Annotated in this window: 115 protein-coding genes and 1 riboswitch (2 of these 116 cut by a window edge); of the genes, 65 read left to right on the forward strand and 50 right to left on the reverse strand. The window is 54.4% G+C overall.

What is annotated here, in order from left to right; translation table 11 throughout:
- The 4 genes from FVB43_RS11530 to uraH all read left to right on the forward strand — a co-directional run.
- A protein-coding gene (locus FVB43_RS11530; protein ID WP_133846327.1) for a pyridoxal-phosphate-dependent aminotransferase family protein crosses the window boundary here: on the forward strand, positions 1-689 show its 3' portion. 550 nt of this gene lie to the left of the window's left edge; only the last 689 of its 1,239 coding nucleotides appear in the window; its start codon lies beyond the left edge, outside the window; the stop codon is at positions 687-689.
- Complete coding sequence (hpxK, locus tag FVB43_RS11535; protein WP_159337608.1) at positions 686-1,957, forward strand: allantoate amidohydrolase; 1,272 nt, start codon at positions 686-688, stop codon at positions 1,955-1,957. Before FVB43_RS11530 ends, hpxK begins: the two co-directional genes overlap by 4 nt.
- A gap of 197 nt (positions 1,958-2,154) precedes the next feature.
- Positions 2,155-2,649 (forward strand): 2-oxo-4-hydroxy-4-carboxy-5-ureidoimidazoline decarboxylase, encoded by a 495-nt coding sequence (gene uraD, locus FVB43_RS11540; protein WP_133846208.1) that lies wholly within the window; start codon positions 2,155-2,157, stop codon positions 2,647-2,649.
- Positions 2,646-2,978 (forward strand): hydroxyisourate hydrolase, encoded by a 333-nt coding sequence (uraH, locus tag FVB43_RS11545; RefSeq protein WP_133846209.1) that lies wholly within the window; start codon positions 2,646-2,648, stop codon positions 2,976-2,978. Before uraD ends, uraH begins: the two co-directional genes overlap by 4 nt.
- A 55-nt stretch (positions 2,979-3,033) precedes the next feature.
- Here the strand turns inward: uraH and FVB43_RS11550 are convergent, their stop codons facing one another.
- Positions 3,034-3,801 (reverse strand): amidohydrolase, encoded by a 768-nt coding sequence (locus FVB43_RS11550; RefSeq protein WP_167864039.1) that lies wholly within the window; start codon positions 3,799-3,801, stop codon positions 3,034-3,036.
- Positions 3,789-4,949: a pyridoxal phosphate-dependent aminotransferase gene (locus FVB43_RS11555; RefSeq protein WP_167864040.1), complete on the reverse strand. Its 1,161-nt coding sequence runs from the start codon at positions 4,947-4,949 to the stop codon at positions 3,789-3,791. Before FVB43_RS11555 ends, FVB43_RS11550 begins: the two co-directional genes overlap by 13 nt.
- 140 nt (positions 4,950-5,089) lie before the next feature.
- Between FVB43_RS11555 and FVB43_RS11560 the strand changes: the two genes are divergently transcribed.
- Genes FVB43_RS11560 through FVB43_RS11570 form a run of 3 tightly spaced genes read left to right on the forward strand, consistent with a single transcriptional unit; the run spans position 5,090 to position 6,929 of the window.
- Positions 5,090-5,704, forward strand: a complete 615-nt coding sequence (locus FVB43_RS11560; RefSeq protein WP_167864041.1) for a methylthioribulose 1-phosphate dehydratase — start codon at positions 5,090-5,092, stop codon at positions 5,702-5,704.
- Complete coding sequence (gene mtnC, locus FVB43_RS11565) at positions 5,701-6,390, forward strand: acireductone synthase (RefSeq protein ID WP_133846213.1); 690 nt, start codon at positions 5,701-5,703, stop codon at positions 6,388-6,390. The genes FVB43_RS11560 and mtnC overlap by 4 nt, the downstream gene beginning before the upstream one ends.
- Positions 6,387-6,929: a 1,2-dihydroxy-3-keto-5-methylthiopentene dioxygenase gene (locus FVB43_RS11570; protein WP_133846214.1), complete on the forward strand. Its 543-nt coding sequence runs from the start codon at positions 6,387-6,389 to the stop codon at positions 6,927-6,929. Before mtnC ends, FVB43_RS11570 begins: the two co-directional genes overlap by 4 nt.
- 133 nt (positions 6,930-7,062) lie before the next feature.
- Here the strand turns inward: FVB43_RS11570 and mtnA are convergent, their stop codons facing one another.
- Positions 7,063-8,088, reverse strand: coding sequence for an S-methyl-5-thioribose-1-phosphate isomerase (gene mtnA / locus FVB43_RS11575; RefSeq protein WP_167864042.1), 1,026 nt, complete (start codon positions 8,086-8,088; stop codon positions 7,063-7,065).
- 115 nt (positions 8,089-8,203) lie between these two features.
- Between mtnA and mtnK the strand changes: the two genes are divergently transcribed.
- The gene (mtnK, locus tag FVB43_RS11580) at positions 8,204-9,403 is read left to right on the forward strand and encodes an S-methyl-5-thioribose kinase (RefSeq protein WP_133846216.1); all 1,200 of its coding nucleotides are present in this window, start codon (positions 8,204-8,206) and stop codon (positions 9,401-9,403) included.
- 59 nt (positions 9,404-9,462) lie between these two features.
- Here mtnK and fadE read toward each other — a convergent pair whose 3' ends face one another.
- On the reverse strand, positions 9,463-11,907 hold the full coding sequence (gene fadE / locus FVB43_RS11585; protein WP_167864043.1) for an acyl-CoA dehydrogenase FadE: 2,445 nt from the start codon (positions 11,905-11,907) through the stop codon (positions 9,463-9,465).
- A 216-nt stretch (positions 11,908-12,123) separates the two neighbouring features.
- On the opposite strand from fadE, the gene lpcA reads away from it, so the two are divergent.
- Together lpcA and FVB43_RS11595 are read left to right on the forward strand one after the other, a co-directional pair.
- Positions 12,124-12,702 (forward strand): D-sedoheptulose 7-phosphate isomerase, encoded by a 579-nt coding sequence (gene lpcA / locus FVB43_RS11590; RefSeq protein ID WP_133846218.1) that lies wholly within the window; start codon positions 12,124-12,126, stop codon positions 12,700-12,702.
- Positions 12,703-12,852: 150 nt separating this feature from the next.
- The gene (locus FVB43_RS11595) at positions 12,853-13,620 is read left to right on the forward strand and encodes a class II glutamine amidotransferase (protein WP_133846219.1); all 768 of its coding nucleotides are present in this window, start codon (positions 12,853-12,855) and stop codon (positions 13,618-13,620) included.
- Here the strand turns inward: FVB43_RS11595 and dpaA are convergent.
- Positions 13,591-14,325, reverse strand: a complete 735-nt coding sequence (gene dpaA / locus FVB43_RS11600) for a peptidoglycan meso-diaminopimelic acid protein amidase (RefSeq protein WP_133846220.1) — start codon at positions 14,323-14,325, stop codon at positions 13,591-13,593. The genes FVB43_RS11595 and dpaA overlap by 30 nt on opposite strands.
- 213 nt (positions 14,326-14,538) lie before the next feature.
- Between dpaA and dinB the strand changes: the two genes are divergently transcribed.
- Complete coding sequence (gene dinB, locus FVB43_RS11605; RefSeq protein ID WP_159337620.1) at positions 14,539-15,594, forward strand: DNA polymerase IV; 1,056 nt, start codon at positions 14,539-14,541, stop codon at positions 15,592-15,594.
- Between the two features lie 119 nt (positions 15,595-15,713).
- Here dinB and pepD read toward each other — a convergent pair whose 3' ends face one another.
- On the reverse strand, positions 15,714-17,171 hold the full coding sequence (gene pepD / locus FVB43_RS11610) for a beta-Ala-His dipeptidase (protein WP_167864044.1): 1,458 nt from the start codon (positions 17,169-17,171) through the stop codon (positions 15,714-15,716).
- Between the two features lie 264 nt (positions 17,172-17,435).
- Between pepD and gpt the strand changes: the two genes are divergently transcribed.
- From gpt to crl, 3 genes are all read left to right on the forward strand, one after another.
- Positions 17,436-17,894 carry a xanthine phosphoribosyltransferase gene (gene gpt, locus FVB43_RS11615; protein ID WP_133846223.1) on the forward strand — a complete coding sequence of 153 codons (459 nt, stop codon included), beginning with the start codon at positions 17,436-17,438 and terminating at the stop codon, positions 17,892-17,894.
- 146 nt (positions 17,895-18,040) lie between these two features.
- Entirely contained in the window at positions 18,041-19,291 is a 1,251-nt protein-coding gene (gene frsA, locus FVB43_RS11620; protein ID WP_133846224.1) for an esterase FrsA, read from the forward strand.
- Between the two features lie 57 nt (positions 19,292-19,348).
- Positions 19,349-19,750, forward strand: coding sequence for a sigma factor-binding protein Crl (gene crl, locus FVB43_RS11625; protein ID WP_133846225.1), 402 nt, complete (start codon positions 19,349-19,351; stop codon positions 19,748-19,750).
- A 125-nt stretch (positions 19,751-19,875) separates the two neighbouring features.
- Here crl and FVB43_RS11630 read toward each other — a convergent pair whose 3' ends face one another.
- Positions 19,876-21,030 carry a porin gene (locus tag FVB43_RS11630; RefSeq protein ID WP_272952614.1) on the reverse strand — a complete coding sequence of 385 codons (1,155 nt, stop codon included), beginning with the start codon at positions 21,028-21,030 and terminating at the stop codon, positions 19,876-19,878.
- Positions 21,031-21,276: 246 nt separating this feature from the next.
- On the opposite strand from FVB43_RS11630, the gene proB reads away from it, so the two are divergent.
- Genes proB through FVB43_RS11645 form a run of 3 tightly spaced genes read left to right on the forward strand, consistent with a single transcriptional unit; the run spans position 21,277 to position 24,292 of the window.
- On the forward strand, positions 21,277-22,380 hold the full coding sequence (gene proB, locus FVB43_RS11635; protein ID WP_133846226.1) for a glutamate 5-kinase: 1,104 nt from the start codon (positions 21,277-21,279) through the stop codon (positions 22,378-22,380).
- A gap of 9 nt (positions 22,381-22,389) precedes the next feature.
- Positions 22,390-23,643 carry a glutamate-5-semialdehyde dehydrogenase gene (proA, locus tag FVB43_RS11640; RefSeq protein ID WP_159337624.1) on the forward strand — a complete coding sequence of 418 codons (1,254 nt, stop codon included), beginning with the start codon at positions 22,390-22,392 and terminating at the stop codon, positions 23,641-23,643.
- 22 nt (positions 23,644-23,665) lie between these two features.
- Positions 23,666-24,292, forward strand: a complete 627-nt coding sequence (locus tag FVB43_RS11645; protein ID WP_167864045.1) for a LysE family translocator — start codon at positions 23,666-23,668, stop codon at positions 24,290-24,292.
- 33 nt (positions 24,293-24,325) lie between these two features.
- Here the strand turns inward: FVB43_RS11645 and FVB43_RS11650 are convergent, their stop codons facing one another.
- The gene (locus FVB43_RS11650; protein WP_159337626.1) at positions 24,326-25,147 is read right to left on the reverse strand and encodes a shikimate 5-dehydrogenase; all 822 of its coding nucleotides are present in this window, start codon (positions 25,145-25,147) and stop codon (positions 24,326-24,328) included.
- A gap of 238 nt (positions 25,148-25,385) precedes the next feature.
- On the opposite strand from FVB43_RS11650, the gene FVB43_RS11655 reads away from it, so the two are divergent.
- A complete protein-coding gene (locus FVB43_RS11655; protein ID WP_167864046.1) occupies positions 25,386-26,018 on the forward strand; it encodes an alanyl-tRNA editing protein in 633 nt (210 codons plus the stop codon).
- A 3-nt stretch (positions 26,019-26,021) separates the two neighbouring features.
- Here the strand turns inward: FVB43_RS11655 and FVB43_RS11660 are convergent, their stop codons facing one another.
- The gene (locus FVB43_RS11660; protein WP_133846231.1) at positions 26,022-26,945 is read right to left on the reverse strand and encodes a pyridoxal-phosphate dependent enzyme; all 924 of its coding nucleotides are present in this window, start codon (positions 26,943-26,945) and stop codon (positions 26,022-26,024) included.
- On the reverse strand, positions 26,942-27,649 hold the full coding sequence (locus FVB43_RS11665) for a helix-turn-helix transcriptional regulator (RefSeq protein WP_133846232.1): 708 nt from the start codon (positions 27,647-27,649) through the stop codon (positions 26,942-26,944). The genes FVB43_RS11660 and FVB43_RS11665 overlap by 4 nt, the downstream gene beginning before the upstream one ends.
- Positions 27,650-27,786: 137 nt before the next feature.
- A riboswitch (Fluoride riboswitch) is annotated at positions 27,787-27,858 on the forward strand.
- 83 nt (positions 27,859-27,941) lie between these two features.
- Here FVB43_RS11665 and crcB point away from each other — a divergent pair.
- Positions 27,942-28,319, forward strand: a complete 378-nt coding sequence (gene crcB / locus FVB43_RS11670; RefSeq protein ID WP_133846233.1) for a fluoride efflux transporter CrcB — start codon at positions 27,942-27,944, stop codon at positions 28,317-28,319.
- A gap of 1 nt (position 28,320) precedes the next feature.
- On the opposite strand, the gene FVB43_RS11675 is transcribed toward crcB, so the two are convergent.
- Both FVB43_RS11675 and FVB43_RS11680 read right to left on the reverse strand, forming a co-directional pair.
- On the reverse strand, positions 28,321-29,070 hold the full coding sequence (locus tag FVB43_RS11675) for a hypothetical protein (RefSeq protein WP_167864047.1): 750 nt from the start codon (positions 29,068-29,070) through the stop codon (positions 28,321-28,323).
- Position 29,071: 1 nt separating this feature from the next.
- Positions 29,072-29,269: a hypothetical protein gene (locus tag FVB43_RS11680; protein ID WP_133846235.1), complete on the reverse strand. Its 198-nt coding sequence runs from the start codon at positions 29,267-29,269 to the stop codon at positions 29,072-29,074.
- A gap of 191 nt (positions 29,270-29,460) precedes the next feature.
- On the opposite strand from FVB43_RS11680, the gene iraP (FVB43_RS11685) reads away from it, so the two are divergent.
- Both iraP (FVB43_RS11685) and FVB43_RS11690 read left to right on the forward strand, forming a co-directional pair.
- On the forward strand, positions 29,461-29,754 hold the full coding sequence (gene iraP / locus FVB43_RS11685; protein ID WP_133846236.1) for an anti-adapter protein IraP: 294 nt from the start codon (positions 29,461-29,463) through the stop codon (positions 29,752-29,754).
- Between the two features lie 299 nt (positions 29,755-30,053).
- Entirely contained in the window at positions 30,054-30,944 is an 891-nt protein-coding gene (locus FVB43_RS11690) for a dihydrodipicolinate synthase family protein (RefSeq protein WP_133846237.1), read from the forward strand.
- Positions 30,945-31,027: 83 nt separating this feature from the next.
- Here FVB43_RS11690 and yjbE read toward each other — a convergent pair whose 3' ends face one another.
- The gene (yjbE, locus tag FVB43_RS11695; protein ID WP_133846238.1) at positions 31,028-31,270 is read right to left on the reverse strand and encodes an exopolysaccharide production protein YjbE; all 243 of its coding nucleotides are present in this window, start codon (positions 31,268-31,270) and stop codon (positions 31,028-31,030) included.
- 429 nt (positions 31,271-31,699) lie between these two features.
- Here yjbE and FVB43_RS11700 point away from each other — a divergent pair, with 429 nt between their 5' ends.
- Positions 31,700-32,281, forward strand: coding sequence for a class I SAM-dependent methyltransferase (locus tag FVB43_RS11700; RefSeq protein WP_133846329.1), 582 nt, complete (start codon positions 31,700-31,702; stop codon positions 32,279-32,281).
- Between the two features lie 76 nt (positions 32,282-32,357).
- On the forward strand, positions 32,358-32,588 hold the full coding sequence (locus tag FVB43_RS11705; RefSeq protein WP_133846239.1) for a hypothetical protein: 231 nt from the start codon (positions 32,358-32,360) through the stop codon (positions 32,586-32,588).
- 74 nt (positions 32,589-32,662) lie between these two features.
- Here FVB43_RS11705 and FVB43_RS11710 read toward each other — a convergent pair whose 3' ends face one another.
- On the reverse strand, positions 32,663-33,676 hold the full coding sequence (locus FVB43_RS11710; RefSeq protein ID WP_167864048.1) for an acyltransferase: 1,014 nt from the start codon (positions 33,674-33,676) through the stop codon (positions 32,663-32,665).
- A 33-nt stretch (positions 33,677-33,709) separates the two neighbouring features.
- Between FVB43_RS11710 and FVB43_RS11715 the strand changes: the two genes are divergently transcribed.
- On the forward strand, positions 33,710-33,925 hold the full coding sequence (locus FVB43_RS11715) for a hypothetical protein (RefSeq protein ID WP_167864049.1): 216 nt from the start codon (positions 33,710-33,712) through the stop codon (positions 33,923-33,925).
- A gap of 319 nt (positions 33,926-34,244) precedes the next feature.
- On the opposite strand, the gene FVB43_RS11720 is transcribed toward FVB43_RS11715, so the two are convergent.
- Positions 34,245-34,448: a KTSC domain-containing protein gene (locus FVB43_RS11720; RefSeq protein ID WP_133846242.1), complete on the reverse strand. Its 204-nt coding sequence runs from the start codon at positions 34,446-34,448 to the stop codon at positions 34,245-34,247.
- Positions 34,449-34,796: 348 nt separating this feature from the next.
- Between FVB43_RS11720 and FVB43_RS11725 the strand changes: the two genes are divergently transcribed.
- Entirely contained in the window at positions 34,797-34,991 is a 195-nt protein-coding gene (locus tag FVB43_RS11725) for a hypothetical protein (protein ID WP_133846243.1), read from the forward strand.
- 57 nt (positions 34,992-35,048) lie between these two features.
- Here the strand turns inward: FVB43_RS11725 and FVB43_RS11730 are convergent, their stop codons facing one another.
- From FVB43_RS11730 to FVB43_RS11760, 7 genes are all read right to left on the reverse strand, one after another.
- Positions 35,049-36,626, reverse strand: coding sequence for an ABC transporter substrate-binding protein (locus tag FVB43_RS11730; protein ID WP_167864050.1), 1,578 nt, complete (start codon positions 36,624-36,626; stop codon positions 35,049-35,051).
- 103 nt (positions 36,627-36,729) lie between these two features.
- Positions 36,730-37,395 carry an ABC transporter ATP-binding protein gene (locus tag FVB43_RS11735; RefSeq protein ID WP_133846245.1) on the reverse strand — a complete coding sequence of 222 codons (666 nt, stop codon included), beginning with the start codon at positions 37,393-37,395 and terminating at the stop codon, positions 36,730-36,732.
- Positions 37,388-38,236 (reverse strand): ABC transporter ATP-binding protein, encoded by an 849-nt coding sequence (locus tag FVB43_RS11740; RefSeq protein WP_133846246.1) that lies wholly within the window; start codon positions 38,234-38,236, stop codon positions 37,388-37,390. Before FVB43_RS11740 ends, FVB43_RS11735 begins: the two co-directional genes overlap by 8 nt.
- On the reverse strand, positions 38,226-39,086 hold the full coding sequence (locus tag FVB43_RS11745) for an ABC transporter permease (protein ID WP_133846247.1): 861 nt from the start codon (positions 39,084-39,086) through the stop codon (positions 38,226-38,228). The genes FVB43_RS11740 and FVB43_RS11745 overlap by 11 nt, the downstream gene beginning before the upstream one ends.
- Complete coding sequence (locus FVB43_RS11750; protein ID WP_133846248.1) at positions 39,083-40,138, reverse strand: ABC transporter permease; 1,056 nt, start codon at positions 40,136-40,138, stop codon at positions 39,083-39,085. The genes FVB43_RS11745 and FVB43_RS11750 overlap by 4 nt, the downstream gene beginning before the upstream one ends.
- Positions 40,138-41,706 (reverse strand): ABC transporter substrate-binding protein, encoded by a 1,569-nt coding sequence (locus FVB43_RS11755; RefSeq protein ID WP_167864051.1) that lies wholly within the window; start codon positions 41,704-41,706, stop codon positions 40,138-40,140. The genes FVB43_RS11750 and FVB43_RS11755 overlap by 1 nt, the downstream gene beginning before the upstream one ends.
- Before the next feature lie 134 nt (positions 41,707-41,840).
- Complete coding sequence (locus FVB43_RS11760) at positions 41,841-42,500, reverse strand: CPBP family intramembrane glutamic endopeptidase (protein WP_133846250.1); 660 nt, start codon at positions 42,498-42,500, stop codon at positions 41,841-41,843.
- Positions 42,501-42,735: 235 nt separating this feature from the next.
- Between FVB43_RS11760 and FVB43_RS11765 the strand changes: the two genes are divergently transcribed.
- Positions 42,736-45,360: a bifunctional diguanylate cyclase/phosphodiesterase gene (locus FVB43_RS11765; protein ID WP_242462145.1), complete on the forward strand. Its 2,625-nt coding sequence runs from the start codon at positions 42,736-42,738 to the stop codon at positions 45,358-45,360.
- Positions 45,361-45,641: 281 nt separating this feature from the next.
- Positions 45,642-45,938, forward strand: a complete 297-nt coding sequence (locus FVB43_RS11770) for an I78 family peptidase inhibitor (protein ID WP_133846251.1) — start codon at positions 45,642-45,644, stop codon at positions 45,936-45,938.
- Between the two features lie 60 nt (positions 45,939-45,998).
- Here FVB43_RS11770 and FVB43_RS11775 read toward each other — a convergent pair whose 3' ends face one another.
- The 3 genes from FVB43_RS11775 to FVB43_RS11785 all read right to left on the reverse strand — a co-directional run bounded on the left by FVB43_RS11775 (position 45,999) and on the right by FVB43_RS11785 (position 47,910).
- Positions 45,999-46,532 carry a redoxin family protein gene (locus tag FVB43_RS11775; protein WP_227535768.1) on the reverse strand — a complete coding sequence of 178 codons (534 nt, stop codon included), beginning with the start codon at positions 46,530-46,532 and terminating at the stop codon, positions 45,999-46,001.
- Between the two features lie 255 nt (positions 46,533-46,787).
- The gene (locus FVB43_RS11780) at positions 46,788-47,033 is read right to left on the reverse strand and encodes a biofilm development regulator YmgB/AriR family protein (protein WP_133846252.1); all 246 of its coding nucleotides are present in this window, start codon (positions 47,031-47,033) and stop codon (positions 46,788-46,790) included.
- A 196-nt stretch (positions 47,034-47,229) separates the two neighbouring features.
- On the reverse strand, positions 47,230-47,910 hold the full coding sequence (locus FVB43_RS11785; protein WP_133846253.1) for a MarC family NAAT transporter: 681 nt from the start codon (positions 47,908-47,910) through the stop codon (positions 47,230-47,232).
- A 440-nt stretch (positions 47,911-48,350) separates the two neighbouring features.
- Between FVB43_RS11785 and cspE the strand changes: the two genes are divergently transcribed.
- On the forward strand, positions 48,351-48,557 hold the full coding sequence (gene cspE, locus FVB43_RS11790; RefSeq protein WP_133846254.1) for a transcription antiterminator/RNA stability regulator CspE: 207 nt from the start codon (positions 48,351-48,353) through the stop codon (positions 48,555-48,557).
- Positions 48,558-48,776: 219 nt separating this feature from the next.
- Entirely contained in the window at positions 48,777-49,997 is a 1,221-nt protein-coding gene (locus tag FVB43_RS11795; protein ID WP_159337637.1) for a multidrug efflux MFS transporter, read from the forward strand.
- Here the strand turns inward: FVB43_RS11795 and FVB43_RS11800 are convergent.
- Positions 49,994-53,077, reverse strand: coding sequence for a beta-galactosidase (locus tag FVB43_RS11800; RefSeq protein WP_167864052.1), 3,084 nt, complete (start codon positions 53,075-53,077; stop codon positions 49,994-49,996). The genes FVB43_RS11795 and FVB43_RS11800 overlap by 4 nt on opposite strands.
- Before the next feature lie 284 nt (positions 53,078-53,361).
- On the opposite strand from FVB43_RS11800, the gene FVB43_RS11805 reads away from it, so the two are divergent.
- The 4 genes from FVB43_RS11805 to lpxO all read left to right on the forward strand — a co-directional run bounded on the left by FVB43_RS11805 (position 53,362) and on the right by lpxO (position 55,553).
- A complete protein-coding gene (locus FVB43_RS11805; protein WP_166653759.1) occupies positions 53,362-53,523 on the forward strand; it encodes a hypothetical protein in 162 nt (53 codons plus the stop codon).
- 203 nt (positions 53,524-53,726) lie between these two features.
- Entirely contained in the window at positions 53,727-53,990 is a 264-nt protein-coding gene (gene iraP / locus FVB43_RS11810; protein ID WP_133846257.1) for an anti-adapter protein IraP, read from the forward strand.
- Positions 53,991-54,148: 158 nt separating this feature from the next.
- Entirely contained in the window at positions 54,149-54,454 is a 306-nt protein-coding gene (locus FVB43_RS11815) for a PsiF family protein (protein WP_133846258.1), read from the forward strand.
- 187 nt (positions 54,455-54,641) lie between these two features.
- Positions 54,642-55,553 carry a lipid A hydroxylase LpxO gene (lpxO, locus tag FVB43_RS11820; RefSeq protein ID WP_167864053.1) on the forward strand — a complete coding sequence of 304 codons (912 nt, stop codon included), beginning with the start codon at positions 54,642-54,644 and terminating at the stop codon, positions 55,551-55,553.
- A gap of 40 nt (positions 55,554-55,593) precedes the next feature.
- On the opposite strand, the gene proC is transcribed toward lpxO, so the two are convergent.
- Complete coding sequence (proC, locus tag FVB43_RS11825; protein WP_167864054.1) at positions 55,594-56,403, reverse strand: pyrroline-5-carboxylate reductase; 810 nt, start codon at positions 56,401-56,403, stop codon at positions 55,594-55,596.
- A 173-nt stretch (positions 56,404-56,576) separates the two neighbouring features.
- Here proC and FVB43_RS11830 point away from each other — a divergent pair, with 173 nt between their 5' ends.
- A complete protein-coding gene (locus tag FVB43_RS11830; protein WP_133846261.1) occupies positions 56,577-57,026 on the forward strand; it encodes a YaiI/YqxD family protein in 450 nt (149 codons plus the stop codon).
- 42 nt (positions 57,027-57,068) lie between these two features.
- On the opposite strand, the gene FVB43_RS11835 is transcribed toward FVB43_RS11830, so the two are convergent.
- On the reverse strand, positions 57,069-57,755 hold the full coding sequence (locus tag FVB43_RS11835) for a DUF2076 domain-containing protein (protein WP_133846262.1): 687 nt from the start codon (positions 57,753-57,755) through the stop codon (positions 57,069-57,071).
- Between the two features lie 306 nt (positions 57,756-58,061).
- Between FVB43_RS11835 and aroL the strand changes: the two genes are divergently transcribed.
- From aroL to ppnP, 5 genes are all read left to right on the forward strand, one after another.
- Complete coding sequence (gene aroL, locus FVB43_RS11840; RefSeq protein ID WP_133846263.1) at positions 58,062-58,586, forward strand: shikimate kinase AroL; 525 nt, start codon at positions 58,062-58,064, stop codon at positions 58,584-58,586.
- 141 nt (positions 58,587-58,727) lie between these two features.
- A complete protein-coding gene (locus FVB43_RS11845) occupies positions 58,728-58,919 on the forward strand; it encodes a YaiA family protein (RefSeq protein WP_133846264.1) in 192 nt (63 codons plus the stop codon).
- A gap of 316 nt (positions 58,920-59,235) precedes the next feature.
- On the forward strand, positions 59,236-60,027 hold the full coding sequence (locus FVB43_RS11850; protein WP_133846265.1) for an IclR family transcriptional regulator: 792 nt from the start codon (positions 59,236-59,238) through the stop codon (positions 60,025-60,027).
- Positions 60,028-60,400: 373 nt separating this feature from the next.
- Positions 60,401-61,078 carry an AroM family protein gene (locus tag FVB43_RS11855; RefSeq protein WP_167864055.1) on the forward strand — a complete coding sequence of 226 codons (678 nt, stop codon included), beginning with the start codon at positions 60,401-60,403 and terminating at the stop codon, positions 61,076-61,078.
- 100 nt (positions 61,079-61,178) lie between these two features.
- Complete coding sequence (gene ppnP, locus FVB43_RS11860) at positions 61,179-61,469, forward strand: pyrimidine/purine nucleoside phosphorylase (protein ID WP_133846267.1); 291 nt, start codon at positions 61,179-61,181, stop codon at positions 61,467-61,469.
- Positions 61,470-61,536: 67 nt separating this feature from the next.
- On the opposite strand, the gene rdgC is transcribed toward ppnP, so the two are convergent.
- Entirely contained in the window at positions 61,537-62,448 is a 912-nt protein-coding gene (gene rdgC, locus FVB43_RS11865; RefSeq protein WP_133846268.1) for a recombination-associated protein RdgC, read from the reverse strand.
- A 145-nt stretch (positions 62,449-62,593) separates the two neighbouring features.
- Here rdgC and mak point away from each other — a divergent pair, with 145 nt between their 5' ends.
- On the forward strand, positions 62,594-63,499 hold the full coding sequence (gene mak / locus FVB43_RS11870; RefSeq protein ID WP_133846269.1) for a fructokinase: 906 nt from the start codon (positions 62,594-62,596) through the stop codon (positions 63,497-63,499).
- A 63-nt stretch (positions 63,500-63,562) separates the two neighbouring features.
- Here the strand turns inward: mak and eat are convergent, their stop codons facing one another.
- Positions 63,563-64,927, reverse strand: a complete 1,365-nt coding sequence (eat, locus tag FVB43_RS11875) for an ethanolamine permease (RefSeq protein ID WP_133846270.1) — start codon at positions 64,925-64,927, stop codon at positions 63,563-63,565.
- Positions 64,928-65,211: 284 nt separating this feature from the next.
- On the opposite strand from eat, the gene FVB43_RS11880 reads away from it, so the two are divergent.
- The 5 genes from FVB43_RS11880 (at position 65,212) to FVB43_RS11900 (ending at position 69,440) form a co-directional block, all read left to right on the forward strand.
- Positions 65,212-66,216 carry a phosphotransferase enzyme family protein gene (locus tag FVB43_RS11880; RefSeq protein WP_167864056.1) on the forward strand — a complete coding sequence of 335 codons (1,005 nt, stop codon included), beginning with the start codon at positions 65,212-65,214 and terminating at the stop codon, positions 66,214-66,216.
- A gap of 164 nt (positions 66,217-66,380) precedes the next feature.
- Complete coding sequence (qhpR, locus tag FVB43_RS11885) at positions 66,381-67,448, forward strand: AraC-like transcriptional regulator QhpR (RefSeq protein WP_159337649.1); 1,068 nt, start codon at positions 66,381-66,383, stop codon at positions 67,446-67,448.
- Between the two features lie 301 nt (positions 67,449-67,749).
- The gene (locus FVB43_RS11890; RefSeq protein WP_133846273.1) at positions 67,750-68,424 is read left to right on the forward strand and encodes a CsgG/HfaB family protein; all 675 of its coding nucleotides are present in this window, start codon (positions 67,750-67,752) and stop codon (positions 68,422-68,424) included.
- A gap of 24 nt (positions 68,425-68,448) precedes the next feature.
- The gene (locus tag FVB43_RS11895) at positions 68,449-68,793 is read left to right on the forward strand and encodes a DUF4810 domain-containing protein (RefSeq protein ID WP_205945446.1); all 345 of its coding nucleotides are present in this window, start codon (positions 68,449-68,451) and stop codon (positions 68,791-68,793) included.
- Positions 68,793-69,440: a DUF799 domain-containing protein gene (locus FVB43_RS11900; RefSeq protein ID WP_167864057.1), complete on the forward strand. Its 648-nt coding sequence runs from the start codon at positions 68,793-68,795 to the stop codon at positions 69,438-69,440. The genes FVB43_RS11895 and FVB43_RS11900 overlap by 1 nt, the downstream gene beginning before the upstream one ends.
- A 47-nt stretch (positions 69,441-69,487) precedes the next feature.
- Here FVB43_RS11900 and FVB43_RS11905 read toward each other — a convergent pair whose 3' ends face one another.
- Together FVB43_RS11905 and sbcD are read right to left on the reverse strand one after the other, a co-directional pair.
- Positions 69,488-72,847 (reverse strand): AAA family ATPase, encoded by a 3,360-nt coding sequence (locus tag FVB43_RS11905; RefSeq protein WP_167864058.1) that lies wholly within the window; start codon positions 72,845-72,847, stop codon positions 69,488-69,490.
- Positions 72,844-74,067, reverse strand: a complete 1,224-nt coding sequence (gene sbcD, locus FVB43_RS11910; RefSeq protein ID WP_167864059.1) for an exonuclease subunit SbcD — start codon at positions 74,065-74,067, stop codon at positions 72,844-72,846. The genes FVB43_RS11905 and sbcD overlap by 4 nt, the downstream gene beginning before the upstream one ends.
- A 212-nt stretch (positions 74,068-74,279) precedes the next feature.
- On the opposite strand from sbcD, the gene phoB reads away from it, so the two are divergent.
- From phoB to proY, 6 genes are all read left to right on the forward strand, one after another.
- Entirely contained in the window at positions 74,280-74,969 is a 690-nt protein-coding gene (gene phoB / locus FVB43_RS11915; RefSeq protein ID WP_133846278.1) for a phosphate response regulator transcription factor PhoB, read from the forward strand.
- Positions 74,970-74,992: 23 nt separating this feature from the next.
- Entirely contained in the window at positions 74,993-76,306 is a 1,314-nt protein-coding gene (phoR, locus tag FVB43_RS11920) for a phosphate regulon sensor histidine kinase PhoR (RefSeq protein WP_133846279.1), read from the forward strand.
- 19 nt (positions 76,307-76,325) lie between these two features.
- On the forward strand, positions 76,326-77,249 hold the full coding sequence (locus FVB43_RS11925; RefSeq protein WP_133846280.1) for a PstS family phosphate ABC transporter substrate-binding protein: 924 nt from the start codon (positions 76,326-76,328) through the stop codon (positions 77,247-77,249).
- A 385-nt stretch (positions 77,250-77,634) separates the two neighbouring features.
- Complete coding sequence (locus FVB43_RS11930) at positions 77,635-78,735, forward strand: cobalamin-independent methionine synthase II family protein (RefSeq protein WP_167864060.1); 1,101 nt, start codon at positions 77,635-77,637, stop codon at positions 78,733-78,735.
- Positions 78,736-79,151: 416 nt separating this feature from the next.
- A complete protein-coding gene (gene brnQ, locus FVB43_RS11935; protein WP_133846282.1) occupies positions 79,152-80,474 on the forward strand; it encodes a branched-chain amino acid transporter carrier protein BrnQ in 1,323 nt (440 codons plus the stop codon).
- Between the two features lie 55 nt (positions 80,475-80,529).
- Positions 80,530-81,882 (forward strand): proline-specific permease ProY, encoded by a 1,353-nt coding sequence (proY, locus tag FVB43_RS11940; RefSeq protein WP_133846283.1) that lies wholly within the window; start codon positions 80,530-80,532, stop codon positions 81,880-81,882.
- 66 nt (positions 81,883-81,948) lie between these two features.
- Here proY and FVB43_RS11945 read toward each other — a convergent pair whose 3' ends face one another.
- Entirely contained in the window at positions 81,949-83,346 is a 1,398-nt protein-coding gene (locus tag FVB43_RS11945; RefSeq protein WP_133846284.1) for an MFS transporter, read from the reverse strand.
- A 180-nt stretch (positions 83,347-83,526) separates the two neighbouring features.
- On the opposite strand from FVB43_RS11945, the gene FVB43_RS11950 reads away from it, so the two are divergent.
- Positions 83,527-84,120 carry a helix-turn-helix transcriptional regulator gene (locus FVB43_RS11950; RefSeq protein ID WP_242462151.1) on the forward strand — a complete coding sequence of 198 codons (594 nt, stop codon included), beginning with the start codon at positions 83,527-83,529 and terminating at the stop codon, positions 84,118-84,120.
- A gap of 136 nt (positions 84,121-84,256) precedes the next feature.
- Here the strand turns inward: FVB43_RS11950 and FVB43_RS11955 are convergent, their stop codons facing one another.
- The 5 genes from FVB43_RS11955 to FVB43_RS11975 all read right to left on the reverse strand — a co-directional run bounded on the left by FVB43_RS11955 (position 84,257) and on the right by FVB43_RS11975 (position 89,526).
- Positions 84,257-85,537 carry a histidine-type phosphatase gene (locus FVB43_RS11955; protein WP_133846286.1) on the reverse strand — a complete coding sequence of 427 codons (1,281 nt, stop codon included), beginning with the start codon at positions 85,535-85,537 and terminating at the stop codon, positions 84,257-84,259.
- A gap of 128 nt (positions 85,538-85,665) precedes the next feature.
- Positions 85,666-86,649 (reverse strand): LacI family DNA-binding transcriptional regulator, encoded by a 984-nt coding sequence (locus tag FVB43_RS11960; RefSeq protein WP_133846287.1) that lies wholly within the window; start codon positions 86,647-86,649, stop codon positions 85,666-85,668.
- Between the two features lie 63 nt (positions 86,650-86,712).
- A complete protein-coding gene (locus tag FVB43_RS11965) occupies positions 86,713-88,011 on the reverse strand; it encodes a histidine-type phosphatase (RefSeq protein ID WP_374760138.1) in 1,299 nt (432 codons plus the stop codon).
- A 134-nt stretch (positions 88,012-88,145) separates the two neighbouring features.
- Positions 88,146-88,748: a peroxiredoxin C gene (locus FVB43_RS11970; protein ID WP_133846288.1), complete on the reverse strand. Its 603-nt coding sequence runs from the start codon at positions 88,746-88,748 to the stop codon at positions 88,146-88,148.
- A 196-nt stretch (positions 88,749-88,944) separates the two neighbouring features.
- A complete protein-coding gene (locus FVB43_RS11975) occupies positions 88,945-89,526 on the reverse strand; it encodes an ACP phosphodiesterase (protein WP_133846289.1) in 582 nt (193 codons plus the stop codon).
- Between the two features lie 103 nt (positions 89,527-89,629).
- Between FVB43_RS11975 and queA the strand changes: the two genes are divergently transcribed.
- The 5 genes from queA to secF all read left to right on the forward strand — a co-directional run bounded on the left by queA (position 89,630) and on the right by secF (position 95,105).
- A complete protein-coding gene (gene queA / locus FVB43_RS11980; protein ID WP_159337695.1) occupies positions 89,630-90,700 on the forward strand; it encodes a tRNA preQ1(34) S-adenosylmethionine ribosyltransferase-isomerase QueA in 1,071 nt (356 codons plus the stop codon).
- A gap of 74 nt (positions 90,701-90,774) precedes the next feature.
- The gene (gene tgt / locus FVB43_RS11985) at positions 90,775-91,905 is read left to right on the forward strand and encodes a tRNA guanosine(34) transglycosylase Tgt (protein WP_133846290.1); all 1,131 of its coding nucleotides are present in this window, start codon (positions 90,775-90,777) and stop codon (positions 91,903-91,905) included.
- A 17-nt stretch (positions 91,906-91,922) separates the two neighbouring features.
- The gene (gene yajC / locus FVB43_RS11990; protein WP_062747803.1) at positions 91,923-92,252 is read left to right on the forward strand and encodes a preprotein translocase subunit YajC; all 330 of its coding nucleotides are present in this window, start codon (positions 91,923-91,925) and stop codon (positions 92,250-92,252) included.
- A 26-nt stretch (positions 92,253-92,278) separates the two neighbouring features.
- A complete protein-coding gene (gene secD / locus FVB43_RS11995; RefSeq protein WP_133846291.1) occupies positions 92,279-94,126 on the forward strand; it encodes a protein translocase subunit SecD in 1,848 nt (615 codons plus the stop codon).
- A 67-nt stretch (positions 94,127-94,193) separates the two neighbouring features.
- The gene (gene secF, locus FVB43_RS12000; RefSeq protein WP_234472242.1) at positions 94,194-95,105 is read left to right on the forward strand and encodes a protein translocase subunit SecF; all 912 of its coding nucleotides are present in this window, start codon (positions 94,194-94,196) and stop codon (positions 95,103-95,105) included.
- A gap of 70 nt (positions 95,106-95,175) precedes the next feature.
- On the opposite strand, the gene FVB43_RS12005 is transcribed toward secF, so the two are convergent.
- A complete protein-coding gene (locus tag FVB43_RS12005) occupies positions 95,176-95,742 on the reverse strand; it encodes a SadB/YajI family lipoprotein (RefSeq protein ID WP_133846293.1) in 567 nt (188 codons plus the stop codon).
- A gap of 190 nt (positions 95,743-95,932) precedes the next feature.
- Between FVB43_RS12005 and nrdR the strand changes: the two genes are divergently transcribed.
- The 6 genes from nrdR to pgpA all read left to right on the forward strand — a co-directional run bounded on the left by nrdR (position 95,933) and on the right by pgpA (position 99,996).
- Positions 95,933-96,382: a transcriptional regulator NrdR gene (nrdR, locus tag FVB43_RS12010; protein WP_133846294.1), complete on the forward strand. Its 450-nt coding sequence runs from the start codon at positions 95,933-95,935 to the stop codon at positions 96,380-96,382.
- Between the two features lie 4 nt (positions 96,383-96,386).
- Positions 96,387-97,490, forward strand: coding sequence for a bifunctional diaminohydroxyphosphoribosylaminopyrimidine deaminase/5-amino-6-(5-phosphoribosylamino)uracil reductase RibD (gene ribD / locus FVB43_RS12015; RefSeq protein ID WP_133846295.1), 1,104 nt, complete (start codon positions 96,387-96,389; stop codon positions 97,488-97,490).
- 87 nt (positions 97,491-97,577) lie between these two features.
- A complete protein-coding gene (ribH, locus tag FVB43_RS12020; RefSeq protein WP_133846296.1) occupies positions 97,578-98,048 on the forward strand; it encodes a 6,7-dimethyl-8-ribityllumazine synthase in 471 nt (156 codons plus the stop codon).
- A gap of 16 nt (positions 98,049-98,064) precedes the next feature.
- A complete protein-coding gene (gene nusB / locus FVB43_RS12025; protein ID WP_133846297.1) occupies positions 98,065-98,484 on the forward strand; it encodes a transcription antitermination factor NusB in 420 nt (139 codons plus the stop codon).
- Positions 98,485-98,534: 50 nt separating this feature from the next.
- Positions 98,535-99,512, forward strand: a complete 978-nt coding sequence (thiL, locus tag FVB43_RS12030; protein ID WP_133846298.1) for a thiamine-phosphate kinase — start codon at positions 98,535-98,537, stop codon at positions 99,510-99,512.
- Positions 99,490-99,996 (forward strand): phosphatidylglycerophosphatase A, encoded by a 507-nt coding sequence (gene pgpA, locus FVB43_RS12035; protein ID WP_166653760.1) that lies wholly within the window; start codon positions 99,490-99,492, stop codon positions 99,994-99,996. The genes thiL and pgpA overlap by 23 nt, the downstream gene beginning before the upstream one ends.
- 43 nt (positions 99,997-100,039) lie before the next feature.
- On the opposite strand, the gene FVB43_RS12040 is transcribed toward pgpA, so the two are convergent.
- From FVB43_RS12040 to xseB, 4 genes are all read right to left on the reverse strand, one after another.
- Positions 100,040-101,014, reverse strand: a complete 975-nt coding sequence (locus FVB43_RS12040; RefSeq protein WP_167864062.1) for an aldo/keto reductase — start codon at positions 101,012-101,014, stop codon at positions 100,040-100,042.
- An 88-nt stretch (positions 101,015-101,102) separates the two neighbouring features.
- Positions 101,103-102,968, reverse strand: a complete 1,866-nt coding sequence (dxs, locus tag FVB43_RS12045) for a 1-deoxy-D-xylulose-5-phosphate synthase (protein WP_133846301.1) — start codon at positions 102,966-102,968, stop codon at positions 101,103-101,105.
- 17 nt (positions 102,969-102,985) lie between these two features.
- Complete coding sequence (gene ispA, locus FVB43_RS12050) at positions 102,986-103,885, reverse strand: (2E,6E)-farnesyl diphosphate synthase (protein WP_133846302.1); 900 nt, start codon at positions 103,883-103,885, stop codon at positions 102,986-102,988.
- Positions 103,885-104,127: an exodeoxyribonuclease VII small subunit gene (gene xseB / locus FVB43_RS12055; RefSeq protein WP_133846303.1), complete on the reverse strand. Its 243-nt coding sequence runs from the start codon at positions 104,125-104,127 to the stop codon at positions 103,885-103,887. Before xseB ends, ispA begins: the two co-directional genes overlap by 1 nt.
- Before the next feature lie 255 nt (positions 104,128-104,382).
- Here xseB and thiI point away from each other — a divergent pair, with 255 nt between their 5' ends.
- Positions 104,383-105,831, forward strand: coding sequence for a tRNA uracil 4-sulfurtransferase ThiI (thiI, locus tag FVB43_RS12060; protein ID WP_133846304.1), 1,449 nt, complete (start codon positions 104,383-104,385; stop codon positions 105,829-105,831).
- A 153-nt stretch (positions 105,832-105,984) separates the two neighbouring features.
- Here the strand turns inward: thiI and yajL are convergent, their stop codons facing one another.
- A complete protein-coding gene (gene yajL / locus FVB43_RS12065) occupies positions 105,985-106,581 on the reverse strand; it encodes a protein deglycase YajL (protein ID WP_133846306.1) in 597 nt (198 codons plus the stop codon).
- Positions 106,535-107,455: a 2-dehydropantoate 2-reductase gene (gene panE, locus FVB43_RS12070; protein ID WP_133846307.1), complete on the reverse strand. Its 921-nt coding sequence runs from the start codon at positions 107,453-107,455 to the stop codon at positions 106,535-106,537. The genes yajL and panE overlap by 47 nt, the downstream gene beginning before the upstream one ends.
- A 127-nt stretch (positions 107,456-107,582) precedes the next feature.
- On the opposite strand from panE, the gene FVB43_RS12075 reads away from it, so the two are divergent.
- On the forward strand, positions 107,583-108,074 hold the full coding sequence (locus tag FVB43_RS12075; protein ID WP_133846308.1) for a YajQ family cyclic di-GMP-binding protein: 492 nt from the start codon (positions 107,583-107,585) through the stop codon (positions 108,072-108,074).
- 134 nt (positions 108,075-108,208) lie between these two features.
- On the opposite strand, the gene FVB43_RS12080 is transcribed toward FVB43_RS12075, so the two are convergent.
- The 5 genes from FVB43_RS12080 to cyoB all read right to left on the reverse strand — a co-directional run.
- A complete protein-coding gene (locus FVB43_RS12080) occupies positions 108,209-109,576 on the reverse strand; it encodes an MFS transporter (protein ID WP_167864063.1) in 1,368 nt (455 codons plus the stop codon).
- Between the two features lie 129 nt (positions 109,577-109,705).
- A complete protein-coding gene (cyoE, locus tag FVB43_RS12085; protein ID WP_133846310.1) occupies positions 109,706-110,593 on the reverse strand; it encodes a heme o synthase in 888 nt (295 codons plus the stop codon).
- Positions 110,594-110,606: 13 nt separating this feature from the next.
- A complete protein-coding gene (locus FVB43_RS12090; RefSeq protein WP_133846311.1) occupies positions 110,607-110,936 on the reverse strand; it encodes a cytochrome o ubiquinol oxidase subunit IV in 330 nt (109 codons plus the stop codon).
- Entirely contained in the window at positions 110,936-111,556 is a 621-nt protein-coding gene (locus FVB43_RS12095) for a cytochrome o ubiquinol oxidase subunit III (protein WP_133846312.1), read from the reverse strand. Before FVB43_RS12095 ends, FVB43_RS12090 begins: the two co-directional genes overlap by 1 nt.
- On the reverse strand, positions 111,546-113,237 hold the 3' portion of the coding sequence (gene cyoB, locus FVB43_RS12100; RefSeq protein WP_133846313.1) for a cytochrome o ubiquinol oxidase subunit I. Its footprint extends 300 nt past the window's final position; only the last 1,692 of its 1,992 coding nucleotides appear in the window; the start codon falls outside the window, past its right edge; its stop codon occupies positions 111,546-111,548. Before cyoB ends, FVB43_RS12095 begins: the two co-directional genes overlap by 11 nt.

Raw genomic sequence — 113,237 nt, forward strand, 5'->3', positions numbered from 1 at the left:
TGGAAACCGATGCCTGGGGATTAGATGCTGTCTCCGCTGGGATGCAGAAATGCCTCGGTGGCCCGTCCGGCACCTCGCCGATCACGCTGAGTCCGGCAATGGAAGCGGTGATCCGCCAACGCAAATGCGTGGAAGCCGGGATCCGCACTGATGCGCATCAGGACGGCGATGACGAGATGATCTACTCCAACTATTTCGATCTCGGCATGATCATGGACTACTGGGGCCCTGAGCGATTGAATCACCATACGGAAGCCACCTCGGCGCTGTTTGGCGCCCGTGAATGTGCGCGTCTGATCCTTGAAGAGGGGCTGGATAACGGCATTGCCCGCCACAAGCTGCACGGCGATGCGCTGCTTAAGGGCATCCAGGGAATGGGGCTGGACACCTTCGGTAACCTCGAACACAAAATGAATAACGTGCTCGGCGTGATGATACCGCCGGGTGTCAACGGCGATCAGGTCCGTAAGCTGATGCTGGAAGATTTCGGCATCGAGATCGGCACCTCATTTGGCCCACTGATCGGCAAGGTGTGGCGCATCGGCACCATGGGGTACAACGCGCGTAAAGACTGCGTGATGCAGACCCTGAGCGCACTGGAATCGGTGCTGAACTACCTCGGTTTCCGCAGTACTCAGGGTGCAGCGATGCAGGCGGCCTGGGATCACTACAACGGGAGCCGCGGATGAGTGAGAGCCTGATGAATGCCACTGCCGCCGCCGCCGCCGCTGCGCGCGTGATGGCACGCTGTGATGCGCTGGCAGAAATCAGTGAAACCCCGGGATACCTGACCCGCGTTTACCTTTCGCCGGAGCATCTGCGTGCCAATGCCATGGTGGGCAAGTGGATGAAAGCCGCCGGAATGCAGGTGTGGCAAGACAGCGTGGGTAATATCTGCGGGCGTTATGAAGGCGAGCGGCAGGATGCGAAAGCGCTGTTGTTGGGTTCGCATCTGGATACCGTGCGTAATGCCGGGCGCTACGACGGTATGCTCGGCGTGCTGGCGGCGATTGAAACCGTGCAGTATCTGCACGATCGCGGCGAACGCCTGCCGCTGGCGATTGAGATCATCGGTTTTGCCGACGAAGAAGGGACACGCTTCGGCATCACGTTGCTCGGCAGCCGTGGTCTGACAGGCACCTGGCCCGACAGCTGGCTGACGCACCCGGACGGCAACAGCATTACCGTGGGGCAGGCGATGAGGGATATCGGCTTTAACCCGGATCTGCTGTGGCAGGCTGCGCGTGACGTCGAAGATTTCGTTGCCTACCTGGAACTGCATATCGAACAGGGGCCTTGCCTGGAGCAGGAGCAGCTGGCGCTGGGGGTGGTTACGGCCATTAACGGTGCCCGCCGCCTGAACTGTCGTTTTACCGGCGAAGCCGGACATGCCGGCACGGTGCCGATGAGCCACCGGAAAGATGCACTGGCCGCCGCCGCCGAATGGATGGTGTTTATTGAGCAACGCACCCCGGAGCATAACCCGCAGCTGGTGGCGACCGTCGGGACACTCCAGTGCCATCCGGGTGCGGTCAATGTGATCCCGGGAGAGGTGACCCTGACGCTGGACGTGCGTGGACCGGAAGATCGGCCGCTGGCCGAATTGCTCTCTGAACTGCTTGTTCAGGGCGAAGCCATTGCGCTGCGTCGCGGACTGAGCTTTAGCGCTGAAGAATATTATCAGATCCCGGCCACACGCTGTGATGACGGTTTGCAGGCGGCGCTGAGCCGTGCGGTGACCACCGTCCAGGGGCGCAGTCTGTCGCTGCCGAGCGGTGCCGGGCATGATGCGATTGCCATTGCCGAACGCTGGCCAGTAGGGATGCTGTTTGTGCGTTGCGATCGGGGTATCAGCCACCATCCGGCGGAATCCGTGATGACGGAAGACGTGGCGCTGGCGGTGCAGGCCTACGTAGAGGTTGTCGTAGGGGTCGGACATACGGCCTGGCCTTCGTAAGGGGTAGGCTTTCGTAGGGGTCGGACATACGGCCTGGCCTTCGTAAGGGGCAGGCTTTCGTAGGGGTCGGACATACGGCCTGGCCTTCGTAAGGGGGCAGGCTTTCGTAGGGGTCGGACATACGGCCTGGTCTTCGTAAGGGGGCAGGCTTTCGTAGGGGTCGGGCATGCCCGACCCGGCTTGGTGGAGTGATGACTATGAACCTGACGCAGTTCAACCAGGTCAGCGCTGCCGATGCGCAGCACAGTATTGAACATTGTGTCGCGCTACCTGAGTGGGCTGCGGCAGTGGTAGATGCCCGGCCTTATGCTTCGCTGGCGGCGCTACTGGCGCAGGCTGAATCACTGTCGCAGACCTGGGATAGCGTTGCGCTAGCCCAGGCACTCACTGCTCATCCGCGTATTGGCGAGCGTGCGGGCGGGTCAGGCAAAGAGGCTGCACTGTCCCGCGGTGAACAGGGGCAGGTCAATGCTGCGGACCTTCCACTGGCGCAGGCATTACAGGCAGGTAACGCCATCTATGAACAGCGCTTTAGCCAGGTCTTTCTGATCCGCGCCAAAGGCCGCAGCGGTGAGCAGATCCTTACGGAGCTGCAACGCCGCCTGCAAAACGATGCGCAGCAGGAACAGCACGAAGCGCTGCAACAGCTACGCGACATCACGTTATTACGCTTAGAGGAGACGTTCCGTTGAGCACAGTAACCACGCATATTCTTGATACTGCCCTGGGGAAACCGGCGGCAGGTGTGACGATTGCCCTTGAACAAAACAGCCCGACAGGCTGGCAGCTCCTGGCCTCTGGTGTCACCAATGCTGACGGCCGCATTGGCGATCTGACGCCGCAGCCGCTGGCACCGGGCCACTATCGTCTGACGGCCGAAATCGGCGACTATTTTGCTGCCGACGGGCGTGAAACCCTGTACGTCAACGCGCAGATTGATTTCGTGATTGCCACCACCGGCCACTACCACTTACCCTTTTTGATCACCCCGTGGTCGTGGTCCACCTATCGCGGTTCATAAATTGGGGCGACTGGAAAAAAGGGTCGCCCACTCTGTTTTCATCGGCCCGTGACAATCACAAACGAAAACTGTCCGCATCACGCCATGCCGGGAATTTCTCGCGGTACTCGCGCAGGTTCTCCAGCGACAGCGTAGCATCCAGACGGGCAGGTTGATGCGGTTCACCCTGGGCTAAGATTTCTCCCTGCGGGCTGATGATCCGGCTGTCACCGCTGTAGGCGTGGCCGTTGCCATCGGTGCCCACGCGGTTACATCCGGCGATATACGCCTGGTTTTCAATGGCGCGCGCCTGTAACAGCGTCTGCCAGTGCAGCGCACGCGGCGCTGGCCAGTTGGCGACATACAGCGCCAGGTCGTAATCGTTCTGATTGCGGGAAAACACCGGGAAGCGCAGGTCGTAACAGACCTGCGGCAGAATACGCCAGCCACGCCACTCGATCACCTCACGGCGATCGCCCGCCAGATAGTGTTCATGTTCCCCGGCCATACGGAACAGATGGCGCTTGTCATAGAAATGCACCTTGCCCTCAGGTTCCACGAGGAAGAAGCGGTTCACCGCGCCTTTCTCCACCTGAATCGCGGCGCTGCCAGCCACCATCGCATGGGCCGCGGCGGCTTTCGCCTGCAGCCAGGCAATCACCTCGTTTTCGGGCAGTGAGCTTGCCGCCGCCTCCATGGCAAATCCGGTGGTGAACATTTCCGGCAGGATAATCAGGTCACGATGCTGGATATCGGCGAGCAGACCGTCGAAAAAGGCCAGGTTAGCCGGGCCATCCATCCATACCAGCGGCTGCTGAAGGACGGTAATGTTTAAAGTTGACACAGGCGCTCCGCGGCAGCGTCCAGCGTGGCTTCCTGTTTGGCGAAGCACAGGCGGATCAGTTTATGGGGGAAGGCATCAGCGCAGAATACCGACAGCGGTATGGCGGCCACGCCCACTTCTTTGGTCAGCCACTGGCAGAATGCCACATCATCCAGATCGGAGATGGCGCTGTAATCGGCCAGCAGGAAATAGGTGCCTTCGCACGGCAGCAGTTCGAAACGGCTGCCCGACAGGGCTTTCACAAAGCGGTCACGGCGCGCACGGTAGAAGTCCGGCAGTTCGCGATAGTGTTGCGGTTCAACCTCCAGCATATCCGCGATAGCCAGCTGCGCAGGCGTATTGACGGAGAAGGTCAGGTATTGGTGTACCTTGCGCACTTCAGCACTGATTGCCGCCGGGGCCACGCAGTAACCCACTTTCCAGCCGGTCATATGGAAGGTTTTACCAAATGAAGACACCGCAATAGCACGGGCACGCAGCTCAGGATGTGCCAGCACGCTGGCGTGACCGTTCGCATCGAAACAGATGTGTTCATACACTTCGTCGCTGAGAACGTAGATTTCCTGCTGGCGAATGGCTTGCCACAGCTGGGCGAAGTCGCTCTTCTGCCACACGGTGGCTGACGGGTTATGTGGGGTATTGAGGATCACCAGCCGCGTTTTTGGCGACAGCAGTGCGGTAAACGTCTGCCAGTCAGGGCGGAAGCCAGGTGGCTGCAAGGCGATGCGTTTCATCACGCCGCCAGCCAGCGTAACGGCGGGCGCATAGCTGTCGTAGCTCGGGTCAAAGCAGATCACTTCATCGCCCGGACGGACCAGCGCGGTAATTGCAGCATAAAGGGCTTCGGTAGCGCCAGCGGTCACAGTAATTTCGGTGTTTACATCCGGCGCGTAGCCGTACAACCCGGCGGTTTTCTTCGCAATCGCTTCACGTAACGGGGCGACTCCTGTCATCGGGGCATACTGATTTGCGCCCTGGCTGACATGATGTGCCAGACGCTGTTGCAGATACTGCGGGCCGTCAAAGTCGGGAAAACCCTGGGACAGATTGATGGCGTTGTACTGCTGCGCGAGCGCGCTCATCTGAGTGAAAATGGTGGTGCCCAGCGCAGGCAGTTTGCTCTCTGGGGTGAACGGCGTCTGGCTCATCAGTAATAACCCTTTTGCAACGCAGAAATGTGATGTTGGAGTCCTGTATTGCTGCCAATATAACACGATGTTACTATTTGGCAATCAAGACGCTTAGACGTCTATATCTACCTTTATCATCTTTCACACTAAGGAAAGAGATGACGCAAAGCTCTCAGTTAGATCAATTAGTTGCTGCCTGTCACTGGATTGGTGCTCGCGGCTGGGCCCCGGCCACGGGCGGTAATATGTCCGTGCGCCAGGATGCGCAGTTCTGCCTGCTGAGTGAGTCCGGCAAAGACAAAGGCAGCCTGACGCGTGACGACTTTATCCAGGTCGATATTGCTACCAATCTTGTCCCCTCCGGGCGCAAGCCATCGGCGGAAACGGGTCTGCATACGCTGATCTACCGCCTGTTTCCTGATGCGGGAGCGGTGCTGCATACCCACACGGTGAATTCCACCGTGCTGTCGCGTGTGGAGAAAAGTGCGGCGCTGACATTGCAGGGCTATGAGATGCAGAAGACGCTGGCCGGACAACACTCACATCTTGATGCGGTGCCGATTGCCCTGTTCGATAACGACCAGGATATTGACGCGCTGGCACAGCGTATTGAACAGTTTGCGGCCCATACCCCGCTGCGTTATGGTTTTCTGCTGCGCGGTCACGGGCTGACCTGTTGGGGCAAAGACGTCAATGACGCGCGCCGTCATCTTGAAGGGCTGGAGTTTTTATTCCAGTGTGAATTACAACGTCGCGTTCTGGAGAAATCATGATCCGCGCCATCATCACTGATATTGAAGGCACCACCAGCGATATTCGCTTTGTGCATAACGTCCTGTTCCCTTATGCGCGTCAGCATCTTCCCGCTTTTATTACTGAACATCAGCAGCAACCGGCGGTGGCCCAGGCGCTTGACGATCTGCGTGTGGAGGCCGGCAATCCGCAGGCGACACCGGATGAACTGGTGCAGGTGCTGTTCGGTTATATGGATCAGGATCGTAAATCCACCGCGCTGAAAGCCTTACAGGGCATGATCTGGCGTGCGGGCTATGAGAATGGCAGTTTTACCGGCCATCTGTATGCCGACGTGCTGCCTGCATTAAAACAGTGGCAGCAGCAGGGCGTGGCGCTGTATGTTTATTCATCTGGCTCCGTAGCTGCGCAGAAATTGTTATTTGGCTACAGCGACGCCGGTGATATCACTGGCCTGTTTAGCGGATACTTTGATACCCATGTGGGTGCCAAACGTGAAGTCGATGCTTATCGCAACATTGCCAGCCAGATTGGGTTGCCCGCAGAGAATTTGCTGTTCTTATCCGATATTCATCAGGAGCTGGACGCCGCACAGGATGCAGGCTGGAACACCGTGCAGTTAATACGCGGCGACGCGGACACTGAGAGCCGTCATCGTCAGGTTGCAGGTTTTGATCAGATTAACCAGGAGCTGTTGAACTCATGAGTGCACTGACTATTTTTACCGATACCGAAGCGACCACACCGGTCTGGCACAGCACCGATGCGGCAGAGATTGCCGACAAGTTGCACAGTAAAGAGGTGCGCTTTGAGCGTTGGGAAGCGGACCGTGACCTGGGTGAAAATCCGGATGCCGCAACGGTGATCAACGCCTATCAGCATGCCATTGATCGTCTGGTGGCAGAAAAAGGCTATCAGAGCTGGGATGTCATCAGCATGCGTGCAGATAACCCGCAGAAAGAGGTGCTGCGCACCAAGTTTCTTTCTGAGCACACCCACGGTGAAGATGAAGTGCGTTTCTTTGTGGAAGGGGCGGGGCTTTTCTGTCTGCACCTTGACGGGCACATCTACCAGATCCTGTGTGAGAAGAATGATCTGATTTCGGTACCCGCCGGAACGCCGCACTGGTTTGATATGGGATCGTCACCCAACTTCACTGCTATCCGTATTTTCGATAACCAGGAAGGCTGGGTCGCGAAGTTTACCGGTGACACCATCGCCGATGCGTATCCGCGTTTACCGTAATCCCCGTCATTCTTCCAGCTGCAGCTGCGTTGACTGCAGCTGCTCATCCTGGTCACATAGCTACCTATGCTCCCAGGGACTCACAGCTTTGACGCCTTGCTGCAACTCGAATAATTTAGGGAATTCATCGTTCTTAAAGCCGTGGCTGAAACTCACCCGCTTCTACCTGCACAGGGGTGACGACCCCGGTATCCAGCACCCAGCCGCTAATCAGTGAGGCAGGCGTCACATCAAACGCCGGGTTATACACCTGCGCATCGTCTGGCGCCCACTGCACATCACCAAAGCTTCCGGCTACACCGGTCACTTCGCGGGCAGCGCGCTGTTCAATCGGGATGGCCTCTCCGTTCGGGCATTCACGGTCCAGGGTGGTATGCGGTGCCGCAACGTAGAACGGAATGTTGTGATACTTCGCCAGTACCGCCAGGCTGTAAGTGCCAATCTTGTTGGCCACGTCACCGTTGGCAGCAATGCGGTCAGCGCCTACCCAGATAGCATCAACCTGTCCCTGAGCCATCAGACTGGCGGCCATCGAGTCACAAATCAGGCGGTAAGGGATGCCCAGCTCACCCAGCTCCCAGGCGGTCAGTCGGCCACCCTGCAACAGGGGGCGGGTTTCATCCACCCAGACACTGGCGACCGTGCCTTCCTGCCAGCCACGTGCAATCACTCCTAACGCCGTGCCAACGCCTGCGGTGGCCAGCCCGCCGGTATTGCAGTGGGTCAGCAAACGGCTACCGGGCGTAATCAATGCGCTACCGGCAACAGCAATGCTGTCGCACAGCGCTTTATCTTCATCGATCAGGCGCAGTGCTTCTGTGCCCAGCGCGCTAACGAAATCATCCTTCGCCAGTGCCAGCTTCATGCGATCAAGGTTATTCATCAGATTTACCGCCGTCGGGCGCGAAGCACGCAACACCTCCAGCGCCTCAGCCAGCTGCGGTTTTGCCATGCCGTTTTCGGCCAGCAGGGCAAGCAACAGGCTGGCAGACAGCCCGATCAGCGGAGCGCCACGCACACGCAGGGCTTTAATATGACCCACCAGCCCGGCAACGTCCGGCGTCGGACACCAGATTTTCTGCTGCGGCAGGGCCTGCTGGTCGAGGATCCAGAGCTGATTATCACGAACCTGTAAGCTGGTGGTACTGAGTGTTTGCATGAGTTAAATCCTGGTTGCTTTAATGCATCATATTGTGCCAACATGGCTAACGGATGTATAGACGTCTGAACGGCTTATTACAACGAAACATGGGTTATTTTTGAGGGGCAGATCAATGTCGCAATACCGTACGTTCACCGCAGCGGATGCCGTGGAATATGCTCGCCAGTTTGGCGGCGTGGCGAACCCCGAAACGCTGGTTGATTCGCAGGAAGTCGGCGATGGTAATCTCAACCTGGTGTTCAAGATTTTTGATACGGCAGGCGTCAGCCGGGTGATCGTCAAGCAGGCACTGCCTTATGTGCGCTGCGTGGGCGAATCCTGGCCTCTCACCCTTGACCGTGCGCGTCTGGAAGCGGAAGTGCTGATTGAGCACGGAAAATTCTGCCCGCAGCATACGGTCAACATCCTGCACTACGATCCGGAACTGGCGGTGATGGTGATGGAAGATCTCTCTGACCATGCGATCTGGCGTACCGAGCTGGTGAACGGCGTTGAATATCCGCAGGCGGCAGGGCAACTGGGTGAGTACCTCGCGCAAACCCTGTTCCATACTTCTGATTTCTTCCAGCATCCGTATCAGAAAAAAGCGGACGTGATCCGTTTTACCAATCCTGAGCTGTGCGATATCACCGAAGAGTTATTCTTCAATGAACCCTACGAGGTTCATGAGCGAAATGCTTATCCGCGTGCGCTGGAGCCGCTGGCTGAATCCCTGCGTGATGATCAGGCCTTAAGGCTCGCCGTTGGCGGCCTGAAGCATCGCTTCTACTGCCACGCAGAAGCCTTACTGCATGGGGATGTTCACAGCGGTTCGATCTTTGTGAAAGAAGGCCGCTTGAAAGTGATTGATGCGGAGTTCGGTTTCTACGGCCCGATGGGCTTTGATATTGGCAGCGCACTGGGCAATTTGTTGATCAGCTACTGTGCAGCACCGGGCCTGCTGCCACCGCGTGAAGCGGCCGCCGCGCGTGAAAATCGTCTTAACGATGTGCGTGAAGTATGGCTGAGTTTCACCGAGGGTTTCCTGGCGCTGGCGGCAGAGAAGAGCCGCGATCGTGCGCTGGCCGTGCCGGGCTACTCCCGCGAATTCCTGCGTAAGGTGTGGAGCGATACCATCGGCTATTGCGGCACTGAACTTATCCGCCGTACCGTGGGGATGTCGCAGGTCGCAGATATCAAGAAGATTGAAGATGAAGCGATGCGCATCGAATGCGTGCGCCAGGCGATAATCCTGGGGCGCAGCCTGATCCTGCTGGCTGATCATGTGCCGGATGTGGAAGCACTGATTGCACGTATCCGCCAGAACGGTTAACGGTTTATTGCCTCTCAGTGAATAAAGGCCGATCGATAACGTCGATCGGCCTTGTTACTTTATGCCGCTTCGATTTTACGTGGTGGCTTTACCTCTTTTACCGGTTGAGTTGCCAGCGCATCGGCGTCAAATTCATCCACGTTAATTGAGCGCAGGCGGCTGACTTCAGCACGGATCAGAATATCGGCTTCTTCCTGGGTGACCCATCCCGCCTCCAGCCCTTGTGCTGCCAGTGCATCCAGACGGGTAAACGACAGATTTTTTTTCTGCTGTTTACACAGGCGGTCATGAATCGCTTCTGCGGCCATCACATCGTGCAGCGCTTCTTCCAGCTGGCCTGCCGGGTTGTGTTCACTCGGTGCGAGATACTGACCGCGCCCCAGGCGGTTGCGGGTGGCGGATGGCACCTGCAAAATAAGCGCCAGTTGATGATCCAGGCGGTCGGACGGCGCCCGGCTGTGACGGCCGGTCGGGAACACCACGGCGCGTACCAGGCCCGCCACCAGGCGGTTCGGGAAGTTGCGCAGCAGGTCGTCGATAGCCGTGTCTGCCTGATTCAGCGCATCCTGAACGCCCCAGTGCAGCAGCGGTAAATCGGCTTCGTTACGTCCTTCATCCTCATAACGCTTCAGCGCTGCCGAGGCCAGATAGAGCTGGCTCAGGATATCGCCAAGGCGCGCCGAAATGCGCTCGCGGCGTTTCAGGCTGCCGCCCAGCACGGACATTGAGACATCCGACAGCAGTGCAAGGTTGGCACTGACGCGGTTCAGATGCTGATAGTAACGACGGGTGGCATCGCGAGTCGGCGAGGCGCTGGTGCGGCCACCCGTGAGTCCCAGCCACAGGCTGCGCAGCGTATTGCTGCCCACGTGGCCGATATGGCTGAACAGCGCCTTATCAAAGGCTGTCACATCATTATTCTGCGCTGCCGCCATCTCTTCCAGCACGTAAGGGTGGCAACGAATAGCACCCTGGCCGAAGATAATCATACTGCGGGTCAGAATGTTGGCGCCTTCCACCGTAATGGCAATCGGCGCCCCCTGATAAGCGCGGGCAAGGAAGTTGCTGCTGCCGAGCATAATGCCTTTACCGCCCGCAATATCCATGGCGTCAACAATTGCCCGCTGACCGCGATGAGTACAGTGGTATTTCACGATGGCGGACAGCACCGCCGGTTTTTCACCAAGCATAATGCCACTGGTGATCAGCGTGGCGGCGGCATCCATCACATAGGTGTTCCCGGCGATGCGTGCCAGCGGTTCTTCAATCCCCTCCATCTTGCCAATCGGCAGGCGGAACTGACGACGAATATGCGCATACGCGCCAATCGCCAGTGCAATGCTTTTCAGGCTGCCGGTGGAGTTGGACGGCAGAGTAATGCCACGGCCCACTGACAGACACTCAACCAGCATTCGCCAGCCCTGTCCGGCCATTTCCGGGCCACCGATAATAAAATCAATCGGCACAAAGATATCCTGGCCGCGTGTCGGGCCGTTCTGGAACGGTACGTTGAGCGGGAAATGCCGTTGACCAATTTCCACGCCCGGTGTCTGCGTGGGGATCAGCGCACAGGTGATCCCTAACTCTTCCGTTTCGCCCAGCAAATGGTCGGGGTCAGAAAGCTTAAACGCCAGGCCGAGCACAGTGGCGATAGGGGCGAGGGTGATATAGCGTTTGTTCCAGGTGAGGCGCATACCCAACACCTGCTGACCTTCCCATTCACCCATGCATACCACGCCAACATCCGGGATGGCACCGGCATCGGAACCCGCTTCCGGGCTGGTCAGGGCAAAGCAGGGGATCTCCTGGCCGCTTGCCAGACGAGGCAGGTAGTGATCTTTCTGCGCTTCGGTCCCGTAATGCTGGAGCAGTTCGCCCGGGCCAAGGGAGTTAGGCACACCCACCGTGATCGCCAGAATCCCGGAAACCCCTGACAATTTTTGCAGCACGCGCGCCTGAGCGTAGGCCGAAAATTCAAGGCCGCCGTACTCTTTCTTGATAATCATGGCGAAGAAGCGGTGCTGTTTGAGATACGCCCACAGCTCAGGCGGCAAATCGGCCATTTCATGGGTGATCTGGAAGTCATTTGCCATACGGCAGGCTTCTTCTACCGGACCGTCAATAAACGCCTGCTCTTCCGGCGTCAGTCGCGGCTGCGGATAGGCATGAAGTTTTTTCCAGTCCGGTGTACCACGGAACAGATCGCCTTCCCACCAGGTGGTACCGGCATCGATGGCTTCTTTTTCGGTGCGTGACATCGGCGGCATCACTTTCTGGAAGGTGTTCAGCGTGGGTTTGCTGAACAGCGCCTGGCGCATGGGCAGGAGATTAAATGGCAGCAGAATAAGCACCAGCGGGACCAGCAGCCAAAGTGTCCACAGCCCTGCCAGTCCGAGCACAGCGGTCCAGAGCAGCAACGCAGCACTGGCAGCCAGCAGATTAATACGGTGATAAAACAGGGCGCCAATCAGCACGATCGTCGCCACAATACTGAGAACCATCATAACATGTGCTCCGTAAGTAGTAAGAGGTCCGACCTGTTGGGTATATGTTTAGATTACCACGGCGTCAGGTGCAATCTGTTTACATAATAATTACAACCTGGCTCACAAAGCGGTGGCACGAAGCGTTAATCCCTCTGGGGGGCGGGGAGATCGCTTCCCGGCTCTCTGGCAACTTGATAAACTCCTACAGTAACTCTTTCCTAAAAGGACATCCCTATGTATCAGGACATCATTCGCGCCGAGCTGAACGAAGCGGCAGAGACGCTGAATAAATTTCTTAGTGAAGATGCAAACATCGAGGCGATCCAGCGTGCGGCCGTGCTGCTGGCTGATTCATTTAAAGCAGGTGGTAAGGTTCTCTCCTGTGGTAATGGCGGTTCCCACTGCGATGCGATGCATTTTGCTGAGGAGTTGACGGGGCGCTACCGTGAAAACCGCCCTGGCTATCCGGCGATCGCGATTTCTGATGTCAGCCACCTGTCCTGCGTCAGTAATGACTTTGGCTATGATTTTGTTTTCTCACGCTACATTGAAGCGGTGGGGAAAGCAGGGGATGTGCTGTTAGGGATCTCCACATCGGGTAACTCCGGTAATATTATTAAAGCGGTTGAAGCTGCGCGTGCCAAAGGGATGAAAGTAATCACCCTGACCGGTAAAGACGGCGGCAAAATGGATGGCGTGGCCGACGTAGAAATTCGTGTGCCGCACTTCGGTTATGCTGACCGTATTCAGGAGATTCACATCAAAGTGATTCATATCTTGATGCTGCTCATCGAAAAAGAAATGGTCAAATAATCCCCTTCATCTTTCACGCCGCAGGTGCGTTAGCTGCTCTCGTGAACCCCGGTCACTTACTCGTGTAAGCTCCCGGGGATTCACTCGTTTGCCGCCTTCCTGCAACGTGAAATCCATTGGGGATAGAATCTATTTTCACGAGGTAATCCTGTGTGCGAACTACTTGGGATGAGCGCGAACGTCCCGACGGACATCTGTTTTAGTTTTACCGGGCTGGTGCAGCGCGGTGGCGGAACGGGCCCGCATAAAGATGGCTGGGGCATTACCTTTTATGAAGGGAAAGGCTGCCGCACATTTAAAGATCCGCAACCCAGTTTTCAATCGCCGATTGCCCGACTGGTGCAGGAATATCCGATTAAGTCCTGTTCGGTGGTGGCGCATATTCGCCAGGCGAACCGGGGTGAAGTATCGCTGGAAAATACGCACCCGTTTACCCGCGAACTGTGGGGACGTAACTGGACTTACGCGCACAACGGGCAGCTTAAAGGCTATAAAAACCTGGATACCGGCCCTTATCGCCCCGTGGGTGAAACCGACAGTGAGATTGCCTTCTGCTGGTTGTTGCATAAGCTGACCACTCGCTATCCGCGTACGCCGGGCAACTGGCCAGCCGTCTTCCGCTACATTGCGGAACTGGCGGCAGAGATGCGTGAGAAAGGGGTGTTTAACATGCTGCTGTCAGATGGCCGCTATCTGATGGCGTTCTGTTCGACCAATCTGTTCTGGATCACCCGACGTGCCCCGTTCGGCAAAGCCAAATTGCTGGATCAGGATGTGGAAATTGATTTTCAGAAGCAGACCACGCCAAATGACGTGGTCACAGTGGTGGCCACTCAGCCGCTGACGGCGAATGAAACCTGGCACAAGATTGAGCCAGGTGAATGGGCGTTATTTTGCCTGGGTGAGCGCGAGCGCTGATTCCTGTACGGCTGAGTTGCCTGTCATCGGGCGGCTCAGTACGTACTTGCCATCGCTAACGTTGACCGCCGGAGGCTGTTTGGTCTGCACGAACTGCGTGTAACCCGGCTGCAATTGCTTCCAGAAATTGATGTAAGTGGAGTAGCGATGGCGCTGCATGTTGCTGTCGGTCATGCGGAACGGATAAATACTGACTTCAACACGTGGCTGGCCATTGCGCAGCGCGGCTTCCACATAGTGATAAATTTCATCCATATAGGCATCGGTCATGGCATAGCAGCCAATTGACACGCAGTTGCCGTGGATCATCAGATATTTCCCCTGATAACCCTGCTGGCGATCGTATTCGTTCGGAAAGCCGACGTTAATCGCACGATAAAAGCGGCTGTCTGGTTTTAACTGGGAAAGTCCCACGCTGTAAAAACCTTCCGGACTTTTGAAGTCGCCCTGTACGCGTTTTGGCCCCAATCCACCCGAAAAATTACAGATGCGGTAGCTGTTAAGCAGGCGGAATTCGTTGCCGATTTTGCCGTACAGTTCCAGCGTGCGTTCTTCTTTGAAGATTTGCAGGTACACGGGGGTACCAATCAGTTGTTTCTTTAACTCTTTGCTTACCGGGGCCAGTGGGGTAACCGAATCCGGTACGCTGGCGAAGACAACGGCTGGCAGAAAAATCATCGCAAACAGCAGTGCGATTTTGCCCATTCTGGTTCCCTTGAAATGTAGGGGTTGAAAGCAACGCCGGAAGGCGTCTGTACTGACAATATCGGATAATTCCGCTATCGCTGCGTCACCTTAGCATTGTCTATTTTTTTATCAAGATAGCGAAGAATAAAAACCTTAATTTATGTGCGTTCCGTTGCGTATTGAACTCTGGCTTTTTGACTGTATACTTATACAGTATTATCGGAGGGGGCTATGCGTAAAATCATTCACGTGGATATGGACTGCTTTTTTGCCGCAGTGGAAATGCGCGATAACCCCAGCCTGCGTGATATCCCCATCGCGATTGGCGGCAGCGAAAAACAGCGCGGCGTCATCAGCACGGCGAATTATCCTGCGCGGAAATTTGGTGTGCACAGTGCGATGTCAACGGCGATGGCGCTTAAGCTCTGCCCGCACCTGACGGTGATTCGGGGCCGCTATGACGCTTATAAAGAAGCCAGCGCCCATATTCGTGACATCTTTTCCCGCTATACTGCCCTGATTGAACCCCTGTCGCTTGATGAAGCTTACCTGGATGTCACTGACAGCCAGCATTGCCATGGATCGGCCACGCTGATCGCGCGTGAGATCCGCGATACGATCCAGCAGGAGCTGAATCTCACCGCATCAGCCGGGATAGCGCCGATTAAATTCCTGGCAAAAATCGCCTCCGATATGAATAAACCTAACGGCCAGTTTGTCATTACGCCGCAGCAGATGCCTGACTTCCTGCTGGCCCTGCCGCTGGCGAAAATTCCCGGCGTGGGAAAAGTCACGGCGCGTAAGTTAGAAGAGATGGGGCTGAACACCTGTGCCGATGTGCAAAAAACCGATTTGGTCACCTTGCTGAGGCGGTTTGGTAAGTTTGGCCGCGTGCTGTGGGAGCGCAGTAATGGCATTGATGACCGGGAAGTCATCACTACCCGTGAGCGTAAATCTCTTGGCGTGGAGCGGACGCTGTCGGAGGATATTCATAGCTGGGAAGCCTGCCTGGAAATTATCGACCTGCTGTACGATGAGCTGGCACGGCGGCTGGATAACATTAAGCCGGATCGCCAGATTGCCCGTCAGGGTGTAAAGCTGAAGTTTAATGATTTCCAGCAGACCACGCAGGAGCATGTGTGGCAGGTACTGAATAAGGCCGATCTGATTGAGATTGCGCGAAAAAGCTGGGATGAACGGCGTGCAGGGCGCGGCGTGAGGCTGGTGGGATTGCATGTGACGCTGCTGGACCCGCAGCTGGAAAGGCAATTGTTATTGGGATTGTAAGGGCGGGTCAGGCATACCTGACCCCTGCGAGTGTCGCGATTGTGACAGGGCGCGGGGCATGCCTGTATAGAGGCTGTCGTAGGGGCGAGGCATGCCTCGCCCGTATCATATGCGCAGCATTACTTAACCGGGATCGCCTTCAACAGCGCAGTCAGCAGCTGCCAGTACAGGTCAACGCTTCCAATATGCACCTGCTCATCCGGGGAGTGTGGCCCGGTGATGGTCGGCCCAATCGATACCATGTCCATCTGTGGGTACGGTTCTTTAAACAGACCGCACTCCAGACCGGCGTGGATAACCTGGATGTTCGGGGTTTTATCGAACAGTTTTTCATAGGTTTCACGCACCAGCGCCATCACCGGTGAGGTGGCATCCGGCTGCCAGCCAGGATAGCTGCCTTTGGCGAGGGTTTTCGCTCCAGCCAGCTGGCCGAGCGCAGTAAGCATTTCCACCACGTACTCTTTACCGCTGTCGATCAGTGAACGGATCAGTGAGTTAATCTTCGCTTCATTGCCTTCAAACGTCACCACACCGACGTTCAGCGAGGTTTCCACCACGCCTTTCATTACATCTGACTGACGGATCACGCCATTCGGTGTGCTGTTCAGCAGAGCGATAAACGCATCACGGCTGGTGGTGCTCAGAGCCTGCTCCGCATGGGCCAGATCCTCGACCACCACGGCAATGTTTTTCTCTTTCAGGCTCAGCTCATTTTGCAGCGTCAGCAGATAGCCGGCTGCCAGTGACTTCAGCTTATCGAGGTTCGCAACAGGAACCGCCAGCGTGGCGAAGGCTTCACGTGGGATCGCATTCCGCAGCGTACCGCCGCTGAAATCCACCAGACGCAGGTCAAGATCCGCCGCATGGGAGAACAGGAAGCGCGCCAGCAGTTTGTTGGCATTCCCCAGACCCACGTGAATATCACAACCGGAGTGACCGCCTTTCAGGCCTTTCAGCGTCAGTTTCACCGTCTGATAACCGGCCGGAACCGCTTCACGGGTCAGCGGCAGTGTGCTGGTAAAGTCGATACCGCCAGCACAACCCATATAGATCTCACCTTCCTCTTCGGAATCGGTGTTAATCAAAATATCGGCCTGCAACCAGCCTGCTTTCAATCCGAAGGCACCGACCATGCCGGTCTCTTCGGTCATGGTCAGCAGCACTTCCAGCGGACCATGTTCCAGGCTGTTATCAGCCAGCACGGCCAGAGCTGAAGCCATACCAATACCGTTATCGGCACCCAGCGTGGTGCCGCGTGCTTTTACCCACTCGCCATCGATCCAGGGCTGAATCGGGTCTTGGGTAAAGTCATGCACCGTGTCGTTGTTTTTCTGCGGCACCATATCAAGGTGCGCCTGAAGCGCCACGGGTTTACGATTTTCATAACCCGGCGTGGCAGGTTTACGGATCAGGATGTTACCCACCTGGTCGCGCTCATTCCAGAAACCCTGCTCCGTCGCCCAGGCGATCACATGGGCAGCCAGTTGTTCTTCATGATAAGAAGGATGGGGAATGGAGCAAATTTTGGCAAAAATATCCCACAATGGTTGTGGGGATAATTGAGACAATTCAGACACGATAACTCTCCTGTGTCAGCACTCCCTTTCTGCCGTGCAGGCAGGAAGCATGCGCTGATATCGGTTGGAAAATTCCCGTCAGCGAATCTGACGCGATGGCAAAAGAATATCACCGATTTCTGACACATGCTCACGATGCCCCAGGAAAAAAGGGGGATACAAGGTGCAGCGGGCTGGTTTTTAGTGCCTCAGATCACTATAATTTCGCGCAACCGCTCCCCTTGCACAATTTTTAAGCCAATTTCATTGGCCGGGATTCTTTTAATGAGTGAAAAATACATCGTCACCTGGGACATGCTGCAAATCCATGCCCGTAAACTGGCCGAGCGCCTTCTGCCCGCTGAACAGTGGAAAGGCATTATTGCCGTCAGCCGTGGTGGTCTGGTACCTGCCGCCTTACTGGCGCGTGAGCTGTGTATCCGCCACGTCGACACGGTTTGCATCTCCAGCTACGACCACGATAACCAGCGCGAAATGACCGTGCTGAAGCGTGCAGAAGGGGATGGTGAAGGTTTCATCGTGATCGATGACCTGGTGGACACCGGCGGCACTGCACAGGCTATCCGTGAGATGTACCCGAAAGCGCATTTCGTGACGATTTTCGCTAAACCAGCCGGACGCCCGCTGGTGGATGATTATGTTATCGACATCCCGCAAAACACCTGGATTGAACAGCCGTGGGACATGGGCATTGCCTACCTTCCCCCGCTGGTAAAAAGCTGATTGATTCACTCTGTCATCAGAGACATTTAGTGTGTTAGATCAAAACACGCCCGATTCTGTCGGGCGTGTTTGTTTTTACCCTTCGCGTGAAACTCCCTGCTACGGTAGACTCAAATCCTACCCGTACGCCAGAGGAACGCCCTGTTATGTCGCCGAAAAACCTCAGCGAAGAACTCTTCAAGCCGCGTTTTAAACACCCGGAAACCTCATCGCTGGTGCGACGTCTGCATCATCATCGCCCGTTGAGCATCCAGTCTGCGCTGGATGGCGAAACCCATGCCGGCTGGTATCGGATGATTAACCGCCTGCTGTGGACCTGGCGTGGACTGACGCCGCAGGAAGTGAGTGAAGTGCTGGCACGTATCGCCGTCAGCACCGTTGAACATACCGATGATCAACTGCTGGATACGGTGATTGGCTATCGCGGCGGCAACTGGATCTATGAGTGGTCAAAGCAGGCGGCGCTTTGGCAGCAGAAGGCCACCGAATGTGACGATGACGCGCAAGCGGGCCAGTACTGGCTCCATGCGGCGCACCTTTACAGCGTGGCGGGCTATCCGCATCTGAAAGAGGATGAACTGGCAGAGCAGGCGCAGGTGCTGGCCAGCCGCGCTTATGAAGAAGCCACCCACCGTCTGCCTGGCGAACTGAAAGCACTGGAGTTTGCTATTGCTGGTGGCAGCCCGGTGACCGGTTTCCTGCATATGCCGCCGGACGTGAAAGCCCCTTATCCGACGGTGCTGCTGTGTGGTAGCCTGGATGCGCTGCAAAGCGACCATTACCGTCTTTTTCATGACTACCTTGCCCCGCGTGGCATTGCGATGCTGACGCTGGATATGCCATCGGTGGGCTTTTCCTCTAAATGGAAGCTGACCCAGGATTCCAGCTTCCTGCACCAACAGGTACTGCGTCAGCTGGAAAATGTGGCCTGGGTTGATCACACGCGCGTCGCCGCCTTTGGTTTCCGTTTTGGGGCTAACGTGGCGGTCAGACTGGCCTATCTGGAAAGCCAGCGCCTGCGCGGCGTAGCCTGCCTTGGGCCAGTGGTACACAGCCTGCTTAGCGATACCAACTTACAGGATCGCGTACCTGAAATGTATATGGATATGCTGGCCAGTCGCCTTGGCATGTCAGGGACATCCGACAGTGCATTACGCACTGAACTGAGCCGTTTCTCACTGAAAATTCAGGGACTGCTGGGCCGCCGTTGCCCGACGCCGATGCTGTCCGGTTACTGGGCTCATGACCCGTTTAGCCCGGAAGAAGAATCACGGCTGATCACCAATTCCTCCAGCGCCGGGCGTTTGTTAAAGATTAACACCTCCCCGGCGATGGCGAATTTTGATAAAGGCCTGCGTGACATTTGTGACTGGCTGGCGCAGCGCTTAGACGTATGAGTTGCTAATATTCAATAGTTTGCTACAACTATAGACTCAATTATGGAGGTTTTAACGATGACGTTACCGAGTGGACATCCTAAGAGTCGGCTGATCAAGCGCTTTCACTCTTTGGGTCCTTACATCCGTGAAGGCAAATGTGAAGGCGACCGCTTCTTCTTTGATTGCCTGGCCGTTTGCGTCAATGTGAAACCTGAACCGGAACTGCGTGAGTTCTGGGGCTGGTGGATGGAGCTGGAAGCCCAGACTGACCATTTCACCTATGAGTATCACTTTGGTCTGTTTGATAAAGAAGGCAACTGGAAGCCGAGCACGGTAAAGGGTAAGGATAATAATGCCCGTCTTGAAGAGACGTTACGTAACTTCCATGAGCGTTTAAAGGCGCAGTTAGCAGAGATCGAGCTGGGCCTGGTCCCGGCAGCCGGTTTTGCTGACAAGCCGGTTAAACTGACCGCGTAGTCCTGCCTGTTCATTCCTGACCCCCCATAAGAAAAGGCTGGATTGCTCCAGCCTTTGTTTTAGACACATAACGAGGGGTAAATCATTTATCGCTGTGGCAGTGGCGTGTCACAGCGTCAAAGGGATTAGAACTGGTACATCACACCTACAGCAACGATATCGTCGGTGTTCAGGTTCAATTTGTTGTCATCGCTCAACAGGTTAACTTTGTAATCGACAAAGGTAGACATGTTTTTGTTGAAGTAGTACGTCGCACCGATATCAACAAATTTGTACAGATCAGCATCACCAACGCCATTTTCCATATCTTTGCCTTTCGTCTGCACATAGGCCAGTGATGGACGCAGGCCCCAGTCGAACTGGTACTGTGCCACAACTTCAAAATTCGACAGTTTATTCACATAACCTGACACGGCGGTTGTTGTGCCGTTAGCCTGAGTGAAGGTTGCACCGCTGTTGATTGGGTTCATGTTACGCGTTTCAGCGTAGGTCGTTGCCAGGTATACACCGTTGTTGTCATATTTCAGACCGGTTGCCCAGGCTTCAGCTTTGTCACCAGAACCGAATGCCGCATTTTTCTGGCCAAGGCCTGGTGTAGTCTCATTGGCGATCAGGCGGTTAGAAGAAGAAAACGCCCCATTGACACTCAGACCATCAATGATTTTATAAGAAAGAGATGCGCCGTAACCATCGCCGTTACTCACGTTACCCGCACGTGTTGATGAAGCGTCGTTTTTACCCTGATACTGCAAGGCAAATTTCAGACCATCGACCAGACCGAAGAAGTCGTTGTTACGGTAGGTCAGCATGCTGTTACCACGGGTCAGCATATAGGTGTCAGCGCGGGTGTAACCGGTGCCGCCGAACTCAGGCATCATATCGGTCCAGGCTTCCACGTCGTAGATCACACCGTAGTTACGGCCGTAGTCGATAGAACCAAAATCGTTCAGTTTCAGACCGGCGAAGCCCAGACGGGTTTTGTTACCGGCTTGCGCATCAGCACCGCCTTCTGAGTTGCTGGCGCTGAAGTTGTATTCCCACTGGCCGTAACCGGTCAGTTGGTCGTTAATCTGGGTCTGGCCCTTGAAGCCGATACGGACGTAGGACTTGTCAGCGTTGTTGCTGGCATTGGTGTCCGCTTCACTCATGTAACGCATTGCTTTAACTTTACCGTAGAAATCCAGTTTGTTGCCGTCTTTGTTATAGACTTCTGCGGCTTGTGCAGCGGTGGACAGGGCCAGAGCTGCGGTTAAGATTGCCAGTGCGCTTTTCTTCATCATTTTGCTATCAATCCCGAAAGAGTAAAAGTAATAAACGGCCCGAAGGCTCTGTTCGAAGCACGGACTTTTTACCCTTTCTCCATTAAAGTTTTATTACAGTTTTCAACACTTCTTGTTAATTGCGAACTTTTGGACTAGCAAGTGGTCAGGGCTTTTTCGCCCTTTTCCCGCGCTGGCTGTTGGCTTCGGGCACCACACCTGCTAAAACGTTTCTTTGTACTCTTTTTTACGAAATGGCAGGAAATAATGAGCAGCAGCCAGACCCTGGTGGTGAAACTGGGGACCAGCGTACTGACCGGCGGATCGCGTCGGCTGAATCGGGCCCATATTGTGGAGCTGGTGCGTCAGTGCGCACAGCAACATGCCGCGGGCCATCGGATTGTGATTGTGACCTCTGGCGCGATGGCGGCAGGACGTGAGCACCTTGGCTATCCTGAACTGCCCCCGACCATCGCCTCTAAGCAGCTGCTGGCTGCGGTGGGGCAGAGCCGTCTGATCCAGCTGTGGGAACAGCTGTTCTCGATCTACGGTATTCATATCGGCCAGATGCTGCTGACCCGCGCAGACCTTGAAGATCGCGAGCGTTTCCTTAACGCCCGTGACACCATGCGCGCGCTGCTCGATAACCATATCGTGCCCGTCATCAACGAAAATGACGCGGTCGCCACTGCTGAAATCAAAGTGGGTGATAACGACAACCTCTCTGCGCTGGCGGCTATCCTTGCTGGTGCCGATAAGCTGCTGCTGCTCACCGATCAGCAGGGATTGTTTACTGCCGATCCGCGTAATAATCCGGAAGCCGAACTGATCCGCGATGTTCACGGTATCGACGATGCGCTGCGTGCGCTGGCGGGTGACAGTGTTTCAGGCCTGGGAACGGGCGGTATGGCGACTAAACTCCAGGCGGCGGATGTGGCCTGTCGCGCCGGTATTGATACCATTATTGCGGCCGGTAACCGTCCTGGTGTGATTGGTGATGTGATTGCCTCCAACCCGGTTGGGACCCGCTTCCACGCTTTTGAAACCCCGCTGGAAAATCGCAAGCGCTGGATCTTCGGTGCGCCTCCGGCCGGTGAGCTGGTGGTGGATGATGGGGCGCTGTCAGCGATTCTGGAACGCGGTAGCTCCTTGTTGCCAAAAGGTATCCGTGAAATTAGCGGCAACTTTTCCCGTGGTGAAGTGATCCGTATTCGCAGTTTGCAGGGGCGCGATGTTGCCCACGGCGTATCGCGCTATAACAGCGATGCCATGCGTATGATTGCCGGACATCACTCCCAGCAGATCAGCGAAATTTTAGGTTATGAATATGGTCCGGTGGCGATACATCGTGACGATATGATTGTTTCTTAAGGAATACGCATGCTTGAACAAATGGGTAAGGCCGCTAAGGCCGCTTCGTATCAGCTGTCGGTGCTGTCGACCGCACAGAAAAATCAGGTGCTGATGACGATTGCTGACCATCTGGAAGCGCAGAGCGCATCCATACTGGCCGCCAACGAACTCGACCTGGCAGATGCACGCCAGAACGGCATGAGTGCCGCACTGCTGGACCGCCTGATGCTGGATCAGACGCGCCTGAAAGGGATTGCCGATGATGTGCGTCAGGTGTGCCGTCTGGCCGATCCGGTGGGTGTGGTGATCGACGGCGGTAAGCTCGACAGTGGGCTGCGTATTGAGCGCCGCCGCGTGCCGCTGGGTGTGGTCGGCGTGATTTATGAAGCGCGTCCGAACGTGACCGTGGACGTTGCCAGCCTGTGCCTGAAAACCGGTAATGCGGTGATCCTGCGCGGTGGCAAAGAGACGTATCGCACCAACGGTGCCACCGTGCGGGTGATTCAGGATGCCCTGAAACAGCATGGTCTGCCAGCAGGTGCGGTGCAGGCGATTGAAAGCCCGGACCGTGAGCTGGTGAATCAACTGCTGAAGCTCGACCGTTACGTGGATATGCTGATCCCACGCGGCGGTGCCGGGCTGCATAAGCTGTGCCGTGAGCAGTCCACCATTCCGGTGATCACCGGCGGTATCGGCGTTTGCCATATCTATGTTGATCGCAGCATTGAACAGGATGCGGCACTGAAGGTGATCGTTAACGCCAAAAAACAGCGTCCAAGCGCCTGTAACTCGGTGGAAACCCTGCTGATTGATGCGGCGATTGCCGACACGTTCCTGCCTGCCCTGAGCGCCCGGATGGCGCAGGAAGGCATCAGCCTGCATGCGGATCCGCGCTCGCTGCCGCTGTTAAGCAACGGTCTGGCCAGCGTCAGTGCGGTCACTGAAGCGCAATATCGCGATGAGTGGCTGGCGCTGGATTTGAACGTCAAGCTGGTGGACTCACTGGATGAGGGCATTGCCCATATCCGTGAGTACGGCACGCAGCACTCTGATGCGATTCTGACGCGCACCATCCAGAATGCTGACCGCTTCGTTAACGAAGTGGATTCATCGGCCGTCTACGTCAACGCCAGCACCCGTTTTACCGATGGCGGCCAGTTTGGTCTTGGCGCTGAAGTGGCGGTCAGTACCCAGAAGTTGCATGCCCGCGGCCCGATGGGCCTGGAAGCACTGACCACCTATAAGTGGGTGGCGTATGGCGACGATACGGTGCGTGTTTAACGGATAAAAAGAGGCGGTTGAAATGGTTACGCTTTCCCAGCTTTTACCCTTTGCCGCCATCGCCCTTGGGATGGTGTTAACCCCCGGCCCCAATATGATTTACCTGATCTCGCGCTCTCTTTGCCAGGGACGCAGGGCCGGGTACATCTCTCTGTGCGGCGTGGCGCTGGGCTTTATGTTTTACATGGTCTGCGCTGCGCTGGGGATTACGGCATTGGTGATGGCGGTGCCGATGGCTTACGACGCACTGCGCTTAGCCGGTGCGGCCTATTTACTGTGGATGGCATGGCAGGCACTGTTCGGGGGGAAATCCCCGTTTCAACTGCGCGATCTGCCGCCGGACAGCCCGCGTAAGCTGTTTACTATGGGGCTGCTGACCAATCTGCTGAATCCCAAAACGGCGGTGATCTATCTCACCCTGTTGCCACAGTTTATCCACCCGGAGCAGGGCAATGTTCTGGCGCAATCCCTGACGCTGGGCTTCACGCAGATCGTCACCAGTATGCTGGTGAACAGCCTGATTGTTTTTGCCGCTGGCACTATTGCTACCTTCCTTGCCGGCCGCCCCGGCTGGCAGAAAGCCCAGCGCTGGCTGATGGGAACGGTACTGGCGGGGCTGGCGGTCAAAATGGTGATGGATAAACGCTGAACGGGCCGCCCGGCAGGGCAGCCCACACGTCATCTATCCCTGTCGTGCATGCGCCGCCGCTTTGCGGAATAGGGCATCATCGGGCCGAACGCCGGTATACAGCGCAAACTGTTCCACTGCCTGAATAGCAAACACTTCAGAACCAGTAATGACAGTCTTCTTCTGGCTGCGCGCGTACTGTACCAGCGGTGTCAGTTCCGGTAACGCCACCACTTCAAAAATCACGCTGGCAGCGTCAATAGTCGCACGATCAAATGACAATGCATCGGCATCTGCACCGCCCGCCATTCCGGTAGGCGTGGCATTGATCAGCAGCCCAGGCTGTAGCCCTTCCAGGTCAGCACGCCATTCAAAACCGTACAGCTCCGCCAGTTCGCGCCCACTGGTTTCGTTGCGTGCAATAATATAGCCCTGATGGAAACCGCTGTCTTTTAAGGCGCAGGCCACCGCTTTTGCCATGCCACCGCTGCCACGCAGAGCGAAGGTCAGTCCGGTGGGGACCTGATACTGTTTCAACAGGTTATGGATGGCAATATAGTCGGTGTTATAAGCCTTCAGGTAACCCTCGGTATTGACAATGGTATTCACCGAATTGATGGCTTTGGCGGAGGCGTCCAGCTCATCCAGCAGGGGAATGCAGGCCTCTTTAAATGGCATTGAAATGGCACAGCCACGGATACCCAGCGCCCGCACGCCGCCAATCGCCGCGCTTAAGTCTTTGGTGGTGAACGCTTTGTAGAGGTAATCGAGATCGAGGGCGTCATAGAGATAGTTATGGAAACGGGTGCCAAAATTGCCGGGCCGTGCCGCCAGTGACATGCAGACCTGGGTGTCTTTATTCAGATTTTTGGTCATCGGGTTGTCTCTGTGAAGGGAGTGGCATCCAGCATGGACTAAAATCACGAGATAAAAAACTGCTGAATTCGCTGACAAATTTCCCCTTTTAAGCAGAACAGAGCGTCAAAGACGCTATTTATCTATTTTGTTGATTAATCAAGATTTCAGAGATTAAATTTCAACATTTCGTTTAGTTTTCTGGAGTGGAATGCTAACCTGCTGGGCGATAATCTCCTCACTGTTGAGAACCTGATTGATGACGGACAGAGCGTATTACCACAACGACAGCCTCGAAATGACCAGCGAAGTGATCAGCTGCCAGCCGGATGACAATGGTCAGTACCGGGTGATCCTCTCTTCAACGCTGTTTCATCCGCAGGGCGGTGGGCAGCCCTCTGACCAGGGAACGCTCGGGGGGATTGAGGTGGTGAAAGCCAGCCAGGAAGAGGGGCAGGTGATCCATCTGTTGGCAACCAGCGTGCCGCTCGGGCCGGTGGCGATCAAGGTTGATGGGCAGGTGCGCGCGCACCATACCCGCATGCACTCGGCCGGGCATCTGATCGGTGTCGTCGGCGAGCAGTTTGGCTGGTATGCCACCAAAGGTGATCATCGCCCCGGTGCCGGGCGCATTGTTTTTGCACCGGGAGAACAGCCTGTGAAAGCCGTGGACGTGGCAGAACTGGAGCGCCTGACCCAGGCGCTGGTGGCGGCAGATTTGCCACGCATGCTGAGTGAGCAGGAAGGGATGCGTAAAGTCACCTGGGGAGCGCTGCCTGCTTACGCCTGCGGCGGTACGCACGTATTGTCGACCGCGCAGGTTGGCCTGGTGCGCATCACCAGTGCCAAAGAGAAGAAAGGGCAGTTATCCGTTCAGTACGAACTGGACTGAGGGTCAGCCGCGCAGTGCGGCGGCCATTTTTTGCAGGTGTTCAAGGCTGCTGGTGGCACCGCCGCAGACAATGACCAGCAGGTTTTGATAAGCGGCGATCTGCGGATGCTGGTCATAAACCACGGCAAGGCTGGCCCCGCAGGCCGGTTCTACCAGCACCCGGTGATCGTCAAGAAAGCGTTCGCAGGCGGTGACGGCGGCAAGATCTGACACCAGCAGGCTGTGTATCGGATGTTCACCGGCGCAGCGTAGCGCCTGGTCGCACACCCGCTTTGCGCCCAGCGAAGAGGCAATACTGCGGATCTCCGCCAGTTCGACGCTCTTCCCGGCGGCCTGCGCCGCATGAAAAGATGCGGCGCCTGTTGTTTCAACGGCCAGCACAGGAACGTCCTGCCAGCCATTACGCTGTAGCCCGGCCACCACGCCCGCCAGCAAGCCGCCACCGCCCACCGACAGCAGCACGGCGTCAGGTTTCATCCCGCTCTGCGCCACTTCATCAATCATCGTTGCGTGCCCCTGCCACAGCAGCGGATCGTCGAACGGATGCAGAAACGCATCCTGTTTGCCCGTCAGTGATTGTGCATATTGATTCGCTTCCTGCCAGGAGCTGCCGTGTACAATCACCTCAGCGTGCTCCTGCCGCAACAGCTCCTGTGCCCGCAACGGGGTGGTTTCCGGCACCACAACGGTGACGGGCACACCGAGATGGCGCCCGGCCCAGGCCACGGCCAAACCGGCATTGCCCCCTGACGAAGAGACAAAACGCTGTGCCCCCCGGCGCTGCCAGGTTTCGCAGGCAAGGCCAATACCACGGATTTTAAAGGAACCGGGCGGCTGTAACGCCTCCATTTTCAGCATCACTTCGCGGCCTGCCAGCAGGCTTAACGGGCGTGAAGAGAGAAGCGGGGTGGTGATATGCAGGCTCATAAGGTGCTCCCTGATTGTTCGTCGCGGATTTCATCCAGATAGTTGTAAATGGTGTAGCGGGTGACGCCCAGCGCTGCTGCGGCTTTCTCAATCCCGCCCTTGACGATAAACATACCGCGATCCTGCATTTTTCGAACCGCCGCCAGTTTGGCCTGCTTACGCGACACGCGCAGGTTGCCATTCAGTTCACTCAGCGAGTCAGCAATGATATCCGCCATTAGCTGCCCCATATCCACGCTCTCTTCTGTTTGAGGGGGCGGCGCGTCTGCGTTGAGCAGGCTATCAAGGCAGCGTTTCGCCGCCAACAGTTCGCTGTTATCAGTATTGATGCAGAGTGCGGCAAACGGCTGACCATTGCTGTCACGATAAAGTGCGGTCGCGCTGCGCAGGGTCTGGCCGTTTTTACCCCGGGTTGGATAGTCAGGGATCACTGTCGGCGTCGTATTGCTCGCCTGTGCGTTATCGTTGAGCAGCGCGCGCAGCCCCTGATCCTCTAAGGGAACAGCCAGTACCGGGCTGCCTGGCACGCGGCCGGTGATATGACCGTGAGTGATGGCCAGCACTGATTTTTCCGGGTGTTCCAGGTCATGCAGAACGATTTCTGTATTACGCCCAACCACACTGCCCAGGGCTGTGATTGCGGCGTTCAGGGTTTGCAGGATCAGTGCGCGTTCGCGGGCAATATCTGGGGAATGTGCTGTCATAATGACTCAACGAGGGTAAGAGAACAGAATGCAGTAGGTTATCAACAGGATGTTTAGCTATCAACATTTTGTTGATTTTAAGCGAGGGTATCGTTTAACAGGCCACTTGCAAAACCTGTAGGCGCTGATTATCTTAAATGCCATAAGGTGATGGTGTTCCACCTTTCCCAACCGCCCTGACTGTAAGGGCTGATGACGCCTGATAACCCTGACTCTGTTTAACCAGAGGTCGGTGTATCAGGCCGTGTATTATTTGCCTGTTGGCACCTTCCTCTCCATTTCTGAGGATTTTATGTTGAAACCATTACTGGCTGTCATGATTGGCGGCTGTGCGGGCTGCGTGATCCGCTGGTTGCTGGCCGTGCGTCTGAATAGCCTGTTCCCCAACCTGCCACCGGGCACGCTGCTGGTGAATCTGGTGGGCGGCTTTATTATTGGCGCAACGGTGGCCTGGTTTGTGCGCCACCCGGGGATTGATCCGGCCTGGAAGCTGCTGATCACCACCGGACTGTGCGGCGGCATGACGACATTTTCCACCTTCTCGCTGGAGGTGGTGACGCTATTGCAGGCAGGAAATTATCTGTGGGCGATGACCTCGATTCTGGTGCATGTGCTCGGATCGCTGCTGATGACCTTCGCCGGGTTCTGGCTGATGTCTCTTTTGTTCTGATTTAGCGTGCCAGCGCACTGGCGCTGGCCTCATCAAACAATGACAGGCTTTCTATCTGCTCCAGCATGATCACTTTGCGAAAAGCCATGGCCGATTTCGGTTCTGAATCGAGCGTGATGCCATGTTCGGCATACCAGCGGCTGTAATTATGCTCAATGCATAAATTCAGGCTTTTGCCATCGCGGTAACCACTCAGCATCGGGATCAGCACGACATTGGCTGTCGCGACATTGTCATAAGAGGCGGCGTGGATCATACCGATATAAATACGCCGCGATTTCAGCGTGATCCAGGCAAGCTCACCTTCTTCCATGCACTGAAACAGTAATCCCTCAACGCCATTGGCGCGGGAGAGCTTCTTGTACAGCTTTTTGCGGCCAAAGCTATCCAGTCGGGCGCTGCCTGACCAGCTTGAACGGTAAATGCAAAAGGCCACAGCAAAGGTGAGCATGATGACCACGGGTGCCTGAATGCCTAAAAAGCTCCAGGTCATAAATTCGATTTGCCACTGATGATGCAGGCCATCTGCCAGTGACGGAATGGCGTTAAAGGTTGCCGATACGGCCAGCAGCACTAACCAGATCAGTCCGGTGGCCAAAACACCCTGCAGGACAAAAATGCAGCCATACAGCGCCACCAGGAAGTAAACATCCCAGCCAAATGAACGTTTGATTTTGAAACGTGTAGAGAGGTCGCGGCTGGTGTACCAGTAGCCGCAGACCATTAACACCATAAAGATCGCCGTTCCCATCTCAGGCCCTCTTCAGTGCATTAACGTGCCGGGCAAAGTCTTCATGGACTTCCGGGCTGGAAAAATTGACCATCGCGCTGCCATCTTCATCAATCAGAATACGTTCACCTTCTTCGATCGACTCAGCAATATCGCGTTGACTCATCACCTGCAACAGGGACTCGGGGCTGGAAAACAAAGAGCAAATAAAGCGGAACATAGTTTCTCCTCAACGGGTGTCGGGGAAGCCTGGCAGCAGAGTGGCATTTCCGCTATCAGATGAAGGCGAAAACACACTGAGGGATTATCTGGAAATCGCGATCATTTGCCTTATCTTGCGGTCTGTCCTGTTTACCCGGATTGGGGAGAGTGGTAATTTCATACGGATAATCTGATAAGGATAATAGCGACATGAAGCAACTGGTCATCGATATTTTAATGAAGCTCGCCAAAATGGATGTGGATACGAAAGAGCTGACAGCCCAGGTTGAAGCACAATCCCTGCTGATTGCCGCGCTGTTGTTGACCGCAGGCAAAGAGGGATCATCCTCGATCTCTGAAAATATTCAGAATGCAGTACTCACTGCGTCACGCAGTGGCGATGGCTTTCTACAAACTGATGTGGATTTGCTGTTGACCCATGTCAACCGCCTGCTGGCGGTGACCCGTTATGTGGATGATGCTGCATCAACAGAAGACAGCTAACGATAAACCTCCCCACACAGCAGCACCACATTGGGGCGCCGCTTTAAGATCCGTTCGGCCATCTCTTCACAGGCGTATCGGGTGGGATAAATATGCTCGGAAACCGGAAGTGCGTCACAAGCATCATATCCACAGGCACTGACGAGTAATACGAAGCCGATTAACATCACTCACTCCTTTGACCGATCAGGGACTGATATTCAGTATAGGCGACAAGTTAAGGTGCGTGTAATCCGCTTGTGCTGAGCTGTTTGGGTTACTGTTATTGCACCATTTCTGCAACTTCAGGAGCTTTTGTCATGCTGTTTCGCGGACTTTCTGCTTTCCCCATAACGCCTCTAAATACGTCTGGCGTGGTTGATATTCCTGCTCTGGAAAAACTGCTGCTCAGGCTGAAACGAGCGGGGGTCGATTCAGTGGGGTTACACGGCAGTACCGGGTTGTATGCCTATCTCAGTCGTGAACAGAAGCAGCGATCCATTGAGGCTGCAGTGGCCTGTCTTGGCCCGGACATCCCGGTGATTCCCAGCGCGGGAGCGCTGCGTACTGATGAGGCTTGCCTGTTGGCTGAGGATGCTGAACGCGCCGGCGCTCAGGGAATTTTACTGGCGCCGGTTTCCTATACGCCACTGCGTGAAGAGGAAGTTTTCCAGCACTATTCTGCCGTGGCGCAGTCCAGTCATCTGCCCATTTGTATCTATAACAATCCTGGCACGACGCACTTTACCTTCACGCAGGGCTTACTACAGCGGCTGGCAACATTGCCGCAGATACAGGCGCTGAAGCAGCCCGGACAGGCCGATATGCGTCAGAGCGATGTAGCGGAGCTGCGAGCGTTGTTTCCAACAACGTTTGCCGTCGGCTACAGCGGTGACTGGCATGCGGCAGGGGCATTGCTGGCCGGTGGCGATGTGTGGTTTAGCGTGCTGGGAGGATTATTACCGCAACAGGCTCTGGCGCTAACCCGTGCTGCGCAGGGGGGAGAGGTGGATCGCGTTGCAGAACTCAACCAGCAGCTGGCGCCGTTGTGGCAATTGTTTCAGACGCTGAGTAGCCTGCGAGTGATGTATGCCGCCGCAGATATTCTGGGGATTTGCCAGCCCGTATTGCCACGGCCGTTATTGGGGCTGAACAGTGCCGAGTGTCGACAGGTTGAGCAGGTGTTGCATGCATTACCGGATGTGGAGTGATGTAGCAGAAATGGCCCTGCGGGTTCGCAGGGCCATTGAAAGCTTTGTGAGACCGGCTTTCTACTTGCTGTGTGAAAGAATAATTAACGTGAAACGGTAGAGGTTGTGGTGGTCGTTGTTCCGGTATTGGAGCCATCACCACCGCCGGAAGTCGCGAGAGCCACGCCTAACAGAGCAGCGACTGCGCCCACGCCGACGGCATCTGAAGTGCCATCTGACATGGATGATGCGCTACTACCTGCTGCCTCACCTGCCCCAGTAACGGCCCAGGTGTTGGCGCTGCCTGCCAGTAATACCAGCAGAAAAACTGATTTAACATATTTCATTTTATTATCCTAAGGTCTGGAGACAGCAGGTGCTGCCAGAGAAGGATAATGAGATTTATTGTGTTGTGATATGGGCATCTCACAGCGGTTTCAGCGGGACTCCAGTCGCAGTGGCAGGAAAAAAGATCCAGTCATAACTGTTCTGTCTTCTTGTCACAATACTGTCATAGTGGGGATTAGCGCAGCGGCGAAAATGCGATGAGAACTTTCTCGCGCTGAGTACGATTAATACTGGCTGTGAAACGTGGCCGCCTGTGGCTGGAAAACCGCACTTATTTTCAGAATATCCTCTTAGCATCATTATTCCTTCCCTGGATGCCCGCGCAGTGTGCGATTAATCCTGGTTTTTGCCAAATAGCCCAGCTTTTAAGAACTTGTTAAGCCAGTTATGGCCTACTGAAGATTGCCGTATTGAAGCGAGGGTTTATGTTGCTATCTGCACTGTCCTATATCAAAAATAAAACCGGGTATCTCCAGGAGTTTATTGCAGACCCCCGTAAAACGGGCACGATTGCCCCTTCGTCTAAGGCATTGTGTAAAACCATGTCAGATGCCGTCGACTGGCAGCATTGCCTGCGAATTGCAGAATTGGGGGCAGGGGACGGTGTGTTAACCCGTCACCTGCTGACCCGAATGCGCCCGGATGCCAGCCTGCTGACGTTTGAAACGAACCCACGTTTTCATCCTCGGCTGGCGGCACTTGAGGATGCGCGTTTGCAGGTGAGTGGCGAATCAGCGGAGACGTTGTGCGGAGAGTTTGATGCGATTTTTTCCGGCCTGCCGCTGTTATCGCTGCCGCATGAGGTTCGTCATCGTATTTTGCAGCAGGCTGCCTCACAGCTGAGTGCCAATGGTGTCTTTATCCAGTTCCAGTACACCTCGCTTTGCGAGCCGTTGCTCTCCGGGTATTTCGCCTGGAATCGCACGCGAGTACTGGCGAATCTGCCCCCGGCATGGGTCTATCGTGGCCATTCGCTGGCGCAGTTACCCTGGGCCAGTCGTGGACGTTAAATGAGATTGATCTGACTCTGGCTTGTTATTGGTGCAGCTTTGCTATGCTTAATCTTTAACCCAAGAGGAGGACAAGATGAGCACTGAAGAAGCAGTACCAATTTCGAGTGAAGAAGAAGTGTGTACTATCATCGGTAAAGCCGTGGTTGACTTGAGTATTACGGGTCAGCCGGTTAACAAATCCACGCTGGGCTTAAAGCTGCTGGCGATGGCCGATCAGGATCAGGATGACGAACGTATTTTACTCTACTGGATTGCCCGCAGGGCCATCAATCAACCGCATAAATTTGCGGAGGCAAGGTTCTGATACTTGCCTTGTAAACGGTACATTTGCTACCGGACGACAACGGCCGTTCAGGCAATACCTGAACGGTCATTGCATCAGATAAGACGTTTCAGCCCCGGAACGCGGTCTATCAACGAGATTAGCAGTACTGACAGCAGATAGCTGACCAGCGCTATGGCTGGGATCGTCAGTACCGAAGAATAGTTATCAAAGCTGATGGGATACAACCGCATTAGCGTTTCCAGTACCAGCATGTGCACAAAGTAAACCCCTACGCTAAGCCTGGCCAGATTGCGGATGATCAGATTCACGCGCCGTGAAAACTGCAAAGGAGCATGCAGCAGCATAAAGAAGCAGGCCAATGCGAGTGTGACAATCGTGGGTGCTGAATAAAACAGGAAAATCTCATTAGGTTGACCAATGCTTTTCGACAGCGAATACCCCATCACTGCCGTTAATACTGCGCTGAGGATAAATATAATCGCCGCAATGGTGACTTTGGGCGACAGCTTATAACGACGAACCACCCCGCCAATAATATAAAATCCGGAGAGATAAACCACCATGTCGATATTGCTGGGCGTGGGTGCTATCCGGTTTTCCAGTACGGTCTCTTTGAAGTTATCAAATAACATATACACGGAGGCCAGCGCAAACCAGACGGCAATAATGTAGTTAATTCTCTTCTGACTTCCGTTTTGAATAAACGTATTCAGCAGCGGCGTCACCAGGAACAGCAGAATCAGGGTATAGATAAACCACAAATGCTCGTAGGCTGGGGTGCTCAGCAGATCCAGTAAGCTGAAAAGGGTCGTGCTGTCGTTGATTAAGCGGTCGTAAATAAAATAAATACCTGTCCAGGCAATCAGGGGTAACAACAAATTCAACACGCGAGTTTTCAGCGTGCTTAACAATGATTCATTTTTATTCAGTGAGATATAACCGGCGATCAGCAAAAACAAGGGAAATGAAATTCGTCCCAGCGCATCGTACATCACCGCGACTGACCAGGCGCTATGAAATGTGCTGAACGGTACCGCCGCCGTGTGCAACAGAACGACCAGATAAGTAGCGATGATCGTCAACAGTTTAATATTGAGGGTTTTCAAACAACGGTTTCCTTTGCCAGAGGGCTACACTGCATGGCATCTGCAGGTATTCACTGCCTTAAAGGTAACATATTTTGGGGCAAGTCTGATGTTTTACCTGCAAAAACGCCCGCAGTTTTAACTGCGTTGATTATTGATGATAATTTCCGGGGCGCAGGATTCACCCGGTTTGACGATGCGGAACTCTGCTTTACCCTTATGAACATAGATACAAGCCCGGCCCGCATCACCGCCATCCTGCTCCTGTGATAAAGAAATAACGGTTTTCTCTGCCATGGAAAAAGGCGTCAAAAGGATCAAACCCGCAAACAAGAGAAATAGCGGGTAGCGTTCAGTGAATTTTATTTTGTCGCTAAATTGCGACATAGCGTGCCCTCCATTAGCCTGTGTTAGGTCGTAGCCAATAAGCGCAGGTCACCATGACCTTTTCGCACTACGACCGTAACCTGTCATAAACCGGAGGCAATATCGGTGTTAATGGGGGCGCTTCTCTATGAGAATACTCTCATTTTATCTGGATCTGAAGTAAAGGCGGAAACAATTGCGTTCCCGCGCGAAGACACAGCGATTAATGCTGTAAAAACTGATGCTTGATGTGTTTGTAGAAGAAGGCGCCTTTAGAGGGAGCCGCCATAAAAAAATGCCAGGTCGTCAGAGGGACATTGCGATAAGTCGACGTCCCATGACCGAGTAATTCAACTTCCAGTATCCGTTTGTCAGCATCGTAGCCGACAGAGTGAATTGCAGATGAGGCAACAATTTGTCGTTTCATATCCCCTCCTGAACCAAATCGTGTGATTAAAATTTAACCTATAAACACGAGTTCATCTTGTCCTGAATCAAATTCATTGAGGTTTAGGCACATTAAGACAAGCGAGGCGGGGAGCGACAGAGAGAAGCGGATAAAAATGAGCCTCGGGAAGTGGGAAACCCAGCAACACTTCCTGAGGCCATGCAAATGCATGATTCGTTACAGGGCTACTGTACATGCCTCGCCAAACTTGTACAAGAATATTTTTTTTGCATAGATTTGGTGATTTGTATGGAGAGGCAAAAAGGATGACGGAGGACGATCAAACTTGCTAAAGTGCTTTTTTTCACTGGTTTAGCGGAATTTGATATGTCGAATGAAATTGCACACCCGTCCAACAGCCCGAAGCAGGCTGCCTTACAATTGGTGATTGAACTGGTTCGCGCCGGGAAATTGAGCCCGTTGCAGGGCGATGCGGCCAATATGATCTCGATCTATGAGCAGTTTAAGACGCATTTTGAAGCTGAAAAACATAAGCACGCGTCTGACTCCGCGATTTCCTGAGACTCGTTTCAGATAACCAGACGTTCAGCTACGGGCAAGGCCCGTAGCTGAAATGCACTACTTTTTACTGACCAGATCGAAATAGAGCAGGCTGTTGCCCACGCCCTGATAGTCGCCCTGGACATTGTTGCCCAGCCCCACCTGTTTCTGCCCCTGTAATGACACCACATACGGCGAGTTTTGCTGGATGTCGGTTTGCAGTTCCTGATAAAGCGCCGTGCGTTTTTTCACATCGCTCTCTGCGGCGGCCGCACGTGTTTTGGCACTCAGCTCAGGAATAGTCCAGCCGACGCGCCAGGCCAGTGTTTTCGGCCCGCCCTCAACGTTGTAGGCGAAGGTGCTGGCGTTGCTGTTGGCATCGACGTAATCCGCGCCCCAGTAGATAAAGATGGACTGGAAGTTACGTCCACGCATTTTTCCCCAGAGCTCAGACTCTGCCACGGGCTGGATATCAATCTGGATATCCGCTTTGGCAAAGCTGGCCTGCAACGCCTGCGCCACGTCACTGTACGGTGGCTGATTGATAATGGTCAGAGAAAAGCGGGTGCCGGGCTTGATCCCTCCTTTCGCCAGAATCGCTTTCGCTTTTGCCACATCGTAGTGGAAAGGTTGGTTGTCCAGCGCGCCGTCAAAGCCAGCAGGGAGGAAGGTCTGATGTGTTTGATACTGGCCCTTTAACAGCTGCGTGGACAGGCTGTTGTAATCGACCAGCCAGCGTGCGGCCTGCCACAGCGCCGGGTTACCCAGCGCAGGTTGTTGTTTATCCTGAGTGTTGAAACCGAGGTAGTAAATCAGTGCGGAGGGATAGCTGGCAACACGCACGTTGGTTTGTTTTTTCAGCGTGGCGAACTGGTCTGCGCCCAGATCGTATGCCACATCTGCATCGCCCTTTTCCAGCAACAGTCTGCGTGAACCGGCATCGGCAACGCTTTTCAGCAGCACGCGTTTCAGATGCGGGGCTGGCTGTGCGTTAGGATTCTGTTCCAGCACCAGCGCCTGCTGCGGCACGTACTTGCTGATGGCATAAGGGCCACTGCCTGCCGAATGTGTCCTCAGCCAGTTATTACCGTAATCCTGCTGGCTGACGTGCTGTTTCACCAGTTTGCTGTCGACTGTTGAAGCGACGGCAGAGGTCAGCAGTCTCAGTGCCAGGTCGCGGCCGATAGCTGACTGCCACCGGAGCTCAAACTGCGTATCGCTCTTCCTGGTAAACTGCGCATCAATATTATCCGGGGTCCAGCCAAACTCACCCAGAATAAAGACCGGCGTTTTGTTCAGTTTCACCGCACGCGTTAGCGAGTAAATCACATCGTCGCTGGTGACCGGATTGCCGCTGGCAAATTTTTTCCCGGCGTTGAGCGTGAACAGCAGACTGTGTTCGGTGCTACCTGCTTCCCATTTGCTGGCGAGTTCCGGGACCAGATTACGTTCATGGCGGATCTCCGGGGAGACCAGCGTTTGGTAGACGTTGCGCAGACTGCTGTTACTGACGGTTTCAAAACTTTCCGCCGGATCAAAGCTGATAATCCCGTCGAGCGAGATGGCCACCACCAGCGTATCGGCCGGAGTGGCAGCCTGGGCGCCATGGGTCAATGCCAGGGTACTGGCGATTAATAAAGGAAGAATCTTGTGCATGATGGAGTCCTGAATCGGGAGCGATATCAGGACTATAGGCGTATAACTGTGGATCAGAAATGCCAGATCTGACTATGGTTAGCTGTTAAAAACACAACCTGCTTTAACCGACGATGCGGCCCTGATCCATCTGTACGGCGCGGTCACACATGTGGTCGATCACGTCAGGATCGTGACTGACCAGTACCATCGTCAGATTGTCCTGCTGCTTGAGCTGATTCAGCAGGTTGAGGATCTCCGCCTGTACCGACATATCCAACGCTGAGGTGGGCTCATCCAGCAGCAGAATTTTCGGCTCAAGCAGCAGGGCACGCACAATCGCAACGCGCTGACGCTGGCCGCCCGAAAGCTGATGCGGGTAGCGATCGGCCAGCGCCGGATCCAGCCCAACGTGACGGAAACCCTGATCGATACGGTCATTAATATTATCCGCTTTAATCAGTTTCAGCGGCTCTGCAAGGGTGCGGCGCAGGCGATGACGCGGATGCAGGGAGGCGTAAGGGTCCTGAAACACCATCTGCACGTCGCGCCGAAGTTGTCCGGTAAACGGCTTACCCGGCAGCGCCTGATGGCCTGCAAGCTGCATCTCACCCTGCCAGTGTGGGTTCAGACCGGCCATGACCCAAAGCAGTGATGATTTGCCACAGCCGGAGGGACCCACGAGGCCAAAGCATTCACCCGGATTGACCGACAGCGTGACATCATGCACGACGGTACGCAGGTCGTAGCCCTGTTTGTGAGCCACGCTCAGTTGGGATAACTCAATCATGCTGTTGCCCTTGTGTCAGCGCCGCGCGATCCAGCACCGGCAGGGGTTTACCCCGGGTCGATTTATTTGGACGGCAGGACCACAGCGTACGGGTATAAGGATGCGTAGCATGCGGTAATTCGGCCGCTGCCAGCTGGTCGAGCACTTCACCCTGATACATCACCATCACACGCTCACAATGTTCGGAAACCTGTTGTAGATCGTGGCTGATCAGCAGCAGTCCCATGTCACGCTGTTCCACCAGGTTGCGGATCAGGCTGAGTACCTGATCGCGCATGGCGTGATCGAGTGCGGAAGTAGGTTCATCAGCAATCAGAAAACGCGGTTCTGCAATCAGCGCCATTGCCAGCATCACACGCTGGCCCATCCCCCCCGAGAGCTGGTGTGGGTAGCGCTTCATCTGTTCTGCGGGCTGTGGCAGGCCAACAGCATCCAGCATGTCGCAGACTTTCTCTTTGATTTCCGCCCGGCTGAAATGGCCGTGTAGCTTAAGCGGTTCTGCCACCTGCCAGCCGATGGTGCGCAGTGGATTCAGGGCATATTTCGGGTCCTGCATCACCATGCCAAGCTGGCTTCCGCGCAGCTGGCTCCAGCGCCGTTCGTTCAGCGTCAGGGCGTTTTCTCCGGCGATGCTCAGGGTATTCGCCTGTACCTGAAGAGACGGTGCCAGCAGCCCCATTAATGCACGCGCGGTCAGGGATTTGCCGGAACCGGATTCCCCGACCAGCGCCACGCGCTCGCGGCCAAGCGTAAAGCTGATATTTTTCACCAGCGCCGTACCGTCAGCGCTGCGGATCGTCAAACCGTCTGCCACGATGGGTGCAGAAGAATCAGTTGCCATTTCGGGTATCCAGTCGGTCACGCAGGCCATCGCCTGTCAGGTTAAATGCCAGGCTGGCAAACAGAATCGCACCACCGGGAACGGCGGCGACCCACCACTGGTCAAAAATCACTTTACTGCCTTCGGCGACCATCGAACCCCACTCGGCGGTCGGGGGCTGAATGCCCATGCCAAGGAAACCCAGGCCCGCCGCCGAGAGAATAATCCCGCCGAGGCTGAGAGCTGCACGCACCACGGCGGTGGGCAGGCAGAGCGGTAAAATATGACCAAACATCAGACGCAGACCATTAATTCCCTGCATGCGCGCAGCGGCAAGGTAGTCGCTGCGGCGCAGCGCCAGCGTTTCAGCACGCGCCTGGCGCGCAAACGGCGGCCAGCTGGTGAGTGCCAGCGCCAGCGCGCCGTTCATCAGCCCAGGCCCCATCATGGCGACCAGTGCCAGTGCAATGACCAGATTGGGCAGTGACAGGAAAATATCAGTGATGCGCATCAGTACACGCTCACTCCAGCCGCCAAGATAACCGGCGCTGATACCAATAAGCATGCCAACGGGGATGGTCAGCACCAGGATCAGCGAGACCAGCAGCAGCGTAGGGCGGGCACCATAAATCACCCGGGAAAGCAGATCGCGGCCAAAACCGTCCGTGCCCAGCCAGTGGCTGGCGGACGGCGGCATCAGACGTATGCCCATTTCCTGGGCGTTAGGATCAAACGGGGCCAGCAGCGGGGCAAACAGCGCAGCAAAAATCAGCAGACCCACCAGGCTCAGCCCGAGGGTCAATGTGATATGACGACGTGGTCGCCGCGTGCGCGGTTTGACGCTTTCAGCATCAGAGAGAGATTGCGTCATCGTGTTCTCGGGTCGGTCAAATAGGTTAACGCATCGGCCAGTGCATTGATGGCAATAAAGCAGCTACCAATCAGCAGGGTGGAGCCGAGGATCGCCGGGGTATCGGAGGCGAACAGCGCCGTGGTCATGTAGCGCCCGACGCCAGGCCAGGCGAAGACGGTTTCCGTCAGCACTGAGCCTTCCAGCAGGGTAGCGTAAGAGAGCGCCAGTACAGTGATCAGCGTGCCACGTACGTTAGGAAAAATATGCAGCAGCAGAATGCGTCCACGGCTGGCACCTTTAGCGCGGGCCAGAGTGACGTACTCTTTACTGCTTTCTTCCAGCAATGCTGCGCGCAGCAGACGAGTAATGGTCGCCATCGATAGCAGGCCAAGCACCACCACGGGCAGCCACAGGTGGGCAATGGCGTTGCGGAACATCTCCATATCCCCGGAGAGCCAGCTGTCAATCAGCACCAGCCCGGTTTTCGGTTCAAGGGTATAAATCCAGATATCATCCAGACGACCAGGCCCGGCAGACCAGTGCAGCACGGCGTAAAACAGCAACAGACCCAGCAGGCCGAGCCAGAATACTGGCACCGAATAACCGAGCAGGGAGATCATACGCGCCACGTTATCCAGCACGCTGCCGGGTTTCCATGCGGCCAGCAGGGCCAGCAGGATGCCAAACACCGCGCCAAAGATCATCGCGCAGGTGGCCAGTTCAATAGTGGCAGGGAAGGTACGCAGCAGATCGCTGGCCACCGGCTGATTGGTGATGCTGGAAATACCGAGATCGCCACGGACTAAATGTTCCAGATAGTGCCAGAATTGCACTGGTACTGGCTGGTCCAGCCCAAGACTGGCACGCACCTGGGCATAGGTCGATTCGCTGGCGTGATCGCCGGCAATTTGCAGCACCGGATCAACCGGGGAAAGATGGGACAACGCAAAGGTGAAAACCAGCAGTCCGAGCAATGTCACCACCAGCGAAAGCAGGGCACCGAGTGCCCCACCGCTGCGACGCCAGAAAAGCCGGGCAGAAGGCCCGGCATTGTTTTCGGCTGCTGCCATTACTTGGTGACCTGGCTGTAGTAAACCATATCCGGATTAATCCCCTGCACGTAGCCTTTCAGATTATCGCGCAATGCCACCAGATTACGGGCCTGCATACCGATGACATACGGTGAATTTTTCTGCACTTCACGCTGCATTTTTTCATACAGTTCAACGCGCTTCGCTTTGTCGGTTTCTGCCGTGGCCGCCAGCGTCTGCTTGCTGAGTTCCGGAATGTGCCAGTTAGAGCGCCATGCCAGCGTTTTGCTACCGTCTTCCGGGTTATAGGCGAAGGCGGCGGCATTGGTGTTCGGATCGAAATAGTCGGCACCCCAGGCGTTCAGCGTGGATTCGTACTGGTGTGATTTCACGCGGGTAGCCACTTCAGAGCTGATGCCAGGCTGGACTTCAACTTTCACGCCACCTTTAGCGAAGCTGGCCTGCAAGGCCTGGGCAATGTCCAGGTACGGTGGCTGGTTGCTGACGGCCAGCTTAAAGCTGACGTTGTTCAGGCCTGCTTTCTTCAGAATTGCTTTGGCTTTTTCCGGGTCGTAGCTGTACGGGTTTTCGTTCAGCGCACCGAGGAAACCTTCCGGCAGGAACGACTGATGTACCTGGAACTGGCCTTTCAGCAGGTCGTTGGCAATGCCTTTATAGTCGAACAGGTAACGCGATGCTTCCCACAATGCCGGGTTTTTCAGCACCGGGTTGGCATCAATATTGAACTGAATGTAATACAGGGACGCCATCGGCACCGCGAGGGTTTTTACACCCGGCTTATCTTTCAGAGAGGCCATTTGATCGGCGCCCAGGTTACGCGCGATATCGGCATCACCCTGTTCCAGCAGCAGTCGCCGCGCCGCGGGTTCCGGTACGTTTTTGATTAACACATTCTTCAGCTTCGGTGCGCCGGCCGGAGAGGTCGGGTTCGCGCTGAATAACACCACTTCATGCGGAATATATTTACGGATCTGATACGGGCCGCTGCCTGCAGAATTCAGTGCCAGCCATTTGTTGCCAAAATCGCCTTTTTGTTCGTGGGCCATCACGGTTTTTTCGTCAACGATAGACGACACTGGCGCTGCCAGCAGGCTCAGAACGTAGGTCGGGCTGACGTCTGCGCTCCAGCTGATCTGCACATGGGTATCGTCGATTTTCTTGAACTGGGCGTCAACGTTCTCTTTGGTCCAGCCAAGCTGAGTCAGAATAAAGGACGGATCAAGGTTCAGTTTAACAACGCGTGACAGTGAGAAGATCACATCTTCAGGGCGCAGCGGGTTGCCGGAGGCAAATTTTGCCCCTTCGCGCAAAGTAAAGGTCATGCTGCGGTTATCGCTGCCCGGTGTCCAACTGCTGGCCAGCGTTGGTTTCAGGTCAATCGGGTTTTGCGGGTCAGACTGCACCAGGCGCTGATAAAGGTTGGTGAAAGCCTGTACGGAGGTCAGTTCAAAGCCGTCGGCCGGATCGAAGCTTTTTGCATCATCAATAGACTGGGCGATCACCAGTGTGTCAGCAGGGGTCGCAGCTGACGCAGCAAACGATGCTGCCAGTGCCAGGGCGATAACAGAAGGGACTGCAATTTTCATGACGTTTCCTGAAGTGACGTTTTTCGCGAGTGTAAGGGAACAGGGGATAAGAACAATAGTAGATTATTCGCTATCGTTATGCCTGAAAGTTATAAGTTGAAGGAAACGGTTATAGAACTAATGTGTACCAGGCATCATGGCTGGCTGAACATTTGCCACAGCAACGGAGCGATACTCAGCAGATTGTTAAGCATATGCAGAAAAATCGGCAGTTTCAGACCACCGGATACCATGCGTGCGGCGCACAGCAGTAGCGAAAGCACCATCAGGGCAATCACGGTTTGCAGATGGGCGTACTGGGTGTGCATCGCGGAGAAAATAATCGAGGCCAGCAGAGCACAGGCGATGCGCTGGCGCGGCGCCCACAGCAGGAATGCCTGCAGGATAAAACCGCGAAACAGGATCTCTTCAAATACCGGAGCCAGTATCACCACCGCAAAGGCAAACCATACCAGGGTCAGATCGCTATGGCTGAGCTGCTCGCCGATCCAGCCCTCCTGGCGCAGATAGAGTGACTGGCTGGCAATCACCGCCAGCAACAGACCCGTAAATAACAGCATCTGGCGCAGTTTCAGCTTGCCCAGAGGAATATCCTTATGATGCTGCTGATACCAGCGATAAAGCGGCACGAGGGCGGCGAACTCCAGCAGGCAGAGGATCGGCATCAGCAGGCCGCGACTTTTCAGCATCTCGAAATGAGGAAAACTGCTGACCATCACCGTAATGGCATACCAGACCATAAATACGCCTGCACAAAGCAGAGTGTGGCTGACCCGGTCGGTCGATGGTGTCATGGTCGTAAGGCTCTTTAGCGTCTGAAGGAGTGCGATGTTAGCAAGCACGACAGAGGCTGTCGAGATACGCCAGTTATGGCGGTTTACATCAAAATATCTAAATAGTTTCCTATTGTTGCCGATATTAATGAATAGCTTTTTTCTGGGGACAGGCACTGACGTTCAACGTACAGCGCCATAAGCGCGTCAAACGAACAAGGAAGGGTTCGAGTGGTTTCATAAAGGGGTTTTCATTATGAATCATCCTCCTGTGCTGGCGTATGAATTAGCCGATGGGCAAAAAGCCACGCTAGCCGCCCGCAGAACGTTGATGGCACTGGCGCTGCTGCTCATCAGTGCCCTGTTTCTTTCCATGCTGATGGTCGTGGGCGTGGCCTGGAATCAGAATCAGGAATCTGTCGCTCGGGAAAGCCAGCTCTTGCACAATGCCTGGCAGGAGCAGCAGCGTACGCAGGTGACGGAACTGCGTGACTATGCTTTCTGGCAGGAAGCCTGGCTGCATATGTACCTGACCATTGACCCTGACTGGGCGTGGCATCAGCAAAATCTGGGCCCCGGTTTGTTCAGTGAGCATCACTACAACGGCGTGTTTGTCGTTGATGTCGACAACCGCACGCGCTATGCCATGATCGATGGCAAGCTGTCTTCTCTCACTCTGGAAGCGTGGTTGGGCGATCGGGCGTTGCTGCTGGTCGAACGGGCGCGCCAGCAGATGCGTGGGCAAAAAGTCATCAGTGAAAATATCATGATGGGTGAAACCCCGGCGCTGGTAGCAGCGGCACCGATCACCCGAGGGAAAATGCCCCATGAAGAGACATTGTCAGCCACACCTTCAGTGATGGTCTTCGTTTATCGTTTTACCCCCGACAAACTGCGTGCATTCGGTAATGCGGTCGGCGTGGAAAATGCGCGCGTGCCGGACGATGCACACGATCGCTACACCTCACCTTTTATTGAAGAAAATGTCAGTCAGGGAGAGCCGCTGGTGCTGCGCTGGGACCCGAGCCAGCCTGGGCGGAATTTGTTGTTATTCCTGCTGCCGCTGCTGGCACTGGCGGCGCTGGTTATTGGCGTGGTCACGCGGCGTGTCATCAATCATGCCATGAATACGGCGATGTTATCGGATACGCGTTTCCTGCAATTGATGCACAGTCAGCGTGAGCTGGCAGCCAGTGAGGCGCGCTTTCGTGATGTGGCTGAAGCGACGTCCGACTGGATTTGGGAAACGGATGCCTCGTGCCGTATTACCTATCTTTCCCGGCGCTTTTCCATTGTGACGGGTTTTGGTCTGAATATGTCTACAGGCCGCTTGCTTGACGAAATTTTATGTCACGACGCGCTGGCGATCAGTGAGTGGGTGGCGCAGCAGCGCAGCGGAGGGCCACGCAGCCAGCTACGCTGTTATCTGCAATCTGTACATCACGGGCTGCGCACTTGTAGCCTGGTCGCGAAGCCGATCATGCTGCGTGGCAAGCTGTTGGGGTATCGCGGCACGGTGTCGGACATCTCGCATGAAGTGGAGGCGCAGGCACGGGTTCACTATCTTTCACAACATGATGTACTGACCGGGCTGCCAAATCGCTTGTTTATGCAGGAGTTTCTTCAGGAAAAATTGCGTTCACAGCCCACATTTGCGCATCCTTTGGTGATGATCAGCCTCGATCTCGACCGTTTTAAACCGATCAACGACACCTGGGGACATGCGGCAGGTGACAGCGTGCTGATTGACGTCGCGCGTCGCTTACGCGCTTGCCTCACTGCCGGCGATCTGGTGGCACGCCTCGGTGGCGATGAATTTATTCTGATTGCGACCGATCTCAGGACAACGGCAGATATTGAAGCATGCTGTCAGCGGCTGCTGGACGATTTGCACCGCGCCTTCTTTATTGGGGAGCAGGAGCTGTATATCGGTGCCAGCCTCGGTATTGCGCGGGCGCCACAGGATGCCATTGAGGCGGATGAACTGCTGCGTCTGGCTGATATCGCCCTGTATAAGTCGAAACGCCAGGGCCGCGACCGCTGGGTGTTTTACACCGGAGAGATGTCGCAACTGCTGGCACGTCGCAGCGATCTGGAGCGTAAGCTGCGTCGGGGCATAGCTGCCGGTGAGTTACGGCTGCACTATCAGCCGCGTTACCATCTGGAAAGTGGCCAGTTGGAAGGTGCCGAAGCCTTGATTCGCTGGGCACAGCAGCCGCCCGCTCTGGTGATGCCGGACAGTTTTATTCCGCTGGCAGAGCAAACCGGCTTGATTGTCGAAATCAGCAACTGGGTGCTGCATCGCGCTTGCCACGATGCCACATCCTGGCCTCAGGCGCTCTCCGTCTCGGTGAATATTTCACCGATTGAGTTTCGCACGGGTAACCTGGCGTTGAGGGTTGCCGCCGCGCTGGAAAACAGTGGGCTTGAGGCTTCCCGACTGGAGCTGGAAATTACCGAAAATATTACGATGGATCACCCGGAAAGCGCCCTGGCAATAATGGGTGAGCTGAAAGCGATGGGGGTGAAAATCACCGTGGATGATTTTGGCGCGGGTTTTGCGTCACTGAGCTATCTCAAGAGTTTTCCTTTTGACAGCATGAAAATGGATCGATCCTACATGGAAGGGTATCCACAGGATGCGCAGGCGCACGCTATCGTGGAGGGAATTATCGGGCTGGGTAGGGCTTTCTCTCTGGAGGTCACCGCCGAAGGTATTGAAACCCAGGAGCAACTGGAAGAGTTAAAACGCAGCGCCTGTTATGCAGGACAAGGGTATCTGCTCGGGCGGCCCGTTCCGCTGGAGGCATTCAATTTGCTGCTGGATAAGCCTGTAGCAGAGAGTGACGGCAGCGGGAGGGATGATTTGACGCGCTCCTGAGTGAGGCAGAAGCGCGGGCAGAGGGTTAACGGACTCTGACTGCAACCAGAGTCATGAAGACTGCAAAGGCGACAAAGATAACGAGTTCCACAGGACGCTCCTCTGTAAGGATTAGTCCTAAAATTATAGCTAATGATGAATTTCTTTATAAACAGGGTGTGCGCCTGATACGGGTAAAGCACACTGTCTCCTGGGTAAATCTGGCTGCGCATTAACGGTATAATCTGTTAACCTTTCAGAGGCATTGTCGTTTTATCTATGCTTTGAAAGGAGAAATAACCGTGAAACATTATGGGAAAATAACCGTGATTGCCGCACTAATGGCGTTGTCGGGTTGTCAGTCGGCTAGTGAAAAAACGGTGTCAGCAACGCCGGTCGATCCGGAGATGGACCAGTGTGGTGCATCGCAGTATCAGCAGTATGTGGGTAAACCGCTGTCAGCCATTGAATCTCTCCGTTTTGAACACGCGGTGCGTGCCATCCCTTATAACTCTGCAGTGACAATGGACTTTAATCTTAATCGGATCAATTTCATGGGCGATAAGCAGGGCGCGATCAGCAAGGTTTACTGCGGGTAACTGTGGTTGAAATCGCTATTCCGTTCAGTGCGGGCGGCCTGATGATACGGTCGCCCTCCGTCAGTAGTGCCATTTTCTAACCCACCAGAGTCGTAAACTAATGCCGACTGAGCTGGTCCAGCCGCTGGTCGTCCCCACCACGTCCCCATTTGCCACGATCAACAATGTTGGCGTTGTCGTCACTCCCCAGCTCGCGGCGAGCTCGCCGTTTCGATCATTGACGACCGGTAGCGTCAGATGTTGTCCGTTCAGGTAACGCACAAGGTTGATGTCGCCACCTGAGCGATTGGCAATAGTCAGTACACGGGTCCGTTTATCATTCAGACTCATCAGTAGTGGGAGGGTGTCATGACAGGTTCCGCACCAGCGGTCCCAGAACCAGACCAGTAACGGGGTTTTCTCACTGAGCTCCGCCAGCGTCAGGTTTTGACCGTCAATGGTATGCAGCATTTGTCCGGCGATATCAGCGGGAAGATCCGGGGCACGAATACCATCTATCAGACGAATAAATAGAATCAGTGATAGCAGGGGAAGCAGCAGATAAAAGCTGACCTTCTTAAATTGGTTTATCAGTGTGTTGTGCCAGTTGCGCATTGCCCGTCTCCGCCTGCGTACGGCGCTTATCTTAACGAGGCCATGACGAATGGCAATCGCCTGGCGTGTAAACATTCGTATAGGGAATAATGAATCACGGGTCGAGATGGTGGACTGTCATCTTGCTGCAACTTCAGTGGGGTAGGGTAAGGCAGCTGAAAAGTGATCTCCTCGTCACTCTGAAAATATGCAATGTTCGTCTTCTCCCGCCCTGTGCGGGATTTTTTTTGCCTGCGATGCCATGCATGAATAATGCTATCCCGTGCCTTCCAAAATCTGTGCCAGCAGGTTGCGATATCCTTCCAGTACGGATTCGTCGACTTCCCGTTCCAGACGGTCAATGACATTCGCAATAATGGCTTTATTACTGGGCGTCCTGCCTGACTGCATCAACTCCTGCATGATCGCTTCCAGCAATTCGCTCTCTTTCGGTGCATGAAATGACGGACTATTAAAATAATCGGTGATGGCGCGTCCGGCGCCGGGTAGTGGCTGACTCATGGCTAACCTCCACAAACGCGCCGTCTGTGGCCACATGGCCACTGAAGGGTGAGATAATGACGTCATCGACATTGAACCGGACTGTCAGAACAACAGTCCGCCAGTTGCCTGGAAAATAAACAGATAAGATTATTAATTACTCTAGATGGCGCGCGCTGGAACGCCAGTCACAAACAGTTTTTTTTTACTGCTGTTATCACGAAATCGGCAAGCTGTGGTAAGTGCTGATGACTTCCAGGATGCCATTAATCATAAACTGCACCCCCATGCACACCAGCAAAAAGCCCATCAGACGAGAAATAGCTTCAATACCGCCTTTACCGACAAGACGCATGATCGCACCAGAACTGCGCAGACATCCCCAGAGGATAAGGCTGACGGCAGCAAAGACCAGCGGTGGCGCCGCAGTAACCACCCAGGGGGAAAATGTGGTGCCATTATGAATTGTTGAGGCGCTACTGATAATCATGGCAATGGTACCAGGACCCGCAGTGCTGGGCATCGCCAGCGGGACAAACGCAATATTCACCGCTTTATGTTCGCTCAACTCATCCTTTTTATGCTCAGCTTCCACCGAGTGCTCGATGTGTTGCTGCGGGAATAACATGCGGAAACCCAGAAATGCCACAATCAGGCCACCCGCAATACGCAACCCTGGGATGGAAATACCAAAGGTATCCATCACCACATTTCCGGCGTAATAGGCGATGGCCATAATGAGAAAGACATAAAGTGAGGCCTGCGCGGCCTGACGGTTGCGTTCCTGATAGTTCATGTCGCCTGCCAGTCCCAGGAACAGTGCCACCGTCGTGAGTGGGTTTGCCAAAGGCAGCAGTACCACCAGGCCAAGGCTAATGGCTTTCATCAGTTCTAACATTGCTGGGATCCTTGCATGCAATTAAATAGGGGGGAGTAGACCATGATGCATTATACCCGCCGTGATGCGAAGCGTAACTGAATTACAACAGGCAGAATTGACTCTGCGTGGTAAGAAGGCCGGATGGAAATCAGTATGAGAGGTATGAGTTCGGTTGAGGTAAACAAAAAGTTAAAATTATTTTTTGTTTAAAATCAATTTGTTGTGTTTTTTTATCTCGTTTTTATTATAGCAGCACTTGTACTCAGGCCTGGGTTATGAGTAAATGCTCCTGTCGGTTTTGATACAGACCCACGTATGCGAGCAATTTTAGTAAAGCAGTCTTCAGTTCAAGCGTTAGCCTAAGCTTCTTCCTGACTTCCTTCTGAGTGCCTCATAGTAACCCCTGTTGACAAACCCTGTGCCCACTGTGGCTTACTACAATTTTGAAGGAAAGACCCATGTCAATGACTGGTTTAGTAAAATGGTTCAACGCTGAGAAAGGTTTCGGCTTCATTTCCCCAACTGACGGCAGCAAAGATGTATTCGTACATTTCTCTGCAATCCAGAACGGCGGCTTCAAGACGCTGGAAGAAGGTCAGAAAGTATCTTTCACTATCGAAAATGGCCAGAAAGGCCCAGCAGCTGCTAACGTAACTGCTCTGTAAGATAGTGAATGTTCGTTAGTATGATACAGCGTTAAACCTGAATCATACGAAACGAAATCAAAAAACCCGCCTTATGGCGGGTTTTTTGCGTTTGAATACCGGCCGATTTTTTTTACTCACACTTTTTATCAGACACATACCGAGAATAACCTGACGACTCAGGGGAGTGTTGTTACACTCGAATCTCAGCTCTCCGCGACAGGTTATACGCACAGCACGATGGAATCCTGGAAAGTTAACCTCATCTCCGTCTGGTTCGGTTGTTTATTTACCGGGCTGGCCATCAGCCAGATTATCCCGTTTCTCCCGCTGTACGTTGAGCAACTGGGCGTTACGGATCCCAGCGCACTGACATTATGGTCAGGTCTGATTTTCAGCATCACCTTCCTCGTTTCCGCCATTGTCTCGCCCATGTGGGGCAGCCTTGCCGACCGTAAAGGCCGCAAGCTGATGCTGCTGCGTGCTTCTCTGGGAATGGGGGTGGTGATCCTGTTGCAGGCTTTTGTCACCAACGTGTGGCAGCTTCTGGCCCTGCGGGCGCTGATGGGGCTGACTTCCGGTTATATCCCTAATGCAATGGCGCTGGTCGCCGCGCAGGCACCGCGTGAACGCAGTGGCTGGGCACTGAGTATGGTCAGTACCGCGCAGATCTGCGGTGTTATTATGGGGCCGCTGATGGGAGGTCTGCTGGCGGACTGGGTTGGGTTACAGGCGGTCTTCCTGATCACCTCCGGGCTGCTGCTGATCAGTTTTCTCATCACCTTGTTTCTGATTAAAGAGGGCGGCCCGCCACGGGTGAAGAAAGAGGACAAGCTTACTGGCAGCATGGTATTTCACACCCTCAGTCGCCCGGGATTAGTGATCAGCCTGTTCGTTACCACGCTGGTGATCCAGCTATGTAATGGTTCGATTAGCCCCATTTTGACGCTGTTTGTGCGTGAGCTGGAACCGAACGTACAGAATATTGCTTTTGTCAGCGGAATGGTTGCTGCTATCCCCGGTGTGTCCGCGCTGCTCTCAGCACCAACGCTGGGCAAGCTCGGTGACCGAATAGGTGCCGAACGTATTTTGTTTGCAGCGCTGATTTTTTCCGTGGTGCTGTTTGTGGGGATGTCGTGGGCAGACAGTGCCGTGGAGTTAGGGATATTCCGTTTCCTGCTCGGCTTCGCCGATGGTGCGATGATGCCCGCGGTGCAGACGCTGCTGCTGCGCTATTCCAGTGACCAGGTGACCGGGCGTATTTTTGGCTATAACCAGTCTTTCATGTACCTCGGTAACGTCATCGGGCCACTGATGGGGTCGGCTATCTCCGCTGTCGGCGGTTTTCGCTGGGTATTTGCCGCGACGGCGGTGGTGGTCCTGGTGAACAGCGTGCAACTGATTTGGGTTTATCGTCAGTCCCGGCGCACCGCAGTGCTGCGCCGGGATGGGAAGGTCTAGCGGGCGAGCGACATACTCATCTGGTAACGATACTGGCGTTCAGACAACAGGAAGTCCGGGCTGACGCTCGGGCTCCAGGAGTCATCGCCACCAACGCCCATATGATAGCCATCAACAATCAGCCAGCACCCTGGTTCGTCACGGAGCAGATGACGGTGTGAAGTCTCGCGTAGCTGTTCCAGGCTGTGGCGGCTGAGTGAGAAATGGAACTCACCGTTGAGCCGCCAGTGACCGTAGGCCAGCTGCTGAGTGCCGCCGCGCAGGCCATTTTCACCGGGGAAGACATACGGCGTGCTCAATTGGTCAAGCGGCAACTGCCAGCGGGAGAACTCGGCTGCCAGTTGACGGTCAGGATAGTTTTCATGTGGGCCAAGGCCCAGCCAGCTTGCATTGCCGGCCACTTCTGCCAGCTGACAGCGCAGACCAATGCGTGCGGGTTCCGGCTGTCCGGCGGCAATGTCCACTTCAACTTCAATATGCATTACGCCCTGCGGATCAATCCGATAGCATTTACGGCTGAGGAAACGTAACTCTCCGGCAGACAACCAGGCGTGCTCTGTTCTGATCTGCACCCCATCACTCAGCGCATCGGCTTGCAAACGCAGCAACTGACTTTCCAGCTGATAATGGCCTGCTCGTTTCCAGCGTTCTACCCATGCGTGCGGATCGATACGTGTCACTTCGCTGATGCCGATATCATTATCAATGGGGGCGCGGGCAAAGAGATCGCGCAGCGGAGAGAGTAACTGGGGTTCACTGCCGTTCAGCCACTGTACCAGTTCACCGCTTTGGCGGCAGAATTGCCAGCATTGTTCGCCACGACGGACTTCAATCCACTGCGGCTCTTGGCTCAGTTGTGGCATTTCCCCCGCGGTCTGCGGTTCAGGTAGAGCCAGGGCCGCAGGCAGGCGCCAGCCATCCCATGCTACACGCTGACCGGCAGGTGACCAGTCGGTGGCGAGAGGTTGAATCACCTCAACCCGCAGCCACAGCTCGCCGGTCAGCGAGGGCAGAGCGCCCAGCGTTAATTCAATGCTGCCTTCCGGGGCGACATCCAGCGTATGTTGTCCCTCTGCTACTGCTTTTCCCTGATGCTCAATACGCCAGTGCAAATGTTCATTGTCGCTGTGGCGGAACAGGTATTCGCTGGCGATACGTACGGTTAATGGCGCAGTGCAGGTCAGTTCAAACTGGAAGAACTGCTGGGCGCGCTGGGCTTCAAACAGTGCCGGATGAGGCGTGCGGTCCGCAAACACCAGCCCATTCATACAGAACTGACGATCGTTTGGTGTGTCGCCAAAGTCACCGCCATAAGCCTGGAAGCGCTCACCGTTTTCGTCCAGGCGCGTCAGACTCTGGTCTACCCAGTCCCAGACAAAACCGCCCTGCAGACGGGGGAACTGGCGGAAAGCCTGCCAGTAGCGATCAAAACCGCCAAAACTGTTGCCCATGGCGTGCGCATATTCACACAGGATCAGCGGTCTGTTTTCTTCCGGCAGCCCGATCCATTTTTTAATTGACCATTTTGGCACAGCATCGAAGGGTTGATCCTGATCGACGCGGGCATACATCGGACAGATAATATCGGTCGCGGCGGTATCGGCCCCTCCGCCTTCGTACTGCACCGGACGGCTCGGATCCTGGCTCTTGATCCAGCGATAGAGCGCATCATGGGTGCTGCCATGGCCAGATTCGTTGCCCAGTGACCAGATGATAATGCAGGCGTGGTTACGATCGCGCTGCACCATGCGGATGACGCGTTCGCTGAAGGCGTTAAACCATGTTGGATCATCCGACAGTCGATTCATCGGTTGCATTCCGTGGGTTTCAATATTCGCTTCATCCACCACATACAGACCAAAACGGTCGCACAGGCGATACCACAATGGATGGTTTGGATAATGTGAGCAGCGCACCGCATTAAAGTTATGCTGCTTCATCAGCAGGATATCATTGATCATGGTGGCTTCATCGACCACCTGGCCGAAGTCCGGGTGATGTTCATGGCGGTTAGTCCCGCGGATCAGTAGCGCTTTGCCGTTGAGTTTCAGCAGGCCGCCACTCACTTCGACCTTGCGGAAGCCGACGTCATACGCCTCTGCTTCAATCAGCGTACCGCTGGCGTCCAGAAGGGAAACGACAACGCGATAAAGATGGGGCGTTTCGGCACTCCACAGCAGGGGCTGGTCAACATGCAATGTCAGTAGGGTGCGGTCGAGATAACGTCCGCGCTCGTCGATGACTGGCGTGCCAAATGGCTGATGATGATGCGCGATTTCCTGACCTTCACGCCACAGCGCTACCTGGAGCTGATAATTGCTGGCGTCCATCAGTGAGGTGAGTGCCAGGATGTTTAACTGTGCAGAACGATATTCCGGGCTGAGAACGGTCTCAATTTGGACATCACATAGCTGTACGGTCGGTTTATGCAGCAGGCTAACATCACGGAAAATCCCGCTCATGCGCCACATATCCTGATCTTCCAGATAGCTGCCGTCACACCAGCGCAGCACCAACACCGCAATGCGGTTTTCACCCTCATGCAGGCTGGTATTGAGGTCAAACTCTGCCGGCAGACGGCTATCCTGCGAGTAACCGATAAACTCGCCGTTGCACCACAGATAAAAGGCAGAGTTCACGCCATCAAAAATGATTCGCGTCTGTCCCGTCGCCAGCCACTCAGGCTGACATTCGAATGTGAGCGAGTAACATCCCGTGGGGTTATCGGCAGGAACGCGCGGAGGATCAACCGGGATGGGGTACTGCACGTTGGTATAGATCGGGGCGTCATATCCCGCCAGCTGCCAGTTCGCCGGAACGGCTAAGCAATCAGCCAGGGGCAGATCGGCAGCCACCCACTCATCAGGCACCGCTTCCGGGCGAGTGAAATAGCTAAAGCGCCACTCTCCATTGAGTGACTGAATACTCTCACTGGCACGATCGTCCCGTGCAGCATCGCTTTGGCGCCAGCTGGAAAAAGGCGGATGAGCGGGCAGACGGTTGAGCTGGGTGACCGCCGGGTTTTCCCAGTGACGCTGAGAAAGTCGCTGTTGCAGAGTGAGTTGTGCAGAGTCGGTCATGCCAGATTCCTTATAAATGTTATGCGCTCACATTGATGCTGAAACGGAATGAAGTAAAGCAAAAAGAGTAGGGAATGCGATGCTGGTCGCAACATTTATGGGTAAAGAAAATCTGTAAATAGCCCGCCGTTCGCAGGGTTGTAGCGGGGAAATAGCAGGAAAACGTTAAGCGTCGTTACGCCGGGTAAAAAGGCCCCGGAACCAGAGAATTCTGCATTGTGAGGGGCATACGCGACGCTTACTATCAGCGCCAGTTGTCATTCACAGTTGTACGAGGGATTCACATGATTCGTGTCATTAAAGCGGTAAGTATCATTGCGCTGGTTGCAGCATTAAGCGGATGCCTGTTCCCACCTCCAGGCGGTGGCTGGGGAGGAGGACATGGCGGCGGTGGAGGACACGGTGGCGGTGGGCCTCGCGGTGGCTTTATGGAACAGGGGCGCTAAAACCTGACAGTTCGGGGGCCGACAGGTCCCCGAAAGTGAGTGCCAGCGTTTAAACAGGAAGAGCACCAGCGAAACGTTTCGAAAAAAACATTGCTTTAATTGCTCTGTTTTGGGGCATAAGTCACGAAAATATAAAGCGAATATCAGTTTTCTTTTTTTGATGTGGATGATAACGTCTTGCTTTAACTCGCTGAGACAGTCGCATGAAAAACCTCATTGCTGAATTACTGGTAAGGCTGGCGGAAAAAGAAGAAGAGTCGAAAGAACTGGTGGCTCAGGTCGAAGCGCTGGAAATCGTCGTGACGGCACTGCTGCGTAAGCTGGATGGCGAACAGCTTCAGCAAATTAATACCCATATTTCTGAAGCGATGCAGACGGCATCAACCGCAATGGCTCCAGATTATAAGAAAGACGCTTCTTTGTTGGAAAGTTATATTCATCGCCTGTTACACCATCCCCGACAGTAGTTCCACGATTCAATTAAACGCACATCGAACTCACATGTATGTGGTGATGGGCGCTTTCATATCACTTTTTGAAAATATTCCTGTTTACCCACTCGCTGAAAACAAAAGCCGTGCCACACTGATCATTGTGCTTATAACAATAATGGGATGGTATGCGAATGAAAGTTCAGTTACTGATAGCGGCTGCCCTGTTCTCACTGACGGCTGCCGGTTATGCTGGCGCCGCAGAGAAAACCGCACAGCAGCAAAAAATGACCGTCTGTAATCAGCAGGCAGGAGATAAGGCCCTGAAAGGGGATGAGCGCAAAACCTTTATGAGCAACTGTCTGAAGAAAGACAGCAAGATGGATGGCATGACGCCGCAGCAAATGAAGATGAAAACCTGTAATGCCGGGGCAGGTGAAAAAAACCTGAAAGGCGACGAGCGCAAAACCTTTATGAGCAATTGCCTGAAAAAAAGCTAATACATCGTGGGCTACCGTCCCGTGGATGGGCCGCCTGAGCCTTTTTTATCGCCTCAGGTTATCAGTGGCACTGATTGTTAATGTCAGTGCCATTTTCTTTTCCTAAACTCTATTTCCTCTCCAACGCCTCAGCGGTCTGCCGGGCCTTTGTTGTGCGTTATTCGCTAACAACTACAGGATGTGTTGTATGGTGGCTTTCATCATTATCGGTATTTTTATTATTAGCGTGATCTATGCCCACTCGCGTGGCCGGATAAAGCTGAAGTTCTCACGACAGTTATTCGACCACTCAACCTTTATGGCACCCATCAATATGTTTATGACCGGGCTGTGCCTGCTGCCGCGTAAGCAGCCTTATTTTGATCATGACGTTTTTCCCGAATTAAAAAAGCTGACCGATAACTGGCAGGTTATTCGGGAGGAGGCGGTGCGTTTACAGGATCATATTAAAGCCGCGCAGTCGCCTAATGACGCCGGATTCAATACCTTCTTTAAGTGCGGCTGGAAACGCTTCTATCTTAAATGGTACGGCGATGCGCATCCTTCGGCGCAACAACTTTGCCCGCTAACGAGTGCATTACTGAGTGAGATCCCCGGTGTTAAAGCGGCCATGTTTGCCGAACTTCCCGCGGGGAGCCATTTGGGTAAACACCGCGATCCTTACGCTGGATCGGTGCGCTATCACCTTGGGCTGATAACGCCAAATGATAACCGCTGTTTTATTGAGGTGGATGGAATACGGCACAGCTGGCGTGATGGCGAAGCGGTGTTCTTCGATGAAACCTACGTGCACTGGGCGCAAAATGCGAGTGAGGAGACACGCATTATTCTGTTCTGTGACGTGGAACGCCCGATGAAATGGCCCTGGGCGCAGGCAGTGAATCGTTGGGTTGGGGCAAAAATTATGTCGGCGGCCAGTTCACCGAATGATGATGGGGATCGTGTTGGCGGCATCAACCGTATCTTTAAATACGTTAACCGTGCCCGGGATGCAGGGCAGAACCTGAAAAAACGCAATCGCACACTGTATTACGCGGTGAAGCGCATGCTGATTGTGGTGATTTTTCTGCTGATTATTTTGCCTGGCGTGATGAGTTAAGAAAGGGAACGGTGCCGCCGCAGGTACGGCACCAGGTCAATTACTGTTTGCTCATCTGCTCAGATTTCGCCATACATTGTTGCATCGCTTCAATCACTGCAGAACGGAAACCTTTCTGTTCCAGCACTTTTACGGCTTCGATGGTCGTACCGCCCGGAGAGCACACCATATCCTTCAGCTCGCCAGGGTGTTTACCGGTTTCAAGCACCATCTGCGCCGCACCTTTTACCGCCTGCGCGGCAAATTGATAGGCCTGCGCACGCGGCATTCCCCCCAGCACGGCGGCATCCGCCATCGCTTCAATAAACATAAACACGTAGGCTGGCGCTGAGCCACTGACGCCGACCACTGCATGAATCAGATATTCCGGCACCAGCGCGGCTTTACCGAAGCCGTTGAATATTTGCACCACTTCATCGGCTTCTTCGGCGGTGACCAGCACGTTGGGTGTTACCGAGGTCATGCCTTCGTTGACCAGCGCCGGGGTATTTGGCATCACACGTATAATTTTACGATCATGCCCCAGCACCGTGGCCAGCGAGTCCAAAGTGACACCTGCAGCGATGGAGACGATCACCGTCTCTTTGTGCAGGCTGCCAGCGATATCCTTCAATACAGACAGGATCACATTGGGTTTCACCGCGCCAAACAGGATATCGGACTGGCGGGCGACCTCTTCGGCACTCTCTGCCGGGGTGATGCCGTACTGCTGTTGCATCGCCTGGTTGGTGGCGGATTTACGGTCGAAAACCAGAATATTTTCAGGTTTGACCTGACCCGCAGCGACCAGGCCCGCAATGATGGCTTTAGACATATTACCGCAGCCAATAAAGCCTACTTTCTTATCCATGACGATCTCCCTGGTTATTCAGTCTGTCAGAATCTGGCTGATGCCATTCCTACACCTTAACTCAGCTTCAGTCTGGCTTAAACCTCAAAGGATGCCTGAATTTTTGGTTGCCATTGTGGGAAACAATGTTGAAGATCGTGATTATTCTCGACTCTCAGTAAAAGGAGAAGGCGATGCCAATCTGGGTGGATGCCGATGCGTGCCCGAAAGTGATTAAAGAAGTGCTGTACCGTGCAGCAGAGCGCGAGCAGATGATGGTAACGCTGGTCGCTAATCAGTCACTGAGCGTGCCGCCGTCGCGTTTTCTGCGGACTCTACGCGTTCCGGCAGGGTTTGACGTGGCAGATAACGAAATTGTGCAGCGTGCGGAAGCAGGCGATCTGGTGATCACGGCGGATATCCCGCTGGCAGCGGAAGTCATGGAGAAAGGCGCGATAGCGCTGAATCCACGCGGTGAACGCTACAGCGAAGCGACTATTCGTGAGCGTCTGACGATGCGTGACTTTATGGATACGATGCGCGCCAGTGGCGTGCAGACGGGGGGACCGCCCACGCTTAACCAGCGTGACCGCCAGCAGTTTGCCAATGAACTGGACAAATGGTTACAACAACAGCGTAAATGATCGATAGCCTCTCCCGCATTGCAGGAGAGGCATAATCAGTCGTCAGACAAAACTGTCATCATCAAAATCGTTGTCATCAAAACTGTCATTACTGAAATCGTCATTGGCATAATCCTGTTGCAGACCGTTGTCCTGCCCCAGGAACGACGAATTGTCGCTGCCGTTATTAAACGTGTCGAGGTTATTGCTGAGATCAGGGTCTGGTAGCGCCGGTTCGTTAATAATATTGACGATCTCTTCCGGCTGTTGGTGATGGAACATACTGGTCAGCATCTCGGCCATGACGACCCCCCCGGCCACGCCAACCGCGGTCTGTAATGCACCGCCGAGGAAACCCCGACCCGCAGCAGGCGCTGCGGCATAAGCGGGTTGCTGTGGCTGGGCTGGCGTATTATTCCAGGGCTGTGTGGGCGCGGGGGGCTGCTGTAGGGGTTGCGCACGGTTCCCCCCGCCAAACAGACCGGAGAGAAAACCTCCGCTGCTCTGCTGCGGTTGTTGCCGGGCCTGCGTCAGCTCGCTTTCCAGCTGAGTAACGCGTGCGTTTAGCTGTTTCATCGCCGCCTCCTGAATCAGAAGGGCTTGCGCCATGTAGTAGGGCGCTCCGGGTTGCTGCTGCACCTGCTGTTGGATCAGTTTCTCTGCCGCACTGTCACGGGGGCCGGACTGTGACTCCGCCTGTTTCAATCGGGTAAACAGGCTGTCAATTAACTGCTGTTCTTCGTTCTGCATAAGGATTCTCCGGAAACGGGCGACAGCGTTTATAGTGGCAAGACCGCAGGGAAAGTAAATCATGCTGGCGTAAGGAAATGTTGCGGCAAGAAAGGCGTGTGTTCACTATGTGTAAATAAATTATTACACCAATAATTGATTATTAAACAAAAGCTTAATGGGTTGGTGTGCATGCACTGCTGTAAATAAAACGTTACTGCTGGCCCGCCGGGAAAATGTCGGGTATTATGCGCTGCAACGTTATTCATTGGTTGGCCTGCTGCGCCTAATTATCGGCGTCGGCGTTTGCTAAAGGAAGTGCCTGTTATGTCATTACCCATCTATCTGGTCGGCGCACGTGGCTGCGGAAAAACAACCGTTGGACATGCACTGGCGCTGGCATTAGGGTACGCCTTCTTTGACACCGACCACGCATTGCAGCAGTCCAGTGGGCAAACCGTTGCGGATATTGTGACTCGTGAAGGATGGCCGGGCTTCCGCCTGCGTGAAACCGCATCGCTGAAAACCGTCACTGCACCCTCAACGGTGATCGCCACGGGTGGCGGCATGGTCTTATCCGAAGAAAATCGTCAGTTTATGCGTGAACATGGCCAGGTCATCTATCTGAATGCCGATGCCGCTGTTCTGGCAGATCGTCTTGAAGCCTATCCTGAAGCCGAACAGCGTCCGACACTGACCGGGCGGCCGATTGCGGAAGAGATGGTTGAAGTGCTGGCGGCGCGTGATGCGTTATATCGCCAGACTGCGCACCATATTATTAACGCTATGCAGTCCCCTGACGGCGTCGTCAGCCAGATCCTCAGCGTGCTTTCTCTCGCCCGCGCCAGCTAAATTCTCTGTTGGTGCAGCGTTGCCTGCACCCCTCTTGCCTGCTTTCTCCCTTGTCCCGCAGATAAACCGTTTCGATTGTCTATACTCAGGTAAGGTCATCATACTGGCCGCGCACGTTTACTGACATCAAAAGGGGGCACTATGCCAGGCAGACCACCATATCCACGAGAAGCGAACATCATACCGGTCGAGAAGGGCGCGCCCGGCAAATCGGTGATCTGGTATGAACTCCGTGCCGACCATCCGAAACCTGATTCTTTGATCAGCGAGCACAAAACCGAGCAGGAAGCGCTGGATGCTAAAAAACGCTATGAAGACCAGTCGAAAGAATAAAAAATGGTGTGTACAGGCAAGGATGCCGACATCCGTTTTACTCCGCACTATTGTCGCAATTTCTTACGAATAATCTTACTTTTAACCTCGCGCCGTCACAGCATAAATGCCTGCTGCTACGGGATTTATCGCCATAAATATTCACTATTTCGCCCTCTCTGGCATATTGAAGTATCACCTTCAGTCCTGACAAAATGATCACATCGGTGACCTTCCTCCTGCACCCAAATTAATGCTTGACCCTGATTCACCCTGGCCGTAGGTTTATCAAAACGGTAAAACAGGAACAGGAGTTCCTAATAGTGGAACAAAAGGTATGACTACCTTAGAGAATGCGACGGCGGTACTGAAACTTTTTAATCGAAGTGGAGTGAGCCAGGGCCAGCCAGGCCTGACGTTTACCGATATTGCCCAGGCGTTGGGGCTGCCGAAAAGCACCGTTTCGCGGCTGCTATCTACCATGGAAAGCGAAGGTCTGCTGGAGCGCGATCCCGATACCCGCTGCTTTCATGTCGGGCATATGCTGCTGACGCTGGCCAGTAACTATCTCTCCACGCCGCTGGTGGATGGTGCGTCATCAATGATGGCGAGGCTGGCTGCGGAATCCAGCTGTACGGGCTATATCTCCGTGCTGGAAGGGCGTGAGATTATGGTGATGCGCATGTTCCAGGGCCGAATGTTCATTCAGGTTGTTACTCCGCCAGGGAGCCGTCTGCCGGCGGCAGAAACGTCGGTTGGTCGGGCGATCCTCTCCCGTTATAGCGATGATTATGTCCGAAAACTTTATGCCGGAAGCTGGCAGGTGAACTCGCCGAATTCACCGCAGACGCTGGATGAATTGCTCACTGAACTGGCCAGTATTCGTCAACAAGGATGGGCGCTGGCCCGCAATGAAACCTTACAGGGGATCAGTGCGGTATCCACCACGATTACCAATAAACATCGGGGGGAAACGGTCGCACTTTGCCTGTCGTTTCCGTCTGAGCATCATGCGTCACCTTATTCTTCCTCCGCGCTGGACGCATTACAGATTGTGACGCGTGAGCTGGCGGGGAAATACGGTGACCGCGCAGGGCAGGGAGGCAATATGACCTCTGCCCTGCAGTAATTACCTCATCTCCTTTTCGGATATGAAGTACGCCTCCACCAGGGCACCTGCAGTACCACGTAGTGACATGATTATCTGAAACAGCCCGTCAGAGGCAGGATGATCATCCCCAGAAGGGGTCCCCTGATACCTCAGGGGATCTCTCTTTTTTGCCTGAAACTGACGTTGCTCAATGTGATCTAACCCCTGTTTCTGTGTGGGGTCGCACATTGATGAGATCAGGTTCAAGGATAATCAAAGGGTGTCGGGGGGTTACTGCTATTATTCAGTAGAGAATACCAAAGGCCATTGCGCCCTCGCCCCAGGGGGAGAGGTTAAGCAGCCGCCAAAGATTAAGCAGGATGATAGCCTGTTGTCAGTGGAACTATGCACTATGAAGCCATCTCTGGTTACTCTCTCTTGTGGGCAGTCTCCACGCACCGACATTCTGCCGCTGCTGCTGGAGCATCTTCCTGAAGAGCAAATCGTTCATGTCGGGCTGCTTGATGACCTGACGCATGCGCAAATTGAGCGGCAATATGCGCCCGACACAGGGGGCAAAATGCAGGTTATCCGGCTGAATGACGGTAGCCAGGTCTGCGTGTCGGCTGAGAAAATCACAACGGAATTGCAGCAGCGCATTCTGATGTTAGAAGAGTGCGGGTACGACACTATCCTACTATTGTGTTCGGGTGACTGCGGCCCCCTTTACGCCAGTACCGCTGTGCTGCTGGAGCCTGACCGTCTGGTCCCTCCGCTGGTGAAGGCCATTGTTGGCGGGCATCAGGTCGGGATCGTGGTATCGGTTGCCGGGCAAATTCATGCTCAGAAGAATAAATGGAAAAACCTGAAGCATCCCCCCTGTTTTGCCGTTGCCAGCCCGTATCATGCCAATGATGAGCCGCTTATTGAGGCCGCATTATCATTACAGGAGCAAGGTGCCGATGTGGTGGTGCTGGACTGCATGGGCTATCACCCGCGTCATCGCGATTTTTTACAGGCACTTCTCGGTATTCCGGTTCTGTTGTCTAACATGCTGATTGCCCGTTTGGCGGCAGAACTGTTGGTATAAGTCACGATTGCAGTGCGTGGTACGCAATAGTGCGTGACAGCCTGTTAATTATGGCTCTACACTGCAAACTTACCTTTGTCTCTGATTTTAAGGAAATTATATGCTCAATGTTAGTGAGTATTTCGACGGTAAAGTGAAGTCGATTGGTTATGAGAGCGCCAGCACAGGTCGTGCCAGTGTGGGTGTGATGGCTGAAGGCGAGTACACTTTTGGTACGGCTCAGGCAGAAGAGATGACCGTGGTAAGTGGTTCCCTGAAAGTGTTACTGCCAGGGGAAGTTGAGTGGAAACTCTATCAGCCAGGCCAGATCTTTAACGTGCCGGGCCACAGTGAGTTTCATTTGCAGGTGGCTGAGCCTTCTGCGTATCTGTGCCGTTATCTGAAAGATTGATTTAAGCAGGGTCGGGCATGCCCGACCCCTACGTGTAGGGGCGACGCATGCGTCGCCCGCAACAGCATTAACGCTCTGCTTCGCCGCCTAACGCTTCCACAGTATTGCTGATTAACGCAGCCAGCTCGCCCGTCATCAGAATAAAGTCAGCATCAAAACGTCCTGTCACATCTTCCCGATCAATATCGTCGTTCTGTTCGCGCAGGATGTCTGAGAATTTGAGGCGCTTGATCGAACCATCATCAGACAAGATCATCTGAATACGTTCCTGCCAGTCGAGAGCCAGTTTCGTCACCAGTTTTCCGGCTTCGATATGGTTGGCGATCTCGTCGCACACCAGATCCTGTTTCTTGCAGCGGATCACGCCGCCATCTTCCAGAATCGCTTTCAGTTCAGCTTCATCCATCAGCGCAAATCCTGCCGGCAGTTCACCGGAACGCACCCATTCTGTCATCGTCAGTTCAATCGGGCTTTCCAGCGTCAGCGGCACCACGGGCAGTGAGCCGAGGCTTTTACGCAGCAGGGCGAGCGTATCTTCTGCTTTTTTCGCGCTGGCGCAGTCGACCATAATCAGATTGTTAACGGTGTCGATCCACACATAGGTCTGGCTGTAACGGCTGAAGGCGCGTGGCAACAGGCTGTGCAGCACTTCATCTTTCAGAGAGTCTTTTTCTGTTTTTTTCAGCTTGCGCGATTGCTCAGCTTCCAGTTTACTTATTTTCGCTTCCAGTGCTTGCTTGATCACCGGCGATGGCAGCATTTTCTCTTCTTTACGCGCACAAATCAGAATCTGACCGTTGGTGACGTGCGTCAGATCGTCGCTACGTGGACCAATGGGAGAAACCCAACCGGTCTTGGCCATATCCTGGCTACCGCAGGGGGTGAAAGAGAAGGCATCGAGCTGTTTTTCCATCTCGTCTGCTACCAGCGGAATGTCGCGATTAAGACGATAAACCATCAAATTTTTAAACCACAGCATGCTGCATTCCCTCTCCGGACGCGCAAAAGGCGCGCGAGTTCAAAGTCAGCGCGCATGATAGCGAATCGGCGGCGGGGTTTCATTGCCTTTCCGCACCGCTCCTTCTAAGGTAATAATCTCACCGTCAAATCATGAGGAATAACAAGTGCGTATCGGTATCGATTTAGGTGGCACGAAAACAGAAGTGATTGCCTTATCCGACCAGGGGGAGGAACTGTTCCGCTATCGCGTCCCCACGCCGCGTGACGACTATGAAAAAACCCTGGAAAACATTATCGGGTTAGTACGCCGCGCAGAAGAAGTGACGGGCCAGCAGGGCACAGTGGGGCTGGGGATCCCCGGTACGCTATCGCCTTATACCCGGCGAGTAAAAAATGCTAACTCCACCTGGCTCAACGGTCAGCCGCTGGATAAAGATTTACAGCAGCGACTGGGCCGTGAGGTGCGTATCGCCAATGATGCCAACTGCCTGGCGGTGTCTGAAGCCGTGGACGGTGCGGCCGCAGGCAAACAAACGGTGTTCGCGGTGATTATTGGCACCGGGTGCGGTGCGGGAGTCGCGCTGAATGGCCAGGCACACAGTGGTGGCAACGGCAATGCGGGGGAGTGGGGTCATAACCCGCTGCCGTGGATGGATGAAGATGAGCTGCGCTACCGGGAAGAGGTTCCCTGCTACTGCGGTAAGGCAGGCTGCATTGAAACCTTTATCTCCGGAACCGGGTTTGCCACGGATTACCAGCGCCTGAGCGGCGTGTCATTAAAAGGCGCGGAGATTATGCAGCGGGTGGCACAACAGGACCCGGTGGCCGAATTGGCGATGAGCCGCTATGAACTGCGCCTGGCGAAGTCGCTGGCCCACGTGGTGAATATTCTTGATCCGGACATGATTGTGCTGGGAGGGGGAATGAGTAACGTCGAGCGGTTGTATCAGACGGTGCCACTGCTGGTGAAAAACTGGGTGTTTGGCGGAGAGTTTGAAACGCCCATCCGTCAGGCAGTTCACGGTGATTCCAGCGGCGTGCGCGGTGCGGCCTGGTTGTGGCCGTTGTAACGCGCAAAACAAGGGCCGATCGGAAAATGATCGGCCCTAACAGTGAGTGAATGCAATCAGACCTTATTCGCCATGCAGCATCGCATCATGTGGTGCGTTGTCACGCTGGCTTTTGGTCATCAGGAACCACAGGTAACCTGCCAGCATCAGCGCCACAAACAGCACACCGATAAGGGCGTTAAACCACAGCATCGCAATCAGACACACCACAGCCAGTACCAGCGCAATCGCGGGAACGATCGGATAACCTGGTGCGCGGAAGGTGCGATCCAGCTCCGGGGCAGTGCGGCGCAGACGGAACAGGCTCAGCATACTCATGATGTACATCACGATGGCACCAAATACCGCCATGGTGATCATCGCTGCGGTCAGTGACATGCCCTGCAGGTTGATCCAGCTGTCGCTAAAGATAGCGGCGATGCCGATCACGCCACCCGCAATAATGGCACGGTGAGGGGTTTGAAAACGTGACAGCTTCGCCAGGCCCGCAGGCAGATAGCCAGCGCGAGACAGAGCGAAGAACTGGCGTGAGTAGCCGAGGATAATACCGTGGAAACTGGCAATCAGACCGAACAGACCGATCCACACCAGCATGTGCATCCAGTTAGAGTGCTCACCCACGATCATTTTCATTGCCTGCGGTAGCGGATCGTTAATGTTAGACAGTACGCGCCAGTCTCCAGCCCCCCCGGCCATCAGCATCACCCCGAGGGCCAGCACCACCAGCGTCAGGATCCCGGCAATATAGGCACGCGGGATCGTACGTTTCGGATCTTTCGCTTCTTCTGCTGCCATCGCTGCGCCTTCAATGGCGAGGAAGAACCAGATGGCAAATGGGATCGCGGCAAAGATACCTGACAGTGCCGGCATGCCGAAGTGTTCACCGCCTGCCCAGCCGTTAGCGGCAAAGTTGGCAATACTGAAGCCCGGTGCGACCACGCCCATAAACACCAGCAGTTCGAACACCGCCAGTACGGTGACCACTAACTCAAACATCGCCGCCAGTTTCACCCCCAGAATATTCAACGTCATAAAGACAATATAGGCACCCACCGCTGCGTACTTCGGGTTGAGTTCCGGGTACTGAACGTTGAGATAGGCACCGATGGCCATCGCAATCGCCGGAGGAGCAAAGACGAATTCAATCAGCGTGGCCATACCGGCAATCAGGCCGCCGGTCTCACCAAATGCACGACGGCTGTAGGCAAACGGGCCACCCGCATGTGGAATCGCGGTGGTCAGCTCGGTAAAGCTGAAGATAAAACAGGTATACATGGTGGCGATCATTAGCGTTGTCAGCAAAAAGCCGAGTGTTCCCGCCACGCCCCAGCCGTAGCTCCAGCCAAAATATTCCCCTGAAATGACCAAACCGACTGCAATGCCCCACAAATGTATGGTGCCCAGCGTGGGCTTTAATTTCGTTGTCATGTCGTTATCCCCGTGAGTGTGTTTCCCCTTCATCCCCTACACCGCAGATGTTTGTGGCGTAGAGGCGGTTGGAGAGCGTTATTCGATAATGCCGTTGCCCGTTGGGGGAAACTTGACGCGGGCATGATGATTTTTGTGCTCGCGGGTCAACTCACTCGCAAAAAAAGTGCCAGGTGTACGCTGCGGTCAAAACAGGGTCGTCTGCTGTCAAGCCGGAAGAGGGCAAGCGATAGGATGCTGTCAGGCAAAGAAGCACTGCCTGAAACTGACTCCGGAGCCAGACTATGACCGCAAAACAATATGACACCCTGAACAATACCGCACTGCTGCGCCTCGCCGAAATGACACTGTTGCGCTATCCGGCAGCGTTACAGGGCAAACTTAGCCTGCTGTGCCGTTCAGAAAACGCGACCTTTTTACTCGAAGCGGGTGGCAAACGTTATGCCTTGCGCCTGCACCGGGCGGATTATCACCAGCGTGCCGATATTGAAAGTGAGTTGCAGTGGCTGGATGCCCTACGTGAAACCGGCATCGATGTGCCGCAGGCGGTTGTCGATCGCGAAGGACAACGCGTACAAACCCTGATACTGGAGGAGGGTTCGGTACGTCATGCCGTGCTGTTCCACTGGATCGAGGGGGAGATGCCGGGGACCGATGTTGATCCGCGCGCCTTTCAGCAACTGGGTAATATTACCGCTCGCCTGCATCAGCACAGCCGCAGCTGGCAGCGCCCGGCGGGTTTTCAGCGTATCATCTGGGATCATCAGACCATGGTCAGCCCACAAAGCCATTGGGGCGACTGGCGCGATGCGCCGAATTTGCGCGTCCAGGATCACGGCATTGTGGAGGAGACGATCGCGCGAGTGGGATCGACGCTGGCAGAGTTCGGCAAGGAAACCCGCAACTACGGGCTGATCCACGCCGATCTGCGACTGACGAATCTGCTGCTGTATAAAGGCGAAACTCGGGTGATCGATTTTGATGACTGCGGTTTCGGCTGGTATCTGCACGATCTGGCGGCGGCGATCAGTTTTGTCGAGCACCATCCGCGTGCCGCAGAATGGGTTGAACACTGGATCCGGGGTTACGAGCAGGTTGCACATATCACCGATGCTGAGATGGAAAGGATACCCGCGCTACTGATCCAGCGCCGGATCCAGCTGCTGGCCTGGGCGGGATCGCATGCGGAAACGGAGATGGCGCAAAGTCTTGGGCCACAGTGGGCGGATCATTCTGTGCGTTTGTGCCACCGCTACCTTGAGACGCGCGATCTGCCTGTTGGCGTATAACCCTCATGTTACTGCACCGTGGACGGGCAACGCTGCGCCTCCACAGTGCTTATTCGCACTGAGCCGTAGGCTAACACGCTGATTTTGTCCGATGTTGTGGTTGGTACGCAATTTGCTGTGTAAAGAGGAGTAAAGAGCCCACACCGCAGCAGGAGGCATTAATCATGTTACCCAACCCATTGGCCCGTTCAGAAACCAGCCATGTTCTGCACAGTGCCAGCGCCTGCAATCGTGGGGTCCTGGCTGCTGCTGCCAGTGGACTGAGCGAGTTTATCTGCCACAGCGGCGGTGACGTTGATCGAATTTTTGGCGTCAGCGGTATCGACCCGGAGTTGCTGGCACAGCCCACGCTCAGTCTGGGCTTAATCAACTATTGCCGGGTGATGGAAGAAGCGGCACGGTATTCAGGTTGTGATAACTTCGGTTTACATTACGGCAGGCAGTTTAAACCGCAGTCATTAGGTCTGATTGGCTACATCGGTCTGTGCAGCGCCACGCTGGAACAGGCACTGCACAATGTGGCGAATGCGTTTCCGTGGCACCAGCACGATACGCTGACGCGGCTGGTGGATAAGGGGGACTGCTGGCGGCTGGATTATCAGGTGCGTCACGGTGCTATCCTCTGCCGTCGCCAGGATGCGGAACTCACGCTCGGCATGTTCCTTAACCTGATCCGCCATGTGGCAGGAAAAAACTGGGCGCCGCGTGAGGTGCATTTCGAACACCCACGTCCCTCACAATGGCATGAGCACTGTAAAGTGTTCGATGCCCCTGTCTATTTCGATCAACCTTTCAACTCCTTACTGATCCCGAAACGCGATTTGCTCCGTGCGATGCCGGACAGCGATCCCTTATTACTGAGCGTAATGCAGGATGCTATCCAGCGTCTGAACAGCAGTACGCCGCAGCAGAATATCGTCGATCAGGCGCGGGCGCAGGTTCATCTGGTGATCCTGCAAGGGGAACCTGTACTGGATGATGTGGCGGAAAAAATGGGGTTGTCGAGCTGGTCATTACAGCGACGCCTGCGCGAGGAAGGGCTGAGTTTTACCACGCTGGTGGATAACGTACGCTGCGAAATGGCGAAACACTATTTGCAGCAGCGTCAGCTGCCGATTTCCGAAATGGCCCTGTTATTGGGATATTCTGAGGTCAGTGCATTCTCCCGTGCCTTTCGTCGCTGGTTTGGCATCAGCCCACGTCAGTGGCGACAGGATGAGCTGACAGGATAAGCCATCGTATGAGGTCACGAGTAAGGTATCACTGAAGGCTCGGATAATCCTTATATTTGCATCAAGATGACGTGGCTTATTTTAGTTAAATGACTATGATTCACATCCCCCATGTGATTTGTTACCGTGATAAATTAAAATAATTAAACATTTCAGTTTATTTTTATAATTTCTCTGTGGTAGTCTTCCGTGCCAAAGGCGTCCTGCCTTTATTTTATAATAACCCGTGCTGATTATATTCTGGATATTCATTCCGGATCAGGGTTTTTATTTGAGTTATGAATTCATTCAGGGATATGAAATGAAATCCAAATGCCTTGTTGTTTTAACCTTATTAAGCGCGTCGGTGATCACCGGCTGCGCGACGGAATCCTCACGTTCTATTGAAGCCCCTCAGGTTGCAGCTGCGACTCAGCCACACTATCAGGGCGTAAAAAGCCCGATTGCTGTCGGTAAGTTTGATAACCGCTCTGCGTATATGAATGGCATATTTTCTGACGGTGTCGATCGGTTAGGTAACCAGTCGAAAACCATCCTGATTACCCATTTGCAGCAGACTGGCCGTTTTAATGTGCTGGACCGCGCTAACCTTGATGAGCTGAAAGCCGAAGCGCAGTACAAAGGCAGCCAGCAGTCCATTACAGGTGCCAACTATGTTATCACCGGCGATATTACCGAGTTTGGTCGTAAAGAAGTGGGCGACCAGCAGCTGTGGGGCATTCTTGGCCGCGGTAAGTCTCAGGTCGCCTATGCCAAAGTGAACCTGAATGTGGTGGATGTCACCACCTCAGAAGTGGTGTATTCCGTTCAGGGCGCAGGTGAATACACTCTGTCTAATCGCGAAGTGATTGGCTTTGGTGGTACCGCCAGCTATGACTCCACGCTGAATGGTAAAGTGATGGATTTAGCGGTACGCGAAGCAGTGAATCATCTGGTGAATGGAATCGAATCTGGCGCATGGCGTCCGGTTAAATAAAATAATAAGGAATTAACAGTGAAGATGATTAACGTTGTCTGCGTGGCTGCCGCCGCGCTGCTAATGACGGCCTGTGCCCAAAAAAAAGAAACGGTCTATTACTGGGGGGATTACCAGTCCTCACTTTATAGCTATTACAAACGTGACAAATCACCTGAACAACAGATTGAATCGCTGAACGCGGTGGTTGAGCAGGCGAAAGCAAAAAATAAACCCGTACCTCCTGGCTTGCATGCCCAGATAGGATTGCTATATGTGGAAACCAGCCGTCCAGACCTGGCTTTTCAGCAGTTCAATGCCGAAAAATCACAGTTCCCGGAATCAGCCGCTTATATGGATTTTCTGATGCGCAATAAGGACAAGAAATAATGAAATTACGGATCTTTATTGCCGCAGCTGTGGCGCTGGTACTGAGTGGTTGTGCTAAACAGATGCCTTATGACTATACGGCTTTTCGTGCCAGCAAACCTACCTCGATTGTGGTGTTGCCTGCGAAGAACAGCAGCCCGGATATTCAGGCTGCCCACAGTCTGGTGTCGGTGATAACCGCGCCGCTGGCCGAGTCCGGTTATTATGTGTTCCCGGTGGCGGTGGTAGATAAAACCTTTGAGCAGAACGGCCTGGCCAGTGCCGATGATGCTCAGGGTGTCAGCACCGCTAAACTACACGAGATTTTCCATGCTGATGCGGCGCTGTATGTTGAAGTGATCAGCTACGGCACCCAATATAGGGTCGTGGACAGTGCGACTCAGGTCAGCGCAGTAGCACGTCTGGTTGACCTGCGTACCGGTAAACAGATCTGGGCGGGTAAAGGCTTTGCGTCCGATGCTCAGGACAACAGTAACAACGGCCTGGTGGGCATGTTGATAACGGCAGCGGTGAAGCAAATCTCCAACAATATGACCGACAAAAGTCATGATATAGCGATTATTGCCGGGAGCACGATGCTCTCTGCCGATGGTCGCAACGGCAGTATCCTGCCAGGGCCGCGCGCCAAAGTGAAAACGGCGTTATAACGCTGATGCAAACAGGGGCGATCGCAGAGGATCGCCCCTGTTTGCTGCTATTGCCCCGGTGTTTCCAGTCTGCTGTAACCCAGTCCGTTAATCTTTTTCACCTTTATCTGCACCGGAATACGTTCCTTCATTGCCTCAACGTGGCTGATTACCCCAATCGTTTTGCCACTGGCATTGAGCGCATCCAGCGCATCAAGCGCACTGTCGAGTGTTTCCGCATCCAGCGTGCCAAAGCCTTCATCCAGGAACAGTGACTCAATACGGGTTTTATGGCTGACCAGATCGGAAAGGGCCAGCGCCAGCGCCAGACTGACAAGGAAGCTTTCGCCACCGGACAGCGTGCGGGTATCACGCTGTGCGTCAGCCTGCCAGGTATCAACAACCTGAAGCTCTAACGCTTCCTGCGATTTGCGCTGCAACAGATAGCGACCGTGCAGACGGTTAAGCTGATTGTTGGCCAGCCACACCAGATGATCTAACGTCAGCCCCTGGGCAAAGCGGCGGAATTTATCCCCTTCTTTGGAACCGATAAGCTGATTGAGGTAGCTCCAGTCTTCCAACTGCTGTTCGTTAGCGGCGATCTCAGCCAGCAATGTCTGCTGTTGTGTGCGCCGTTCGCTGTCATCTCGCAGCTGCTGACGTAGCTGACCCTGCTGGCTGGCCAGCTCGCGCAGTTGCTGATTTAACTCACTCAGCTGGCTTTCCAGTAGTATCCGTTGTGCAGGCAGGTCATCAAAATGGCCTGATTGGTTCACCATTTCGTCTAATTGCGATTGTAGATTAATCAACTGCTCATTTAGTGATTTATGCTGTCCGGTCAGGGTATTTATCCTGTCCTGCTGCTGTTGCCACGCAGTCTGCGCCTGGCGAACGGCCTGCGCATGCTGTTCCGTCTCTGTTCGCAGCTGCTGCTGTGCAGTCGTAACGTCGCGATCGCCAAACAATGCCTGGCGCTGCTGCTGGCAGTGCTTCAGCGTTTCCTGCTGTTGTTGCAGACGCTGGTCGAGCTGAGCCAGGCGTGCCTGTTGTTGTTGTAACTCTTCTTCCAGCGCCTGTTGGCGGCTGGAGAGTGTCGCCAGTTCAGGGACCAGCGCAGCCAGCGCCTCGCTGTTGCTGCGCCACTGTTGCCACTCCGTTTCGCGCAGCTGCAACCAGCGCTGGTAATCACCATCCTGCGGCAGTGTCAGCCCCAGCGGTGCAACCCCTTCTGCCAGCTTGATGCGCAACTGTTGTGCGCGCTGTTCATCCAGGGTGAGCTGTTGCTGCTGTTCGCTCTGCGTCTGCGTGGCGGCAGTAAACTGCTGCTGCTGAAGCTGGATCTGCTGTTGCAGGGCCTGCCAGGCCTGCTGATGCTGATACAGCGCCTCTTTTTGCTGCTGGCAGTGGCGCAACGCTTGCTCCAGCTGCTGTAACTGCTGCTGCTTTGCCGTTTCCTGCTCATCCTGCTGTGCCAGCCAGTTGCTGGTCTGTTGATGCTGCTGCGGGCTGAGTGACAGCGCCAGGGCGGCGGTGGCGGACTGCCATTGCTGCTCCAGTTGCTGCATCTGACGGTTCAGTTCCGCCTCTTCCTGCAACTGGCGCTCGTCCTGCTGTTGCGCCTGTTTAAGCTGCGCGGCGCAGGTACTGCCCTGATCTTTAAGCTGTTCAACATCACGCTTTAATGCGTCCAGCCGCTGCTGATTTTCCGACAGCTGTAACGCCTGATACTGCTGTACGGCCGGATGGTTTTCTGAACCGCACAGCGGGCAGGGCTGGCCCGCTTCCAGCTGTGCCCGGTGCTGTTCCAGATCGGCAATACGCCGCTCCAGCTCACAGCGCTTTTCCAGGTCCTGCTGATGTTGATATTTCTCTTTCCAGCTGGCCCGCAGGGTAAGTAACTGCTCACTGTTTTGCTGGATCTGTTGCGTTAGCGTTTGGCGCTCCTGCTGTAAGCGCGTGAGGCGTATGTTCAACTGCTGCCACTGCGGGAGCAGGGTGGCCAGCAATAACCGCTGCGGGCGCTGGCGGGCAAATTGCTCCAGGGCGGCGCGCAGCGTCTCTTCGGGGTGCAGCTGTTGTAGCGAGGCCAGCTGTTGCTGCACTTGATCGAGGCTGGTCTGTGCGGCGGCCAGCTGCTGCTGTAACGGGGCCTGCTGCTGCTGGAACTGCTGGCTGGACTGCTCACACTCCTGTACCTGGCGCTGCTGGGCCTGGAGTCGCAAGCGTTGTGCGGTCAGTGACTGCTCACTATCCTGCTGCTGGCTAAAGCGTTCACGCCACAGCGGCAGATGCTCGCCATAGTGCGCATACGACGGATGTGCCTCACGCCAGGTGCTTAACTGCTGCTGTTGCGCCTGTTTTTCCTGTTGAGTCTGCTGGTTTTTAGCGCTTTCCTGCTGGCGCGTGGTGAGTGCAAGTTGGTGTTCACTTCGCTCACGCTCCAGCTGCTGTTGCTGTTCGCGCAATGTGGCCAGTTGCAAATCAAGCGGCAGGACCTGTTCGGCGATCAGGGTTTCCTGTTGCAAACGCAGCGTCTGGTGTTGCGCCTGCGCCTGCACGATCTGCTCTTGCTGCTGCGTGGCCAGAACCAGCGCCTGCTGTGCCTGCTCCCGCTGTTGATCCAGCTGCTGCGCGCTGACGGTCAGCTGTTGCTGCTCCCGTTGCACGCGTTCAATCTGTTGCAGTTCCTGACTTTTTTTCAGTTGGATCTGCTGTTGTGAAGTAAGCACCTGCTCCTGCTCCACACTTTGTGCCAGCTGGCTGTTAAGGAGGGCGCACTGCTCTTCGGTGAGCAAACTCATACCGCTGGACTGGGCGCGCAGGGTATCCAGCGTCACCTTCGCCTGTTTATGGCGATCAAACACCGCCGCCGACAGTCGACCGTATATTTCGGTGCCGGTCAGCTCTTCCAGTAGCTCGGCACGTTTATTGGCATCGGCATTGAGGAACGCGGCAAACTGCCCTTGTGACAGCATCATCGATTTGGTGAAGCGTTCGAAGTCCAGCCCGGTCAGGCTGGCTACCCTCTCCAGCTTATCTTTGACCTTGTCGGCCACGATGTGATTATCGCTACAGCGTGCCAGCTCAACCCGCGGTGCCTGCAGGTTGCCATCGGCGGCGCCGCGAGCGCGGCTCTGGCTCCAGAAAGCGCGCCAGGCAACACCTTTCACCTCAAATTCCACTTCTGCCAGGCACTCGGCGGTATCACGGGTCATCAGGTCATTTTGCGACTGAGTGATGCCTTTCAGGCGCGGTGTTTCGTGATACAACGCGAGGCAGATGGCATCCAGCAGGGTGGTTTTACCTGCGCCCGTCGGGCCGGTAATGGCGAACAGGCCGTTGCTGGCAAAAGGTTCTGCGGTGAAGTCGATTTTCCACTCCCCCTTCAGCGAGTTGAGGTTTTTAAAGCGCAGCGTCAGAATTTTCATGATGGCTGCTCCTCATGGCGAACGGCTTCCAGCGTTTGAGCAAACAGCACTCTGGCGCGTTCCAGCCGTTCAGGTTCCTCGGCCTCCAGCGCCAGACGGCGGGAAAACACCTCTTCAACACTCAATTCATTCAGCGTTTCATTGTTCTGTCGGGCGATCACCTGTTCGCGCTGTTCGCGGCTGCGACGCAGCAGCACCACTTCTACGGGCAGGGATTCGGTCAGCTCCTGGATACGGCGCTGTAACTCACTGAGGTAAGCATCGGTGACGATTTCAATGTCCAGCCAGATGGTGCCACCCTGTGGATCGGCCGTGAGAGCCGCCAACTGCTGCTCAATCTGTTCCAGAGAGCCTTTGATCATCTGCATTGGCTGGAATAACGGGATCGGTAAGGCTTCGACCGCGCTGAGTTTGCCGTTGCTGAAGTCGACCTGAAACACGCTTTTGGCTTTACCCAGCTCATCAAAACTGAGCGGGATCGGCGAGCCGCTGTAGCGAATATGATCGCTATCGGCAATGCGCTGAGCGCGATGGATATGCCCCAGGGCGATATAGTCCGCAGGGGGAAAACAATCGGCGGGGAAGGCATCCAGCGTGCCGATATAGATATCACGCACCGCATCGCTTTTGGTCACGCCCATCGTTGTCAGATGGCCGGTGGCAATAATGGGTAGCGGCAGGCCCAGCGCATCACGTTGTTTCAGCGCTTCCTGCCAGCACTGCTGATAGTGTTCAGTTATGGCTTCCAGCAGGCTTTGCTGCTTTTCACGCCCTGACTGCCCGCTCTGGCTGCGCAGAATATCGCGCGGGCGCAAAAATGGAATGGCGCACAGCAGTGCTCCTGGCTGGCCATCGCGGCGATTAAGAACCAGAACCTGTTGACGAACATCGTCGCAGGCGGCGGCGATCACCCGAGTGTTCAGGCAGGCCAGCAGCTCGCGGGATTCATTCAGCATGGCGACTGAATCGTGATTGCCGCCCAGTACCACCAGTTGACAGCCGGTCTGCTGCAGATTGACCACGAAGCGGTTATACAGCTCACGCGCGTAGCTCGGCGGAGAGCCAGTATCAAAGATATCGCCTGCCACAATAATCGCATCCGCCTGCTGTGCTTCTGCGTTCACCAGCAGCCAGTCAAGAAATGCCTGGTGCTCGGCTGCCCGGCTTTTGGTGTAGAAAAACTGGCCAAGATGCCAGTCGGCAGTATGAATGATGCGCATGGGGGTCCTTTCATGGCAGAAAGCGTGGGGAGTATTATACCTGTCCTGCATCCCGAATTATTCAGAGCAGATAAACATATTGATGAGGAGGGGATTTTATTTAATTCCATCAATGCTTTTAGGGGGTGCTTTTTTCATAAAAGTGTCATAAAACTGACGCATAATGGCGCCGCATATCCCCGTGACAACCTGTCACTGTAGCAGGAGCAATAATGGCCAAGCGCATTCTGGTGGTTGAAGATGAAGCCCCAATCCGTGAGATGTTGTGTTTCGTTCTGGAACAAAATGACTATCAACCGATCGAAGCCGAGGACTATGACAGCGCAGTAAGTATGCTCATTGAGCCGTGGCCGGATTTAATCCTGCTGGACTGGATGCTCCCGGGTGGTTCCGGCATTCAGTTTATTAAGCATCTGAAGCGTGAAGCCATGACCCGGGATATTCCGGTTATGATGCTGACCGCGCGTGGCGAAGAAGAAGATCGCGTCCGTGGCCTGGAAGTGGGTGCCGACGATTACATTACGAAACCCTTCTCACCCAAAGAGCTGGTGGCCCGTATTAAAGCGGTGATGCGCCGTATTTCACCGATGGCGGTGGAAGAGGTGATTGAAATGCAGGGGCTGAGTCTTGATCCGTCATCGCATCGCGTGATGTCTGACACGCAACCGCTGGAAATGGGGCCGACCGAATATAAATTGCTGCACTTCTTTATGACGCATCCTGAGCGTGTTTACAGCCGTGAGCAGTTGCTAAACCATGTCTGGGGAACTAACGTTTACGTCGAAGATCGTACCGTTGATGTGCACATTCGTCGCTTACGTAAGGCGCTGGAACTGACCGGGCACGATCGTATGGTGCAGACGGTTCGCGGAACAGGTTATCGTTTCTCTGCACGCTATTGATTGTTCGCGCTGGAGTCTGAACCGTGTTGGAACGCCTCTCCTGGAAGAGATTATTGTTTGAGCTGCTGCTTGCCGGTTTGCCCGCGTTACTGCTCGGGCTGCTGGTGGGTTGGCTCCCCTGGCTGCTGTTAATCTCAGTACTCTGTGTGCTGGGCTTTCATTTCAACAACTTACTTCGACTCTCTCACTGGCTGTGGGTTGACCGCAGCATGACACCTCCCAGCGGCCGTGGCAGCTGGGAACCGCTGTTTTACGGCCTGTATCAAATGCAGGCGCGTAACCGCCGCCGCCGCCGTGAACTCGGTCATCTGATCAAACGTTTTCGTAGCGGTGCAGAATCTCTGCCTGATGCGGTGGTACTGACCACCGAAGAGGGGACGATTTTTTGGTGCAACGGCCTCGCACAGCAGATGCTGGGGCTGCGCTGGCCGGAAGATAACGGGCAGAATATCCTCAATCTGCTGCGTTACCCCGAGTTTACCCGCTATCTGCGTCAGCGTGATTTTTCTCGCCCGCTTACGCTGGTGCTGAACAGCCATCGCCATCTTGAATTTCGTGTGATGCCTTACAGTGAAGGGCAATGGTTGCTGGTGGCGCGTGATGTCACCCAGATGCATCAGCTGGAAGGGGCCCGGCGTAACTTCTTTGCTAATGTCAGCCATGAACTGCGTACGCCGCTCACCGTATTGCAGGGGTATCTGGAGATGATGAACGATTCCGTGCTGGAGGGCAGTCTGCGCGATAAGGCGCTGCACACCATGCAGGAGCAGACTAAACGCATGGACAGCCTGGTGAAACAGTTGCTGACCTTGTCACGCATTGAAGCTGCCCCGGCAATCGATTTGCAGGAAACCGTGGATGTGCCGATGATGCTGCGGGTGTTGCAGCGTGAAGCGGAAACGCTCAGTAACGGCCGCCATGATATTTATTTCCATACCGACCCGCATTTGCGCGTGTTTGGCAACGACGAGCAGCTGCGCAGTGCGATCTCCAATCTGGTGTATAACGCGGTTAACCATACGCCGGATGGCACGCGTATTGATATCAGCTGGCTGCGCAGCCCGCAGGGGGCACAGTTTAAGGTTAAAGATAATGGACCCGGGATTGCACCGGAACACCTGCCTCGTCTGACCGAGCGTTTCTATCGCGTTGATAAAGCGCGTTCCCGACAGACGGGCGGTAGCGGATTAGGGCTGGCTATCGTGAAGCATGCGCTCAGCCACCACAATACGCGCCTGGATATCAGCAGCACGCCCGGCGCTGAAACCTGTTTCAGCTTTCAATTGCCACCAAGGTTGATTGTCAGTGCCGAACTGGTCGAGAATGCGTTGCATTAAGTCTCACGGAACCCATGCAATGAAATTGTTAATCGCGCTGGCGCTGCTGCTGGTCAGTTCGCAGGTCCCGGCGAAGCAGGGCATGTTGGCGGGGAATCTCACCAGCGTTGGCTCGGATACGCTGGGTAACCTGATGGCGCTGTGGGGTGAGAGTTTTAATCGTCAGTATCCCGGTGTGAATGTGCAGATCCAGGCGGCCGGTTCGTCGACTGCGCCGACTGCGCTTGCCGCGGGGGCTGCTCAGCTAGGTGCGATGAGCCGCCCGATGCAGGCGGTAGAACGCCAGTTATTTGAAGACAGTTACGGTTATCAGCCGCTGGCTGTTCCGGTGGCGATGGATGCGCTGGTGGTGGTGGTCAATCAGGATAACCCGTTAACCGGCCTGAATGCCCAGCAACTGGACGCCATTTTCTCGGTGACGCGTCGCTGTGGCGGGTTATCCGTGCCCAAAACCTGGGGGGATTTACAGTTAACTCAGCCCGGTTGGGCGACGCGGGGATTACAGCGCTTTGGCCGTAACTCGGCCTCCGGGACTTGGGGATTCTTCAAACAGCAGGCGCTGTGTAACGGTGACTTCCGTAATGATGTCGGAGAATATCCCGGCTCTGCCGCTGTGGTGCAGGCCGTTGCGGGAACGTTGAATGGCATTGGTTATGCCAGTGCCGGGTTTCATATCAGCGGCGTCAAAACCGTGCCGGTGGCGCGTGATGGCAATGACTGGATCGCGCCAAGCGCCGAGAATATTCGCAGCGGCCGCTATCCTTATGCCCGTCCTCTTTATATCTATGTCAATAAAGCGCCCGATAAACCACTGGAGCCTCTGACGGCTGCCTTTTTGCGTTTAGCGCTCTCTCCACAGGGCCAGGCGCTGGTCAGCCAGGCGGGGTATCTGCCCCTGTCTGAGCAGCAGATGCAGCGCGCCCGTGCGATGCTGGCCGAGTAACCGTGCCTTCGGGCGAGGCATGCCTCGCCCCTACAATACATGGGTACCCGTCTCGTAGGGGTCAGGCACGCCTGCCCCTGTAACCGTGCCTCTCCCCTACAATATATTGCTCCCATCTCGTAGGGGTCAGGCATGCCTGACCCTGTCACTGTGCCTCTCCCCTACAATATATTGCTCCCACCTTGTAGGGGGCAGGCACGCCTGACCCTCACTCAGTCATCATGAAAATTATTCATCTGCCGTGAAATTTCTTCGGTTGCCGCTGAAGGTTTCTCATGAGACTCTTAGCTCAACAGACATATAGACGTCCAGATGTCTAAAAATAACCTGATGTAATTATTACGTCACTAAATTATGCGCCGCGTGCAGGCCAGGAGTTTTCATCATGACAACATTTACCCCATACCGTGCCGAAGTGGTTGGCAGCTACCTGCGTCCGGCTGAGATTAAACAGGCTCGTAAGCAGTTTGAGGCTGGTGAGATAGATGCTGCGGCACTGCGTGCGGTGGAAGATGAAGCGATCCGTAAGGTGGTAGCCCATCAGCGTGAAAACGGTTTGCAGGTGGTGACTGATGGCGAATTCCGCCGCGCCTGGTGGCATTTCGACTTCTTCGATGGTCTGGATGGCGTGGAGCGTTATGAGGCCGAGCAGGGTATTCAGTTTAACGGTGTGCAGACAAAAGCACGGGGTGTGAAAGTGACCGGTAAGCTGGGCTTTAGCAATCATCCGATGCTGGAAGATTTCCGTTTCCTGCAAAGCATCAGTGGCGATGCCGTGGCTAAGATGACCATTCCAAGCCCCAGTGTGTTGCACTTCCGCGGTGGGCGTAAAGTGATTGATGCTGAGGTTTATCCTGATCTGGATGTCTATTTTGACGATCTGGCGCAGACGTATCGTGACGCCATTAAAGCCTTCTATGATGCTGGCTGCCGTTATCTGCAACTGGATGATACTGTCTGGGCCTATCTGTGTTCTGACGATCAGAAACAGCAGATCCGCGAACGTGGCGATAACCCGGAAGAGCTGGCCCGCACCTATGCCCGTGTACTGAATAAAGCCATCGAAGGGAAGCCGGATGACCTGGTCATTGGCCTGCATGTCTGTCGTGGCAACTTCCGATCCACCTGGATCTCCGAAGGTGGCTATGAGCCGGTGGCCGAAATCCTGTTTGGCGGCGTCAACATTGATGCTTTTTTCCTGGAGTACGATAACGAGCGTTCTGGTGGATTTGAGCCATTACGCTTTATCAAACCGGGCAAACAGCAGGTGGTTCTGGGCCTGATCACCACGAAAACAGGGGAGCTGGAAGCCGCTGAAACGGTGGAAAAACGCATTCGCGAGGCATCACAGTTTGTCCGCCTGGATCAAATTTGCCTGAGCCCTCAGTGCGGCTTTGCTTCAACGGAAGAGGGCAATAGCCTGACGGAAGAGCAGCAGTGGGCTAAGCTGCGCCTGGTGGTGGATGTCGCCAGCCGCATCTGGTAATGACTGCATCATTTTGTGTACAGGGCGCGGTTTTCCGCGCCTTTTGTGCATATGACGAGGGTTTATTGCAGAAATTAACGTTGTGTCGGACGAAAAAGATACAAATCATGTAAGGCATTCTTCATCAGATCTAAATATATGCACTGGTTATGCAGTCTTTTGCGCTATATCATCCTGCTTTTCCGATCCCGTATTGCCTTTCTTCGCTATAAACGTTCTACTTACCCCCGTTTTTTCGTCATCCCCCTGCATACAGAAAATAATCAGCTCACATTCGCTGTCAACCCGGTATTACAAAGTGCATTCCACTGTATTGGTTTGATTCGGCGGCGTTTTTAGAGCGAGCAGGGGGACAGGTTTTCAATTTGAGCCTGACATTACGACTTTTCACACCATCACGGGCAACACAATTTCTTATGACACATCGTTTAACTTCGAAAGATATCCTGGCGCTGGGCTTTATGACATTTGCCCTGTTCGTCGGTGCGGGAAACATCATTTTCCCCCCTATGGTGGGGATTCAGTCTGGCGAACATGTCTGGATGGCCGCTATCGGTTTTCTGATCACGGCTGTGGGTCTGCCGGTGATTACGGTGATTGCGCTGGCGCGCGTGGGTGGTGGCATTGATGCCCTCAGCTCACCGATTGGCAAGGCGGCTGGCATCGTGCTGGCCACCGTCTGCTATCTGGCCGTTGGCCCGCTGTTTGCCACACCGCGTACGGCGACCGTGTCGTTTGAAGTGGGGATTGCCCCACTGACCGGTGATGGTGCGTTGCCGCTGATGATCTACAGCGTCGTCTACTTCGCCCTGGTGATTGGCATTTCCCTCTATCCTGGCAAACTGCTGGATACCGTGGGGCACGTACTGGCACCACTGAAAATTTTCGCACTGGCTGTTCTGGGCCTGGCCGCGCTGCTGTGGCCTGCGGGCGGTCTTGCACCGGCAACGGCTGATTATCAGCGTGCGGCGTTCTCGAGCGGCTTTGTGAACGGTTATCTGACCATGGATACCCTCGGCGCGCTGGTGTTCGGTATTGTTATCGTCAATGCAGCACGCTCACGCGGCATCACAGAAGCGAAGTTACTCACGCGTTACACCGTGATAGCCGGCTTGATTGCGGGTGTGGGTCTGACGTTGGTATACCTGGCACTGTTTAAACTGGGTTCCGACAGTGCATCCATTGTTGACCAGAACGCTAACGGTGCGGCCATTCTGCATGCCTACGTACAGCATACCTTTGGCGGTATGGGCAGCTTCTTCCTGGCGGCGCTGATTTTTGTTGCCTGCATGGTGACCGCTGTCGGCCTGACCTGTGCCTGCGCGGAGTTCTTTGAGCACTACTTGCCTCTTAGCTATCGTCAGCTGGTGTTTATTCTTGGTCTGTTCTCGATGGTGGTGTCTAACCTGGGTCTGAGTCATTTGATTCAAATTTCAATTCCAGTGTTAACTGCGATTTACCCACCTTGCATCGTACTGGTACTGTTGAGCTTCACTTTAAAATGGTGGAAAAAAAGCTCAAGGATTATTGCGCCAACGATGCTGGTTAGCCTGGTTTTCGGCATTGTTGATGCAATCAAAAGTACGAACTTAAAGGCACTTCTGCCAGCAGTAACCCAGAATCTGCCACTGGCAGACCAAGGTTTGGCATGGTTGCCACCTTCACTGGTGATGCTGGTATTGGTAGCCGTGTACGATCGCGTTACAGGCCGCCAGTCGGTTACTGCGCATCAGCAATAGCGTTGTAAAAACTCCCCCTTACCTCCTTGCCGGTAAGGGGCCGACAGGTATAAATATGACAAGTACAACACTCAAAAAGGGACTGAGTACCCGCCATATCCGGTTTATGGCTCTGGGTTCTGCCATTGGCACCGGACTGTTTTATGGTTCGGCTGACGCCATCAGAATGGCTGGTCCTGGCGTTTTGATTGCCTATATGGTGGGTGGGCTCGCGGCCTATATTATTATGCGCGCCCTGGGTGAAATGTCTGTTAACAACCCACAGGCCAGCTCTTTCTCCCGCTACGCACGTGATTACCTCGGCCCGCTCGCAGGGTATATCACCGGCTGGACCTACTGTTTTGAAATCCTGATTGTTGCCATTGCCGATGTCACCGCTTTCGGCATTTATATGGGCGTGTGGTTCCCGGACGTTCAGCACTGGATTTGGGTATTGAGCGTGGTGCTGATTATCGGCGCGCTTAACCTCGCGACGGTAAAGGTGTTTGGTGAGGTCGAATTCTGGCTGTCACTGTTTAAAGTGGCCACCATTATCGTGATGATCGTGGCCGGTTTTGGCATTATTTTCTGGGGCATTGGCAACGGTGGCCAGGCAACGGGGATCAGTAATCTGTGGACCCACGGCGGTTTTGTCCCCAATGGCTGGATAGGCGTGGTGCTGTCATTGCAAGTAGTGATGTTTGCCTTCGGTGGTATTGAAATTATCGGCATCACAGCCGGTGAAGCGAAAGATCCGCAGGTGTCGATTCCTCTGGCGATTAATACGGTACCGCTGCGTATTCTGGTGTTCTATGTCGGTACGCTGTTTGTGATTATGTCCATTTACCCCTGGAACCAGGTGGGGACGAACGGTAGTCCGTTTGTACTGACTTTCCAGAATTTGGGCATAGCCGCCGCCGCAACAATTCTTAATTTTGTGGTGATTACCGCCTCGCTGTCGGCGATTAACAGCGATGTGTTTGGCGTGGGGCGTATGCTCCACGGTATGGCAGAGCAGGGACATGCGCCGAAAGTGTTTGCTTCCGTATCACGCAGAGGCGTGCCGTGGGTCACGGTGCTGGCGATGATGATGGCGATGCTGGTGGCGGTATACCTCAACTACCTGATGCCAGAGAAAGTGTTCCTGGTGATCGCCTCATTGGCCACGTTTGCTACCGTCTGGGTGTGGATTATGATCCTCTTCTCGCAGATCGGCTTCCGTCGTACGTTGACGCCTGAGCAACAGAAAGCGCTGAAGTTTTCGCTGCCGGGTGGCACGGCCACTGCCGTAGTGGGGATTCTGTTTCTGATGTTTGTGATTGGGCTGATTGGTTATTTCCCGGATACCCGTATTTCACTTTACGTCGGGATGGGGTGGATCCTGTTGCTGCTGGTGAGCTGGCAATGGGTGAAACGTAAGAATCGTTAGACAGCATGTGAGCGACGTTTGTTAATGCTGGCCAGTAAGATGGCCAGCATTATCTTCTGTCTCTTTTTAAGCTGGTGTTGATCGTCTTGCGCTAAAGATCGCCAACAGCGGAGCAACAGCCAGTACGCTAAACATCACCCATGCTGCATTGCTGGCTCCTTCTATTCCACCGGGTATATTCAGCCCTCCCAGATTCGCCAACATCCCGGCCAGTGCGGCGCCCAGCGCAGTGGCAAACAGTTGTACCGTGGAGATTGAGGTCGCTGCGGCATCCTGATCCTCTTCCGGTGTGACATCCAGCACCCGTGCCAGCAGATGGGGCCAGCCCAGCCCGATACCAAAGCCAACCAGCAGTAATCCCAGCGAAATGATGACCACCAGCGTTCGCCCATAGTCGCTTTGTACCGGCAGGGAGAATGACAGTATCGCCATTCCGGCCAGAACCAGTATGGGTCCGGTAATGATCGCCAGCGAAACACGCCTGGCGCGCCAGCCGGAGCTCCAGATTTCGGCCAGCGTCCAGCCCGCCGCCATCAGTGCCGCCAGATAGCCGGACATCAGCGGAGTCTGCCCGTGCAGATTTTGTAGAAAGTAGGGCACAAAGGTTTCACTGGTCATGCCGACAACCAGCAGGCCGATAGTCAGATAAAGTGGTAGCAGAGGGGAACTCAGGCGCAGTGCGTTACGTGGCAGCAGGCAGGCATCACTGCGCAACTCCTGGCGGATTAATAGTGCCATCATCAGGACTGCCAGCCCGACACCGATCAGATTGTCAGTGAGTGCTGAGCTGGTGCTGCCAATGCTGATTGCCAGCACCGCAGCGGTAAGCAGCATCAGCTGTACCCACGGCAGGCGAGTGGCGGGCCTGCGCTCCTCGCTATCATCGGGTAAAGCCCGCCAGACGACCCATGCGTAGATGAATGTCACCGGTAGCAGAAAACCAAAAGCCAGCCTCCATGCATCGATATCGGCAAAAATTCCGCCAATAGCCGGACCGACCAGGGTCGCCACTCCCCACATACCCGAAATGAGCGCGAAGGCACGTGTCCAGAGCGAACGTTCAAATACTGAATAAATCATGCTGTAGCCAAGTGCAAACAGGTACCCTCCACCTAGCCCCTGAACGGTGCGTCCCAGCAACATCATCAGCATACTCGGTGCCAGGGCACACAGCAGAGAACCCGCGATAAACAACAGAATAGCAATAGCATAGGTGCCGCGAGACCCGGTCCGGCTCAACGTCCGACTGGTGAGCGCCGAGCCAAGTATGGAGGCCACCACAAACAGCGTAGTATTCCATGCGTAAAGATGTAGCCCGCCAATCTCTTTGACGACCGAAGGTAGCACGGTGGTCGCGATGTAAATATTAATGGCATGCAGTGCCACTCCTCCCGACAGCGCAATCGAGCGTGCGGCATTCTTTCCGGAGAGAAGATCTCCCCAGTTTCCTTCATGTGATGACATAATGGCTCCTTTAAACCCTGCAGTGAGTCACCCTGGGGTTGTCGGCCGCACAGCCCTGAGGTAAAATAATAAAACAAGTAAATGCTTTGAATATTAAGGGGGGGAAAGAAAAACTTGTCAATAAATCACTTGCCTGCCACGTCTGAAGAGCACTTATCGTCATCACAGCGTCTGTTGTACATGCTGAAAACTCGTGGGCCTCAGCAGGCTTCCGGGGCGGGAAAGGCGCTGGGAATGACAGCAGAAGCCGCGCGCCAACAGTTCACCAAACTGGCAACAGAGGGACTGGTGACCGCTGTTTCCCGGTCACAAGGTGTTGGGCGGCCTTCGCAGTTTTGGCAGCTTACCGCAGAAGGGGAAAAGCAATTTCCTGATACACACCCTGAACTGACCGTACAACTGCTGGAAGTGGTTCGCGATTCGTTTGGTGAACAGGCCATTGAGATATTGATTGCGAAACGTGAGCAGAAATCCCGGGAGCTTTACTGGCAGGAGCTTGGTCATCTGAAAGGTTTAACCGCACGGGTTGCACGACTGGCAGAGATACGCTCCGCTGAAGGCTATATGGCGGAATACGAAACAATGGATGATGGCAGCTTGCTGCTGATTGAAAACCACTGTCCCATCTGCGCTGCCGCGGCGACCTGTCAGGGCTTTTGTCGTGCAGAACAGGCCATTTTCACTGAGGTGCTGGAGGCCGAGGTGGTCCGCGTGGAACATATTCTCAGCCAGTCACGGCGCTGTGCTTATCGTGTGAAACCGTATCAGGACTAATAATTCCCTGGCTTTTCCAGTCAACCGGAATAAATAAAAAGTTAACGTATTTATTCCGGTGTCAGGAGTCAGGCTGGTGTAATCGGGAACGCTGAACGCAACGATATACGTTCACCCTGATGATTGTCGCTATCTCTTACTGTTCGTAGCTGACCGGTGCCAGCACCTCGTGATCGATATTTTTCCTGATACGGTTTAGCGTTGATTCATAAGGGCAAAGCGTACCGACCTTGGTGATTTTACAGCCGTCGAATCCCAGCTCGCTGATCAGCGGTGGCTGAGTGGCGTTGAGCGGTGTCAGATAACGAATTTGATCGAGTGTCTGCGCCTGGAAATAGAGACGGATATAACGTTTTCCGGTCTGCGTCTCGCGCCAGCGTTCAAACACCAGACTGCCCGCCGGAGGAATGTTGCCTCGCGGATAACTGGCCTGCTGCCAGCTAAAGTTCAGCATGGTACGCAGCCAGGAAATGTTGGTGTCGTGCGCGACATACAGCAGCCATCGCACGTCGGGCGGCCCCCCTTTTACCGGTTGGGTTGCCAGCGCTTTGGCGATTTGATCCATTAATATCGATCCGCCACGCTGCGCGATATAAGGCACATCGTTGATATAATCGTATTTTGTGGTTAGCAGCGGCATCAGTTTTGCCACGTCAGCGGCGGAGTGAACGTGGCCAAAAGCCACGTTGGCAGAAGGTTGATTTTCGCTCCATGCCAGGCGGAAAGTCTCTGCCATATTCGCCAGCGTTGCGAGTCCCTCGACCTCAAAACGCCCGTCCTTGCTACGCTTGATACTCCATGGGTGATCGAAGATAGGGCAGGGATGGTCCGCCTGACAGACGGTTGCTTTCAAACGGGCGATCTCCGGGGCTGCACGCTGCTCTGCCTGCTGAACGCTCCCGCCCATTGCCTTTTCAATTCCCGCCCGGGCCTGTGCTTCGTCCAGTGGTGCCAGCCCCATCTTATCGCTCTGGAACAAGGGATCGCTGTCACCGCTGACGCTGTGCACCGTCACATCACACCCCGGGAATGCGCCATCAGTTAATGCTTTCGCCGTCGCTTTTGTGCGCTGTAGCGGGCTTGCCCAGACATACAGTGTCTTGCCGTCAGGGCATCCCGACGTCAGCAACCCGGCCTGACGCCAGCCGTTTGCCTCATACCCGCCTTTCAATACCGCAGCGGCATAACCGTGCCCGGTCAGTTCGCCATCGGCGGTCAGCCACTGTGGCCAGGAGCGATCTGTCCCTGCCTCCATTGCTTTGGTGTTATCCGGCGTGGGCGGGCGGACCCCATGGCGACTGATCTCCACGACTTTTTCCAGGTGAAATGTTTCTGCCTGCACTATCTGGCTACTGAATACCGGCACCATGGCCAGGGCAAACACCAGGCGTGGCAATACCGTCTGTATCGTTAACATAATGATCCTCTATGCACACGTGTGCAATTACAAGTGTAAAAAAGGCGTGTTACAACGTTGTGACAGAATAATGACCAGAATGAAAAAATGATTCCGTGATCGTTATAACATAAAACAAATTGTCCAAATCAGGCGGAGTGACGGCGGATAAGTGTGACAGGAACAGATTTTTGCTGCGAAGGCTGGGTGAAGTTTTTCAGCCTTTCCAGTAGAGAATGAACGGCAAGTTGCGCCAGTTTGTCGGTATCTTGCTGGATCGTCGTCAGTTGATACGCAGCGAATGCGGCCTGTGGGATGTCATCAAATCCTGCGACTTTAATCGCAGAGAAAGCAGGATGCTGGTGCAAATAATCCAGGGTGCCCATCGCCAGCATATCGGTGGCACAAAAGATCGCCTGTAAATTGGGATAATCAGCAAGCAGTTTAGCTGCGGCGTCCCAACCCGCCTGATAACCGCCTCGTGGGCAGAAAAGGGCAATGGCCTGCGGCGCCTGTTCACGAAAGGCCTGCCAGCGTTGGTCAGTGCTGAAGTTTTCCGCCTCTTCCCCGATAAAGGCCAGCCGTTGCAGGCCCTGTTCCCTGAACAGGGCGGCTACCAGCTTTGCACCCTGCGCATTATCACTGCAAATGCGATCGGCACCGGGCAGGTCGGCGTGACGATTGATTAACATCACGGGGATCTTTTTTGCCAGATACTCTTCGGCCAGCGACAGTGGAGGCGCGCCGGAGGTGATGATTACTCCCGTCACATGGTAGCTGAGCAGCTGGCGAAGTGAGGGTTCTAACTGTTGGGGATCGTCGGCATTCATCAGCAGAGGAATAAACCCCTGTAACGCCAGATGATGTACCAGCGGGGCCAGCAGTTTACTGCGAAAAGGATTATCGAAACCGGCGGTGATGATCCCGACAAAATTACTGTTACCGGTGATCATGGTGCGCGCAATGATATTCACCTGGTAGCCCAGCTCACTGGCGGCGGCCATCACCTTCTGGCGCGTCGGTTCAGAAACGGAAGCGCCAGGGGTGAAGGTACGCGAGACGGCAGAACGTGATACACCGGCAAGGCGAGCAACATCGGCCGCAGTAACCCAACTTTTGTTTTCAGACGCCATCGGCACTCCCTCTGTATGTGCCGCTGAGTATTACCGCAATACTGCGGAAAGTCATGGCGTTTCTCAGTGTGATGCGGGTTGATTCTGATAGCTTACCGGGCGAATCAGTGACCGGTCTATATTCTGGTTAAGGTGTTGCAGTACGCTGTCGTAAGGGCACAGAGTACCTGCTTCGGTTTTCTCACAGCCGGCAAATTTTAACTCGGTGATCAGTAGCGGGTGGTGGCGGTCGATGGGTGTCAGTTGACGAATCTGATCAAGACTCTGCCCCTGGAACAGAATGCGGATAAAACGTTTCCCGCTTTGTGTCTCTTTCCAGCGTTCAAATACCAGGCTTCCTGCTGGCTGGACAGTGCCACGAGGATAGTCACCCTGTTGCCAGCTGAAATCCAGCAACGTACGCAGATAGGCGATATTGACGTCATGAGCGACGTACAGCAGCCAGCGAGCCTCCGGCGGTGCATCCTGTTGCGGCGTCACGCCCTGTTGCAATGCTTTGGCAATCTGCTCCATCAATAAGGAACCGCCACGCCGGGCGACGTAGGGTTGATCGTTGGTGGCATCGTATTTCGGTGTCAGTAATGCCATGAGCTTGCCGATCTGTGCGGCACTGTCGGCGTGACCAAACGCCACCTGACTCAGCGGTTTATTATCGCTCCACTCCAGACGAAGGGTTTCTGCCATAGCCGCCAGGGTATCCAGACCGGTGATCATAATACGGCCATCGGAGGCGAATTTTATTTCCCACATTTTATCAAAGATTGGGCAGGGCTTATCTGGCTGGCAGACGGCCTTTTTCAGCAGGGAGATCTCTGGTTGCAGCCGTTTTTGTGCATCGGCTGGCGTGCCGCCCAGGGCGGTCAGTGCCCCCTGACGCTGTTGCTCCTGGTCGAGGGTGGCATATCCCGGACCCTGGTTTTGAAACAGCGGATCGTTTTTTTCCGGGGAGTGATGAATAGTGATGCCACAGCCGGGGAAGGCCCCGTCAGTCAGGGCTTCAGCAGTGGCACGGGTACGCTGTAACGGACTGGCCCAGACAAAAATATCTTTCTCTGTCGGGCAGCCTGCGCCAAGCAGGCCAAGCTGACGATACTGGTTTCCCTCATATTGGCCTTTAAGCCATGCCGCGCTGTAGCCGTGACCCGTGAGCTGACCGTCGGCGGTTAACCAGCTTATCCAGGGGCGATCACTGCCGGTCTCCATCTCTTTACGGTTATCCGCCGTTGGCGGGCGAACGCCGTGGCGGCTGATTTCCACCACTTTTTCCAGCACATAGTGAGGCGCGGCCTGGGCCATCAGGCTCAGTGAACTGAACAGGGTGGCGAGGGAAAAACGCAGAGCACTCTTTTTCATCGGGATCATCCTTGTGATGGGGGACAGTTCAGTGGGCATCATGACAAAATTTCGTCTAAAGGTGTGACGAAAGATGGGGGGCGGGAAATTGAGGTGAAAAAAAAGCCCGCCGAAGCGAGCTTTCCTGGAAAACGCACAAGCAATTACAGCTTAGAGGCGTTCTCAGTCAGGTACTTAGCAACACCTTCTGGAGATGCGCCCATACCTTCTTTTCCTTTTTCCCACTGAGCCGGGCACACTTCGCCGTGCTCTTCGTGGAATTGCAGCGCGTCAACCATGCGCAGCATTTCGTCAACGTTACGGCCCAGTGGCAGATCGTTAACCACCTGGTGGCGAACCACACCGGCTTTGTCGATCAGGAAAGAACCACGCAGAGCCACGCCTGCATCCGGGTGCTCGATGCCGTAGGCTTTCTGAATTTCACGTTTGATATCAGCAACCATTGCGTACTGAACTTCGCCGATGCCGCCTTTATCAACCGGAGTTTTACGCCATGCGTTGTGCACGAACTCTGAATCGAAGGAAACACCAACCACTTCCACGCCGCGTTTCTGGAATTCTGCATAGCGCTTGTCGAAAGCGATCAGCTCAGAAGGGCATACGAAGGTGAAGTCCATTGGCCAAAAGAACACAACGGTGGCTTTACCAGCGGTGTGTTTTTTAAAGTTGAAGTTTTCTACGATCTCACCGTTGCCCAGTACGGCTGCGGCGGTAAAATCAGGGGCTGGACGAGTTACCAGGACCATGTTCACTCCTGTAAAAGTAAGTTGAAATAAGGTGACAATACGCGGGCAGTATACGGGGCGTGCCCCATCAGGGACCAGCGTGCTGTACCGATTATTAAGATAGGCTATACCTATCAAAATCGTAGTAATTATCAAGCAGTTTCATACAATAACCTTTTTTAAAAAAAGGGCAAGGTGTAAAACTGGGCAAGATGTTTCACAACTTCCGCTGAACAGCTTGCGCCATCATACGCGGGTAAAGCTGCCAGAATAACACTTCAAGCTGTTGATAGTTATCAACGAAATCTTGATAACTGTCTTCCAGTGCTGCCAGTTTAGGACGGCGGCTTGCCATCCCGCGCAGCACCTCTTGCAGAAAAGGAGCATCGGCATAACGCTCCATCCAGCGTCCGGTCCATAAGTAGTGATTAAGATTCTGGAATCGCTCCGGGGTTGTCCCAAGTTGCGGTTCGATCACACTTTTCACCTGTGACAAAAAAGCTGGCAAAGAAATTTCCGGCACCAGCTTATCCCAGTGAGATGACAGAAAATGATCCCAGATGACGTCAAGCGTAATCGGTGCCACCCGGCGAGTATTGCTGCGAAAAAGCTGGCGGGCGCTGCGCACTTCCGGCAAGGAATCGGTCAGTGCATCAATCCGGCGGTGAAGTGCAATACCGTCAGCGATAGCTTCAGGCCATTGCTGATGCGGGTTGCCGCGCACATAGTCTGCCATCATATTGCCCAGCAGCGAGCTGTTGGCAAGGGTGGCCATATGGAGGTGAGCAAGATAGTTCATGGCGCGATTCTAGCGTAGTTTCTGTCGATATTAAGCAGATTGTTTAGCTATGAGCAGTTTTCAGCTAGAATGTGCGCCCTGATTTCCCAGACTGTGAATGACCATGCGCGTTGCCGATTTTACTTTTGAGTTGCCCGAATCTTTGATTGCCCACTATCCGCAAGCCCAGCGCAGCGGGTGCCGCCTGCTATCGCTGAATGGCCCGGATGGCGAACTGACGCATGGGGTATTCACCGATTTGCTGGATAAGCTCAATCCCGGCGATCTTCTGGTGTTTAATAATACCCGGGTGATCCCGGCACGTATTTTTGGCCGTAAGGCCAGCGGTGGAAAAATCGAGGTGCTGATTGAGCGCATGCTCGATGATAAACGCGTGCTGGCACATGTACGTTCCTCGAAAGCCCCTAAGCCAGGCACTGAATTGCTGCTGGGTGATGATGAAAATGTGCAGGCCACCATGGTGGCACGTCATGATGCGTTGTTTGAAATTGAGTTTCATGATGAGCGGCCGGTTCTCGATATTCTGAACGCCATTGGCCATATGCCGCTGCCGCCGTATATTGATCGCCCGGATGAAGACGCCGACCGCGAACTTTATCAGACGGTGTACAGCCAGAAACCAGGGGCGGTAGCTGCCCCAACAGCGGGCCTGCATTTTGATGAGCCTTTGCTGGCTGCGCTGCGTGAGAAAGGTATTGAGACAGCGTTTGTCACCCTGCATGTTGGCGCGGGGACCTTCCAGCCGGTGCGCGTTGACACCATCGAAGATCATATTATGCACGCGGAATACGCCGAAGTGCCGCAGGATGTGGTGGATGCAGTGCTCGCCTGTAAAGCACGCGGCAACCGGGTGATCGCGGTCGGCACCACCTCGGTGCGTTCGCTGGAAAGCGCCGCGCAGGCGGCGCAGGATGCGCTGATTGCCCCGTTCTTCGGCGATACGAAAATCTTTATCTACCCTGGATATCACTATCAAGTCATTGATGTGCTGGTGACCAATTTCCACCTGCCAGAATCGACGCTGATTATGCTGGTGTCGGCGTTTGCCGGATATCAACACACGATGCAGGCTTACCAGCAGGCCGTGGCTGAAAAATATCGTTTCTTCAGTTATGGTGATGCGATGTTTATTACCCGTAATCCCGAGGCGTACGCCGAGATCCCGGGCCAGTAATTTTCCCGCAGGGGGCAGGCATGCCTGACCCTCTTTTAACCATTACATCAGACTGTTTCTCTGGTGGAGGCAATGTGAAGTTTGAATTAGACACTACTGATGGTCGCGCACGCCGTGGCCGTCTGGTTTTTGAGCGCGGCGTGGTAGAAACCCCGGCATTTATGCCAGTGGGAACCTACGGCACGGTAAAAGGCATGACCCCGGAAGAAGTGATCGATACCGGTGCACAGATCATCCTCGGCAATACCTTCCATTTATGGTTGCGTCCGGGCCAGGAGATCATGAAATTGCACGGCGATCTGCATGACTTTATGCAGTGGAAAGGCCCGATCCTGACTGACTCCGGCGGTTTCCAGGTGTTCAGCCTGGGTGACATCCGTAAGATCACCGAGAAGGGCGTCCATTTCCGTAACCCAATCAACGGTGATGCGATCTTCCTCGATCCCGAAAAATCAATGGAGATTCAGTACGATCTCGGTTCTGATATCGTGATGATCTTTGATGAATGTACACCGTATCCGGCTGACTGGGATTACGCGAAGCGTTCAATGGAGATGTCTCTACGCTGGGCACAACGTAGCCGCGATCGCTTTGATTCTCTGGGAAATAAGAACGCATTGTTCGGTATTATCCAGGGCGGGGTTTACGAAGATTTACGTGATGTCTCCGTTAAAGGACTGGTAGATATTGGCTTTGATGGGTACGCTGTGGGCGGCCTGGCGGTCGGTGAACCGAAAGAAGATATGCATCGTATTCTGGAGCATGTTTGCCCGCAGTTACCTGAGGATAAACCGCGCTACCTGATGGGCGTCGGTAAGCCGCAGGATCTGGTGGAAGGCGTGCGCCGTGGTATTGATATGTTTGACTGTGTGATGCCCACCCGCAACGCACGTAACGGACATCTTTTCGTGACCGACGGCGTGGTAAAAATCCGCAATGCGAAGTATAAAGATGACACGTCTCCGCTCGATGCTGAATGCGACTGCTACACGTGCCGCAACTACAGCCGTGCTTACCTGTATCATCTTGATCGCTGTAACGAAATTTTGGGTGCGCGTCTGAACACCATCCACAATCTGCGTTACTATCAGCGCCTGATGGCTGGTTTACGCCAGGCAATCGAAGAGGGTAAATTAGCGCTCTTCGTGACCGAATTCTACCAACGGACAGGATTGGCGGTTCCGCCTTTACCGTCTGATAATTAAACAATGAGGGAAATTTAATGAGCTTTTTCACTTCTGATGCCGTAGCAGCCGCAGCACCATCTCAGGGAAGTCCTTACTCTCTGGTGATTATGTTGGTTGTGTTTGGTCTGATTTTCTACTTTATGATCCTGCGCCCTCAGCAGAAACGTGCGAAAGAGCACAAGAAACTGATGGACTCAATTTCTAAAGGTGATGAAGTGCTGACCACCGGTGGCCTGGTGGGCCGTGTGACTAAAGTTGCTGAAACCGGCTATGTTGCTATCGCACTGAACGAAACCACTGAAGTTGTGGTCAAACGTGACTTCGTCGCTGCCGTTCTGCCGAAAGGTACAATGAAAGCGCTTTAATTTTCGATTTCCCTAAGGGAACTGCCGTGTTAAACCGTTATCCTTTGTGGAAGTACATCATGCTGATCGTCGTGTTACTCGTCGGTCTGCTGTATGCACTTCCTAACCTGTATGGTGAGGATCCGGCCGTTCAGATCACTGGTGCGCGCGGAAGCGCCGCCAGTGAGCAAACGCTGGTTCAGATCCAGACCGCATTAAAACAAGATAATATCCAGAGCAAATCACTCGCGCTGGAAAATGGCGCTATTATGGCGCGTTTCGCCAACACGGACGTGCAGATGCGCGCGCGTGAAGCGATTACTAAAACGCTGGGCGATAACTACGTCGTGGCGCTTAACCTCGCTCCCGCAACACCGTCCTGGTTAGCCATGCTCAATGCGGAACCGATGAAACTCGGTCTCGATCTGCGCGGTGGCGTTCACTTCCTGATGGAAGTCGATATGGATACTGCTCTGAGTAAACTCCAGGAACAGAACATCGATAACCTGCGAAGTGACCTTCGTGATAAAAGCATCCCTTACGTTAACGTTCGCAAAATCAATAATTACGGTCTGGAAATTCGTTTCCGTGATGCCGCAGCACGTGATCAAGCCGTCAGCTATCTGGCAGGCCGTCACCGCGATATGGTCATCAACAGCAGTGGCAGCAATGCCCTGTCGGCTGTCATGTCTGATGAGCGACTGCGTGAAGCCCGTGAATACGCGGTACAGCAGAACATTAATATTCTGCGTAACCGTGTGAATCAGCTGGGTGTTGCAGAACCACTGGTACAGCGTCAGGGTTCTGACCGTATCGTCGTGGAATTGCCGGGTATTCAGGATACTGCACGCGCGAAAGAGATCCTCGGCGCAACCGCAACGCTGGAATTCCGTCTGGTGAATACCTCTGTGGATGCCACTGCCGCTGCGAACGGCCGCGTTCCGGGCGACTCTGAAGTGAAAGACACCCGTGATGGCCAGCCTGTTGTGCTGTACAAGCGTGTGATCCTCACCGGCGACCACATCACCGACTCCACCTCAAGCACCGATGAATACAATCAGCCTCAGGTTAATATCTCCCTGGACAGCGCTGGCGGTAACATCATGTCCAACTTCACCAAGGACAGCGTCGGTAAAGCGATGGCAACCCTGTTTGTTGAGTACAAAGACAGCGGGAAGAAAGACGCCAACGGTCGCTCAATCCTTGAGAAGCAGGAAGAAGTGATTAACGTGGCGAATATCCAGTCTCGTCTGGGTAACAGCTTCCGTATCACCGGCATCAATAACCCGAACGAAGCGCGCCAGCTGTCTCTGCTGCTGCGTGCCGGGGCGCTGATTGCACCGATCCAGATTGTTGAAGAGCGTACTATTGGCCCGACAATGGGTCAGCAGAACATCACTCAGGGTCTGGAAGCCTGCCTGTGGGGCCTTATCGCTTCCATCATCTTTATGGTGGTGTGGTACAAGAAATTTGGTCTGATTGCGACCAGTGCGCTGCTGGCTAACCTGGTGCTAATTGTCGGTATCATGTCGCTGCTGCCGGGTGCTACGCTGACCATGCCGGGAATTGCCGGTATTGTGCTGACGCTGGCGGTTGCGGTGGATGCTAACGTACTGATTAACGAACGTATCAAGGAAGAGCTGCGCAACGGACGTTCCGTTCAGCAGGCGATCCATGAAGGCTATAAAGGCGCGTTCTCCAGTATCGTTGATGCTAACGTCACGACGCTGATTAAAGTGTTGATCCTGTACGCAGTCGGTACTGGCTCAATCAAAGGCTTTGCGATCACCACGGGAATCGGTATTGCGACCTCGATGTTTACCGCAATTATTGGTACTCGCGCCATTGCCAATCTGTTGTACGGCGGCAAACGCATCAACAAGCTGTCTATCTGAGGAGTGCGTTGTGTCACAGGAACATAGTGTTGAACAATTGAACCACGGCCGTAAAGTCTATGACTTTATGCGCTGGGACACGCTGGCGTTTGCCATCTCGGTACTGCTGCTGATTGCATCCGTTGCCATTATGGGCGTGCGTGGTTTTAACTGGGGTCTGGATTTCACCGGTGGTACGGTGATTGAAATTAACCTCGAGCAACCCGTAGAACTGGATATGCTGCGCACCAGCCTGGAAAAATCAGGTTTTGATGAGCCGCAGGTACAGAACTTTGGCAGCAGCCGTGACGTGATCGTTCGTATGTCACCGCGCGAAGGGAATGCCGGTCAGGAGCTGGGCGCGAAAGTGCTGGCAACGATCAACGAGGCAACCCAGCAGCAGGCAACGGTAAAACGTATTGAGTTCGTCGGCCCAAGCGTGGGTAGCGATCTGGCTCAGGCTGGCGGTATGGCGCTATTATCTGCGCTGATTGCCATCCTGATCTACATTGGTTTCCGTTTTGAGTGGCGTCTGGCACTGGGTACTGTGTTGGCACTGGCCCATGACGTGATCATAACCGCCGGCATTTTGGCGCTGTTCCAGGTTGAAATCGACCTGACGATCATCGCCTCACTGATGTCGGTTATCGGTTACTCGCTGAACGATAAAATCGTGGTCTCGGACCGTATTCGTGAGAACTTCCGCAAGATCCGTCGCGGTTCGTCTTACGATATCACCAACGTCTCCCTGACGCAGACGCTGAGCCGTACCATTATCACCTCGGTAACCACCCTGGCGATGGTCGCGATTCTGTTTGTGTTCGGTGGCGCGTTGCTGAAAGGCTTCTCGTTGACCATGCTGATCGGTATCACTATCGGTACCATCTCGTCGATTTATGTCTCTTCCGCGCTGGCGCTGAAGCTGGGCATGAAACGCGAGCATATGCTGCAGCAGAAAGTGGAAAAAGAGGGCGCAGATCAGCCTTCGATTCTGCCTTAATCCCGGGCGGACCAAAACAGGTGTCCCCCTGGAGCCGATTGGAAGGGCCACGCATTGCGTGGCCCTTTTTTTATGGTGTGCTGGTCGCTGGCGGCTCAGTGCTGAGCACTACATCATGTACCCGCACATATCCCAATTGTTCCGGCGGCAGGTTGCTTAAACGTAATGGCACCGTGGCTTCACTTTTCGCCAGCAGCGCGCGGGTGACCTCAATACGTTGCACCTGACTGTTTACCGTCAGTGGCTTGCTGGTCGTGCTATCCAACTCACCCCATTCGACCTGAGCGGTAAACGCGGGTAGCGGCGCATCGCCTGTTGCGCGTATATGTAGAAGGGCGCGCGTGCCGTTGGCTTCCGCCTGGACATGACTCAATGACAGCTTCAGTTCACCCGCCTGGCTTTTCAGTATCACCCCGGTATTCGCCGCTGGCAGTAACCATGCACCCTGTGCCGACCCGCTGTTAAGATTCCCCTGCTGCTCCAGCGCGGCGGCCTGATTGGTCAGTTGGCGCATTTCCTGGGTCAGTTTCCCGACTTCGTTATGCAACTGATTGAGTTTCGGTTGCGGTGGCGTACTGGCACAGCCCGCCAGCAGTAACAGTGATCCCAGTGACAATTTGAGATAAGCGCTTGTCATTGTTCATTTCCTTCTGATTAACGCGAATGACTTTATCTTAGAGCAAACGGGTCTTGATCGCCTGCAAAGAAATACGGCATTTTGTTGCGTAAGCCCCATAAAATCAGGACAGTTTTTCTGACGCACCTTTGGCACATCGCCGGGTTCGCGGTACACTAGCTGACACTATTAAGGATAATCAGGACGCGTCATGTATTGCCCATTCTGTTCTGCCGTGGATACGAAAGTGATCGACTCCCGCCTGGTCGGGGAGGGCACCTCGGTACGCCGTCGTCGTCAGTGTCTGATGTGCCATGAGCGTTTTACCACGTTTGAGGTCGCGGAACTGGTGATGCCGCGCGTAGTGAAAAGCAATGACGTGCGTGAACCTTTCAATGAGGACAAACTGCGCAGCGGTCTGATGAAAGCACTGGAGAAACGCCCGGTGAATTCAGACGCGGTGGAAACAGCCCTCAGCCATATCAAAAGTCAGTTACGCGCTACGGGCGAGCGTGAAGTGGCTAGTAAACTGATCGGTAGTCTGGTGATGGATGAGCTGAAAAAACTGGATAAAGTGGCCTACATCCGCTTTGCTTCGGTCTACCGCAGCTTTGAAGATATCCGCGAATTTGGCGAAGAAATCGCCCGTTTACAGGACTGACGCGATGCGTGATGAAGTGTTTATGTCACGTGCGCTATCCCTTGCGAGCCGTGGCCGTTTTACTACAACCCCCAACCCGAATGTCGGCTGTGTCATCGTGCGCGACGGCGAGATAGTGGGTGAAGGCTATCATTTGCGTGCCGGTGAACCCCACGCGGAAGTGCATGCGCTACGTATGGCGGGTGATAAAGCGCAGGGAGCGACCGCGTACGTCACGCTGGAGCCGTGCAGCCATCACGGGCGCACGCCGCCCTGCTGCGATGCGTTGATCGGCGCCGGTGTGACCCGGGTCGTGGCGGCAATGCAGGATCCGAACCCGGAAGTGGCGGGTCGCGGTCTGTACCGTTTACAGCAGGCAGGAATTGACGTCAGCCACGGTCTGATGATGCAGGAAGCGGAAGCGCTTAATCGTGGTTTCCTGAAGCGTATGCGTACCGGATTCCCCTGGGTACAGCTGAAGCTGGGCGCATCGCTGGATGGCCGCACCGCATTGGCCAGTGGTGAAAGCCAGTGGATCACGTCGCCACAGGCGCGACGCGATGTTCAGCGTCTGCGTGCGCAAAGTTCTGCCATTCTCAGCACCAGCGCAACGGTGCTGGCTGATAATCCGTCGCTGACGGTGCGCTACCACGAGCTGGATAGCGCAACCCAGGCCGATTACCCAGCAGACCTGTTGCGTCAGCCAGTAAGAATTATTGTCGACAGCCAGAATCGCGTCACACCGCAGCATCAACTTATTGCACAATCCGGGGAAACCTGGCTGGCGCGTACCGACTGCGATGAACAGACGTGGCCTGATAACGTCACTCAATTCAGCGTGCCCCGTCATAACGGGCGGCTTGATCTGGTGGCGATGATGATGCTGCTGGGAAGAAAACACATTAATAGCGTTTGGGTGGAAGCCGGAGCGCAGTTTGCAGGTGCATTGTTGCAGGCCGGTGTGGTGGATGAGCTGATTGTGTATCTCGCCCCCAAACTTCTGGGCGATAATGGGCGCGGCCTTTGTCAACTGCCGGGCCTTGAGCATCTTACCGATGCGCCTGCCTTTGCCTTTAGTGATGTTCGTCAGGTTGGGCCGGACTTACGCCTGACGCTGACCCCGTTATAGCGGTTTGCGCAAAAACAAGCAGACCGGTAAAGAGTGTGATAGAATCCGCCCCCCTGCGGGGCCAAACAGAACCCTGAAAGGAAGATTATGAACGTTATTGAAGCTGCTGTTGCTACCCCTGATGCGCGCGTTGCTCTGGTTATTGCGCGTTTCAACAACTTTATCAACGACAGCCTGCTGAGCGGTGCAATCGATGCCCTGAAGCGTATTGGTCAGGTCAAAGATGAAAACATCACCGTTGTCTGGGTTCCAGGTGCCTATGAGCTGCCAATGACTGCACGTGCGCTAGCTAACGCTGGCAAACATGATGCGATTGTTGCACTTGGCACCGTAATCCGTGGTGGTACAGCCCATTTCGAATATGTGGCAGGTGAGGCCAGCTCTGGCCTGGCCAGCGTTGCCATGAACAGCGATATCCCGGTTGCTTTTGGCGTACTGACCACCGAAAACATCGAGCAGGCCATTGAACGCGCCGGTACCAAAGCGGGTAATAAAGGTGCTGAAGCAGCCCTGACCGCTCTGGAAATGATTAACGTATTGAAAGCCATCAAAGCCTGATTTTAAGGGGAATTTCGTGAAACCTGCTGCTCGTCGCCGCGCCCGTGAATGTGCTGTTCAGGCACTTTACTCTTGGCAAATCTCCAAAAACGACATCGCTGATGTCGAATACCAGTTTCTGGCGGAACAGGACGTTAAAGACGTCGATATTACTTACTTCCGTGAGCTGGTCGGCGGCGTTGCAACTAACAGTGCATACCTCGACGGCCTGATGCAACCTTACCTGTCACGTCAGCTGGAAGAGCTGGGGCAGGTTGAGAAGGCTATCCTGCGTATCTCTCTGTTTGAGCTCAGCAAGCGTTCAGACGTTCCCTACAAAGTTGCGATTAATGAAGGGATTGAACTGGCTAAAGTGTTCGGCGCTGAAGACAGCCATAAGTTTGTCAACGGCGTGCTGGATAAAGCTGGCCCGTTCATCCGCCCAAACCGCAAATAATTCTCTAAGGCCGCTAATCACGGCCTGTTTTTTTACTCCCGGAATGCATTATGGCCTGTGGCGAATTTGAACTGATCGCGCGTTATTTTGACCGTGTGACCAGTTCCCGTCGTGATGTTGAAAAAGGCATCGGTGACGACTGCGCATTACTCAGCGTACCGGAAAAACAGACGCTGGCTATTAGCACTGACACACTGGTAGAAGGTGTGCATTTTCTGCGTGATATTCATCCCGCCGACCTCGGATACAAAGCGCTTGCCGTAAACCTGAGTGACCTGGCTGCCATGGGCGCCGATCCTGCATGGCTGACGCTGGCTCTGACGTTACCAGACATTAATGAAGACTGGCTGAAAGACTTTAGCGACAGCCTGTTTGAACTGCTCGATTACTACGATATGCAATTGATTGGCGGTGATACCACGCGCGGTCCCCTCAGTATGACGCTGGGCATTCACGGTCTGGTGCCGCAGGGCAGGGCATTGAAACGCAGTGGTGCACGCGTCGGTGACTGGATCTATGTGACCGGTACGCTGGGCGACAGCGCTGCGGGTCTTGAGCTGTTGCAGCATCATGTCAAGATTAACGATCCGGCTGCTCATGAAGTGTTGATCAAACGCCATCTGCGGCCGATGCCGCGCATCCTTCAGGGGCAGGCGCTGCGCGATCTGGCAAGTTCCGCGATCGACCTCTCCGATGGACTGATCTCCGATCTGGGCCATATTCTCAAAGCCAGCGACTGTGGGGCACGTCTGAATCTTGATGCACTACCGCTGTCGACCGTGCTGAAACAGCATTTTGAACCTCAGCAGGCGTTGCACTGGGCGCTGAGCGGCGGCGAAGATTATGAGCTGTGCTTTACCGTTCCTGAGATTAACCGTGGTGCGCTGGACGTGGCGCTGGGCTATCTGGGCGTGCCGTTTACCTGTATCGGACAGATTGCTCCGCAATCGGAAGGGCTAACGCTGTTGCAGGGTGATAAGCCGGTAGAGATGAACCTGAAAGGATTTGACCATTTTGGCTCGCGCTAAAGATGTGGCGAAAAGTCGCCTGAAGATGAGTAATCCGTGGCATCTGCTGGCGACCGGTTTTGGTAGTGGCCTGAGCCCGTGGATGCCAGGAACAGCAGGTTCACTGGCGGCCATCCCCTTCTGGTATCTGCTCAATTTACTGCCGCAGGATCTCTATTCCCTGGCGCTGTTGCTGGGTATCAGCATTGGCGTCTATCTTTGCCATCGCACGGCGAAGGATATGGGCGTACATGACCATGGCAGCATTGTCTGGGATGAGTTTATCGGGATGTGGATCACGCTGATGGCGATCCCGGTGAACAGCTGGCAGTGGGTACTGGCGGGCTTCCTGGTGTTTCGAGTGCTGGATATCTGGAAACCCTGGCCTATACGCTGGTTTGACCGCAACGTCCACGGCGGCATGGGCATAATGGTCGACGATATTATCGCCGGGGTTATCTCCGCCGGAATTTTGTTTGCCGCCGCGCACTACTGGCTGATGTGAATGTATCGGGTCGGGCATGCCGACCCCTACGAGCCGTTATCCGTTATTCGAATCCCACCACCGGATGCGGCTTATAAACACTTTCCAGTTCAATAATCTCTTCCTGACTTAATTCCACCTCTGCCGCTTTCACCAGATCCTCCAGTTGTTCGCTGCGCGATGCGCCAATAATCGGTGCGGTGACCGCGGGTTTGCTCAGCAACCAGGCCAGAGCAACTTGCGCACGACTCACGCCTTTATCTTTGGCAATATTCTCCACGCGCTGGGCGATCTCACCGTCATTTTCCTCGCTCTGGCTGTAGAGCGTCTGACCGTATTCATCGGAGACGGAACGGGCGGTCGTTTCGCCCCACGGGCGTGTCAGGCGGCCACGTGCCAGTGGGCTCCACGGCAGAACAGCAATCTTCTCTTTCAGGCACAGGGGGTGCATTTCCCGCTCTTCCTCTCGCTGGATCAGGTTGTACTGATCCTGCATGCTGACGAAGCGAGTCCAGCCGTGGCGATCGGCGGTACTCAGTGCCGTGGCAAACTGGCTGGCATGCATGGAGGAGGCCCCGATATAACGCGCTTTACCGGCCTTCACCACGTCGTGCAAGGCTTCCAGCGTCTCTTCCAGCGGCGTGTCGTAATCCCAGCGGTGGATTTGCAGCAGGTCGACGTACTCCATGCCCAGGCGTTGCAGACTGTCATCAATGGATTGCAGTATATTGGCACGCGACAGACCACCAGACAGGTTGCTCATTGGGAAATAGACCTTGGTGGCTACCACCACTTCGTCACGGCGGGCAAAATCTCGCAGTGCACGGCCCACGATCTCTTCGCTGCTGCCGTCAGAGTAGCTGTTGGCAGTGTCAAAAAAGTTGATTCCCGCATCCAGGGCCTGCTTAATCAGCGGGCGGCTGCTCTCTTCGGGTAGTGTCCAGGCGTGCTTGCCCCGATCGGGTTCACCATAGGTCATGCAGCCCAGGCAAAGGCGGGAAACGGTCAAATCCGTATTGGCTAACTGTAGGGTTTTCATATTGGCTCCTGCTATTTGTCCTGTGGTAATCATAGCAGGCAAAAAAAAGCTCCCGGTAAAAGGAGCATTTTGTATCACAGGGGGCGAGTTACTGTGCCAGCCAGGCGTCGATTTGCTGACGGATCCCGGCAGCGTCCAACAGGTAATCCGTGCGGACCTCGTCCTGAGTCCCCTGCGGAATAAATTCATCCGGCAGACCAATATTCAGCACCGGCACCAGCGTACGTTTTGCCATCAGTAATTCGTTGACGCCGCTACCAGCACCGCCTTTGATTGCGCCCTCTTCAAGAGTAATCAGTGCGTCATGGCTGGCCGCCAGTTCGAGGATTAACGCGTCATCCAGCGGTTTTACAAAGCGCATATCCACCAGCGTGGCATCCAGGGCTTCCGCCGCTGCCGCCGCTTCTGGCAGTAATGTCCCGAAGTTGAGGATAGCCAGTGAGCTACCCTGACGCAGCTTACGAGCTTTGCCCAGAGGCAGAGCCGCCAGTGGTTCAATGGTTGCTCCCGTGCCGTTACCACGCGGGTAACGTACTGCGCTTGGACCGCTGTTGTGGTGATAGCCGGTGTAAAGCATCTGGCGACATTCGTTCTCGTCGCTTGGGGTCATGATGACCATATTGGGAATGCATCGCAGGAAGGCAATATCAAATGCCCCCTGGTGGGTCTGGCCATCGGCACCGACAATGCCGCCACGGTCGATAGCAAACAGCACGGGCAGCTTCTGGATGGCGACATCATGAATCAGCTGATCGTAGGCTCGCTGCAGGAAGGTGGAATAAATCGCCACCACCGGCTTGTAACCACCAATCGCCAGCCCGGCGGCAAAGGTTACCGCGTGCTGCTCGGCAATCGCCACGTCAAAATACTGCTGTGGATAGTCACGCGAGAAGCTGACCATACCGGAGCCTTCACGCATGGCAGGCGTTACCGCCATCAGTTTGCTGTCTTCAGCGGCGGTTTCACTCAGCCACTGGCCAAAAATTTTCGAATAGCTTGGCAGGCCTTCGGCACTTTTTGGTAGCAGGCCACTGGCCGGGTCGAATTTTGGTACGGCATGCCAGCTGATGGGATCTTTCTCTGCCGGAGCGTAGCCTTTGCCTTTTTTGGTCATCACATGCAGGAACTGCGGGCCTTTCAGGGCACGCATATTACGCAATGTATGCACCAACGCCAGTACGTCGTGACCATCGACCGGGCCAATATAATTGAAGCCCAGCTCCTCAAATAACGTGCCTGGCACCACCATCCCTTTCAGGTGTTCTTCCGTGCGCTTGACCAGCTCTTTGATGGGTGGCAGACCGCCCAGCACCTTTTTGCCCCCTTCACGCAGGCGTGAATAGGTTTTCCCGGAGAGGATCTGCGCCAGGCGATTGTTTAACGCGCCGACGTTTTCTGAGATCGACATTTCGTTGTCGTTCAGTACCACCAGCAAATCAGCTTTGATATCGCCCGCATGGTTCATGGCTTCGAAAGCCATACCTGCGGTGATGGCACCGTCGCCGATAACACAGGCGGTACGGCGATCTTTACCTTCTTTACCTGCTGCCACCGCCATTCCCAGCCCGGCACTGATCGAGGTGGATGAGTGGCCGACATTGAGAACGTCGAACTCACTTTCATCGCGCCATGGGAACGGGTGCAGGCCATTTTTTTGGCGAATAGTACCGATACGGTCGCGTCGTCCGGTCAGGATCTTATGCGGGTAGGCCTGATGGCCCACATCCCACACCAGATGATCGAACGGCGTGTTATAGACATAGTGCAGTGCCACAGTAAGTTCCACCACGCCAAGACCAGACGCAAAATGACCGCTGGAGCGGCTGACGCTGTCGAGCAGATACTGGCGCAGCTCGTCACAGAGTTTTGGCAGGCTCTCTTTCGGTAGCAAACGTAATTCTTGCACCGTGCTTGCCAGAGCAAGCGTCGGGTATTTTGCAGGTTCAAAACTCATCAGTGACTCATTTGAAGTTATTTATCGCGTTCAATTATAAAGCCTGCCAACGCCCGCAGTGGGGCCGTGTTGTAAGACTGTGCGGCAAGCGTTTCTAATGCGCTGAGGGACTCCTGATAGAGATCCCATGCTTTTGCCCGCGCACTGTCAAGTCCCATCAGTGCCGGGTAGGTGCTCTTACCTAATTGCTGATCGGCTCCCTGCCGTTTGCCGAGTACGGCAGTATCGCCAATAACATCGAGAATATCATCCTGCACCTGGAAGGCGAGGCCGATCGCATTAGCATAGCGATCAAGCGCGGGCAGTGCTGCACGCCCGGGTTCGCCAGCAGCCAGTGCACCCAGGCGAACGGCAGAGCGGATCAGCGCGCCCGTCTTATGGCGATGAATCTGCTCCAACTCATGTAAATTGACCTGCTTGCCTTCGGCGGCGAGATCCAGCGCTTGGCCCCCGCACATGCCTGCCACACCACTGGCCTGAGCCAGCTCCGACAGCATAGCAATACGCGCTTCAGCCGCCACACCGGGCATCGGTGTATCGGCAAGGATAGAAAAGGCCAGAGTCTGTAACGCATCCCCTGCAAGAATGGCTGAATCTTCGCCAAACTTAATATGGCAGGTGGGCTGGCCACGTCGCAGACTGTCATCATCCATTGCTGGCAGGTCGTCGTGGATCAGGGAATACGCGTGAATACATTCAACGGCAGCGGCTGGCGCATCGAGCGCAGCATCGTCAGCATGCAGCATTTCACCCGTGGCATACACCAGGAATGGGCGCAACCGCTTACCCCCCAATAATGCACCATATTCCATGGCATTCACCAGAGGAGTACTCTGAAAGGGAAGTTGCGCAATAAATCGTTGCAGTGCGGCATTCACCCGCTGATAGTGCGCGGTGAGTAACACGTTGAAATCCATCAGTCATTTTCCGGCGTGAAAGGCGTCAGGTCGGCGTTCTTGTCATCGCTCAGTAAAATCTGTACGCGCTGTTCAGCCTGTTGCAGCGTCTGTTGCCCGGTACGGGCCAACTGTACGCCCCGCTCAAATTCATTCAGCGCATCTTCCAGCGGCAGGTTACCGCTTTCGAGGCGGGTGACGATCTGCTCAAGCTGTTGCAGTGAGGTTTCGAAACTGACGGGCTGTTCGGCTTTTTTCGGCATTTTGGGTCCTGACTTATCATTTTCATCAGTGAGCGCTCATGGTAGCTGACTCTAAATGATTAGCAAAATATCCCTGCATTTTTCGTGTTGCCGGGAAGGGGAATCAGGGCCGCAGATGAAGAAGCAGCCACTGTACAAAGATGATATACTACTGCGCCTGGATGCAAAGGGCGTAAGCCAATTTGCAAGACTCTGATTTTATCAGTTAAGTGCCCTCCTTTTCAGCACTTAATTACCTGACGAATACATGCCGCCATGAAGTTTATCATTAAGTTATTCCCTGAAATTACGATCAAAAGTCAGTCTGTACGCCTGCGCTTTATCAAAATCCTCACCGGTAACATCCGCAACGTTCTCAAACATTACGATGAAACCCTCGCCGTGGTTCGCCACTGGGACAACATCGAAGTCCGTGCCAAAGATGAAAACCAGCGAGCGGCGATTGTCGCTGAACTGACGCGCATCCCCGGCATTCATCATGTGCTGGCGGTGGAAGACCGTTCATACACCGATGTGCATCATATTTTTGAGCAGGTTCTGGAAATGAACCGCGAGCGCATTGAAGGCAAGACATTCAGCGTGCGTGTGAAACGCCGTGGAAAGCATGAGTTCAGCTCGCAAGATGTGGAACGCTACGTCGGCGGTGGTCTGAATCAGCATGTCGCAACGGCTCAGGTCCAGCTTAACCGGCCTGAAGTGACCGTGAATCTGGAAATTGAAGACGATCGCCTGATTCTGGTGACTGCTCGCTATGAAGGGATCGGTGGTTATCCAATCGGCACCCAGGAAGATGTGTTATCGCTGATTTCCGGTGGTTTTGACTCCGGCGTGTCCAGCTATATGCTGATGCGCCGTGGGTGTCGCGTGCATTATTGCTTCTTTAACCTCGGTGGCGCTGCCCATGAAATTGGTGTTCGCCAGGTGGCGCACTACCTGTGGAAGCGTTACGGCAGCTCGCACCGCGTGCGTTTTGTCGCGATTAACTTCGAGCCGGTGGTAGGCGAGATCCTCGAAAAAGTCGATGATGGTCAGATGGGCGTGGTGCTGAAACGTATGATGGTTCGTGCGGCATCGAAAGTCGCAGAGCGCTACGGTGTTCAGGCGCTGGTAACGGGTGAGGCCTTAGGTCAGGTATCCAGTCAGACGCTGACCAACCTGCGTCTGATCGATAACGCCAGCGATACGCTGATCCTGCGTCCGCTGATCTCACATGACAAAGAACACATCATCAAGATTGCTCGTGAAATCGGAACGGAAGATTTCGCCCGGACGATGCCGGAATATTGCGGTGTGATCTCTAAAAGCCCGACAGTGAAAGCCGTTAAAGCGAAGATCGAAGCTGAAGAGCAGAATTTTGACTTCAGTATTTTGGATCGTATGGTGGATGAAGCGACCAACGTCGATATTCGCCAGATCGCGGAGAAGACAGAAGAAGAAGTGGTTGAAGTCGAAACTGTGGCTTCTTTCTCTGACAACGATGTGATTCTGGATATCCGCTCTAACGATGAGCAGGATGCACGACCGCTGGCGCTGGATGGCGTGGAAGTGAAACCGTTGCCGTTCTATAAACTGGGGACGCAGTTTGGCGACCTCGATCAGAGTAAAACCTGGTTGCTGTACTGTGAACGTGGCGTGATGAGCCGCTTGCAGGCACTCTACCTGCATGAGCAGGGCTTTAAAAACGTTAAAGTGTATCGTCCTTAAGTTTGTTCCATCCTGGCTTACTTGCCATTTCGCGTCCGGGCAGTGCTCGCCATCCTCACGTACTGATGTACGCTGCGGTGGCTGTGCGCTGGCCGGACGCGAACTGGCTGCGCCGCCGACGTCTGGTGTGTCCGGTCGCACACTTACAAAAAATTAATCGCGGTAATCGTAAATCCCGGCAGCCAGCACCATCTGCTCTGCCACTTCCCGCGCTTTCTCTTTTCCTGCCACTAAATCGATCAGCTTCAGTGCAAAATCAATCGCGGTGCCTGGCCCCTGGCTGGTCAGCAGATTAACGCGCCTGTCCCACACCACGCGACGATCCATCCATTTCTCTTCCGGAATGGTCTCTTTCAGACCCGGATACCCCGTCATATTGCCGACGGGAAACAGATCGTGCGGTATCAACACGGTGCCTGCGGCGGCGCAGATCGCGGCCACAATTCTTCCCGCCTGATTAAAATGACGTACGGTCTCTACCAGCAGTGGGCTATCGCGGAAGCATTCCGCGCCTTTCAAGCCACCGGGCAGCACAATGGCGGCATAGTCATCGTCGGCCACTTCCACCAGCGGTGCATCGGCCAGCAGTCTGACGCCGCGCGAACAGACGATTTCGCAGTTGCCATCGTCAGCGACGCTGGCAGTGACCACCTTGATCCCGGCACGCACCAGTAAATCTATGGTGGTGACGGCTTCGGTCTCTTCACTCCCAGGTGCCAGGCAAACCAGAACCGATGGATTCGCGGTCATAATCTTGTTCCTTTCGCTTAATAAATTCGTAAAGACGGCTATTTTCCGGGGTAGTGATCCCCTGTGCGCGCGCACGACGGATAACATAGCCATTGATGTAGTCAATTTCGGTGCGCCGTTGTGCGCGAATATCCTGCAACATAGACGATGTGTTACCCGCCGTACTGCGAATCACTTCCAGCACATAGTCGATCAACCACTCACGTGAGGTGTGCTGGCCTTCGCGCTCCATGACGGCGGCAACCTCATTGCTTAAGGCTTCGATCTCCGGGCGATGTTCGGCCAGTTCACCATTTGTGCAGTCGTAGAAGACAGTCAGTGGGTTGATCACACAGTTAACTGCCAGTTTTTGCCAGGCGGCGGAGGCAACGTTATTGTGCCAGGCAACGTCAGGCAATGCGCGATGTAGCACTTCTGCCAGTTCGCTCATGTCGGCTCCCGCAGTCGTGACGGGGCCAATATGGGTAATGCCGGAAGCAACATGCACGATGACAGTGCCATCGCGTCTGGCGGCATGGGTGGTGACACCTCGTAAAAGGGGTTGCGGCAGGCCTTTCAACTCGTCCAGCGTACCCATGCCGTTATGCAACAGCAGCACCGGACAGTGCGCGGGCAGGACAGACTGCATATTCTTTACCGATTCTGAAACCTGCCAGGCCTTTAGCGTGACAATCAGTAATTCGCTGTCAGCGAGAAAGGTGGGGTCATTAGCAATGAATGTTTTATTCGCTGTCTCGCCATTCAGGCCGACTACGTTCACCGAGCAATAAGGCTGCGGAACCCGCAACCAGCCCTGAACGTCATGTCCCTGTTGTTCAAGTGCAGCCAGCCAGATCTGCCCCAAAGCTCCGCATCCAAGTACGGTAATTTTCATTGTTCCTCCCCGCGTGCGGGTTGAGTTAACCGTCCTGCTCATTATTATAGCTTTCAGCGCCAGCGGTTTTATTTACCTGCTGCAAGCAGGTATTATGCCTGTCACTTTAGTATCAGGAGAATAGATCATGCCATCTTTCGATATCGTTTCTGAAATTGATATGCAGGAAGTGCGTAACGCAGTAGATACTGCTAACCGTGAAATCGCTACCCGTTTCGATTTTCGCGGTGTAGAAGCCAGCTTTGAGCTGATTGAGAAGAACGAATCCATCAAAGTATTAAGTGAGTCTGACTTCCAGGTGAAGCAGCTGGTGGATATTCTGCGTGAAAAGCTGTTGAAGCGCGGGATTGAAGGGGCTGCACTGGACGTTCCTGAGCAGATTGTACACAGCGGTAAGAGCTGGAGCGTCGAGGCCAAAATGAAAAAAGGCATCGAAAGCGACATCGCTAAGAAACTGGTTAAGCAGATCAAAGACAGCAAAATCAAAGTACAGACGCAGATCCAGGGTGATGAACTGCGCGTAACCGGTAAATCTCGTGACGATTTGCAGGGCGCGATGGCATTAGTGCGTAAAGCGGATTTGGGGCAGCCGTTCCAGTTCAAAAACTTCCGCGACTAGTGATCTGACCGGTCGGGAAAAACGATTATCCAGAGAGGTAGACCGGAAAAAGGGTCGACCACAACGGGTCTTTTTTAGCTGATCATTGTCGATATAAGGGGCGGGCCTTCTCTTTCGGTCCGCCCGTTTGCGTATTATGCCGCGGTGGCAATCAGCTTTTCTATTTCGGCGCGGCTGGTCACCTTGCTGTCAATTTTCACGTAAGCACTGCGCTCTTCCGGCACGATAAACACTGCGGCCACGCCCGGCTGGGCTTTCAAACGTCGCTCCAGAACCTCTTTGTCTTCATGACTCGCTTCCAGAGTAATGCGCAGGCTACTGACGTAAGGCGGCTCCTGCATACTCAGGCTGACCAGCAACCAGATGACGGCTATCAACGCGCCAATCAGAAAGACGCTTTGTGCGTCAATGTGACCATACACCCAGCCGCCCATGCTGCCACCAATCGCCACACCGAGGAACTGGCTGGTGGAGTAAAGCCCCATCGCTGTCCCTCTGTAACCAGGAGGGGACTCTTTGCTTACCAGAGAAGGCAGAATCGCTTCCATCAGGTTAAAGCCGATAAAGAACAGCTGTACACCAATCACTAACGTCCAGAAATGATTACCGGCACCCCACAGCACCACCTCGGCTATCAGCATTAATACCACGCAGCCGACAAAGACGCGCTTCATACGGCGTTTGACTTCAGCATAGATAATGAACGGTAGCACACTGGCAAAGGCGATCAGCATGGTGACCAGATATACTTTCCAGTGCTCGGCAGGAGGAAGCCCTGCTTGCTCAAATTGCCCGGGTAGGGCAACGAAGCTCGACATCAGCAGAACGTGCAGGCACAGAATACCGATATTCAGCTTCACCAGGCGGCTGTTGGTCAATACATCACGGATGCTGCCCTTAACGATGCCGGACTCACGATTAAGCATGTGGTTTGACGTCGATGGCACCACCAGAAGGGTGATAACGATCCCAGCGCTAGCCAGCAATGCAATCATCCAGAACAATGCGTGCAGGCCAAAAGCGTGAGTAATCACTGGGCCGAGTACCATCGCAATGGCAAAGGTAACGCCGAAGCTGATACCGATAAACGCCATCGCTTTGGTGCGGTTCTGTTCACGCGTCAGGTCCGACAGCAGAGCCATTACCGCAGCAGCAATGGCGCCGGAGCCCTGTAAGGCACGCCCGAGGATAACCCCCCAGATTGACGTAGTCATGGCAGCGATCACGCTACCCAAAACAAAAATCAATAACCCACCCACAATCAGCGGTTTACGGCCAATGCGGTCAGATAGAAGTCCAAAGGGAATTTGAAATATAGCCTGTGCTAAACCGTAGATGCCAATGGCGAATCCAATTAATGCCTCACTGGCTCCCTGTAATGCCATGCCATAAGTGGTAAGAACGGGTAATACCATAAACATTCCCAGCATCCGCAGGGAAAAAACCGTCCCCAAACCCCAGGTCGCGCGCAGCTCGATCGGAGTCATTTTATTATCGTTCATTACTACCTCAGTCTGTCGTATGCACATAGTTTATGTGTGAGGGGAGGGCGGGTAAAACATTACTTTTTATTCAGTCGTAACAAAAAGAAAGGGCGCGAAATCGCGCCCTTAGTAGTGATGTGCTTACTGTTACCTGATGTACGTCAGCAGGTCTTTGGAGGCGGGGGTCATGAAGTCGACAGACATCATCACGCTTAACGCGGTGATGGCAACAATCGAGAACACAAACAGCTTACGCGCCCAGACACGATCGTTCTGAGTTTTGTAACCTGACAGTGCCATACCCAGCCACCAGACGCTGACCGCAGCTGCCACAACCAGGTATTTATACCCGGCATAGCCCACCAGCGTCAGCATCAGTGTGGCAACCATAAACGCGATGATATACAGCGTGATATGGTTCTTCGCCACAGAGATACCTTTCACCACCGGCAGAACCGGGATATTGGCCGCCTGGTAATCTTTAAAGCGGAAGATAGCAATCGCATAAGAATGCGGCATCTGCCACAGGCTAAAGATAGCCAGCAGAATCAATGCACCAGCATCAAACTGGTTGGTGACGGCGCAGTAGCCAATCACTGGAGGCGCAGCTCCGGAAAGACTGCCAATCAGAGTGCCGTATACGGAGTTGCGCTTCATGTACAGGCTGTAAACGCCGACATAAACCACAAAACCCATCACCGCCAGCCACATGGCCAACGGATTTGCTCCGAAATACAGCATTGCGAAGCCAGCAATACCCAAAACGGTTGCATAAACCAGGCTTAATTTCGGAGATATAAGGCCTTTAACCAGCACCCGATTCTTGGTTCTCTCCATTTTTTTGTCGATATCACGGTCGATAAAGTTGTTATAAACACAACCTGATGCAACCACCAGCGAGACGCCGACTAAGGTGAAGAGAAACAGGGAATAGTCAATGCTGCCTTTAGAAGCCAGCAGAAACCCCCCGATGACAGAAATTAAATTTCCGAAAATAATTCCTGGTTTTGTTACTTGCAGGTATTGCTTAATCATCACAGTAGCTCTGTTAGTGGCTCATCATGTTGTAGTTGAGGTTCCACATAATCCATAGCGAGCCGACAACAACAATCAGGATGATAAGTGCTGCAAACACGATAGCAATCAGGTTCCAGCCGCCCTCAGACTTGCTGTCCAGGTGGAGGAAATAGACCAGGTGCACCAGCACCTGGACTACCGCACACACCAGAACAACGGCGAGGATGGTCGCTTTAGAAGCGCCGCCGTCCATGACCATCCAGAATGGGATACCCGTCAGAATGATCGACAGGATAAAGCCGATCATATAAGACTTCACGCTACCATGAGAAGCGCCATGCTCAGTTGCTGAATGGCTCATTACATAACCCCCATCAGGTAAACAATGGTGAATACGCAGATCCACACCACATCCAGGAAGTGCCAGAACAAGCTCAGACACATAATACGGGTGCGGTTGCTATCAGTCAGACCACGTTTAGCAATCTGATACATCAACACCAGCATCCAGATCAGGCCTGAAGTCACGTGCAGACCGTGGGTGCCCACCAGCGTGAAGAACGCGGAGAGGAAGCCACTACGATCCGGACCGAAGCCTTCTTTAATCAGGTGATGGAATTCATAGATTTCCATACCGATGAAGCCCAGACCAAACAGGAAGGTCATCGCAAGCCAGCCGATAACTGCACCTTTCTGCTTGTTGTTCATGTTGATAACAGCCATACCATAGGTAATGGAGCTCAACAGAAGCAGGGCGGTTTCCACCAGGACGAAGGGCAGTTCAAAGATGTCTTTGCCTGCCGGGCCGCCCGCAGTGTTATTAACCATCACACCATACGTCGCAAACAGCGTTGCGAAGATGATGCAGTCACTCATCAGGTAGATCCAGAAGCCGAAGACTTTGTTGGCGCCTGTATCGTGGTGATGATGCCCATGCTCCGCATGGGCGTCGTGGTGTTTAGTCACAGTTTCAGTCGACATTTTTCAGACCTGCTTTGCTAATTTCGTCAAAGTGCTGATTTTCGATTTTCTGAACTTCAGCAACAGGAACGTAGTAATCCACGTCTTCGTCAAAGCTCTTGACGATCCAGGACACGATCATGCCCAGGAATGACAGGCCTACCAGCCACCAGATGTGCCAGATTGCTGCAAAACCAAAGACCGCACAGAAGAAACCAATGACGACACCAGCACCGCTGTTTTTCGGCATATGAATTTCTTCATAGTGAGCCGGCTGCTTATAGGCTTCGCCTTTTTCCTTCATTTCCCAGAACGCATCACGCTCGTGAATTTCAGGAACAACAGCAAAGTTATAGAACGGTGGTGGTGAAGAGGTTGCCCACTCCAGAGTACGTCCGCCCCACGGGTCACCGGTCACATCACGCAGCTGCTCACGGTCACGGACCGAAACATAGAACTGAGTGATCTGGCAAATAACACCACAAGCAATCAGACCAGCACCACATGCGGCAATAACCAACATTGAGTGGAACTGAGGATCGATGTCCTGGCTAATACGACGGGTCATGCCCATGAAGCCCAGCACGTACAGCGGCATAAAGGCAACGAAGAAGCCAATAATCCAGAACCAGAACGCGCGGATACCCCAGGTTTCATTCAGTTTGAAGCCGAATGCTTTCGGGAACCAGTAAGTCACACCAGCAAAGCAACCGAACACCACACCACCGATAATCACGTTATGGAAGTGGGCAATCAGGAACAGACTGTTGTGCAGCACGAAGTCTGCACCTGGCACGGCCAGCAGTACCCCGGTCATACCACCTACAGAGAAGGTGACCAGGAAGCCAACGGTCCACAGCATACAGGAGTGCATTTCAATGCGGCCCTGGTACATGGTGAACAGCCAGTTGAAGATTTTAACACCGGTCGGAATGGCGATGATCATCGTCATAATACCGAAGAAGGCGTTAACGTTGGCACCTGCACCCATGGTGAAGAAGTGGTGCAGCCACACGATAAAGGACAGGATGGTAATAACTACCGTAGCCCAAACCAGTGAGGTATAGCCAAACAGACGTTTTTTCGAGAAGGTAGCAACAACTTCCGAGAACACACCGAAGACCGGCAGCACAAGGATGTAAACTTCCGGATGACCCCAAACCCAAATCAGGTTGACGTACATCATCATGTTGCCGCCCATATCATTGGTAAAGAAATGGAAACCAAGATAACGGTCAAGGGTCAGCAGAGCCAGGGTCACGGTCAGAACCGGGAACGCGGCGATGATCAGCACGTTGGTGCACAGGGAAGCCCAGGTGAACACCGGCATTTTAAACATGGTCATGCCAGGTGCACGCATCTTCATGATGGTCACGAAGAAGTTGATACCTGTCAGGGTCGTACCGATACCGGAAAGCTGTAGACTCCATATCCAGTAGTCAACACCGACCCCCGGACTGTATTCCGCCCCCGAAAGTGGTGGGTATGCCAGCCAGCCGGTCTGTGCGAATTCGCCCACACCCAGTGACAGGTTAACCAGAACCACACCAACCATGGTGAACCAGAAGCTCAGGTTGTTGAGGAACGGGAAGGCCACATCGCGTGCGCCGATCTGTAATGGAACAGCAATGTTCATCAGACCAACAACAAACGGCATCGCTACGAAGAAGATCATGATCACGCCGTGGGCGGTGAAAATCTG

It is taken from the genome of Erwinia rhapontici (genome assembly GCF_012271765.1).
Lineage (GTDB): Bacteria > Pseudomonadota > Gammaproteobacteria > Enterobacterales > Enterobacteriaceae > Erwinia > Erwinia rhapontici.

Excerpts from the sequence above, each read along its gene's own strand:
- hpxK (WP_159337608.1), top strand. The coding sequence starts at position 686 with ATGAGTGAGAGCCTGATGAATGCCACTGCCGCCGCCGCCGCCGCTGCG.
- uraD (WP_133846208.1), top strand. The coding sequence starts at position 2,155 with ATGAACCTGACGCAGTTCAACCAGGTCAGCGCTGCCGATGCGCAGCAC.
- FVB43_RS11555 (WP_167864040.1), bottom strand. The coding sequence starts at position 4,949 with ATGAGCCAGACGCCGTTCACCCCAGAGAGCAAACTGCCTGCGCTGGGC.
- FVB43_RS11560 (WP_167864041.1), top strand. The coding sequence starts at position 5,090 with ATGACGCAAAGCTCTCAGTTAGATCAATTAGTTGCTGCCTGTCACTGG.
- mtnC (WP_133846213.1), top strand. The coding sequence starts at position 5,701 with ATGATCCGCGCCATCATCACTGATATTGAAGGCACCACCAGCGATATT.
- FVB43_RS11570 (WP_133846214.1), top strand. The coding sequence starts at position 6,387 with ATGAGTGCACTGACTATTTTTACCGATACCGAAGCGACCACACCGGTC.
- mtnA (WP_167864042.1), bottom strand. The coding sequence starts at position 8,088 with ATGCAAACACTCAGTACCACCAGCTTACAGGTTCGTGATAATCAGCTC.
- mtnK (WP_133846216.1), top strand. The coding sequence starts at position 8,204 with ATGTCGCAATACCGTACGTTCACCGCAGCGGATGCCGTGGAATATGCT.
- fadE (WP_167864043.1), bottom strand. The coding sequence starts at position 11,907 with ATGATGGTTCTCAGTATTGTGGCGACGATCGTGCTGATTGGCGCCCTG.
- lpcA (WP_133846218.1), top strand. The coding sequence starts at position 12,124 with ATGTATCAGGACATCATTCGCGCCGAGCTGAACGAAGCGGCAGAGACG.
- dpaA (WP_133846220.1), bottom strand. The coding sequence starts at position 14,325 with ATGGGCAAAATCGCACTGCTGTTTGCGATGATTTTTCTGCCAGCCGTT.
- dinB (WP_159337620.1), top strand. The coding sequence starts at position 14,539 with ATGCGTAAAATCATTCACGTGGATATGGACTGCTTTTTTGCCGCAGTG.
- gpt (WP_133846223.1), top strand. The coding sequence starts at position 17,436 with ATGAGTGAAAAATACATCGTCACCTGGGACATGCTGCAAATCCATGCC.
- frsA (WP_133846224.1), top strand. The coding sequence starts at position 18,041 with ATGTCGCCGAAAAACCTCAGCGAAGAACTCTTCAAGCCGCGTTTTAAA.
- crl (WP_133846225.1), top strand. The coding sequence starts at position 19,349 with ATGACGTTACCGAGTGGACATCCTAAGAGTCGGCTGATCAAGCGCTTT.
- FVB43_RS11630 (WP_272952614.1), bottom strand. The coding sequence starts at position 21,030 with ATGATGAAGAAAAGCGCACTGGCAATCTTAACCGCAGCTCTGGCCCTG.
- proB (WP_133846226.1), top strand. The coding sequence starts at position 21,277 with ATGAGCAGCAGCCAGACCCTGGTGGTGAAACTGGGGACCAGCGTACTG.
- proA (WP_159337624.1), top strand. The coding sequence starts at position 22,390 with ATGCTTGAACAAATGGGTAAGGCCGCTAAGGCCGCTTCGTATCAGCTG.
- FVB43_RS11645 (WP_167864045.1), top strand. The coding sequence starts at position 23,666 with ATGGTTACGCTTTCCCAGCTTTTACCCTTTGCCGCCATCGCCCTTGGG.
- FVB43_RS11650 (WP_159337626.1), bottom strand. The coding sequence starts at position 25,147 with ATGACCAAAAATCTGAATAAAGACACCCAGGTCTGCATGTCACTGGCG.
- FVB43_RS11655 (WP_167864046.1), top strand. The coding sequence starts at position 25,386 with ATGACGGACAGAGCGTATTACCACAACGACAGCCTCGAAATGACCAGC.
- FVB43_RS11660 (WP_133846231.1), bottom strand. The coding sequence starts at position 26,945 with ATGAGCCTGCATATCACCACCCCGCTTCTCTCTTCACGCCCGTTAAGC.
- FVB43_RS11665 (WP_133846232.1), bottom strand. The coding sequence starts at position 27,649 with ATGACAGCACATTCCCCAGATATTGCCCGCGAACGCGCACTGATCCTG.
- crcB (WP_133846233.1), top strand. The coding sequence starts at position 27,942 with ATGTTGAAACCATTACTGGCTGTCATGATTGGCGGCTGTGCGGGCTGC.
- FVB43_RS11675 (WP_167864047.1), bottom strand. The coding sequence starts at position 29,070 with ATGGGAACGGCGATCTTTATGGTGTTAATGGTCTGCGGCTACTGGTAC.
- FVB43_RS11680 (WP_133846235.1), bottom strand. The coding sequence starts at position 29,269 with ATGTTCCGCTTTATTTGCTCTTTGTTTTCCAGCCCCGAGTCCCTGTTG.
- iraP (WP_133846236.1), top strand. The coding sequence starts at position 29,461 with ATGAAGCAACTGGTCATCGATATTTTAATGAAGCTCGCCAAAATGGAT.
- FVB43_RS11690 (WP_133846237.1), top strand. The coding sequence starts at position 30,054 with ATGCTGTTTCGCGGACTTTCTGCTTTCCCCATAACGCCTCTAAATACG.
- yjbE (WP_133846238.1), bottom strand. The coding sequence starts at position 31,270 with ATGAAATATGTTAAATCAGTTTTTCTGCTGGTATTACTGGCAGGCAGC.
- FVB43_RS11705 (WP_133846239.1), top strand. The coding sequence starts at position 32,358 with ATGAGCACTGAAGAAGCAGTACCAATTTCGAGTGAAGAAGAAGTGTGT.
- FVB43_RS11715 (WP_167864049.1), top strand. The coding sequence starts at position 33,710 with ATGGCATCTGCAGGTATTCACTGCCTTAAAGGTAACATATTTTGGGGC.
- FVB43_RS11720 (WP_133846242.1), bottom strand. The coding sequence starts at position 34,448 with ATGAAACGACAAATTGTTGCCTCATCTGCAATTCACTCTGTCGGCTAC.
- FVB43_RS11725 (WP_133846243.1), top strand. The coding sequence starts at position 34,797 with ATGTCGAATGAAATTGCACACCCGTCCAACAGCCCGAAGCAGGCTGCC.
- FVB43_RS11730 (WP_167864050.1), bottom strand. The coding sequence starts at position 36,626 with ATGCACAAGATTCTTCCTTTATTAATCGCCAGTACCCTGGCATTGACC.
- FVB43_RS11735 (WP_133846245.1), bottom strand. The coding sequence starts at position 37,395 with ATGATTGAGTTATCCCAACTGAGCGTGGCTCACAAACAGGGCTACGAC.
- FVB43_RS11740 (WP_133846246.1), bottom strand. The coding sequence starts at position 38,236 with ATGGCAACTGATTCTTCTGCACCCATCGTGGCAGACGGTTTGACGATC.
- FVB43_RS11745 (WP_133846247.1), bottom strand. The coding sequence starts at position 39,086 with ATGACGCAATCTCTCTCTGATGCTGAAAGCGTCAAACCGCGCACGCGG.
- FVB43_RS11750 (WP_133846248.1), bottom strand. The coding sequence starts at position 40,138 with ATGGCAGCAGCCGAAAACAATGCCGGGCCTTCTGCCCGGCTTTTCTGG.
- FVB43_RS11755 (WP_167864051.1), bottom strand. The coding sequence starts at position 41,706 with ATGAAAATTGCAGTCCCTTCTGTTATCGCCCTGGCACTGGCAGCATCG.
- FVB43_RS11760 (WP_133846250.1), bottom strand. The coding sequence starts at position 42,500 with ATGACACCATCGACCGACCGGGTCAGCCACACTCTGCTTTGTGCAGGC.
- FVB43_RS11765 (WP_242462145.1), top strand. The coding sequence starts at position 42,736 with ATGAATCATCCTCCTGTGCTGGCGTATGAATTAGCCGATGGGCAAAAA.
- FVB43_RS11775 (WP_227535768.1), bottom strand. The coding sequence starts at position 46,532 with ATGCGCAACTGGCACAACACACTGATAAACCAATTTAAGAAGGTCAGC.
- FVB43_RS11780 (WP_133846252.1), bottom strand. The coding sequence starts at position 47,033 with ATGAGTCAGCCACTACCCGGCGCCGGACGCGCCATCACCGATTATTTT.
- FVB43_RS11785 (WP_133846253.1), bottom strand. The coding sequence starts at position 47,910 with ATGTTAGAACTGATGAAAGCCATTAGCCTTGGCCTGGTGGTACTGCTG.
- cspE (WP_133846254.1), top strand. The coding sequence starts at position 48,351 with ATGTCAATGACTGGTTTAGTAAAATGGTTCAACGCTGAGAAAGGTTTC.
- FVB43_RS11795 (WP_159337637.1), top strand. The coding sequence starts at position 48,777 with ATGGAATCCTGGAAAGTTAACCTCATCTCCGTCTGGTTCGGTTGTTTA.
- FVB43_RS11800 (WP_167864052.1), bottom strand. The coding sequence starts at position 53,077 with ATGACCGACTCTGCACAACTCACTCTGCAACAGCGACTTTCTCAGCGT.
- FVB43_RS11805 (WP_166653759.1), top strand. The coding sequence starts at position 53,362 with ATGATTCGTGTCATTAAAGCGGTAAGTATCATTGCGCTGGTTGCAGCA.
- iraP (WP_133846257.1), top strand. The coding sequence starts at position 53,727 with ATGAAAAACCTCATTGCTGAATTACTGGTAAGGCTGGCGGAAAAAGAA.
- FVB43_RS11815 (WP_133846258.1), top strand. The coding sequence starts at position 54,149 with ATGAAAGTTCAGTTACTGATAGCGGCTGCCCTGTTCTCACTGACGGCT.
- lpxO (WP_167864053.1), top strand. The coding sequence starts at position 54,642 with ATGGTGGCTTTCATCATTATCGGTATTTTTATTATTAGCGTGATCTAT.
- proC (WP_167864054.1), bottom strand. The coding sequence starts at position 56,403 with ATGGATAAGAAAGTAGGCTTTATTGGCTGCGGTAATATGTCTAAAGCC.
- FVB43_RS11830 (WP_133846261.1), top strand. The coding sequence starts at position 56,577 with ATGCCAATCTGGGTGGATGCCGATGCGTGCCCGAAAGTGATTAAAGAA.
- FVB43_RS11835 (WP_133846262.1), bottom strand. The coding sequence starts at position 57,755 with ATGCAGAACGAAGAACAGCAGTTAATTGACAGCCTGTTTACCCGATTG.
- aroL (WP_133846263.1), top strand. The coding sequence starts at position 58,062 with ATGTCATTACCCATCTATCTGGTCGGCGCACGTGGCTGCGGAAAAACA.
- FVB43_RS11845 (WP_133846264.1), top strand. The coding sequence starts at position 58,728 with ATGCCAGGCAGACCACCATATCCACGAGAAGCGAACATCATACCGGTC.
- FVB43_RS11850 (WP_133846265.1), top strand. The coding sequence starts at position 59,236 with ATGACTACCTTAGAGAATGCGACGGCGGTACTGAAACTTTTTAATCGA.
- FVB43_RS11855 (WP_167864055.1), top strand. The coding sequence starts at position 60,401 with ATGAAGCCATCTCTGGTTACTCTCTCTTGTGGGCAGTCTCCACGCACC.
- ppnP (WP_133846267.1), top strand. The coding sequence starts at position 61,179 with ATGCTCAATGTTAGTGAGTATTTCGACGGTAAAGTGAAGTCGATTGGT.
- rdgC (WP_133846268.1), bottom strand. The coding sequence starts at position 62,448 with ATGCTGTGGTTTAAAAATTTGATGGTTTATCGTCTTAATCGCGACATT.
- eat (WP_133846270.1), bottom strand. The coding sequence starts at position 64,927 with ATGACAACGAAATTAAAGCCCACGCTGGGCACCATACATTTGTGGGGC.
- FVB43_RS11880 (WP_167864056.1), top strand. The coding sequence starts at position 65,212 with ATGACCGCAAAACAATATGACACCCTGAACAATACCGCACTGCTGCGC.
- qhpR (WP_159337649.1), top strand. The coding sequence starts at position 66,381 with ATGTTACCCAACCCATTGGCCCGTTCAGAAACCAGCCATGTTCTGCAC.
- FVB43_RS11890 (WP_133846273.1), top strand. The coding sequence starts at position 67,750 with ATGAAATCCAAATGCCTTGTTGTTTTAACCTTATTAAGCGCGTCGGTG.
- FVB43_RS11895 (WP_205945446.1), top strand. The coding sequence starts at position 68,449 with ATGATTAACGTTGTCTGCGTGGCTGCCGCCGCGCTGCTAATGACGGCC.
- FVB43_RS11900 (WP_167864057.1), top strand. The coding sequence starts at position 68,793 with ATGAAATTACGGATCTTTATTGCCGCAGCTGTGGCGCTGGTACTGAGT.
- FVB43_RS11905 (WP_167864058.1), bottom strand. The coding sequence starts at position 72,847 with ATGAAAATTCTGACGCTGCGCTTTAAAAACCTCAACTCGCTGAAGGGG.
- sbcD (WP_167864059.1), bottom strand. The coding sequence starts at position 74,067 with ATGCGCATCATTCATACTGCCGACTGGCATCTTGGCCAGTTTTTCTAC.
- phoB (WP_133846278.1), top strand. The coding sequence starts at position 74,280 with ATGGCCAAGCGCATTCTGGTGGTTGAAGATGAAGCCCCAATCCGTGAG.
- FVB43_RS11925 (WP_133846280.1), top strand. The coding sequence starts at position 76,326 with ATGAAATTGTTAATCGCGCTGGCGCTGCTGCTGGTCAGTTCGCAGGTC.
- FVB43_RS11930 (WP_167864060.1), top strand. The coding sequence starts at position 77,635 with ATGACAACATTTACCCCATACCGTGCCGAAGTGGTTGGCAGCTACCTG.
- brnQ (WP_133846282.1), top strand. The coding sequence starts at position 79,152 with ATGACACATCGTTTAACTTCGAAAGATATCCTGGCGCTGGGCTTTATG.
- proY (WP_133846283.1), top strand. The coding sequence starts at position 80,530 with ATGACAAGTACAACACTCAAAAAGGGACTGAGTACCCGCCATATCCGG.
- FVB43_RS11945 (WP_133846284.1), bottom strand. The coding sequence starts at position 83,346 with ATGTCATCACATGAAGGAAACTGGGGAGATCTTCTCTCCGGAAAGAAT.
- FVB43_RS11950 (WP_242462151.1), top strand. The coding sequence starts at position 83,527 with ATGCTGAAAACTCGTGGGCCTCAGCAGGCTTCCGGGGCGGGAAAGGCG.
- FVB43_RS11955 (WP_133846286.1), bottom strand. The coding sequence starts at position 85,537 with ATGTTAACGATACAGACGGTATTGCCACGCCTGGTGTTTGCCCTGGCC.
- FVB43_RS11960 (WP_133846287.1), bottom strand. The coding sequence starts at position 86,649 with ATGGCGTCTGAAAACAAAAGTTGGGTTACTGCGGCCGATGTTGCTCGC.
- FVB43_RS11965 (WP_374760138.1), bottom strand. The coding sequence starts at position 88,011 with ATGATCCCGATGAAAAAGAGTGCTCTGCGTTTTTCCCTCGCCACCCTG.
- FVB43_RS11970 (WP_133846288.1), bottom strand. The coding sequence starts at position 88,748 with ATGGTCCTGGTAACTCGTCCAGCCCCTGATTTTACCGCCGCAGCCGTA.
- FVB43_RS11975 (WP_133846289.1), bottom strand. The coding sequence starts at position 89,526 with ATGAACTATCTTGCTCACCTCCATATGGCCACCCTTGCCAACAGCTCG.
- queA (WP_159337695.1), top strand. The coding sequence starts at position 89,630 with ATGCGCGTTGCCGATTTTACTTTTGAGTTGCCCGAATCTTTGATTGCC.
- yajC (WP_062747803.1), top strand. The coding sequence starts at position 91,923 with ATGAGCTTTTTCACTTCTGATGCCGTAGCAGCCGCAGCACCATCTCAG.
- secF (WP_234472242.1), top strand. The coding sequence starts at position 94,194 with ATGCGCTGGGACACGCTGGCGTTTGCCATCTCGGTACTGCTGCTGATT.
- FVB43_RS12005 (WP_133846293.1), bottom strand. The coding sequence starts at position 95,742 with ATGACAAGCGCTTATCTCAAATTGTCACTGGGATCACTGTTACTGCTG.
- nrdR (WP_133846294.1), top strand. The coding sequence starts at position 95,933 with ATGTATTGCCCATTCTGTTCTGCCGTGGATACGAAAGTGATCGACTCC.
- ribD (WP_133846295.1), top strand. The coding sequence starts at position 96,387 with ATGCGTGATGAAGTGTTTATGTCACGTGCGCTATCCCTTGCGAGCCGT.
- ribH (WP_133846296.1), top strand. The coding sequence starts at position 97,578 with ATGAACGTTATTGAAGCTGCTGTTGCTACCCCTGATGCGCGCGTTGCT.
- thiL (WP_133846298.1), top strand. The coding sequence starts at position 98,535 with ATGGCCTGTGGCGAATTTGAACTGATCGCGCGTTATTTTGACCGTGTG.
- FVB43_RS12040 (WP_167864062.1), bottom strand. The coding sequence starts at position 101,014 with ATGAAAACCCTACAGTTAGCCAATACGGATTTGACCGTTTCCCGCCTT.
- dxs (WP_133846301.1), bottom strand. The coding sequence starts at position 102,968 with ATGAGTTTTGAACCTGCAAAATACCCGACGCTTGCTCTGGCAAGCACG.
- ispA (WP_133846302.1), bottom strand. The coding sequence starts at position 103,885 with ATGGATTTCAACGTGTTACTCACCGCGCACTATCAGCGGGTGAATGCC.
- xseB (WP_133846303.1), bottom strand. The coding sequence starts at position 104,127 with ATGCCGAAAAAAGCCGAACAGCCCGTCAGTTTCGAAACCTCACTGCAA.
- thiI (WP_133846304.1), top strand. The coding sequence starts at position 104,383 with ATGAAGTTTATCATTAAGTTATTCCCTGAAATTACGATCAAAAGTCAG.
- yajL (WP_133846306.1), bottom strand. The coding sequence starts at position 106,581 with ATGACCGCGAATCCATCGGTTCTGGTTTGCCTGGCACCTGGGAGTGAA.
- panE (WP_133846307.1), bottom strand. The coding sequence starts at position 107,455 with ATGAAAATTACCGTACTTGGATGCGGAGCTTTGGGGCAGATCTGGCTG.
- FVB43_RS12075 (WP_133846308.1), top strand. The coding sequence starts at position 107,583 with ATGCCATCTTTCGATATCGTTTCTGAAATTGATATGCAGGAAGTGCGT.
- FVB43_RS12080 (WP_167864063.1), bottom strand. The coding sequence starts at position 109,576 with ATGAACGATAATAAAATGACTCCGATCGAGCTGCGCGCGACCTGGGGT.
- cyoE (WP_133846310.1), bottom strand. The coding sequence starts at position 110,593 with ATGATTAAGCAATACCTGCAAGTAACAAAACCAGGAATTATTTTCGGA.
- FVB43_RS12090 (WP_133846311.1), bottom strand. The coding sequence starts at position 110,936 with ATGAGCCATTCAGCAACTGAGCATGGCGCTTCTCATGGTAGCGTGAAG.
- FVB43_RS12095 (WP_133846312.1), bottom strand. The coding sequence starts at position 111,556 with ATGTCGACTGAAACTGTGACTAAACACCACGACGCCCATGCGGAGCAT.